This window comes from Agrobacterium vitis, from assembly GCF_013426735.1.
Taxonomy (GTDB): Bacteria; Pseudomonadota; Alphaproteobacteria; order Rhizobiales; family Rhizobiaceae; genus Allorhizobium; species Allorhizobium vitis_D.
Genome location: NZ_AP023272.1, coordinates 1,027,843 through 1,143,185 on the forward strand (window position 1 = coordinate 1,027,843; position 115,343 = coordinate 1,143,185).

Annotated in this window: 96 protein-coding genes, 1 tRNA gene and 1 pseudogene (2 of these 98 only partly in view); 41 read left to right on the forward strand and 57 right to left on the reverse strand. The window is 58.0% G+C overall.

Annotated features, from left to right (window positions below; all coding sequences use genetic code 11):
- The 3 genes from H1Y61_RS04535 to lysS form a co-directional block, all read left to right on the forward strand.
- On the forward strand, positions 1-375 hold the 3' end of the coding sequence (locus H1Y61_RS04535) for an SLC13 family permease (protein WP_174111791.1). 1,386 nt of this gene lie to the left of the window's left edge; only the last 375 of its 1,761 coding nucleotides appear in the window; its start codon lies off the left edge, out of view; it ends in the stop codon at positions 373-375.
- Between the two features lie 386 nt (positions 376-761).
- A complete protein-coding gene (gltX, locus tag H1Y61_RS04540) occupies positions 762-2,216 on the forward strand; it encodes a glutamate--tRNA ligase (RefSeq protein WP_180573836.1) in 1,455 nt (484 codons plus the stop codon).
- Between the two features lie 104 nt (positions 2,217-2,320).
- Positions 2,321-3,817, forward strand: a complete 1,497-nt coding sequence (gene lysS, locus H1Y61_RS04545) for a lysine--tRNA ligase (protein WP_180573837.1) — start codon at positions 2,321-2,323, stop codon at positions 3,815-3,817.
- 92 nt (positions 3,818-3,909) lie between these two features.
- Here the strand turns inward: lysS and H1Y61_RS04550 are convergent, their stop codons facing one another.
- Entirely contained in the window at positions 3,910-5,130 is a 1,221-nt protein-coding gene (locus H1Y61_RS04550; RefSeq protein ID WP_180573838.1) for a hypothetical protein, read from the reverse strand.
- A 163-nt stretch (positions 5,131-5,293) separates the two neighbouring features.
- A complete protein-coding gene (locus tag H1Y61_RS04555) occupies positions 5,294-6,199 on the reverse strand; it encodes a DMT family transporter (protein ID WP_180574409.1) in 906 nt (301 codons plus the stop codon).
- A 298-nt stretch (positions 6,200-6,497) separates the two neighbouring features.
- Here H1Y61_RS04555 and H1Y61_RS04560 point away from each other — a divergent pair, with 298 nt between their 5' ends.
- The gene (locus tag H1Y61_RS04560; RefSeq protein ID WP_180573839.1) at positions 6,498-7,097 is read left to right on the forward strand and encodes an SH3 domain-containing protein; all 600 of its coding nucleotides are present in this window, start codon (positions 6,498-6,500) and stop codon (positions 7,095-7,097) included.
- Positions 7,098-7,358: 261 nt separating this feature from the next.
- Here H1Y61_RS04560 and tal read toward each other — a convergent pair whose 3' ends face one another.
- On the reverse strand, positions 7,359-8,315 hold the full coding sequence (gene tal, locus H1Y61_RS04565; protein WP_180573840.1) for a transaldolase: 957 nt from the start codon (positions 8,313-8,315) through the stop codon (positions 7,359-7,361).
- Positions 8,316-8,526: 211 nt separating this feature from the next.
- Between tal and H1Y61_RS04570 the strand changes: the two genes are divergently transcribed.
- Entirely contained in the window at positions 8,527-9,504 is a 978-nt protein-coding gene (locus H1Y61_RS04570; RefSeq protein WP_180573841.1) for a sugar-binding transcriptional regulator, read from the forward strand.
- Between the two features lie 85 nt (positions 9,505-9,589).
- Here H1Y61_RS04570 and H1Y61_RS04575 read toward each other — a convergent pair whose 3' ends face one another.
- The 3 genes and pseudogenes from H1Y61_RS04575 to H1Y61_RS04585 all read right to left on the reverse strand — a co-directional run bounded on the left by H1Y61_RS04575 (position 9,590) and on the right by H1Y61_RS04585 (position 13,035).
- Positions 9,590-10,384 carry an alpha/beta hydrolase family protein gene (locus H1Y61_RS04575; protein ID WP_235680831.1) on the reverse strand — a complete coding sequence of 265 codons (795 nt, stop codon included), beginning with the start codon at positions 10,382-10,384 and terminating at the stop codon, positions 9,590-9,592.
- Between the two features lie 201 nt (positions 10,385-10,585).
- Positions 10,586-11,689, reverse strand: a pseudogene (locus H1Y61_RS04580) (IS630 family transposase).
- Between the two features lie 171 nt (positions 11,690-11,860).
- Positions 11,861-13,035 (reverse strand): IS3 family transposase gene (locus tag H1Y61_RS04585; RefSeq protein WP_235680773.1). Its coding sequence is split into 2 segments (ribosomal slippage): positions 11,861-12,759 and positions 12,759-13,035, totalling 1,176 coding nucleotides; the frame shifts between segments, so codons are not numbered across the junction.
- 147 nt (positions 13,036-13,182) lie between these two features.
- On the opposite strand from H1Y61_RS04585, the gene H1Y61_RS04590 reads away from it, so the two are divergent.
- On the forward strand, positions 13,183-13,698 hold the full coding sequence (locus tag H1Y61_RS04590) for a GrpB family protein (RefSeq protein ID WP_180573843.1): 516 nt from the start codon (positions 13,183-13,185) through the stop codon (positions 13,696-13,698).
- Positions 13,699-13,738: 40 nt separating this feature from the next.
- Here H1Y61_RS04590 and H1Y61_RS04595 read toward each other — a convergent pair whose 3' ends face one another.
- Both H1Y61_RS04595 and H1Y61_RS04600 read right to left on the reverse strand, forming a co-directional pair.
- Positions 13,739-14,626: a methylated-DNA--[protein]-cysteine S-methyltransferase gene (locus H1Y61_RS04595; RefSeq protein WP_180573844.1), complete on the reverse strand. Its 888-nt coding sequence runs from the start codon at positions 14,624-14,626 to the stop codon at positions 13,739-13,741.
- Positions 14,627-14,707: 81 nt separating this feature from the next.
- Positions 14,708-15,190, reverse strand: coding sequence for a DUF2244 domain-containing protein (locus H1Y61_RS04600; protein ID WP_180573845.1), 483 nt, complete (start codon positions 15,188-15,190; stop codon positions 14,708-14,710).
- A 39-nt stretch (positions 15,191-15,229) separates the two neighbouring features.
- Here H1Y61_RS04600 and nth point away from each other — a divergent pair, with 39 nt between their 5' ends.
- Positions 15,230-15,994 (forward strand): endonuclease III, encoded by a 765-nt coding sequence (gene nth / locus H1Y61_RS04605; RefSeq protein WP_180573846.1) that lies wholly within the window; start codon positions 15,230-15,232, stop codon positions 15,992-15,994.
- On the opposite strand, the gene H1Y61_RS04610 is transcribed toward nth, so the two are convergent.
- The 3 genes from H1Y61_RS04610 to H1Y61_RS04620 form a co-directional block, all read right to left on the reverse strand.
- Positions 15,974-16,699, reverse strand: a complete 726-nt coding sequence (locus H1Y61_RS04610) for a sulfate transporter family protein (protein ID WP_087729232.1) — start codon at positions 16,697-16,699, stop codon at positions 15,974-15,976. The two genes, nth and H1Y61_RS04610, sit on opposite strands and share 21 nt — an antisense overlap.
- Before the next feature lie 148 nt (positions 16,700-16,847).
- Positions 16,848-17,612, reverse strand: coding sequence for a TerC family protein (locus H1Y61_RS04615; protein WP_015917177.1), 765 nt, complete (start codon positions 17,610-17,612; stop codon positions 16,848-16,850).
- A gap of 138 nt (positions 17,613-17,750) precedes the next feature.
- Positions 17,751-18,443: a TetR/AcrR family transcriptional regulator gene (locus H1Y61_RS04620; protein WP_174111778.1), complete on the reverse strand. Its 693-nt coding sequence runs from the start codon at positions 18,441-18,443 to the stop codon at positions 17,751-17,753.
- A gap of 162 nt (positions 18,444-18,605) precedes the next feature.
- Between H1Y61_RS04620 and H1Y61_RS04625 the strand changes: the two genes are divergently transcribed.
- From H1Y61_RS04625 to H1Y61_RS04655, 7 genes are all read left to right on the forward strand, one after another.
- A complete protein-coding gene (locus H1Y61_RS04625; RefSeq protein ID WP_235680832.1) occupies positions 18,606-19,871 on the forward strand; it encodes an HlyD family secretion protein in 1,266 nt (421 codons plus the stop codon).
- A 50-nt stretch (positions 19,872-19,921) separates the two neighbouring features.
- Complete coding sequence (locus tag H1Y61_RS04630; RefSeq protein WP_180573847.1) at positions 19,922-21,499, forward strand: DHA2 family efflux MFS transporter permease subunit; 1,578 nt, start codon at positions 19,922-19,924, stop codon at positions 21,497-21,499.
- A 240-nt stretch (positions 21,500-21,739) separates the two neighbouring features.
- Positions 21,740-22,780, forward strand: coding sequence for a LacI family DNA-binding transcriptional regulator (locus H1Y61_RS04635; protein ID WP_180573848.1), 1,041 nt, complete (start codon positions 21,740-21,742; stop codon positions 22,778-22,780).
- Positions 22,781-22,816: 36 nt separating this feature from the next.
- Positions 22,817-24,286, forward strand: coding sequence for a xylulokinase (xylB, locus tag H1Y61_RS04640; RefSeq protein ID WP_180573849.1), 1,470 nt, complete (start codon positions 22,817-22,819; stop codon positions 24,284-24,286).
- 37 nt (positions 24,287-24,323) lie between these two features.
- The gene (gene xylA, locus H1Y61_RS04645; RefSeq protein WP_180573850.1) at positions 24,324-25,631 is read left to right on the forward strand and encodes a xylose isomerase; all 1,308 of its coding nucleotides are present in this window, start codon (positions 24,324-24,326) and stop codon (positions 25,629-25,631) included.
- A 98-nt stretch (positions 25,632-25,729) separates the two neighbouring features.
- Positions 25,730-26,782: a sugar phosphate isomerase/epimerase family protein gene (locus tag H1Y61_RS04650; protein ID WP_180573851.1), complete on the forward strand. Its 1,053-nt coding sequence runs from the start codon at positions 25,730-25,732 to the stop codon at positions 26,780-26,782.
- Positions 26,783-26,985: 203 nt separating this feature from the next.
- Positions 26,986-28,158, forward strand: a complete 1,173-nt coding sequence (locus H1Y61_RS04655) for a Gfo/Idh/MocA family protein (RefSeq protein WP_180573852.1) — start codon at positions 26,986-26,988, stop codon at positions 28,156-28,158.
- 74 nt (positions 28,159-28,232) lie between these two features.
- Here H1Y61_RS04655 and H1Y61_RS04660 read toward each other — a convergent pair whose 3' ends face one another.
- Positions 28,233-28,634, reverse strand: coding sequence for a hypothetical protein (locus H1Y61_RS04660; RefSeq protein WP_180573853.1), 402 nt, complete (start codon positions 28,632-28,634; stop codon positions 28,233-28,235).
- Between the two features lie 310 nt (positions 28,635-28,944).
- On the opposite strand from H1Y61_RS04660, the gene H1Y61_RS04665 reads away from it, so the two are divergent.
- From H1Y61_RS04665 to H1Y61_RS04675, 3 genes are all read left to right on the forward strand, one after another.
- Positions 28,945-30,318 (forward strand): GH1 family beta-glucosidase, encoded by a 1,374-nt coding sequence (locus H1Y61_RS04665; RefSeq protein WP_180573854.1) that lies wholly within the window; start codon positions 28,945-28,947, stop codon positions 30,316-30,318.
- Positions 30,319-30,425: 107 nt separating this feature from the next.
- A complete protein-coding gene (locus H1Y61_RS04670) occupies positions 30,426-30,761 on the forward strand; it encodes a hypothetical protein (RefSeq protein WP_174111762.1) in 336 nt (111 codons plus the stop codon).
- Between the two features lie 113 nt (positions 30,762-30,874).
- Entirely contained in the window at positions 30,875-31,624 is a 750-nt protein-coding gene (locus tag H1Y61_RS04675) for an EAL domain-containing protein (RefSeq protein WP_180573855.1), read from the forward strand.
- Positions 31,625-31,676: 52 nt separating this feature from the next.
- On the opposite strand, the gene trhO is transcribed toward H1Y61_RS04675, so the two are convergent.
- From trhO to H1Y61_RS04700, 5 genes are all read right to left on the reverse strand, one after another.
- Positions 31,677-32,621 (reverse strand): oxygen-dependent tRNA uridine(34) hydroxylase TrhO, encoded by a 945-nt coding sequence (gene trhO, locus H1Y61_RS04680; RefSeq protein WP_156637448.1) that lies wholly within the window; start codon positions 32,619-32,621, stop codon positions 31,677-31,679.
- Between the two features lie 76 nt (positions 32,622-32,697).
- The gene (locus tag H1Y61_RS04685; protein WP_174111756.1) at positions 32,698-33,075 is read right to left on the reverse strand and encodes a VOC family protein; all 378 of its coding nucleotides are present in this window, start codon (positions 33,073-33,075) and stop codon (positions 32,698-32,700) included.
- A gap of 68 nt (positions 33,076-33,143) precedes the next feature.
- Positions 33,144-33,842 carry a helix-turn-helix transcriptional regulator gene (locus tag H1Y61_RS04690; protein WP_174111754.1) on the reverse strand — a complete coding sequence of 233 codons (699 nt, stop codon included), beginning with the start codon at positions 33,840-33,842 and terminating at the stop codon, positions 33,144-33,146.
- Between the two features lie 10 nt (positions 33,843-33,852).
- Complete coding sequence (locus tag H1Y61_RS04695; RefSeq protein WP_180573856.1) at positions 33,853-34,779, reverse strand: CHAD domain-containing protein; 927 nt, start codon at positions 34,777-34,779, stop codon at positions 33,853-33,855.
- The gene (locus H1Y61_RS04700) at positions 34,757-35,251 is read right to left on the reverse strand and encodes a CYTH domain-containing protein (RefSeq protein ID WP_180573857.1); all 495 of its coding nucleotides are present in this window, start codon (positions 35,249-35,251) and stop codon (positions 34,757-34,759) included. The genes H1Y61_RS04695 and H1Y61_RS04700 overlap by 23 nt, the downstream gene beginning before the upstream one ends.
- A 159-nt stretch (positions 35,252-35,410) precedes the next feature.
- Here H1Y61_RS04700 and H1Y61_RS04705 point away from each other — a divergent pair, with 159 nt between their 5' ends.
- From H1Y61_RS04705 to H1Y61_RS04720, 4 genes are all read left to right on the forward strand, one after another.
- Positions 35,411-36,049 (forward strand): 2-dehydro-3-deoxy-phosphogluconate aldolase, encoded by a 639-nt coding sequence (locus H1Y61_RS04705; RefSeq protein ID WP_180573858.1) that lies wholly within the window; start codon positions 35,411-35,413, stop codon positions 36,047-36,049.
- Positions 36,050-36,149: 100 nt separating this feature from the next.
- Positions 36,150-36,854 carry a tellurite resistance TerB family protein gene (locus H1Y61_RS04710; protein WP_180573859.1) on the forward strand — a complete coding sequence of 235 codons (705 nt, stop codon included), beginning with the start codon at positions 36,150-36,152 and terminating at the stop codon, positions 36,852-36,854.
- A gap of 92 nt (positions 36,855-36,946) precedes the next feature.
- A complete protein-coding gene (locus tag H1Y61_RS04715; RefSeq protein ID WP_180573860.1) occupies positions 36,947-37,636 on the forward strand; it encodes a GNAT family N-acetyltransferase in 690 nt (229 codons plus the stop codon).
- The gene (locus tag H1Y61_RS04720) at positions 37,633-37,845 is read left to right on the forward strand and encodes a hypothetical protein (RefSeq protein ID WP_087729217.1); all 213 of its coding nucleotides are present in this window, start codon (positions 37,633-37,635) and stop codon (positions 37,843-37,845) included. Before H1Y61_RS04715 ends, H1Y61_RS04720 begins: the two co-directional genes overlap by 4 nt.
- Here H1Y61_RS04720 and H1Y61_RS04725 read toward each other — a convergent pair.
- The 3 genes from H1Y61_RS04725 to H1Y61_RS04735 all read right to left on the reverse strand — a co-directional run bounded on the left by H1Y61_RS04725 (position 37,827) and on the right by H1Y61_RS04735 (position 40,785).
- Complete coding sequence (locus H1Y61_RS04725; protein ID WP_180573861.1) at positions 37,827-38,996, reverse strand: nickel/cobalt transporter; 1,170 nt, start codon at positions 38,994-38,996, stop codon at positions 37,827-37,829. The genes H1Y61_RS04720 and H1Y61_RS04725 overlap by 19 nt on opposite strands.
- Positions 38,990-39,649, reverse strand: coding sequence for a DUF1007 family protein (locus H1Y61_RS04730; RefSeq protein ID WP_180573862.1), 660 nt, complete (start codon positions 39,647-39,649; stop codon positions 38,990-38,992). The genes H1Y61_RS04725 and H1Y61_RS04730 overlap by 7 nt, the downstream gene beginning before the upstream one ends.
- A 206-nt stretch (positions 39,650-39,855) precedes the next feature.
- Entirely contained in the window at positions 39,856-40,785 is a 930-nt protein-coding gene (locus H1Y61_RS04735) for a LysR family transcriptional regulator (RefSeq protein ID WP_180573863.1), read from the reverse strand.
- Between the two features lie 547 nt (positions 40,786-41,332).
- Between H1Y61_RS04735 and odc2 the strand changes: the two genes are divergently transcribed.
- Together odc2 and H1Y61_RS04745 are read left to right on the forward strand one after the other, a co-directional pair.
- Positions 41,333-42,466 carry an ornithine/lysine decarboxylase gene (odc2, locus tag H1Y61_RS04740; protein ID WP_070167004.1) on the forward strand — a complete coding sequence of 378 codons (1,134 nt, stop codon included), beginning with the start codon at positions 41,333-41,335 and terminating at the stop codon, positions 42,464-42,466.
- Positions 42,467-42,598: 132 nt separating this feature from the next.
- A complete protein-coding gene (locus H1Y61_RS04745; protein ID WP_180573864.1) occupies positions 42,599-43,189 on the forward strand; it encodes a GNAT family N-acetyltransferase in 591 nt (196 codons plus the stop codon).
- A 211-nt stretch (positions 43,190-43,400) separates the two neighbouring features.
- Here H1Y61_RS04745 and H1Y61_RS04750 read toward each other — a convergent pair whose 3' ends face one another.
- Both H1Y61_RS04750 and H1Y61_RS04755 read right to left on the reverse strand, forming a co-directional pair.
- The gene (locus H1Y61_RS04750; protein ID WP_180573865.1) at positions 43,401-44,765 is read right to left on the reverse strand and encodes a cytochrome-c peroxidase; all 1,365 of its coding nucleotides are present in this window, start codon (positions 44,763-44,765) and stop codon (positions 43,401-43,403) included.
- Between the two features lie 26 nt (positions 44,766-44,791).
- A complete protein-coding gene (locus H1Y61_RS04755) occupies positions 44,792-46,372 on the reverse strand; it encodes an alkaline phosphatase family protein (RefSeq protein ID WP_235680833.1) in 1,581 nt (526 codons plus the stop codon).
- 468 nt (positions 46,373-46,840) lie between these two features.
- Here H1Y61_RS04755 and H1Y61_RS04760 point away from each other — a divergent pair, with 468 nt between their 5' ends.
- A complete protein-coding gene (locus H1Y61_RS04760; RefSeq protein WP_015917148.1) occupies positions 46,841-47,542 on the forward strand; it encodes an OmpW/AlkL family protein in 702 nt (233 codons plus the stop codon).
- A gap of 125 nt (positions 47,543-47,667) precedes the next feature.
- Here H1Y61_RS04760 and H1Y61_RS04765 read toward each other — a convergent pair whose 3' ends face one another.
- From H1Y61_RS04765 to H1Y61_RS04780, 4 genes are all read right to left on the reverse strand, one after another.
- Positions 47,668-49,473 carry a methyl-accepting chemotaxis protein gene (locus H1Y61_RS04765; protein WP_180573867.1) on the reverse strand — a complete coding sequence of 602 codons (1,806 nt, stop codon included), beginning with the start codon at positions 49,471-49,473 and terminating at the stop codon, positions 47,668-47,670.
- 248 nt (positions 49,474-49,721) lie between these two features.
- Entirely contained in the window at positions 49,722-50,708 is a 987-nt protein-coding gene (locus tag H1Y61_RS04770; protein ID WP_180573868.1) for a WD40 repeat domain-containing protein, read from the reverse strand.
- Positions 50,709-50,763: 55 nt separating this feature from the next.
- Positions 50,764-51,873: a CobW family GTP-binding protein gene (locus H1Y61_RS04775; protein ID WP_180573869.1), complete on the reverse strand. Its 1,110-nt coding sequence runs from the start codon at positions 51,871-51,873 to the stop codon at positions 50,764-50,766.
- A gap of 48 nt (positions 51,874-51,921) precedes the next feature.
- Entirely contained in the window at positions 51,922-52,743 is an 822-nt protein-coding gene (locus tag H1Y61_RS04780) for a creatininase family protein (protein ID WP_180573870.1), read from the reverse strand.
- A 91-nt stretch (positions 52,744-52,834) separates the two neighbouring features.
- On the opposite strand from H1Y61_RS04780, the gene H1Y61_RS04785 reads away from it, so the two are divergent.
- The 3 genes from H1Y61_RS04785 (at position 52,835) to H1Y61_RS04795 (ending at position 55,482) form a co-directional block, all read left to right on the forward strand.
- Entirely contained in the window at positions 52,835-53,377 is a 543-nt protein-coding gene (locus H1Y61_RS04785; protein ID WP_180573871.1) for a MarR family winged helix-turn-helix transcriptional regulator, read from the forward strand.
- A gap of 107 nt (positions 53,378-53,484) precedes the next feature.
- Positions 53,485-54,510: a LacI family DNA-binding transcriptional regulator gene (locus H1Y61_RS04790; protein WP_180573872.1), complete on the forward strand. Its 1,026-nt coding sequence runs from the start codon at positions 53,485-53,487 to the stop codon at positions 54,508-54,510.
- A 12-nt stretch (positions 54,511-54,522) separates the two neighbouring features.
- Entirely contained in the window at positions 54,523-55,482 is a 960-nt protein-coding gene (locus tag H1Y61_RS04795; protein WP_180573873.1) for a 2-hydroxyacid dehydrogenase, read from the forward strand.
- 2 nt (positions 55,483-55,484) lie between these two features.
- On the opposite strand, the gene H1Y61_RS04800 is transcribed toward H1Y61_RS04795, so the two are convergent.
- Entirely contained in the window at positions 55,485-56,249 is a 765-nt protein-coding gene (locus H1Y61_RS04800) for a gamma-glutamyl-gamma-aminobutyrate hydrolase family protein (protein WP_180573874.1), read from the reverse strand.
- A gap of 200 nt (positions 56,250-56,449) precedes the next feature.
- Here H1Y61_RS04800 and H1Y61_RS04805 point away from each other — a divergent pair, with 200 nt between their 5' ends.
- Entirely contained in the window at positions 56,450-57,556 is a 1,107-nt protein-coding gene (locus H1Y61_RS04805; RefSeq protein WP_015917139.1) for a TRAP transporter substrate-binding protein, read from the forward strand.
- Positions 57,557-57,590: 34 nt separating this feature from the next.
- Here H1Y61_RS04805 and H1Y61_RS04810 read toward each other — a convergent pair whose 3' ends face one another.
- The 3 genes from H1Y61_RS04810 to H1Y61_RS04820 form a co-directional block, all read right to left on the reverse strand.
- Entirely contained in the window at positions 57,591-57,869 is a 279-nt protein-coding gene (locus H1Y61_RS04810) for a helix-turn-helix domain-containing protein (protein ID WP_041697087.1), read from the reverse strand.
- The gene (locus H1Y61_RS04815; protein ID WP_180573875.1) at positions 57,838-58,110 is read right to left on the reverse strand and encodes a BrnT family toxin; all 273 of its coding nucleotides are present in this window, start codon (positions 58,108-58,110) and stop codon (positions 57,838-57,840) included. Before H1Y61_RS04815 ends, H1Y61_RS04810 begins: the two co-directional genes overlap by 32 nt.
- Positions 58,111-58,227: 117 nt before the next feature.
- Complete coding sequence (locus H1Y61_RS04820; RefSeq protein WP_180573876.1) at positions 58,228-58,695, reverse strand: protein kinase; 468 nt, start codon at positions 58,693-58,695, stop codon at positions 58,228-58,230.
- Positions 58,696-59,124: 429 nt separating this feature from the next.
- Between H1Y61_RS04820 and H1Y61_RS04825 the strand changes: the two genes are divergently transcribed.
- Together H1Y61_RS04825 and ptuB are read left to right on the forward strand one after the other, a co-directional pair.
- Positions 59,125-60,483, forward strand: a complete 1,359-nt coding sequence (locus tag H1Y61_RS04825; RefSeq protein WP_197971646.1) for an AAA family ATPase — start codon at positions 59,125-59,127, stop codon at positions 60,481-60,483.
- Positions 60,476-61,111: a retron Ec78 anti-phage system effector HNH endonuclease PtuB gene (ptuB, locus tag H1Y61_RS04830; RefSeq protein ID WP_180573877.1), complete on the forward strand. Its 636-nt coding sequence runs from the start codon at positions 60,476-60,478 to the stop codon at positions 61,109-61,111. Before H1Y61_RS04825 ends, ptuB begins: the two co-directional genes overlap by 8 nt.
- A 56-nt stretch (positions 61,112-61,167) precedes the next feature.
- Here ptuB and H1Y61_RS04835 read toward each other — a convergent pair whose 3' ends face one another.
- Positions 61,168-61,551 carry a winged helix-turn-helix transcriptional regulator gene (locus H1Y61_RS04835; RefSeq protein ID WP_180573878.1) on the reverse strand — a complete coding sequence of 128 codons (384 nt, stop codon included), beginning with the start codon at positions 61,549-61,551 and terminating at the stop codon, positions 61,168-61,170.
- Between the two features lie 98 nt (positions 61,552-61,649).
- Between H1Y61_RS04835 and H1Y61_RS04840 the strand changes: the two genes are divergently transcribed.
- Entirely contained in the window at positions 61,650-62,711 is a 1,062-nt protein-coding gene (locus tag H1Y61_RS04840; RefSeq protein WP_180573879.1) for an SDR family oxidoreductase, read from the forward strand.
- A 321-nt stretch (positions 62,712-63,032) separates the two neighbouring features.
- Here H1Y61_RS04840 and H1Y61_RS04845 read toward each other — a convergent pair whose 3' ends face one another.
- From H1Y61_RS04845 to H1Y61_RS04860, 4 genes are all read right to left on the reverse strand, one after another.
- Positions 63,033-63,599, reverse strand: coding sequence for a sarcosine oxidase subunit gamma (locus tag H1Y61_RS04845; RefSeq protein ID WP_180573880.1), 567 nt, complete (start codon positions 63,597-63,599; stop codon positions 63,033-63,035).
- On the reverse strand, positions 63,592-66,585 hold the full coding sequence (locus tag H1Y61_RS04850) for a sarcosine oxidase subunit alpha (RefSeq protein ID WP_180573881.1): 2,994 nt from the start codon (positions 66,583-66,585) through the stop codon (positions 63,592-63,594). The genes H1Y61_RS04845 and H1Y61_RS04850 overlap by 8 nt, the downstream gene beginning before the upstream one ends.
- Positions 66,582-66,902, reverse strand: a complete 321-nt coding sequence (locus H1Y61_RS04855) for a sarcosine oxidase subunit delta (RefSeq protein ID WP_156555316.1) — start codon at positions 66,900-66,902, stop codon at positions 66,582-66,584. Before H1Y61_RS04855 ends, H1Y61_RS04850 begins: the two co-directional genes overlap by 4 nt.
- A 74-nt stretch (positions 66,903-66,976) precedes the next feature.
- Positions 66,977-68,230: a sarcosine oxidase subunit beta family protein gene (locus tag H1Y61_RS04860; RefSeq protein WP_180573882.1), complete on the reverse strand. Its 1,254-nt coding sequence runs from the start codon at positions 68,228-68,230 to the stop codon at positions 66,977-66,979.
- A gap of 458 nt (positions 68,231-68,688) precedes the next feature.
- Here H1Y61_RS04860 and rpsU point away from each other — a divergent pair, with 458 nt between their 5' ends.
- Positions 68,689-68,928, forward strand: a complete 240-nt coding sequence (gene rpsU, locus H1Y61_RS04865; RefSeq protein ID WP_015917126.1) for a 30S ribosomal protein S21 — start codon at positions 68,689-68,691, stop codon at positions 68,926-68,928.
- A 518-nt stretch (positions 68,929-69,446) separates the two neighbouring features.
- Positions 69,447-70,277: a tetratricopeptide repeat protein gene (locus H1Y61_RS04870; protein WP_060718495.1), complete on the forward strand. Its 831-nt coding sequence runs from the start codon at positions 69,447-69,449 to the stop codon at positions 70,275-70,277.
- Positions 70,278-70,369: 92 nt separating this feature from the next.
- Here H1Y61_RS04870 and H1Y61_RS04875 read toward each other — a convergent pair whose 3' ends face one another.
- The gene (locus H1Y61_RS04875; RefSeq protein ID WP_015917123.1) at positions 70,370-70,594 is read right to left on the reverse strand and encodes an aa3-type cytochrome c oxidase subunit IV; all 225 of its coding nucleotides are present in this window, start codon (positions 70,592-70,594) and stop codon (positions 70,370-70,372) included.
- A 264-nt stretch (positions 70,595-70,858) separates the two neighbouring features.
- Between H1Y61_RS04875 and H1Y61_RS04880 the strand changes: the two genes are divergently transcribed.
- Complete coding sequence (locus tag H1Y61_RS04880) at positions 70,859-71,398, forward strand: TRAP transporter small permease subunit (RefSeq protein WP_180573883.1); 540 nt, start codon at positions 70,859-70,861, stop codon at positions 71,396-71,398.
- 24 nt (positions 71,399-71,422) lie between these two features.
- Positions 71,423-72,937, forward strand: coding sequence for a TRAP transporter large permease (locus H1Y61_RS04885; protein ID WP_180573884.1), 1,515 nt, complete (start codon positions 71,423-71,425; stop codon positions 72,935-72,937).
- A gap of 240 nt (positions 72,938-73,177) precedes the next feature.
- Here the strand turns inward: H1Y61_RS04885 and H1Y61_RS04890 are convergent, their stop codons facing one another.
- From H1Y61_RS04890 to cpdR1, 18 genes are all read right to left on the reverse strand, one after another.
- Complete coding sequence (locus H1Y61_RS04890) at positions 73,178-74,227, reverse strand: DUF2332 domain-containing protein (RefSeq protein WP_180573885.1); 1,050 nt, start codon at positions 74,225-74,227, stop codon at positions 73,178-73,180.
- Between the two features lies 1 nt (position 74,228).
- The gene (locus H1Y61_RS04895) at positions 74,229-74,717 is read right to left on the reverse strand and encodes a MaoC family dehydratase (RefSeq protein ID WP_180573886.1); all 489 of its coding nucleotides are present in this window, start codon (positions 74,715-74,717) and stop codon (positions 74,229-74,231) included.
- 303 nt (positions 74,718-75,020) lie between these two features.
- A complete protein-coding gene (gene glgX / locus H1Y61_RS04900; RefSeq protein ID WP_180573887.1) occupies positions 75,021-76,970 on the reverse strand; it encodes a glycogen debranching protein GlgX in 1,950 nt (649 codons plus the stop codon).
- Between the two features lie 14 nt (positions 76,971-76,984).
- Positions 76,985-78,613 (reverse strand): alpha-D-glucose phosphate-specific phosphoglucomutase, encoded by a 1,629-nt coding sequence (locus H1Y61_RS04905; protein WP_071203772.1) that lies wholly within the window; start codon positions 78,611-78,613, stop codon positions 76,985-76,987.
- A 7-nt stretch (positions 78,614-78,620) separates the two neighbouring features.
- Positions 78,621-80,057 carry a glycogen synthase GlgA gene (gene glgA / locus H1Y61_RS04910; RefSeq protein WP_180573888.1) on the reverse strand — a complete coding sequence of 479 codons (1,437 nt, stop codon included), beginning with the start codon at positions 80,055-80,057 and terminating at the stop codon, positions 78,621-78,623.
- A gap of 5 nt (positions 80,058-80,062) precedes the next feature.
- Positions 80,063-81,328, reverse strand: a complete 1,266-nt coding sequence (glgC, locus tag H1Y61_RS04915; protein WP_060718285.1) for a glucose-1-phosphate adenylyltransferase — start codon at positions 81,326-81,328, stop codon at positions 80,063-80,065.
- Positions 81,329-81,465: 137 nt separating this feature from the next.
- Positions 81,466-83,715 carry a 1,4-alpha-glucan branching protein GlgB gene (gene glgB / locus H1Y61_RS04920; protein ID WP_180573889.1) on the reverse strand — a complete coding sequence of 750 codons (2,250 nt, stop codon included), beginning with the start codon at positions 83,713-83,715 and terminating at the stop codon, positions 81,466-81,468.
- The gene (locus H1Y61_RS04925; RefSeq protein WP_180573890.1) at positions 83,715-86,183 is read right to left on the reverse strand and encodes a glycogen/starch/alpha-glucan phosphorylase; all 2,469 of its coding nucleotides are present in this window, start codon (positions 86,181-86,183) and stop codon (positions 83,715-83,717) included. The genes glgB and H1Y61_RS04925 overlap by 1 nt, the downstream gene beginning before the upstream one ends.
- 314 nt (positions 86,184-86,497) lie before the next feature.
- Positions 86,498-86,710 carry a hypothetical protein gene (locus H1Y61_RS04930; RefSeq protein ID WP_174111698.1) on the reverse strand — a complete coding sequence of 71 codons (213 nt, stop codon included), beginning with the start codon at positions 86,708-86,710 and terminating at the stop codon, positions 86,498-86,500.
- A 92-nt stretch (positions 86,711-86,802) separates the two neighbouring features.
- Positions 86,803-88,083: a VWA domain-containing protein gene (locus H1Y61_RS04935; RefSeq protein ID WP_180573891.1), complete on the reverse strand. Its 1,281-nt coding sequence runs from the start codon at positions 88,081-88,083 to the stop codon at positions 86,803-86,805.
- Between the two features lie 210 nt (positions 88,084-88,293).
- A complete protein-coding gene (locus tag H1Y61_RS04940) occupies positions 88,294-89,172 on the reverse strand; it encodes a transglutaminase family protein (protein WP_180573892.1) in 879 nt (292 codons plus the stop codon).
- 14 nt (positions 89,173-89,186) lie between these two features.
- Positions 89,187-91,583 carry a circularly permuted type 2 ATP-grasp protein gene (locus tag H1Y61_RS04945; protein WP_235680876.1) on the reverse strand — a complete coding sequence of 799 codons (2,397 nt, stop codon included), beginning with the start codon at positions 91,581-91,583 and terminating at the stop codon, positions 89,187-89,189.
- Positions 91,584-91,837: 254 nt separating this feature from the next.
- On the reverse strand, positions 91,838-95,182 hold the full coding sequence (locus H1Y61_RS04950; protein WP_180573894.1) for a transglutaminase family protein: 3,345 nt from the start codon (positions 95,180-95,182) through the stop codon (positions 91,838-91,840).
- Between the two features lie 324 nt (positions 95,183-95,506).
- Positions 95,507-96,934 carry a mannose-1-phosphate guanylyltransferase/mannose-6-phosphate isomerase gene (locus tag H1Y61_RS04955; protein ID WP_174111690.1) on the reverse strand — a complete coding sequence of 476 codons (1,428 nt, stop codon included), beginning with the start codon at positions 96,932-96,934 and terminating at the stop codon, positions 95,507-95,509.
- A gap of 391 nt (positions 96,935-97,325) precedes the next feature.
- Positions 97,326-98,102, reverse strand: a complete 777-nt coding sequence (locus tag H1Y61_RS04960; protein WP_180573895.1) for a retron system putative HNH endonuclease — start codon at positions 98,100-98,102, stop codon at positions 97,326-97,328.
- On the reverse strand, positions 98,086-99,399 hold the full coding sequence (locus H1Y61_RS04965) for an AAA family ATPase (protein WP_180573896.1): 1,314 nt from the start codon (positions 99,397-99,399) through the stop codon (positions 98,086-98,088). Before H1Y61_RS04965 ends, H1Y61_RS04960 begins: the two co-directional genes overlap by 17 nt.
- A gap of 232 nt (positions 99,400-99,631) precedes the next feature.
- Positions 99,632-99,706: transfer RNA gene (locus H1Y61_RS04970), tRNA-Val, on the reverse strand.
- Positions 99,707-99,970: 264 nt separating this feature from the next.
- Positions 99,971-100,336 carry a response regulator CpdR1 gene (cpdR1, locus tag H1Y61_RS04975; RefSeq protein ID WP_015917105.1) on the reverse strand — a complete coding sequence of 122 codons (366 nt, stop codon included), beginning with the start codon at positions 100,334-100,336 and terminating at the stop codon, positions 99,971-99,973.
- Positions 100,337-100,635: 299 nt separating this feature from the next.
- On the opposite strand from cpdR1, the gene H1Y61_RS04980 reads away from it, so the two are divergent.
- Together H1Y61_RS04980 and hisN are read left to right on the forward strand one after the other, a co-directional pair.
- A complete protein-coding gene (locus H1Y61_RS04980) occupies positions 100,636-101,532 on the forward strand; it encodes an N-formylglutamate amidohydrolase (protein WP_180573897.1) in 897 nt (298 codons plus the stop codon).
- A 351-nt stretch (positions 101,533-101,883) separates the two neighbouring features.
- Positions 101,884-102,657: a histidinol-phosphatase gene (gene hisN, locus H1Y61_RS04985; RefSeq protein ID WP_180573898.1), complete on the forward strand. Its 774-nt coding sequence runs from the start codon at positions 101,884-101,886 to the stop codon at positions 102,655-102,657.
- 60 nt (positions 102,658-102,717) lie between these two features.
- Here hisN and H1Y61_RS04990 read toward each other — a convergent pair whose 3' ends face one another.
- Both H1Y61_RS04990 and H1Y61_RS04995 read right to left on the reverse strand, forming a co-directional pair.
- Positions 102,718-103,767 carry a hypothetical protein gene (locus H1Y61_RS04990; RefSeq protein ID WP_180573899.1) on the reverse strand — a complete coding sequence of 350 codons (1,050 nt, stop codon included), beginning with the start codon at positions 103,765-103,767 and terminating at the stop codon, positions 102,718-102,720.
- Between the two features lie 209 nt (positions 103,768-103,976).
- Complete coding sequence (locus tag H1Y61_RS04995) at positions 103,977-104,984, reverse strand: alpha/beta fold hydrolase (RefSeq protein WP_180573900.1); 1,008 nt, start codon at positions 104,982-104,984, stop codon at positions 103,977-103,979.
- Between the two features lie 420 nt (positions 104,985-105,404).
- Between H1Y61_RS04995 and H1Y61_RS05000 the strand changes: the two genes are divergently transcribed.
- Positions 105,405-105,872 (forward strand): Hsp20 family protein, encoded by a 468-nt coding sequence (locus H1Y61_RS05000; RefSeq protein ID WP_015917100.1) that lies wholly within the window; start codon positions 105,405-105,407, stop codon positions 105,870-105,872.
- A 102-nt stretch (positions 105,873-105,974) separates the two neighbouring features.
- On the opposite strand, the gene H1Y61_RS05005 is transcribed toward H1Y61_RS05000, so the two are convergent.
- Positions 105,975-107,021 (reverse strand): threonine aldolase family protein, encoded by a 1,047-nt coding sequence (locus H1Y61_RS05005; RefSeq protein ID WP_180573901.1) that lies wholly within the window; start codon positions 107,019-107,021, stop codon positions 105,975-105,977.
- Positions 107,022-107,734: 713 nt separating this feature from the next.
- On the opposite strand from H1Y61_RS05005, the gene gltB reads away from it, so the two are divergent.
- The 3 genes from gltB to H1Y61_RS05020 form a co-directional block, all read left to right on the forward strand.
- Positions 107,735-112,456: a glutamate synthase large subunit gene (gene gltB, locus H1Y61_RS05010; protein WP_180573902.1), complete on the forward strand. Its 4,722-nt coding sequence runs from the start codon at positions 107,735-107,737 to the stop codon at positions 112,454-112,456.
- 87 nt (positions 112,457-112,543) lie between these two features.
- The gene (locus H1Y61_RS05015) at positions 112,544-113,998 is read left to right on the forward strand and encodes a glutamate synthase subunit beta (protein ID WP_180573903.1); all 1,455 of its coding nucleotides are present in this window, start codon (positions 112,544-112,546) and stop codon (positions 113,996-113,998) included.
- 355 nt (positions 113,999-114,353) lie between these two features.
- Positions 114,354-115,343: the 5' portion of a methyl-accepting chemotaxis protein gene (locus H1Y61_RS05020; RefSeq protein ID WP_180573904.1), read on the forward strand. The gene runs 945 nt beyond the window's last position; only the first 990 of its 1,935 coding nucleotides appear in the window; the start codon lies at positions 114,354-114,356; its stop codon lies beyond the right edge, outside the window.

Genomic DNA, 115,343 nt, shown 5'->3' on the forward strand with positions numbered 1-115,343 from the left:
GGAACCGATGTCATTGCCGGTTGGCTTGGCCATGTTGCCCATGGGCTGCCGCCTTACGGTGCGCTGGCGCTGATCCTGGTGACCGCCATGGCGGTAACGCCGTTTCTCAACAACGCCGCTACAGTTCTGGTCATGGCGCCGATAGCCGCCAGCTTTGCCCATAATCTCGGCTTCCGGCCCGACGCCTTTCTGATGGCGGTGGCAATTGGCGCCGGTTGTGATTTCCTGACACCGATCGGTCATCAATGCAACACGTTGGTGATGGGGCCGGGCGGCTATAAATTCAGTGATTATCCACGCCTTGGCCTGCCGCTGTCGCTGTTGATCATTCTTGTTGCTATCCCGGCACTGATCGTCGTCTGGCCATTGAAATAGCCATGGCTCAGCAGGGCCTGAAATGTAGAGGGCCTGAAATGCCGAAAGCCTGCGTTGGCGGAACGCAGGCTTTCAAGCGGGGGACGGGGGTTTTAGGCTCGCGGGATTCACAACCGCTTTCCTGCACTCCTAACGGGCAACACCGGAAATGGTTCCGCCCAATCTGATTTTTTTCGCAATCTTTTTCAAAATCCCCTGTCACCGGCCCATGCGTTCCCGCCGATGCTTGGGTTTTCCTTGACGCTTGGCGTTAGATATGGCCTAAGGCCAGCCAAAGGATTATCGCTGGAAGCCTGCCGTGAGCGTGGCTTTCACCGCGTCCAGATCATCAAAATGCGATGGCTTGGCTCTGCCCGATCCTCGCCTCCATGACCACGAGCAAAATCATGACCACTTCCGGCGTCCGCGTCCGTATCGCTCCTTCTCCCACCGGTGAACCGCATGTCGGCACAGCCTATATCGCGCTGTTCAACTATCTGTTCGCCAAGAAACATGGTGGCGAGTTCATTTTGCGCATCGAGGATACCGATGCGACCCGCTCGACGGCGGAATTTGAACAGAAAGTGCTGGACGCTCTGAAATGGACCGGCCTGACCTGGGCGGAAGGCCCGGATGTTGGCGGTCCCTACGGTCCATACCGCCAGTCCGAGCGCAAGGACACCTATCGTCCTTTCGTCGATAAAATGGTGGCTGAAGGTAATGCGTTCCGCTGTTTCTGCACGCCCGCCCGGCTGGACCAGATGCGCGAAGCGCAGCGCGCCGCGGGCAAGCCGCCCGGCTATGACGGTCTCTGCTTGCATTTGAAGGCGGAAGAAGTCGATGCCCGCGTTGCCGCAGGCGAGCCGCATGTCGTGCGCCTGAAAATCCCAACCGAAGGCTCCTGTGATTTCCATGACGGCGTCTATGGCGACGTGTCGATCCCGTGGGACAGCGTCGATATGCAGGTTCTGCTGAAAGCAGACGGCATGCCGACCTATCACATGGCAAATGTGGTCGATGACCACCTGATGAAGATCACCCATGTGGCGCGCGGCGAGGAATGGCTGGCCTCCGTGCCGAAGCATATCCTGATCTACAAATATCTCGGTCTTGAACCGCCGGTGTTCATGCATCTCAGCCTGATGCGCAATGCCGACAAATCCAAGTTGTCGAAGCGCAAGAACCCGACCTCGATTTCCTATTATTCCGCCCTTGGCTACCTGCCCGAAGCGCTGATGAATTTCCTTGGCCTGTTCTTCATGCAAATCGCCGAGGGCGAAGAGCTGCTGACGATGGACGAGCTGATCGCCAAGTTCGACCCCGACAATCTCTCCAAGGCGGGTGCGATCTTCGATATCCAGAAGCTCGACTGGCTGAACGGACGCTGGCTGCGCGAAAAGCTGACGCCGGACGAATTCTTAGGCCGTGTTCTGACCTGGGCCAGCGAAAACGACAGGCTGACGGAAGGCCTGAAGCTCGCCCAGAGCCGGATCACCAAGCTTGGCGAATTACCGCCACTGGCAGGCTTCCTGCTGGCCAATGATGTCGGCCTGACGCCTGCTTCCTTCGGCGGATTGAAGACCAGCCCGGCGGAAACGCTTGAGATCGTCACCACCGTTCAGGCTGATCTCGAAAAGATCCTCGAATGGAATGTTGCGACGATCGAAGAAGAGTTGCGGGCCATTGCCGACCGGTTAGCTAAGAAGCTGCGGGTCGTGACCCCACCGCTCTTCGTTGCCGTTTCCGGCAGCCAGCGGTCGCTGCCGCTGTTTGACAGCATGGCGCTGCTGGGGCGTTCCGTGGTGCGCCAGCGCCTCAAGGTGGCCATTCAGGTCTTGACCTCCATGGCGGGCGCGGCCTGACAGCTAAAGCTCTCCCCCTTTATTGAGGGAGAGCTTATCATAGCCGTTTTCAACCGCTATGCTCCACAATTGATCCAAGAATTTCGTGCCCGATAGGCGAACCAATGACCGAAGCAAACACCGAAACCGCCCTTTCCTCCGACGCCACCGAAGTGCGCCGCCAGAAACTGGCGCTGCTGCGCCAGCAGATCGGCGATGTCTATCCAGCTCACTTCCACCGCACCGCCACCACGGCTGAACTGGCCGAAAAATATGCGGAGCTGGAGCCAGACACGGAATCGGGCGATACGGTTACGGTTGCAGGCCGCATTTATTCCTCGCGCAATTCCGGCATGTTCATGGACCTGCGTGACGCCTCGGGCAAGATCCAGATTTTCAGCCACAAGGATATGACGCCGGAAGAAGCGCGCGCCATGCTGCCGATGATCGATCTGGGCGATATTGTTGGCGTGACCGGTCAGGTGCGTCGCACCAAGCGCGGTGAGCTGACCATCAACGCCGAAACCATCACCATGCTGACCAAGACTTTGTTGCCGATGCCGGAGAAATATCACGGCGTGACGGATATCGAAGTGCGCTATCGCAAGCGCCATCTCGACATTCTCACCAATGACGAATCCAAGCTGCGCTTCCAGCAGCGCTCGAAGATCGTCTCGGGCATCCGCCGTTTCATGGAAAGCGATGGCTTCATGGAGGTGGAAACCCCCATGCTGCAATCCGTCTATGGTGGCGCGTCTGCCGATCCGTTCAAGACCCATCACAACACGCTGAAGCAGGACATGTATCTGCGCATTGCGCCAGAACTGTTTCTGAAGCGTACGCTGGTCTCTGGCCTTGCCGACAAGATTTTCGAAATCAACCGCAACTTCCGCAATGAAGGCGTGTCCACCCGGCACAATCCAGAATTCACCATGATGGAATGCTACTGGGCCTATGCCGACTACGAAGACGTGATGGATCTGGTCGAGCGCCTGTTTGCCGACCTCGCCATGCGCATTCACGGCTCGACCGAATTTGCCTTTGGCGACAAGGAAATCTCCTTCAAAGGTCCGTTCAAGCGCGTTCCCATGCCGGATGCCGTCAAGGAGGTCACGGGCATCGACTTCCTGGCCATCAAGACCGATGAAGAAGCCCGCGCGGCGGCCAAGGCTGCCGGGTTTGCGGTCGAGAAGGATTGGACCTGGGGCGAATGTCTGTCCTTCATCTTTGAAGAAAAGGTCGAGGGCACGCTGATCCAGCCAAGCCATGTGACGCATTTCCCCAAGGATATCTCGCCGTTTGCCAAGGAAGTGCCGGGCGAGCCGCGTCTGGTCGAACGGTTTGAGACCTATTGCAACGCCTGGGAAATCGGCAATGCCTTTTCCGAGCTGAACGATCCGGAAGAACAGCGCAAGCGCATGGTCGAGCAGCTCGAACAGGCCCATGCCCGTGGCGAAAAGGACAAGCAGCTCGACGACGAATTCCTCGACGCCATCGATCAGGGCATGCCGCCAGCGGGCGGGCTTGGCATCGGCGTCGATCGGTTGATCATGCTGCTGACCAATGCGCCTTCGATCCGTGACATTATTCTCTTCCCGGCGCGGCGCGCCAAGGTCGATTGATCGCGCCGGTCAAGCAGCGAGGCTGAAAAGCTCTATAGCATCGTGCCGATTCGTTTTCTGCACGATGCTATTTCTCCCCCATGCTGTCGTCTTTATCGCAGTGAAATTCCGCGTGGCAGAACCGAGGGCGTGGCGCTAGGCTCTGTTACCAGCGGTTTTGAATCACTCTGCGCCTCGGCTTTCGCAGTGGTTTCTGCTGTCGGCTTATCTGTGCCTGTGACCATGGATTTGATCGAACTCAGCCAGCCCTTACTCTCCACGGTCTGTGGTGTCGGATCGGCTTCGGCCACTGGCGATGTTGCCGCAGGAATAGGTGATGGTGCAGGTGACGCAGGTGCCGGAACGGGTTCTCCTGCCTTTTCGCTACCTGCATGTTCAACACCTTGCTGTTGAGTGGGCGCTTTGTCGGCGTTGGCCTGATGAGGGGCCGCGTTGTCGGAGTGGCTGCCCTCCTCAGCATCGGCAGCCGGGGCGGCGTCATGTGCCGGTGCTGCCGGTTTCTCTTCAGCGCCGAAAATCATGCCTTTAAGCGAGGCGATCAAGCCGGGCTTTTCCTCAGCTGGGGCTTCGCTGCCATGACCCTCGGCTGGAGCCGCTTCACCATGGGCGCTCTGGCCTTCCTTGGCCCCTTCTTTGCTGCCTTCCTTCTTCGTTCCTTCCTTGGAGGCCTCGCCTTCTTTTGCGTGGCCGCCTTCCTTCTTGCTTTCACCCTCTTTTTTGCCTTCGCCTTCAGGTGTGGCAATAACCGGCTTTTCACAAGGGGCCGCGTCTGTCAGCTTGGCCATCATGGTGCTGGCGTCAGCCAGCGGCATTTCCACCCGCTCGCCGTAGAAATCGCCATTGCCATTGGCGGGTTTATCGACATAGCGCGCCGTCAGGCTCTGCATATGTGCAGTTTCGGCCAGTTGGGCAGGATTGGCGATATAGATGACATCGGCGCCAATGGCGCGACCGCGAATGTCGGACTGGTCCTTTGGCCCCTTTTGATCGAGCACCACGACCTGAACGAGATCTGGTTTTTCCGTCTCGGCAACGGATTTGGCGATGCGCAGCGCGGTCTTGATGCGGGTTACGCCATCGGTTGCGTCCGTGGTGACATATTTGCGAACCCACAGCCGATCTTTGCGCTTGATGGTGGCCGATTGCAGTTCCATGCAGGTCAGGCCGTTGACCTCGCTATAGGATGGTCCGAGCAACGCATCACGGCCGATATAGACGGCAGCCGAACCCGTGGCGCCACACAGGACCGCGACGCCGCCGACGATCAGCAGGAGCTTGCGCGACAAATGGATTTTGCCTGGCAATAGCTTCACGACACACGATATCCCATGGCCCACTCCACAAACGCAAAACACCCCTCAGTTTTAGGAGTTTCCTGTTGCCGAAGGCTTAATTGGGTATATTCGTTTTTCTTTATCGTCGGATATTCTCAACCACGGTTAATGAGGGTGTAATCAGTTCCCGTATGAAGTTTAGTTAAGAAGCAGGTTCTGCAATAGATTGAACCTCAAGGGCTTTTCGCCGTGCCACCACCTGTTCGCGCCAAACCGTAAACAGACCCGCTCCCACCACAATGACCGAGCCCAGCACCATATTGCGGGTCAGGCTTTCGCCAAACACCGTTACTGCGATGATTGAGCCTAACACTAACTGGTAATAGGCAATCGGTTGCAGCACCACGGCATTCAAATGCTCATAGGCCTTGATCAGCGAAAAATGCCCGGCAATGCCGGTGCAGCACAGCGCCAGCATCCAGAACCAATCCTGTCTGGCAATCGGAGCCAGGAAAAATGGTGCCATGCAATTGGCCCCGACAAAGCCGACCATGCACATATAAAAAAAGCTGGTGACGGGCGGATCATCACGGCTGACCAGCCGTGTCAGAATGCCGTACAAAGCCCCTGATAACGCGCAGAACAGCGGTAGCACGACCAGCAAGCTGAAACTGCCTGAGCCCGGTGAAAGGATCAGCACGACGCCGAACATGCCGACGAGGATCGCCGTCCAGCGCCGCCAACCAACCTGTTCGCCCAAAAGCGGCACCGACAACAGCGCCACGAAAATTGGCCCGGCGGCAAAGATCGCCTGTGATTGGGCAAGCCCGACATAGTGAAAGGCAGCAATCGACACCAGGATTTGCGCGCCCAGCAACAGGCCCCGCAGGATTTGCAGGATAGGCCGTTTGGTTTTGACTGCTGCGACCAGACCATTGCGGCTGCGGGCGGCCAGAATGAGCGCGAAGATCGCGAAGGCCCAATAGCGCACGGTGGCGACCACGACGGGCGAATAGCTGTCGCCCAGATGCTTTGAAATGCCATCCTGCATGGAAAATACGGTGTAAGCGGCAAAGGCAAAGACATAGCCAAGCGAAGTCGATTTCATCATGTCAACAAACGGAGAAAAGGGCCATCGAAGAGAGGCGAGGCCAGTAAACCAACGGGGAGTGCGGGTGGCGCGAAGACCCTACCTTGTCATCATCGGGGAACGAAAACAACGCCTGAAGCTTATTTACAGTCGAAATCAATCATAAACATCATTGCACAGGGGTAGCCACTTTATTCCAACTGAGTGTCCACCTGAATTTAACGGATCGTCGGGTAAGACCATATGACCGTGAAAATGTGGCGCACCGTCGCCCACAGAAAGGCCCGCAGGCCTTTTCCAGCAACAGGAGAATGCCATGCCTCCAGCAGCCAGTCTCAGCCGCAGGCTTTTGTGCCGAATGACCGGGCGCAGCATGCTGGCGTTTTTCCTGGGATTTGCCGCCATGCCGGCCTTCAGCCAGACGGTGATCCCGGCACCTTCTGTCAATGGTGAGGGGAATGGCGCACCAGGCGGAATGGATTTTCCCGATCCCTATCTCTGGCACGTCACCGGCCTCAAGCCTGGCCAGCAATTGCCGGTTCTGTCGGGTGCAGGCCCGAATTTCCGCATCATTCACGTGCTGACCGAAGGCACGCCTGTCGATATGCAGAACTGCATGGAAAGCCGGGGCGGCTATTGGTGCCGGATCGCCACCGTGGACCGCCCGCGCATCAGCGGCTGGGTGGATGGCCGCTATGTCGTCAAAACCGGTGGCGACCCGCCAGGGATGATTGGCGGCGTGCCGGTCGATCCGGTGATTGAATTGCCTGTTGGCAAGGGGAATGGCGGCCAAGGCAACGGGGGGAAGGGCAGGGGCCAGGGCGGACAGGGTTCCAGCTGGCAGAACAATGGCGGCGGCTATGGCAACCCGTTCGGCAATAGCCAAAGCGGGGCGGGCGGCAATAGCGATGAGTGAGGGTTCGCGGTAACGAAAAAGGGCGCAGCCTTTGCCGCGCCCTCAGACTGCTGACAAAGTCAGCATTTATCCTCGACGTCATGCTCGGCCTTGTGCCGAACATCTAAGAGCGTTAATTTAATCCAACAAATTCAATATCTTATTAAGCGACAGCAGATCCTCGGGACAGGCCCGAGGGTGACGAAATGCCGAGATCGCGGTTTGTCAATAAACTGAGGGCGCAGCCTTTGCCGCGCCCTTTTCCTCAAGATATCGTCGAAATCAGGCGGCCAGCTTCTTTGCCACCATGCCGCGCAGGGTGCCGAGATCCTTGGCGAAGGCGCGAATGCCTTCCGACAGCTTTTCCGTGGCCATTGCATCTTCGTTCAAGGCCCAGCGGAACGCCTTTTCATCCAGCGACACCAGCGGATCGGGCGTGGTCTTTTCTGGCGAAAGCATGCGCGGCAGATCGCCGGTTGCCGCATCCAGCTCATCCAGCAGCGCCGGGCTGATTGTCAACCGGTCGCAACCAGCCAGGGCTTCAATCTCGCCAGCATTGCGGAACGACGCGCCCATGACTATGGTTTCGATGCCATTGACCTTGTAGAAATTATAGATCTGGCGCACCGACACCACGCCCGGATCGGTCTCAGAGGTGTAGTTTTCGCCGGTCGATTTCTTGTACCAGTCGAGAATACGCCCGACGAAAGGCGAAATCAGGAACACCTTGGCTTCCGCGCAGGCAATCGCCTGGGCCTTGGAAAACAGCAGGGTCAGGTTGCAGTCAATGCCTTCCTTTTGCAGCACTTCGGCGGCGCGAATGCCTTCCCAGGTCGAGGCGAGCTTGATCAGGATACGATCCTTCTCGATGCCACGCTCCTTATATTGCGCAATAATGGCGCGGGCCTTATTGAGCGAGGCCTGCGTATCGAAGGACAGATCGGCATCCACTTCGGTCGAGACCCGGCCCGGAACGATCTTGGCGAGCGCCGCACCAACCGAAATCGCCAGCCGGTCGGCGACAGCCTCTGTCACGGCTTCCGAAGCGCCGCCCTTGGCCTTGCCCCATTTGATCGCCTCTTCGAAGGCATCGGCAAACATGTCGGTGCCCAAGGCTTTCAGCACGATGGTCGGGTTGGTGGTGCAATCCACCGGCTTCAGGCGGGTTACGGCCTCAATGTCACCGGTGTCGGCGACAACCGTGGTCATGGCGCGAAGCTGTTCGAGTTTCGAAGTCATCAGGCAATTCCTTCATGTCACATATCAAATGAACACTGGACGGGCATTTGCGTTCCAACACGTCTTTGCGACCTGGGGACCATATCCTCTGTCCTTTGATCTGAATATCGGGATAGAAGGGCATTAAGTCAAGACATTTGTCCGTTGGATTTGACAAATGTTGCATGGCTTGCAATAGTCAGGAGACGGAAAACAGGGGGCAATTCGCATCGTGGTCAAGCTTCGCCGGGAGACCCAGAGCAGCTATTCGGAAGCGGCATCGCTGCGGCTTCGGGCTGCCTGGCTCTATTATAACCAGGGCCTGACCCAGAAGGATGTGGCCGAACGGCTCGGCATCAGCCGCTCCACGGTGATCCGGCTGCTGGATGAGGCGTTGAAGCGCTCCGAAGTGCAGATCTGGATTGCCGAGGGCATCGACGATTGCGTCGAACTGGCGGTCAAGCTGGAAAAGACCTTCGGCCTGGATGAGGCGGTGGTTGTGCCGTCCTCTGCCGGGCAGGATGCCGAAGGCATAGCCCGCGCTGTCGGCCTGGCGCTCGGCCAGTTCCTGACCGAAGTGGTGACTGATAATGCGACCATCGGCGTCGGCTGGGGCCGCACCATGACGGCGTCACTGGCCGGGTTTCGCCCGCCGCGCCGGGAAAATTGCAAGGTCGTCTCGCTGCTGGGCGGCATTGTCGCCGTCCACCAGACCAATCCTATCGACTATACATGGCGGCTGGCCAGCCAGCTTGGGGCGGAATGCTATATGTTCCTCGCTCCGCTGCTGGTCGATAGCGTCGCCACCAAACGGGCGCTGATTGAGGATTGCGGGTTGAAAACCCTCTATGACCTCGCCGAAAATCTTGATTTGGCCGTAGTGTCCTGCGGCGACATCCGCCCGCAATCCACCTCGCTGTCGGAAGGCTTCATCAGCCGCGCTACGCTGAACGAACTGATCGAGGCTGGCTGTGTCTGCGACACCATGTTCAACTTCCTCGATGCCGAAGGCCGCTCGGTCTCCCACCCGATCAACGAGCGGGTCATGTCCGTTAATCTCGACACGCTGAAAAAAGCCAAACACATCGTGATTGCGTCAGGCGGAGCGCATCGCGCTATCGCCATCCACGCCACAATGCGCCGCATCGGGTGCAACACGCTGATTACAGATGAGGCTGCGGCGCGGGAGTTGTTGGGGTTGGCGGGGTGAGAAATGACAGGGTCGTTTGAGGATCTTGCCTGGCGGCGCTCTTGCTATGCCACATAGCCCGAAGGGCCTTTTAATAGTTTCCAATCTATGTTGACTTGAAGAATTCTGCGGCCAATGTTGCGGCGTAATTGTGGATTGCGGTTCGGTCTAACCCTGCTCCATCCATAAACAGTTCAGGTGCAGCTTCTTGTCCTATCTCTGATCCTTCCGGGAGGAAGGTGTAATGACCGACACCTCCCGTCAAAATCTCATATCTACAATTCGGAATATTTTGGAACAGCCATTTGCAGCACTGGTCTGGTGGCGCAACGGTGTCTTCGTCACCGCCTATCAGATGGACAGGTTTGTTGATAGCCTGAAGACTATCCTGAGAGAAACCCAGCACGGAACGACCCGGAGCAATTGCGAATGCCGCGCGGATTCTGCGATCCGAAAAGTCTGAGCGCCTTTGCTCCCAAGACCTTCGAAAAACCGGGTTTTCAAAGAGTTTCGGCAGTTCATCGGCGAGGTTTGGAAATTCTCGCGGCCCACGGATCGGACTCTTTTCCGGGTTGTCGGGCTCGAACTGTGAAAATGCGATACGCGCTCCAGACAGTAAAAGTGCCGTATACGCTCCGGCTGAGAAGCCCGCAGCGAAAATTTGATCGCCTGTCTCTGCCCGCAGTTCGTTGCGCCAATTGGGGTCGTTGAGAATAGCTGTCAGGTCTTTCGCACGCTCCCACATGCAGAGGAACCCTTCTGCGCGAAAAGGTTCAGAGGCAGTATGCCCGTGATGGTTCACCGCTAACGCGATAAAACCCCGCTCAGCCAACCGGAAGCCAAGCCATTCCAAACCAGCCGCTGTGGAGCCTGTTCCGTGCGACAATAGAACAAGCGGCAACGTCCCGTCCGCATGCGCTATCTGCGCGTTGACAGCAACGGGTTGTTTCCTGAACCAGGATTTCTCGACGAGAGGATGAGCGGACGACTTCTCGTCTGTCGGATACCAAGCGGTCCATGGTAGTGGACGCGGAGCAGTGCCATCCCAATTTAGTCGCAGGGGATCGATACTAGAGCCTGTTCTAATACGCCGTCTCATTGATCAAAACCCATTTGCCCACTCTCTGCGTCCGATGGACATGATGCGGCACGGCTGGCTTTCGAGCTTTCGCCAGGCATCGCAGCAGTGAGCGACGATGTCGTCGTAAGATTTGAAGATCCTGTTTGAGAGCCAGTTTTCGCGCATGAAATGCCAAAGGTTTTCGACGGGATTGAGCTCCGGCGACTTCGGCGGCAACGGCAGGATGGTGATGTTGTCGGGCACGACGAGCGTGTTGGACATGTGCCAGCCAGCCTGATCCATGATCTGGATGGCGTGCGCGCCGTCATCGACATGACGGGCGATTTCAGCCAGATGCTGGGTCATTGCGTAGGTGTCACACCATGGCATGACCAGCGCGGAGGCCTTGCCGAGCTTCGGGCAGATGGCACCGAAGATATAGGCCGATCTCGTGCGTTGATCATGCGGCGCGGACGGTCGCGTTCCGCGCTTGGCCCAACGGCGCGTGATCTTCGTTCGTCGGGCAAATGATTCACTGGATCATTTGCTTTTCCGCCTCACTCTGCCCGATCCGGGCCTCGTCCTGGAACCAAATCTCTATTCGTTTTCCTTGGGCTGCTCCGGCAACAATTTCTGCCACTGCGGCTGGGAAACTTTTTTAAAATCGTCAATGGCCTGAGGGTCCTGCGCGTGATGTTTGGGCCGGGCAGCCAGCTTGCGATAGCCCATGGCTCGTACTTCACGGCTCAGCGTTTGCTCGCTCACAGAAACGCGAAACTCTTCCCAGAGCCATTGCGCCAAATCGCACAGACGCCAGCGAACGACGCCGTCGAGATAGGGCGTCGGACCACGCTCGATGGCCTGCGCCAGCGCCGCACGCTGCTGATCGTTCATCCGCGACTGCTGACCGGGAGCCTTGCCATTGATCAGGCCCTGGGGGCCGCGTTCGTTAAAGCGCAGGACCCAGTCCCGGATAATCTGGAGCGTGACATTGCCGAGGCGGGCGGCATCTGACCGCGTGCCGCCGTCATAGATCGACGCGAGCGCCAACAAGCGTCTTACCTGGGCCGCGTCCTTCGTCTGCCGCGCCAGCCGCCGGAGATGGTCTCCATCAAAATCTTCACGCAACGAAATCCCTGATCGCATCGTAAACCTCCGGTTTGCCCCAGAGATTCAGATTCACCGCGATTTGGGAAGCCCAAAGAGTCAACATCAGCAAGGCGACGTATTAGGCCTCGACTCGATCGGTCGGGTGCGCCTACTATTGCTGAGACCTCCTCTGGACTTGCCCGAAAAAAGTGGAGAGCGAAGGCTTCTTCAGGGTGTCAGCTTGAGAGGGATGCTCTCGAACTGAATTGGGCATTTGTAGCCCAAGGAGGAATGTCTTCTTTTTGGATTATAGAAGGCGTCGATGTATTGTCCAATGGCGATTTCAGCTTGGGTCCTTGTTTTGAATACAGTTCGCCAAACCAGTTCTGACTTGATTGTCTTGAACACGGTTTCCACCATGGAATTGTCATAGCAATTGCCCTTGCCGCTCATCGACAGGATGAACCCGTGAGCTTTCAGAAGCTTTTGGTAGTCGGTCGCGCAATATTGACTACCACGGTCGGAGTGGTGAATGACATCCTTCGGCGGTCTGCGGATGGCTATGGCCCGTCGTAATGCCGTCAATGCCAGGTCCTGCTTCATTCGATCACTGGTGGCCCAGCCGATAATACGTCGAGAATAGAGATCGACAACAATGGCCAGATAGAGCCAGCCTTGCGTCGTCCAAACGTAGGTGATGTCAACACCCCACTTCTGATTTGGACCTGTGGCGGCAAAGTCCTGATCCAGAATATTGGGGGCAACAGGCCCTTTGTGATCGCTGTCAGTTGTTCTCTTGAATCGGCGTTTCTGCAATGCCTTCAAACCATTGTCATGCATGATGCGAGCAACCCTGTGGCGACCGACGCAAACCCCGTCTTCCTTCAGTTCCACCGTCATGCGTGGGCTTCCATAGGTTTCATGTGAGGTGGTGAACTGAGCCCGGATATGAGCCAAAAGAACCATGTCCGTCCTTTGCCGCAGGCTTGGTTTGCGTATGTCCCAAGCGTAATATCCGCTTTCACTGACACCCAGAAGCGTGCAGGCACGCTGAACAGGAACATTGGCCTTCTCTGCCGCAATGACCTTGAATTTCATTTCATGGTTTCCTTTGCAAAGAAGGCGGCTGCTTTTTTTAATAAATCGCGCTCCTGACGCAGAATTTCATTTTCCTTGCGAAGACGCGCCAGTTCCTTGGCAGTATCTTCGTGTGGTCCAGAAAGCAGGTCGGCTTCCTTGTGGGCGCTCACCCATTTCCCAAGCGTCGAGAGCCCAACGCCAAGATCATCGGATATTGCACGCAACGGCCTGCCGCTGGTGCGCGCAAGTCGGACAGCCTCAGCTTTGAAAGCATCTGTGAACTTGGCGTGGCGGCCGGGTGAATTCTTCTTCGTGTTCGTCATAGGGCGAAATCCTATCAAAGGTTAGGGATTCGCTCTCCACTTCTTCCGGGCAAGTCCATCACTGCAATCGTGGTCATGTCGATACTCGCGAGATCGCCCTGGTTAAAAAATGCTCTTTGTTGAAGAAGTGTTCGAGGACATCCAAAAATGTTGGGGCTGAAGCATAATGTAAACCTTCTCGTTGACTATGACCCTGCTTGGGAAGACGAATTTGTTCGTGAGCAACGGCGGATCTCAAATGCATTGGGGGCAATTGCCCGCAGCATCGAGCATTATGGGTCTACTGCCGTTAGGGGCATGAAGGCCAAGCCGATCCTGGACATCCTTATCGGCGTTATGCCGCTTGCAGAATGGGAAAAATGCCGGGAGCGGCTCGTGCTGCTTGGATACGACTACGCTGCAAATGCTGGCGTACCGGGGCATCATATTTTTGGTAAGGGAAAGGATCAAACGGAGCGCACCCACCTCGTACATGTCGTGGAATACATGGGAGAGTCTTGGTGCTCAAATCTGGCTTTCAGGGACGCGCTTCGACGGGATCCATCGCTTCGAGACGCTTATATCGCGGAGAAACAACAGGCAATCGCTCGAAACCCCGCGAGCCGCGCAGAATATAATACCCTCAAACAAACATTCATCGATTCTGTTAAAGCAAGCCTGTAGGAGTTTTAAGGCCGCAGAGACAGTTCGGGACCTTTCCTGCTCACCCCACCTGCCCAGCCTCCCACCCCAGCATCGCCCGCTTCCGCGTCAAGCCCCAATGATACCCTGTCAACGCGCCGCTCTTCCCCAGCGCCCGATGACACGGCACCACAAAGGAAATCGGGTTCCGCCCAACCGCTGCGCCGACGGCGCGGCTGGCGGTGGGTTGGCCGATCTTCTGGGCGATGTCGGAGTAGGTGACGGCGCGGCCAAGCGGGATTTGCAGCAGGCTTTGCCAGACCCGGACCTGGAAATCCGAGCCGATCAGCACGACGCGGAGCGGCTGTTCCGCCTGCCAGCAGGCGGGGTCGAAGATCCTGATCACATAGGGTTCGATGGCCAGTGGGTCCTCGACAAAATTTGCCAGTGGCCAGCGCCCGGCCATGTCGGCGTAGCAGGCGGCTTCTTCGCCCGGATCGCAAAAGCCGAGGCCTGCCAAGCCGCGATCCGTCACCATCACCAGCGCTAGGCCGAACGGGGAAGAGTGGAAGCTGTGACGGATGGTCAGGCCCGCGCCTTTGGCTTTCCATTCGCCCGGCGACATCGCTTCATGGCTGACGAACAGGTCATGCAACCGGCCCGGCCCCGACAGGCCAAGCTCCAGCGCGGTTTCCAGCAAAGGCAGGCCTTCATGGCCCAGCAGCCGCTTGGCATGATCCAGCGTCACCGCTTGCAAAAACGCCTTGGGCGACAGGCCAGCCCAGCGGGTGAAGGTTTTCTGCAACTGCGTGGGGGATTGGCCAAGCCGTTCGGCAATGGTTTCCAGCGCCGGTTGCTCCCGGTAGTCAAGCGTCAGCATTTCGATCACCCGGCGCACGGTCTGGTAATCGCTCCCTTCGGGGGTGATGTCGCTGGCGCTTGTTTCAAAACTGCGGGCAAATGTGGTCATGGCACTCTTCCTTTGGCTCAGGCGACTTGACCATGACAGGCCGTGCCGTGCCACCCGTTTCTTGCCATGGGGTGATAGATATCAGATCCGCTGCGTTACCGTCGCCAAGGCACCGCGAAAAGCCTTGGCAAAGCTTTCACGGTCATCGGGATTGAGGAAAGAGCCGACATCGGTGGCTCGGCCTTGCCCCTGCACCGACATTGAGATGATCCCGAATTCCTCGTGGCGGCGGACAAAAAACCGCGCCCAGAACGGATTCCAGCGAAATTCGGTCATCCGTCCCGAGGGGGTGAATTTGCGGATAGAGATGGCGGTGCGCGATACCGTGACTTCCTCGCGGGCTTTGGCCGCCCGGTAATTCAGCCGGAAAGCGCCGTAGAACAGCAGAAAATCCAGCCCGAAGAAAAACCCGATTGGCCAGGCACCCGTCACCAGGAAAAACCCGCCATAGCCGACACAGACCAGGCCGGACAGCATCAGCATAATGCGAAACCCCTTTCGGCCCAGCGACCGATAGGGTACCAGTTCGGCAGCGAAAATCGGTTGATCGGCAACCTCACCCATGGACGCCATCCTTCTTTCCCAACCTGATCATACAGAACCATGAAATCCAGCACGCAAACTTTGAAAAAGTCAATTTCTTCCCCCTCTCAACCCAAGCCAGCGGGACGAAAAGTCGCGGTTCGCAGCGCCTATTCCAAGGCCGAGCTGGAGGAAATCTTCCGGCGGTTTTCCGTGCAGCGCCCGGAACCGAAGGGCGAGCTGGAGCATGTCAACCCGTTTACCCTTGCCGTCGCCGTTGCGCTCTCGGCGCAGGCAACCGATGCGGGGGTCAACAAGGCGACCCGCGCCCTGTTTGCCGTGGCCGATACGCCGGAAAAAATGGTGGCGCTGGGCGAAGAGAAGGTGCGCGATTATATCAAGACCATCGGCCTTTTTCGCAACAAGGCAAAGAATGTCATCGCGCTCAGCCAAAAGCTGATCGACGATTTCGGCAGCGAGGTGCCAAAAACCCGCGAAGAACTGGTGACGCTGCCGGGCGTCGGCCGCAAGACCGCCAATGTGGTGATGTCCATGGCCTTCGGCATTCCGACCATGGCCGTCGATACGCATATTTTACGGATCGGCAACCGCATTCGGCTGGCACCCGGCAAGACGCCGGATGAGATCGAGGAGATCCTGATGCGGATCATCCCCAAGCACTATCTCTTCCATGCCCATCACTGGCTGATCCTGCATGGGCGCTACTGTTGCAAGGCCCGCAAGCCGGAATGCGAGCGCTGTGTGATTGCCGATCTGTGCAAATCGCCGGAAAAGACCTGCGATGTGCCAGCACCGCTGGTGGAGCTACCGCCGCAGATCCTTTGAAAACTGCGGGTCTTTGACCGACAGCATCTTGTGGAGATGCACCATCAGGCCTGCGGCAAACAGCGGCGTCAACAGGTTGAGGATCGGGATTGCCAGAAACGCTGCTATCACCAGTCCGGCCAGGAAGATCGTGCCGGAATGCTTGGCGCGAAATTGCCGCGCCTCGATGGTCGGGCGCAGCCGCATGGCGGCGAATTCGAAAAACTCCCGGCCCAGCAGATAGCCATTGACCAGGAAAAACGCGATCAGGTTGATGCCCGGCACGAAGAGTAGCATGAAGGCGATGAGATTGCCGATGATAACGATGCCGAAAAATTGCAGCGATTGGACAATGGCATCGCCAAGCCGCATGGCCGTGCCGGGCGTATCGGTCGGATAATCCCGTTTTTCCACCACTTCGGCGACATCATCGAGAAACAGGCCAGCAATGATGGCCGTGACCGGCGCCAACAGCAGCGCCAGCACCAATGCGAGGCCAATACTGGCGACAATGCCGAGGATCAGCACCAGCCAACCGGCCCAATCCGGCGTTGCGGGGAAAAATCCGGCAAACCAGGGCCAGAGATAGAAGATGAACAGTTCGCGCAGCGCCAGCCAAAGCCCGGCCAGGGCGGCCAGCGTCAATCCCAGCACTTTCCAGAACACCGAACGGGTTTCCGGCGCAAACAGATTGCGCAGCGACAGCATGGCGGCATCAAGGATCACAGGCAGCTCCCAGGGCAGGACCAGAATGACAGATCAGAACGGTGAGGATGTGGGAGGCGGAATGCCGCTGTGCAAGAGTTGAGAGGGCAAGAGTTGAGAGGGCAAGAGTTAAGAGAGCAAGGGAAGCCCCTTGCTCTCTCGATCAATGTCAATGCAGCTTCTTGCGCGCCGCATCCTCGGCTTTCGTCGCCTGCTTCTTGCGACGTGCCATCATGTTGAGGCCTTCGACAAGGGCGGAGAAGGCCATGGCGGCGTAAAGATAGCCCTTCGGCACATGGAAGCCCATGCCATCGGCAATCAGCGTCATGCCAATCATCATCAGGAAGCCCAGGGCCAGCATGACCACGGTCGGGTTCTTCTCGATGAAGCGGCCCAGCGGGTTGGCAGCCAGCAGCATGACGGTGACGGCGAAGATCACGGCGATCACCATAATAACCACATGTTCGGTCATGCCGACGGCGGTGATGATGCTGTCAACCGAAAACACCAGGTCAAGCAGCAGGATCTGGCCAATGGCAGCCCCCATGGTCGTCGTGGCGGTGCCGATGAAATCGCCTTCCTTGTCAACGGGATCGACGCTGTGATGAATTTCCTTGGTGGCTTTCCAGACCAGGAACAGGCCACCGGCAATCAGGATCATGTCCTTCCACGAGAAGCCGTGGCCAAACAGCGTAAAGACCGGCGTGGTCAGTTGAACGATCCAGGCGACGGTGCCGAGCAGGCCGAGGCGCATGACGAGCGCCAGGCCGATACCGATCTTGCGGGCCTTGTCTCTTTGCCCCTCCGGCAGCTTGTTGGTGAGAATGGAAATGAAGACCAGATTGTCTATTCCCAACACCACTTCCATGATGATCAGCGTGACGAGCGCGATCCAGGCCGCCGGATCGCTGAGCAAATAGGTAAAGTCCTGCATAAAATTGATATCCCCCGTGCAAAAAGCGCTTTGCGACACAAATAGGGAGCCGATACCGCATCAGCAAGGGCGGCAAGTCATGTGAGAGGACCATCACCGCTATCGTGGTGATTAGGCCACAGGATGAGATGGATTTACTCAGTTCGCCCGTTGCGCCTCAGGGTCGTTTTCGGCCTTGCGATCATAGGCGAGCAGGAAAATATGCAGGGCGTTATCGATGATGTAGTCAATTTCCGCCTGCGGCGGCGGCACCTCGATTTCACCGAACAGTCGCTTCTTGAAATAGGCCCCGGTTGCCAGTTCGATGAACTGGCGGGCGGCAAGCTCGGTATCGGCTATGTCGAGACGCCCGGCCTTGACCTGGATATCCAGATAATCTTCCAGAACCGTGCGGACGTTTTCCGGTCCCGACCGCATGAAGCTTTGACAGAGGTGCGGCATACGATCCTGCACGGCCAGCAGCATGCGCATGGCGGGAATCATTTCGCTGGTCAGGATATATTGGGTAAACGCCTTGGCATAATTGCGCATCGCGTTTTGCAAATCGGTCTCTTCCGCCAGGATATCGCGCATTGAGGCCGCAAATTTCTGCTTCTGATTGTTGATCAGAGCGGCAAACAGATCTTCCTTGCTCTGGAAATAGACATAGATCGTCCCCTTGGACACGCCGGCTTCCCGGGTGACATCGTTCATGCTGGCCGCATCGAAGCCATGCTTCATGAAGGCGCGTTTGGCGCCATCCAGAATCTGGTCACGCTTGGCCGGATCTTCACCCGCAGCGAAGCGTCCTGAAGCAGTCTGGGCGGGCTTTTCATCGTCGACGACTGTCATGCTCGGATGTCTTCGCTCTTATGGGGCATTTGCAACACAAAAATTAACTTTAGATGGCGGGCATTCGTTTGTTCTCTTGATATGCGGTATGAATTGGCCTATGTCAAATCGAACCGAACGGTTCCGTTCGATTGTTTCCGCCTTTTGCTGTATGGTGACGTTATGTCTGTTTCTCCCAGAAAGGGCGCCATCCGCGCCGTCGATGCACAGGATCAATCGGTCGATCAGGAGCGTTCCGCCTTGGATGAAGGCGTGACCGGCGAGGCCGGTTCCGATCCGGTGACAGGTGACTCCACGGCGCGCGACGCCAAGGCGCGGGCTGAAACCGCATCGCCTGCCGCGAAGGTGGCGCCCGCCGCAGGCCAGGCCCCGCCGAAGAAGCGCCGCAGCTTTGCGCTGCCGGTCATCGCGCTGGCCGTTTTGGCGGGTGCGGGCTATTACGGCTATAATTACTGGACCGAGGGCCGGTTCATGATCTCCACCGACGACGCCTATATTGGCGGCGATATCGCGGTGATCACCCCGAAGGTGACCGGCTATGTCCAGTCGGTCTCGGTGACTGACAACGATCATGTTAAGAAGGGCGACGTGATCGCCACGCTCGATGACGGCGATTATCGCATTGCGCTCGATCAGGCCAAGAGCCAACTCGCCACGCAGAAATTGACGGTTGACCGTATCGAGGCGCAGGTGCAGGGCGGCGAAGCGGCTCTTCAGCAGTCCAAGGCACAGCAGGCATCCGCCGAGGCGACATTGCGTACAGCGCAATTGTCCTTCAAGCGCGTCACGGATTTGCGGGCTCAGTCCGTGATGTCTCAGTCGGAGCTGGACACGGCAACCTCGACCCTTGCCGTCGCCCAGGCCAATGTGGATGCGGCGGTCGCCGCCGTTGCCTCCTCCGTTTCAAGCATTGCTGTCCTCAAGGCCCAGAAAGCCGAGGCGCAGGCTGGTGTGCTGACGGAAGAAACGGTGGTTGCAAAGGCCCAGCGCGATCTGGATTTCACTGTGCTGCGCGCGCCTTATGACGGTGTGATCGGCAATCTGGCCGTTCAGGTCGGCGATCTCGTGTCTAGCAGCAAGCGGCTTGCCTCGCTGGTGCCCATTGGCCGTCTCTATATCGATGCCAACTTCAAGGAAACGCAGCTTTCCGGTATCGTGCCGGGTTCCAAGGTGCGGGTGCATGTGGATGCCTATGACGAGCATGACGTTGAAGGGACAGTTGTATCGATTGCCGCAGGTTCCGGTTCGATTTTCTCCATGCTGCCGGCGGAAAACGCCACGGGCAATTTCACCAAGGTTATCCAGCGGGTTCCGGTCCGGATCTCCATTCCGCAGGACGTGCTCGACAAGGGTTATCTGCGGGCAGGTCTGAGTGTTGTGGTCGATGTCGACACCCGCACCGCGCCCAAGGCACCTGACGCGAAGTAACACGCCGCTAAGTAAAAAGTACGGCAAGGCACGGATTTCGAGGCAGGATCATGACGGACAATGCAAGCACGGTCGGACCGGGCGCGGTTCCGCAAACGCTGAGCAGGCGCGATATCATCGGCTTTCTGGCGATGGTGTTCGGCATGTTCATGGCCATCCTCGACATCCAGATCGTCTCGGCATCGCTTTCCGAAATCCAGGCCGGTCTTGGGGCCGGTTCTGAGGAAGTCTCCTGGGTACAGACATCCTACCTGATTGCGGAAGTGATCATGATCCCGCTGTCGGGCATGCTGGCACGGATCATGTCGACCCGGGTGCTGTTTTCCTGTGCGGCGGCTGGTTTCACCATTGCCAGCGCCATGGCGGCGACCGCCACCAATATCGAGCAGATGATCATCTACCGCGCCATCCAGGGTTTTATTGGCGGCGGCATGATTCCCTCGGTTTTCGCGGCGGCGTTTACGATTTTTCCGCCCTCCAAACGCAGCATTGTTTCGCCGATCATCGGCCTTGTCGCGACGCTCGCGCCCACCATCGGTCCGACGGTTGGCGGCTATATTAGCCATGCCATGTCATGGCACTGGCTCTTCCTGATCAACGTGTTTCCCGGCATTATCGTTACGCTCGTGGTCTGGACATTCGTGGACTTCGACAAGCCAGACAGATCGCTGCTGGCAAAGTTCGATTGGTGGGGCCTGTTTTCCATGGCGCTGTTCCTGGGCGCGATGGAATATGTTCTCGAAGAGGGCAATAACAAGGACTGGTTTAACGACGAGCGCATTGTTTGGGGCGCTCTGCTGATGACTTTGGGTGGGGTGGTGTTCTTCTACCGGGCCTTTACGTTCGAGCAGCCAGTGGTCGATCTCAGGGCTTTTTCCAATCGAAATTTTGCCTTCGGATCGCTGTTTTCCTTCGTCATGGGTATGGGCCTCTATGGCTTGACCTATCTCTATCCGCTCTATCTGTCACGCGTACGCGGCTATGACAGTCTGATGATCGGCGAAACAATGTTTGTTTCCGGCCTTGCGATGTTCCTGACAGCGCCGCTTGCTGGCATATTGTCCACGAAAATGGACCCGCGACTAATGATGGCCTGCGGCTTTACCAGTTTTGCGCTCGGCACCTATATGGTCACGGGTATGACCGCTGACTGGGATTTTTACGATTTGCTGGTGCCGCAAATCTTGCGTGGCTGCGCATTGATGACGTGCATGGTTCCGATCAACAATATTGCCCTTGGCACTCTTCCTCCCGAGCGGATCAAAAATGCGTCCGGCCTCTACAATCTGACACGAAATCTCGGTGGTGCCGTCGGGCTGGCGATCATCAACACACTGTTGACCCGGCGCACGGACGAGCATTATGCACGCATGGTCGAACATGTGACCTGGAGCAAGCCAGCGGCGATGAACTGGCTCGAAACGCTTTCGTCCAATTACGCGTTTCATGGTCTTGATGGTGATAATGCAGCCTTGAAAAAGCTGTCCGGCATGGTCAACCAGCAGGCCTGGATCATGGCTTTTATGGATGTATTTTTAGGGATCACAATCTTGTTTATTGCGCTAACGGCACTTTCAACGATGATAAAAAAACCTGAAGGTGCCGTGCCCGCCGATGCGGCGCACTAATTGATTTGACTTTCCGCCAGAGAAAGCAAGTCAAGTCTTCGTCGGGTAAAAGACCCCCCGTCATTCTGGTTAGGTAGAGGTTTTTACCTGACCATTAGTTCCCGCGATCCACCGCAGAAAACTTGGCCGCCCTCAACAGGCGGCCTTTTTTTGTGCGCTTCTGATGTACGTACATCAGAAAATGATTTACGGAGGCGGGGCCATGGGATAAAGGTCAGATCCTGACGGAGAGATGTGTGTATGAAACCCACGGTTCATGACATTGCGGCACAGGCGGGCGTCAGTTTGGCGACGGTGGACCGGGTTTTGAACAATCGCACCGGCGTCAGTGCTTCGACCCGCGCCCGCGTGGAAAGCGCCGTCGGCATGCTCGGCTATGTTCGGGATTTGGCGGCTGCCAATCTGGCCAAAGGCCGGATTTATCCTTTCATCTTCATCCTGCCGGCCAATGACAATTCCTTTATGTGCGGTCTGCGCCTGCAAGTGCTCGACGCCGCCAGCCGAGCTGGCATGGAGCGAACCCGCATCGATATTATCGATGTTGCGGCTTTCGATGCCGCATCTTTGGTTGCGGCCCTGGACGATGCTGCCGCATGCCAACCCGCTGGTGTGGCCGTGGTGGCGGTGGATGCGCCGGACGTAGCTGCGGCGGTCGCGCGGTTGCGTGCTGCTGGCATACCGGTGGTGACACTGGTCTCGGATCTCAGCGGTGCCGAGCGCGACCATTTTGTCGGCATAGACAACCGTGCCGCCGGGCGCACGGCAGCCAGCCTGCTTGGCCGGTTTACCGGCGGACGGCAAGGGACCATTGCAATTGTCGCCGGGTCGATGCTGGTGCGCGACCACCGCGACCGGTTCGAGGGGTTTCGCGCTGTGATGGCTGCTGAATTTCCGCAATTGACCTTGCTGCCGGTGCTGGAAGGCCGTGACGATCCGCATCATGTCGAAACCCTGCTGCACGATCTGTTTTCGCAATCGCCGGATATAACAGGCCTCTACAGTCTGGGTGCAGGCAATCGCGGCTTGATCGCTGCATTGGAACGGCTGGATGCCGGCCATCGCCCCCTGGTGGTCGCCCATGAATTGACACCGGTGACGAGAGCGGCACTGATCTCCGGGCTGATCGATGCGGTGTTGAACCAGGACGCCGGCCATGAAGTGCGCAGCGCCATCCGGGTGCTGAAGGCCAAGGCCGATGGTGCGGCTGTGTTGGCGGCGCAGGAACGTATTCGTCTCGACATATTTCTCAAAGACAATCTGCCAGAGCAAGAACAGCGATAACAGGCAGCGATAACAGGCAGGATAGGGAGGCTTCTCATGTATCTCGGATTGGATCTTGGCACGTCGGGCGTCAAGGCGATGTTGATCGACGCGGACCAGACGGTGATTGGCTCGGCCAATGGCGCGCTGACCGTCTCACGCCCGCATTCCGGCTGGTCGGAGCAGGCGCCGTCGGATTGGATCAGGGCGACGCAGGAGGCCATTGCCGGGCTGAAAGCGCAGTTTTCCCGTGAGCTTGCCGCCGTCAAAGGCATTGGTCTTTCCGGCCATATGCATGGGGCAACGCTGGTCGATGCGCAAGGCGACGTCTTGCGGCCCTGCATTCTGTGGAACGACACCCGCTCCTTCAAACAAGCCGCAGCATTGGATGCCGATCCGCGTTTTCGCGCGCTGACCGGCAATATTGTCTTTCCCGGCTTTACCGCGCCGAAGCTGGCCTGGGTGAGGGAGAATGAGCCGGAGATTTTTGGCCGGGTGGCAAAAGTGCTGCTGCCCAAGGATTATCTGCGGCTCTGGCTGACAGGTGAATATCTGTCGGAGATGTCGGATTCGGCTGGTACCTCCTGGCTCGATACTGGCAAGCGCGCCTGGTCGAGCGCGCTTCTCGCCGCCACCGATCTCGGCGAAGAGCACATGCCCGGACTGGTCGAAGGCACTGCCGAGGCGGGCCGGTTGCGGGCCGAATTGGTGGCTGATTGGGGCATGACTGCCGGTGTCATCGTTGCCGGCGGGGCGGGGGACAACGCGGCCTCTGCTTGCGGCATGGGGACGGTGGCGGAAGGCCATGCCTTCGTGTCGCTTGGCACATCCGGGGTGTTGTTTGCCGCCAATGCCTCCTATCTGCCAAAGCCGGAAAGCGCCGTGCATGCCTTTTGCCACGCGCTTCCCAATACCTGGCACCAGATGGGCGTAATCCTGTCGGCCACGGACGCGCTGAACTGGTATTCCGGTGTCAGCGGCAAGCCTGCCGGAGATCTGACCCATGAGCTTGGCGAAGACCTCAAAGCCCCGACCGGCGTGACCTTCCTGCCTTATCTCTCGGGCGAGCGCACGCCCCATAACGATGCCGAAATCCGGGGCGCGTTCATTGGTCTCGGCCACGAATCCGGTCGTGCTGTTCTCACCCAGGCCGTGCTGGAAGGCGTGTCCTTCGCCATCAGGGACAGTCTTGAAGCGCTGAAGTCGGCTGGAACGTCACTGTCACGGGTCACGGCGATCGGCGGCGGCTCCCGCTCGCGCTATTGGCTGGCGTCGATTGCCACCACGCTTGGCATTCCCGTCGATATTCCAGCCGATGGTGATTTTGGCGCGGCGTTTGGCGCTGCCCGTCTGGGGTTGATTGCCGCAACCGGTGCCGATCCGCTCGCCGTTTGCTCAGCCCCGCCGACGGAGGCGACCATCGAGCCGGTGGCGGCTTTGCGCGACGGCTACGAGGACGCTTATCAGCGCTACCGCGCGCTCTATCCGGCCATCAAGCAATTGGGTCCCATCAAGCTGGCCCATTGAAAACAACAGAAAACCTTTAACATCAGGAGGAAAACCCATGAGCACAGGCTTTTTCGGCGACATCACCAAGATCAAATATGAAGGCCCTGACAGCACCAATCCGCTGGCCTTCCGCCACTATAACCCCGATGAAGTGGTGATGGGCAAGCGGATGGAAGACCATCTGCGCTTTGCCGTGGCCTATTGGCACACCTTTGTCTGGCCGGGTACCGACCCGTTCGGCGGCAATACGTTTGAGCGTCCCTGGTTCAAGGATTCGATGGATGCTGCCAAGCTGAAGGCCGATGTGGCCTTTGAATTCTTCCAGTTGCTCGGCACGCCTTACTACTGCTTCCATGATGCGGATGCGCGTCCTGAAGGCGCGTCATTTGCGGAAAATACCAGAAATCTGAATGAGATTGTCGATTACTTTGCCCAAAAGCAGGCCGATACCGGCGTCAAGCTGCTGTGGGGGACGGCCAACATGTTCTCGCATCGCCGCTATATGTCGGGTGCGGCGACCAACCCGGACCCTGACGTCTTTGCCTTTGCCGCCGCAACCGTAAAAACCTGCCTGGATGCCACCCAGAAGCTTGGTGGCGAAAACTACGTGCTGTGGGGTGGCCGTGAAGGCTATGAAACCCTGCTCAACACCGACCTGAAACAGGAACTCGACCATATGGGCCGTTTCCTCAACATGGTGGTGGAATACAAGCACAAGATCGGCTTCAAGGGCGCGATTCTGATCGAACCGAAGCCGCAGGAGCCTTCCAAGCATCAGTATGATTATGATGTGGCCACCGTCTACGGCTTCCTCAAGACTTATGGTCTGGAGAAGGAAGTGAAGGTCAATATCGAGCAGGGCCATGCCATTCTGGCCGGTCATACGTTTGAGCATGAACTGGCACTGGCCAATGCGCTGGGCATCTTCGGCTCCATCGACATGAACCGCAACGACTATCAATCCGGTTGGGATACCGACCAGTTCCCCAATAACGTGCCGGAAATGGCGCTGGCCTATTATCAGGTTCTGCAGGCGGGTGGCTTTACCTCCGGCGGCACCAATTTCGATAGCAAGCTGCGCCGCCAGTCCATCGACCCGGCGGATCTGCTGATCGGCCATATCGGCGGTATGGATTGCTGCGCCCGTGGCTTGAAGGCAGCGGCGAAAATGGTGGAAGACAAGGCGCTGTCGGCACCGCTCGCCAACCGCTACGCAGGCTGGAACAACGAAACCGCTAAGGCCATGCTGGCCAGTGGCACGCTGGAAAGCATTGCTGCCCGGGTTGAAGGCGAAAATATCAATCCGCAGCCGGTGTCCGGTCAGCAGGAATTGTTGGAAAACGTCGTCAATCGCTACGTTTAATCAACTTTAGGTCCTCGGCGGGGAAAGAGGTTTTCCCCGCCGGTTTTCTTTGCTAGATCTACTGCAACGTTTCAGTATCATTTTGGAGGAGATGCATAATGAAGACGATCAAAGGCCCCGCCTTGTTTTTGGGCCAGTTTGCCGGTGATGCCGCGCCATTCAATTCCTGGGATAGCATTACCAAATGGGCCGCCGAAAAAGGCTATCTCGGCGTGCAGGTTCCGACCTGGGCCAGCCAGTTGATCGACCTGAAAAAAGCCGCTGAATCCAAGGATTATTGTGACGAACTGGCCGGTGTGGCCCGCGCCAATGGCGTCGAGATTACCGAGCTGTCCACCCATTTGCAGGGCCAATTGGTGGCAGTGCATCCGGCCTATGATGAGGCGTTTGACGGTTTCGCTGCCCCGGAAGTGCGTGGCAACCCGAAGGCCCGGCAGGAATGGGCTGTACAACAGGTGAAATACGCGCTGAAAGCTTCACGCCATCTCGGCATCAAGGCACATGCCACTTTTTCCGGTGCGTTGGCGTGGCCGTTTATCTACCCATGGCCGCAGCGCCCCGCGGGTCTGGTGGAAACCGCATTTGACGAGCTGGCCAAGCGCTGGCTGCCCATTCTCGACTACGCCGACGAGCAGGGCGTCGATGTTTGCTACGAGATCCATCCCGGCGAAGACCTGCACGATGGCGTGACCTTCGAGATGTTTCTGGAGCGGGTGAAGAACCATTCCCGCGCCAACATGCTCTACGATCCCTCGCATTACGTGCTGCAATGCCTCGATTATCTCGACAATATCGACATCTACAAAGACCGGATCAAGATGTTTCACGTCAAGGATGCCGAGTTCAATCCGAATGGCCGACAGGGCGTTTACGGTGGCTACCAATCCTGGGTCAACCGCGCCGGGCGCTTCCGTTCGCCGGGGGATGGACAGGTGGATTTCGGCGCGATCTTCTCAAAAATGGCGGCCAATGATTTCGATGGCTGGGCCGTGGTCGAGTGGGAATGCGCCCTGAAACACCCAGAAGATGGTGCGCGCGAAGGGGCAGAATTCGTCAAGGCCCATATTATCAGGGTGACGGAGCACGCCTTTGACGATTTCGCCGCCAGCGGCACGGATAAGGCGGCTAACCGGCGAATGCTGGGACTGTAAATATCCTTGCATTCGCGGTGATACCCCCTCTGCCCTGCCGGGCATCTCCCCCTCAAGGGGGGGAGATCGAGTGATGAGATGTCGGCGACTTGATGATCAAAATAGCAAGGTTTGCGGCCAATCTCCCCCCTTGAGGGGGAGATGTCACGGGAGTGACAGAGGGGGGTACCCTGAGTTCTACGAATCTTGATGAGGAAATTCCAATGACAATCGAAGCAAGCAAATCCGAGCAACGCGCCGCGAAAATCCGCCTCGGCATGGTGGGGGGCGGGCAGGGCGCGTTTATTGGCGCGGTCCACCGCATGGCGGCAAGGCTCGACGATCATTACGATCTTGTGGCGGGAGCTTTGTCCTCCACGCCGGAAAAATCCCTGGCCTCGGGCCGGGATCTGGGGCTTGATCCCGCCCGCTGCTACGGCTCTTTTGAAGAAATGGCGCAGATAGAGGCGGGGCGCCCGGATGGGATCGAGGCCGTGTCTATCGTCACGCCCAATCACATGCATTACCCGGCGGCGAAAGCCTTTCTGGAACGCGGCATCCATGTGATCTGCGACAAGCCACTGACCTCCAATCTGGACGACGCCAAAAAGCTGAAAGAGGTTGCCGACAAGGCCAAGGCCCTGTTCATCCTCACCCACAATTACACCGGCTATCCCATGGTGCGCCATGCCCGTGAACTGGTGCAAAATGGCGAGTTGGGAGAGATCCGGCTGGTACAGATGGAATATCCGCAGGATTGGCTGGCGGAACCGGTAGAGCAGACCGGCGCCAAGCAGGCCGTCTGGCGCACCGACCCGGCCCAATCGGGCGTCGGCGGTTCGACCGGCGATATCGGTACGCACGCCTATAACCTCGGCAGCTTCATTTCCGGGCTGGAACTGGCAGAACTCGCCGCCGATGTGCACACCTTTGTCGAAGGCCGCAGGCTGGATGACAATGCCCATGTGATGCTGCGTTTCCAAGGCGGCGCCAAGGGGTTGTTATGGTGCAGCCAGGTAGCAACCGGCAATGAAAACGGCTTGAAAGTGCGTATCTACGGCACAAAAGCCGGGATTGAGTGGAAACAGGCCGACCCTAACTACCTCTGGTATACCAAGCTTGGCGAACCGAAACAGCTGATCACCCGTGGCGGTGCGGGGGCCGGCGGGGCAGCGGCCCGCGTCACCCGCATTCCCGGTGGCCATCCTGAAGGCTATCTCGAAGCCTTCGCCACCATCTATACAGAAGCCGCCCACGCCATCCAAGCGGCGAGAACCGGCGCGGCGGTTGATCCTGATGCGGTCTATCCCACGGTGGATGATGGGGTGAAGGGGGTGGCTTTTGTGACGGCGTGTATTCAGTCGTCGAAGCAGAACGGGGCTTGGGTGAGGGTATGAATCGAATGCCAAGGGCCGTGGAAGCGGCCCTTGGCATTCTTCAATCGGTTGAAGTGCGGCGTAGCCGGGTCAACCTACTTGCATTTGTATTGGGACGTCCAAATCCATTTCACTTCGGAGGTTGAACTCGGGATCGTTTGCTGGGTCATGCCCGTGCTGGCAGGTTTACTATCGACGCAGAGCAACCAGTATGGTGTGCCTAGCTTCCCATCTGTGGTTGATGGCGTGGCCGGAAACGTTCCGGTGGCGAGAACCATCAGCAGGGAGTTGCCGCTATATTGATGCGACCATCCTGTGACATAGTCGGGACCAGCCGTTTGCATGGCTTGTTCAACGGTCATGCCTGATGTCCAGTTAACGCTATAGCTTATCGTGGTTTGGTTCTCGGTGTAGACAAGAGTGGCGCTGTTGGCCGTGGCGGGTAGCGCCATGCTGAATGTCGCCGCGCAGAGAAAATTGATAAAAGCTGTTTTCATAAATGTATCCCCCAATTAATGCATCTCTAAGTAGCATTTTTCTATTGGCAATACAACATAAGGAGTGGTTACGGTGAGTTATCTTTCGTCCGTGGCGTTCCAGGCGCAACTGCGTTAACAGTCTGTTCAAGAATTGCTGCTGGCCTGGCGAAAATGGTGATTTCGAGAACCGGAACGGAGCGTACTTAATGTACGTGAGTACGGGAAGCGCAGAAATTGTCATTTGCAGACGGCCAGCGGCGATTATTGGATAGACTGTAAGACCTGCATACCTCCTATTTATTCACGCTTAAGTGCCGAAAGGTTCCCGATGACCGACCCGAAAGCCCTTGCCGCCCGCTTCCCCGGCGATTTCCTGTTTGGTGTGGCCACGGCCGCCTACCAGATTGAAGGGGCGACCAAGGTAGATGGGCGCAAGCCCTGCATCTGGGATGCGTTTTCTAACATGCCGGGCCGGGTGTTTGAGCGGCATAATGGCGATATGGCTTGCGATCATTACAATCGCTGGCAACAGGATCTCGACCTGATCCAGGAGATGGGGGTTTCCGCCTATCGCTTTTCCATTGCCTGGCCGCGCATTATTCCTGATGGCACGGGCCGGGTGAATGAGGCGGGGCTGGATTTTTACGACAAGCTGGTCGATGGCTTGAAAGATCGTGGCATCAAGGCCTATGCGACGCTCTACCATTGGGATCTGCCGCTGGCGCTGATGGGCGATGGCGGCTGGACGGCGCGCTCTACGGCCTATGCCTTCCAGCGCTATGCCAAGCTGGTGATGGCGCGGCTGGGCGACCGGCTGGATGCCGTGGCGACGTTTAACGAGCCGTGGTGCTCGGTCTGGCTTAGCCATCTCTACGGCGTGCATGCGCCGGGTGAGCGCAATATGGAGGCAGCGCTGCATGCCTTGCACTATACCAATCTCGCCCATGGGCTGGGCATTGATGCCATCCGGCAGGTCGCGCCGCATGTGCCTGCGGGTCTGGTGCTGAATGCCCATTCGGTTATCTCCGGCTCGCAGAGTGCGGCTGATCAGGCCGCCGCTGAACGCGCCCATCAGTTTCACAATGGCGCTTTCTTCGATCCGGTCTTCAAGGGCGAATATCCGGCGGAATTCATGGCCTCCCTTGGCAATCGCATGCCTGTCATCGAGGATGGCGATCTCGACATCATCTCCCAGAAACTCGACTGGTGGGGCCTGAATTATTACACGCCGATGCGGGTTGCCGACAATCCGGCTGAGGGCGCCGAGTTCCCCGCCACAGTGGACGCGCCTCCAGTCTCACCAGTCAAGACCGATATCGGCTGGGAAGTCTATGCCCCGGCGCTGAAGTCTCTGGTGGAAACGCTCTACGACCGCTACACGCTGCCGGTCTGCTACATCACCGAAAACGGTGCCTGCTATAATATGGAGGTGGTCGAGGGTGAGGTGGATGACCAGCCACGGCTGGATTATTACGCCGAACATCTGGGTGTGATTGCCGATCTGATCGCCGAGGGCATCCCCATGCGCGGCTATTTCGCCTGGAGCCTTATGGATAATTTCGAATGGGCAGAAGGCTACCGCATGCGGTTCGGCCTTGTACATGTCGATTACGACACGCAGGTTCGCACGCTGAAGAACAGCGGCAAATGGTATAGCGCGCTTGCTGGCGAATTCCCGAAAGGCAACCACAGCGCCGAATGATTGCAATCTGGCCCTCTGTGACTCTTGGTTCGCCGCGCTCTTGCTTATTGCGACGCAATAAATCAAACTTCCCTCTCAGGTTGCGATGACCAAAAGGGGGAATGCATATGGGACGGGTACAGCTGCCGCTGTCAGGCAATGTCACTCAGGCGATCAATCCATGGACCTGGGTCTATAGTCCGACCCAGGTCGGGCAGGCCAGTTTGGTCACGTTCAATATCGATGTCGGCCCCTCGACCAATCCCGAGGCGGAGAAGGATATATTGATGAATGTGGCCAGCTACGGCAAGCAGCTTGGCCGCATCGAAGACGCTCTGCGCGTGGTGATCGAACAGCTGGAGCCGCTGCTCACGGATGAAAAACTGGCCGATAACGAGGCGATCATTGCCTTTCGGGCGCTGATGTATGAGATCGATACGATCAAGAAACAGCATCGGAAATAGCGATTGGTATAGCCGCGCCCTCATCCCCGCCGTATTTTTCGGATTTTTTAGCGGAAGTGAATTCTTCAAGATTTCAGAGTAGAATTGCGCTGAGTTTTAAACGGGAGATCTGGATGACGTCATGTGCGGGTTGCCGGGACGGGACGGCGTTCGATGCCCCGTTTTCCATGGCTTTTCAGCCGATCGTTGATATGCGTGATGGTGCCGTGTTTGGCTATGAGGCGTTGGTGCGCGGCACGGACGGTGCCGGTGCAGCCACGGTCATGGCCGGTATCAACACGCACAACCGCTATGCCTTTGATCAGAGTTGCCGGGTCAAAGCCATTGAACTGGCGGCGTCCTTGCTACCGGAGACGTCAACGGCAAAGCTGTCCATCAATTTCATGCCCAATGCCGTTTACGAGCCGCGTGCCTGTATTCGCCTGACGCTGAAAACCGCTGAACGGGTCGGCTTTCCCCTGGATCGAATTCTGTTTGAATTTACTGAAAACGAGCGGATCGATACCGATCATCTGCTCAACATTCTGAAAACCTATCGCAGCATTGGCTTCAAGACAGCGATTGACGATTTTGGCGCGGGCCATGCCGGGTTGACGCTTCTGGCGAAATTTCAGCCCGATATCGTCAAGTTGGATATGGAACTGGTGCGCGGTATTGATCAGGATCGCGCCAAGCGGATCGTGTTGCGCCATACGCTGGCCATGCTGACCGAGTTCGGCATTCTGCCCTTGTGTGAAGGGGTCGAGACCAAGGAAGAGCTGGATGTGTTGAAGGATATGGGCGTGCCCTATATTCAAGGCTATCTGCTCGCCCGCCCAGCGTTTGAACGGTTCGATCAACCGGATCTTGCGCTCCTGTCGTGACAGTCCTTATGCTTGGACGTGTGGCGGCAAGTGCTGCCTCACAGATCCCGGATCAGCCGCCGATATGCCGTTCGCCGCGCTGCTTGGCCAGCGCAATCTGTTTCTGGCGTTGGCGATAGCGATCCCGGTCTTCTTCCGTGCGGGTCTCATAGCAATGGCTGCACGATACGCCTGCCTCGTAATAGGGCGAGGACAGTTCTTCGGGTGTGATCGGGTTGCGGCAGGCGTGGCAGAGCTGGTGGTCGCCCTCCTTCAATCCGTGTGTCACGGACACGCGCTCGTCGAATACGAAACAGGCGCCGTCCCACAGGCTTTCTTCCTCCGGCACGTTTTCCAGATATTTCAGGATGCCGCCCTTCAGATGGTAGACCTCTTCGAAGCCTTGTTGCTTCATGAAGGCCGTTGCCTTTTCGCAGCGGATGCCGCCGGTGCAATACATGGCGATTTTCGGCTTGTTATGCAGGCCGGGATTGTTTTTCACCCAATCGGGAAATTCGCGGAAGGTCTTGGTATTGGGGTCAACTGCACCCCGGAAAATGCCGATCGCGGTCTCATAATCGTTGCGGGTGTCGATGACGATGGTGTCCGGATCGGAAATCAGCGCGTTCCAGTCCTTGGGATCGACATAGGTGCCAACGATCTTGTTGGGGTCGATATCCTCGACCCCCATGGTGACGATCTCTTTTTTCAGCTTCACTTTCATGCGCACGAACGGCATTTTCGACGCCCGGCTTTCCTTGTGCTCAAGGCTGGCAAATTCCGGCTGGGCGCGCAGATAGGCCAGCACCGTGGCAATGCCCGCATCCGTGCCGGCAATCGTGCCATTTATGCCTTCATGGGCCAAAAGCAAGGTACCCTTGACGCCCTGCGCCTTGCAGAGCGCATCGAGCGGCTCGCGAAAACTTTCGAACCGCGCGAAGGACGCAAAATGATAGAGCGCGGCCACACAGAATGCGCCGCCCTCTTCATGGCGAGGATTTTGAAGATCGTCTGTCATGGCGTGCGAAATACTGCCAATGCCGCCGGGAATCAACGAATTTCAGCAGGCACACCACGCTTTGAGTTTCGTCAAGTCATGCCGGTGGGTTGAAGACGCGAATCCGATGGCCGTCTGGATCGGTGGCGAGGAAAGTCCGCCCGAACTCCATATCGGTCGGTGCTTGCAGCATGGGCACGCCAAGCGCTTGCCATTGCGTGTGGAGATCATCAACATCCGCAGCCGTATCGGCCCGGATGGCCAGTTCGCAGCCACCGCCAGCGATGCTTGCCGCAGGCTCAACGGTGTGGCGAGACCAGAGGCCGAGAATGAACCCGCCCGGCAGCGCGAACATGGCAAATGTCGCCGATAATTCGACGGGCGCAAGACCGAAGACCTGCTGATAGAAATGGGCGCTTGTCTCGGGTGTATCGACGTAAAGAATGGTCATTTTCGGGGTCGAGGTGGCTGTCATGAGAGCGTCTCCTTCAGGTTGACGCCCGATTTGTAACCCAGCCTGCTGCCAAAAAATGGCAGGAGTGTTTAAAAAATCCGATCTGTAATAGCGTTATGTTCGCGCCATCGTTTCAGCAGGCTGGCTCGACGCACCGGGTAGCGCAGAGCGAGTGTCTTGCACTCCCCAATGCGGTCGCAGCGAAAATGTCTGAAGTCATCGCGCAGCGTACACCAGGCCAGCAAGATCCGTGCGCCTTCAAAGAATGTCAGGGCGAAGGGCCAGATATCGCGGTTGCTCGCCACCCCTTTTCCATCCCGGTAGACGATATGCAGCACATGTTCTGCGCGGATCGCTTGCCGAAACGGGCTGAGATCGGCCGGAAGCTGCCCCGCTGCTCTATCGCTTGGCCCGACCAGCAGACTATTATCCTCAAGGCTGCGGCGAAGTTCGTCGGGCAGCACGGCGGTGATTTTTGCAAGCGCGTCGCGGGCGGCAAAGGCCAGATGCTGGTCGGTTCGTTGTGCGACAAAGCGGGAACCAAGCACCAGCGCTTCGATTTCCTGTGGGCTGAACATCAGGGGCGGCAGCATGTAGCCCGGACGCAGCACATAGCCAAGACCGGCCTCTCCCTCGATACCGGCGCCCTGGCTCTGGAGCGTGGCAATGTCGCGGTAGAGCGTGCGGATGGAGACGCCCAGTTCTTCGGCTAATACCTGTCCGGTCACCGGGCGGCGATAGCGCCGCAGGATTTGCAGCAGGGAAAGAAGACGCTCGGATCGGGTCATCAACTGCCGCCTATTGCGCTGCGGTCCGCAGCCACAGCGCCTCGATGACGGCTGGTTCAAGGTCTGGGCCGTCGGCAAACAATGCATCCGCCGCCTCAAGTGCTTGCCGACGCAGGGCTTGCTGCTGGCGGATGATGATGGCGAGCAGATGGGACAATGTTTCGCCGCCAGCAAACAGGCTTGAGTCTTCATCCAGCACCGAGGTCAGCACCGAAAGGTCGTTTTCATGGCCCAGCAGATCGGCCAGCTGCTTGGCGGCGCTGCGTTTCATCTGCATGGCGCTTGGCCAGAGATCACGCAGCAGGGAAAGATGCATCCAATAGGTCTGGGTGGCCTTGCGCAGCGCATGGTAGCTTTCCGCCTCGCTGGCGTCGTGGCAGGCGGCAATGGCTGCTTCGGCGCGCTTGAAGGTCTTGGCCCAGGCCTTGGCAAATATCCGGGCGACCTTGGCGGGCCGGTCGTTGAACTCAATCCCCATGGCGACATCTGCCGCCTCACGGCAGCCGTCTGCCGCATCGCGCATCACTGCGCTCTGGCCTGCCTCCAGACTGGCCGACAGCCGTTCATGGCGATTGGACAGGAGTGACCACGCCTGTTGCAGGGCATCGGCTTCTTCATCGCTCAGGGTTGCTTCTTGAAGCGCCTCGACACTTTCCAGCAATGCGGCAGCGTCGCGAAGTGCTGAAAGGCTGCGGGCAATAACGCCTAGCCGCCGGTTTTCCCGGCGACGCAGATCGGTAATGGCCGGGGCGATCAGCCGGTAGAGGGCTCTGGCGCGCTTCAGTTTGCGGCGAGCAAGATGAACGGCCCGATCCCGCTCGTCGGCCTGGGCTTCGGCGCCCCTATCAAGATCGGCTGCGGCAGCCTGCAAAAGCGCGCCCAGCATCCCGGCAATGGCGGTGCCTGTCTTCAGGTCAGGCCTTAAGCGATAGGCCATTGCGCCTTTCCGTCTGTGGCGTCGAGGTTGCCAGCCATTGGTTGGAATAGCGCCCGTCGCCGGTGACTTCCCGTCCGACCCAAGGCGGCAGCGGTGGGTCTTCGCAGTCATTTTCAAGTTCGACCTCGGCCACCACAAGCCCGGCATGCGCGCCAGCGAACACATCGACTTCCCAGAGATAGCCGCCATATTCAACGTTATAGCGGGTTTTTTCGATGACGTTGCCCTGGGCTTTGTCGATCATTTCCAACCCGTCGGCGAGCGGGATTTCATATTCGAATTCATCACGGCTGAGGCCAACATGACCGATCTTGATGGTCAGCAGCGCATCCGTCCGGTCGCGGATGCGAATCCGCACGGAACGATCTGCCCCCGACAGGATATAGCCCTGCTGAAAACTGCTGGATTTGCTGACATGCTGACGCCAAGTGTCTGTGCGGACCAGGAATTTTCTTTCGATTTCCTTTGCCATGGCTGCTTTCCGTCATGTTAAAATCGATTTCACTCTATAGTATGACGCCGGTTTGACAATAGTTCCATCGATCCTTGAATTGCTGCTGCGCGCATTTGCCTCGACAGGGCAGTTTTCACGCGCTAATCAGGAGCATCTAATCGTTTGAAAGGTATGTTCATGACTGCGAAGACGGACAGATTGTTGGCGGTGCTCAAGCTTCAGCCAGTTGTTCCCGTGCTGATCATCGACGACGTCGAAACCGTCGTGCCGCTGGCGCGGGCGCTGGTGGCCGGTGGGCTGAAAGCCATTGAAATCACCATGCGCACGCCAGCTGCGCTGGAAGCGATTTCGCGGGTGGCCGCCGAGGTCGAAGGGGCTGTGGCCGGTGCCGGGACCATTCTCAACCCTGCCCATTTCGAGGCCGCGCTGAAAGCCGGGTCGCAGTTTATCGTCAGCCCCGGCACCACGCCGGAATTGCTGGCGGCTGCCGCCGGGTCCGATGTGCCACTGCTGCCGGGTGCGGCCACGGCCAGCGAAGTGATGACCCTGCGCGAAAAGGGCTATGAAGTGCTGAAATTCTTCCCCGCCGAACAGGCGGGGGGGGCGGCCTATCTGAAATCACTGTCTTCGCCGTTGGCAGGCACGCTGTTTTGCCCGACAGGCGGCATTTCACTCAAGAATGCCCGTGATTATCTGTCGCTGCCAAACGTCGTCTGCGTCGGCGGCTCCTGGGTGGCGCCTAAAGAACTGGTCGCTGCGGGCGATTGGGCCGGCATTACCAAGCTGGCCGTTGAGGCCTGCGCGCTGAAAGGCTGAACTACAAGCGGCGGCATATGTCGTAATTTGACGCCCGCGTCTTGGGAAAAGGCGCGGGCGTTCCTATCTCTTGCTCATCCGAATTATCAGGGAGAAGAGAATGATCGACGCCAAAAAGCTCCTCACGCAGTTTCTGGGATCGCAGATCCCGGGCATCGGCGGCTCTGTTCGCAAGAGGGGTGATGACGCCGCAAGCTATGCCAAGTCCAATCCCTGGAAGACCGGCGCGCTGGTATCCGTGCTGCTCGGCACCAAGACCGGACGATCGCTGGCCGGAGGCGCGCTGAAGGTTGGCGGTCTGGCGCTGGTAGCCGGTCTCGGCTACCGCGCCTATCGCAATTACCAGTCCGGCAAGGCCCCGGAAGAGTTGCGCGCCCTGCCGGAACTGCCCGCCCCACCGGAAAATTCCGGCTTTGATCCGGCAACCTCGCTCAGCAATGATTTCGCGCTCAACCTGATCAAGGCGATGATCGCCGCGGCGAAGGCCGATGGCCATATCGACGAAGGCGAGCGCGCCAATATCATGGAAAAACTGCATGTCGAGGAACTCGGGGATGAGGCGGAGGCCTTTATTCGTGCAGAACTCGACAATCCGACCGATCTCGACGCGCTGGTGGCTGCTGCCCGCACCGAGGAGCAGAAGGTCGAGCTCTATACGGCCTCGCGGTTGACCATCAATCCCGATACCCGCGCCGAGCGTGGCTATCTCGATCTGCTGGCCGGGCGCCTTGGGCTTGCCGATGGGTTGATCGACCATATCGAGGCGACGGTGGCAGCGGCCAAGGTTGAGCAGCCGGCTGGCTGAGACCCATGCACAACAAAAGCAACGGCGGAAATCGCCGTTGCCTTCACGGGCCTGCTGGCATAATCCTGACGTGAGACGAACAGGGGGGCATCATGCAGGATCTGAAGACCTATCGCGTTGCGGCGCCAGCTCCAGTGCGGCTTGAGGGCCGCTATGTGCTGGTCGAGCCCTTTGTCCGTGAGCAGCATCTGTCGGCCCTGTGGTCCGGGCTTGGCGGTGGCGATGCGGTTAACCAGGCGCTTCGCTATTTTCCCAATGATGATTTTTCCGGTGTCGAGGTCTTCGGCGACTGGCTGGAGGGTGCCAATGCCAGCGGCAGCCTGATTACTCATATTTTCCGCTCTAAGGCTGATGGGTCCATTGTTGGCATGGCCAGCCTGATGCGGCCGGATCCAAAAAACGGCGTGGTCGAGGTTGGATCGGTCGCGCACGGCCCGGCAATGAAACGCTCACCGCTGTCGAGCGAAGCGCATTATCTTCTGGCGAGACATGTGTTCGAGGATCTGGGCTACCGGCGCTACGAGTGGAAATGTCATAATGACAACGAGCCGAGCAAGACCACGGCGCGCCGCTACGGCTTCACATTCGAGGGCGTGTTTCGCCAGCATATGATTTCCAAGGGAAAGAACCGCGATACGGCCTGGTTCTCGATCATTGATACCGATTGGCCCCTCGTTAAAGCCGGGTTCGACGGCTGGCTTGATCCTGACAATTTCGATGCCGACGGCCATCAGAAACAGCGGCTTGAGGATATTCGCGCCGCTTTGAGGTCTGCGACATGAGTCCACGCGATAAAAATTCGGCGATTGCTGCTGGTCTGATCATTCTCGGCTTTGGGCTGGCCATGGTGTTCCTGCCCAATCTGGTCCTGTGGATCGGGCAGTTTTCCCCGCTTCTTGCGGCTGCGGTCGGCTCTCTGGTGGTTTTGTCGTTCTTCCTGATCTTCTGGCTCCGCGCGCGCTATCAGCGCCGTCACCCGGATGACAGGTGATAGCCTTGCAGGGAGGCGGCCAACAACAGGCTTCCGACCAGGATGATGAACAGCGCGCCGCCGATCTCGATGGCAAGGCCGACGCGGTAGGCGGTATGGGAGCCTTGGCCCGCCAGCCGCACCGCCAGGCCCTTGGCACCGACAGCGGCGATGGCGAGCGCCGAGACGGTGATCGCGGTTCCCACTGCCATGGCGAAGACCGACAGAATGCCGCCTAAGTAAAGCTGGTTCAGCATGGCGAAAGTCATGACCAGCAGCGCGCCGGAACAGGGGCGAAGGCCAACGGCGACAATGGCCGACCAGGCTTCCTTGACGCTGAAATGCTCGGCACCGACCATGGCTGGCGACGGAAGATGGCTGCGGCCGCAATCCACGCAGATTTCGCCCTCACGCGGTATGTGACGGTCGCTCTCGGCTGCATCGGCCTGGAACCGTAGGCCAGTTCCTTTCAGCGATGCAGAACTTGAAGACGAGGCGGATTTTGCCCCTCCCGGCTGCGGCGCATCGAACAAGCCGGATGTCACGCTGCCAGATGATATGTCGCCAGCACTCCCGCCGGAAAATGCAAGGACCGGCACAGGCTGGCGATGCCGGAAAATCTCGCTCAGCTTGCGCACCAGCAGCCAGACCCCGAAGGCGACGACCAGCGCGAAACTGGCGGCTTCCATGGCATCGGTTGCCCGCGTCAGCGTGATGCCGCTGCCGCGCAGGGCGAGGAACATCACACCGACAGTGACGATGGCGACGATGGCCTGCAAAATCGACGAGGCGATGGAAATGGCGATACCGCGCTTCAGCTCCAGCTCATTGGCAACCATATAGGACGAGATCACCGCCTTGCCGTGGCCGGGGCCTGCGGCATGAAACACCCCGTAAGCGAAGGACAGGCCGATTAATACCCAGAGCTGGTGCGGATCGTCGCGCATACCGCGCAGCGCCTCGGTCAGCGCCCGGTAGAAAGCCTGTTGATGGGTGTTGATCCACAACATCACACCCGCCAGCGGTCCGTCCATCTGAAAGGACGGCTCGGCGGTGCCGATGCCAAGCGGCGAGCCTGCATGGGCCAGTGTAGCGGGGAGTGTCGCGGCAAGAGCGACTGCTACGAGAAGGGTTGTGCTTGAAGCCCGTCTATATTGCGTCGGCGTCAGCATGCCAGGTCGAGCCTCGTTGCAAACAGCTTGCCCATATCCGTGCCGGTCGGATCGTTGAAGAAGGCTTCGGTCAGACTGGCCTGGTTCTGCTTGATCACGTCATCGGGATTGGGCCGGACCACGGTGCGCTTGCATTTCTTCAGCGCATCGCCGGTCTCGACGATGTCGCTGTCCTGCTTGAAGTCGATGGCGGTATAGAGGGTCGGATCATGGACGCCGAAGCTGAGATTGCCCTTGATCGGAATGGGCTTTTCCGGCTTGACGATAAAGAACACCAGCAATTGATTGTCTTTATAATCGGCGTTGAACACCTGCGGCTTGGCGACCTTGACGGTCGCGCCGCTGGCACTGATGAAGGTGAAATAGCCATAGTCGCCAAGCGAGCTTCTGATCGTATTGGCGATATCCTGCAACTCGCTATGGTCGAGCTTCAGGTCGCCGTTCTTGTCGAAATCCAGCATGACGCTGGAGGAAAACACCTCGTCGAAGCGCCAGGTATTGCGCAATTCCTTGATGGTATTGTCCGCTCCCGCCACCACTTCCAGCCGGGCCTGGACGAAGACATGCGGATGGGCAAAAGCCGCGGGCACCGACATGCCCACAAAGCCTGCAACAAGAAAACCGGCGAGAAGAAAAGGTCTAGCTATGTTCATCTGCGCCCTAACCGCTGCATATATTGAATGCGACAGCGAGCCATTGGAAACATAGAGGACGCGCTGTGTTGTCGGCGTCGCATGGACGCATCGCATTTATATTCACGGTCTGTGGTGGCCAAGCAATAGGACGGAAATAGGGCCGCTGACTTTTGCCTTGGAAAAGTGAAGAGGGCATTCTGAGATGAAACGGCGCCCGGCCTGTGTCACTCCGAAGGTGGCGTTCCTTGCTTGGGCTGGCATGTGCCATTGCGTTTGAACCAATTGTGCATGAAATCAACCAACGCGCGGACCTTGGCGGGCAGGTAGCGGCGATGCGGATAGACCGCATAGATCCCGCTGCCGGAGGGCATGTAATCCTCGAAGATCGAAATCAGTGCGCCGCTTTCAATATGTCTGCGGGCGACAAAATCCGGCAAGAGGGCGATGCCGAGGCCCGATAGCGCGCCGCGCAACGTGGTCTGCGGGCTATTGACCTCCAGCGGCCCGGAAATATTCACGGTAAAGGCCTCGCCATCCGGCTGGCGCAGGCGCAGGCTGTTGTGTCCGCGCGTATTGGTGTCGATCAGCACCGGCACCCTGGACAGATCCTGCGGATGGGTGAGGGGACCATATTTCTCCAGAAAAACCGGGCTGGCGCAGGCATAACTTCTGAAATCCGCCAGCTTGCGGGCGATCATCCCCGAATCTTCCAGTTTGGTGACGCGGATGGCTAAGTCGAAGCCTTCCTCGATCAAGTCAACGAACCGGTCTTCGGCAACGATCTCGATGGAAAGATCGGGGTGTTGCAGGGCAAAATCGATCAGCGATTGACCGACTTCGGCATCGGTGAAGCTGCGCGGCACGGTGATGCGAATCTTGCCGCTGATGCCGACATTGTTCTCGCGCACCAGATCGGCCAGATTGTCGATCTCTTTCAGGATGTCAGCGGCGCTGCGATAATAGGTGTGACCGGCCTCGGTCATCGAAAACTGCCGTGTGGTGCGATTGAGAAGCAGTGCCCCCAATTCATCCTCCAGCTCGCGGACATATTTTGACAGCAGCGCCTTGGAGCGCCCGGTCTTGCGGGCGGCGGCAGAAAAGCCTTCCGCTTCAACGACATCGATGAAAGCGCGGATGCGGGTCAGGGTGTCCAAGAGGGCCTCTTCGGATTGTTTTGATGGGTGGTGAACAATAGTCTCACTTCGTTCAATAATAAAACACATAAAAAAATGAAGCGGGCTTGCAAAAACCGCTTGATTATGACGGCGAGTTTTCTTATCTCCGTCTTGCCCAAAGTCGCACGTGCCTGTGGGTGTCCGCCGATCCTCGATGTGGTGAGGAAATCGGTAAGGTACCTGGAATTAACCCCTCCAGTCGTTATCCCGGCCAACCGGGAAATGCGAGGACACCTTGAAGCAACGACGGTGCGGGCCTTTCTAGTCTCTGCCGGCTTTCCATCAGCCGGGGTCACTGAAGAGGCACACCATCATTGCCGGAAGTGCGGTCGGGTTCCCCTACCAATCCATGGCAGACAAAGCGGATTGATGCTCTCAGGCAAGAGGGCGTTGATCCATCGCCCGCGTTAGAGCGTTCGTACGGTACCAGTGTCTCCACCGACTGGTTTCGAGCGAGGTCTCGGCGCACTTTGTCCATCCGGAACTTTTGGGTTCCGGTAACCTTTTTACTATGGAAGGGATCGCCATGACCACCGCCCGCATCCTCGACTTCATCAACACCCAGCGTCCTGAAGGCCCTTGCCTCGTTGTGGATCTTGATGTCGTGCGCGATAATTATGGCGCATTCCGCCACGCCCTGCCAGACAGCGCCATCTACTATGCCGTCAAGGCAAACCCGGAGCCGGCAATCCTGTCGCTGCTCGCATCGCTCGGCTCCAACTTCGATTGCGCCTCCGTGGCCGAAATCGAAATGGCGCTTGCTGCCGGTGCGACTGCCCAGCGGATTTCGTTTGGCAACACCATCAAGAAGGAACGGGATATTGCCAAGGCGCATGCGCTCGGCATCAACCTGTTTGCTGTCGATAGCCATGAGGAAGTCGAAAAGATCGCCCGTGCCGCCCCCGGCGCCCGTGTGTTCTGCCGCGTCCTCACCGATGGTGACGGTGCCGAATGGCCTTTGTCGCGCAAGTTCGGCTGCGTGCCGCAGATGGCCGTCGATGTTCTGGTCTATGCCCACCAGCATGGTCTGGAAAGCTTCGGCGTGTCCTTCCATGTCGGCTCGCAGATGACCAAGGTCGATGCCTGGGATGCAGCACTGGGCGACGCCAAGCGGGTGTTCGCACAGCTGGCCAAGCAGGGCATCTACCTGCAAATGGTCAACATGGGCGGTGGTTTTCCGACCAAGTACCTGCGCGACATTCCGTCTGCTGAAGCCTATGGCCAGGCCATCAATGCCTCGCTGAAGAAGCATTTCGGCAACAACATTCCGCAGACCATCATCGAGCCCGGTCGCGGCATGGTTGGCAATGCCGGTGTGATCAAGGCGGAAGTGGTGCTGATCTCAAAGAAGTCCGACAATGACGCCCATCGCTGGGTGTTCCTTGACATCGGCAAGTTCGGCGGTCTGGCAGAAACCATGGACGAGGCGATCCGTTACCCGATCCGCACGGCCCATGACGGCGACGAAATGGAGCCCTGCGTGTTGGCTGGCCCAACCTGCGACAGCGCTGATGTCATGTATGAAAAGAACATGTATCCGCTGCCGCTGTCGCTGACCATTGGCGATGACGTGCTGATTGAAGGCACCGGTGCCTATACCACCACCTATTCGGCGGTGGCCTTCAACGGTTTCGAACCGCTGAAAGCCTATGTGATCTGAACAAGAGTATTTTCGCATTTGCGGGCGCAAAACCGCGCCACACTTTTGCTGGAATGCTCTATCCTGCCGGCTGAATAGCCCGGCAGGATAGCTCTCTCACCATTTGAACGCTCTTTTGCACAGGAGGTCGCCATGACCGCTGTTATCAACACCGTGCGCGCTTTTTTTGCGCAGCCTGCCTTCAAGATCGACGCTGAAACCCCCGCCGATGTCGTGGCGCGCGAGGCCTTGCTGGACCGCGCCATGGGGCCGGACCGCCGCACGAAGTCGTCTGAAAAGATCCGTCGTGGCCGAGTACCCGCCGAAGGGCTGGCGCTGGTGGCGCGTGACCGCAAGGGCCATGTAATCGGCACCGTGCGCCTGTGGAATATTGAGGCTGGCGTCAATGCTGAAGGCCAGGTTATCGATGCGCTGCTGCTTGGGCCGTTGGCCGTCGATGCCGCGCATGAAGGCAAGGGCGTTGGCTCGCAGCTGATGCGCGCCGCCCTGATGGAAGCCAAGACCCGTGGTCACGGTGCCGTGCTGCTGGTCGGCGATGCCGCTTATTACGAGCGCTTCGGCTTTTTTGCCGCAAAAACCATGCATCTTGTCATGCCGGGACCGTTTGCCCGCGACCGTTTTCTGGCGCTGGAACTGGTCCACGGCTGGCTGGACGGCGCTGTCGGCATGATTTCGGCCTCCGGTCGCAAGCTGACCGCACCGGCCCGTCGCAAGGCGGCATAAGGGGCTTATGAATACGTCCTCGGTCCCAGTCACAGTCTGTTCAAGAATTGCTGCTGGGCTGGCGAAAATGGTTATTTCGAGAACCGGAGCGGAGCGTACTCAAAGTACGTGAGCACCGGAAGCACAGAAATTGCCATTTGCAGCCGGCCAGCGGCGATTATTGGATAGACTGTGAGATCGAGGATGGTGCGCAGCAATGCAGAGCGGCGGCCTAGCGTTGCTGCGCACCCCACCCATCCGTCAGTGTTTTCAGAAAAGCCACGACATCCCTGATTTCCGTCTCGTTCAATGCGGGCGGTTGGCCGGGCTTGCGGTCCATGGGCGCATCTATCACATCGATATTGCCGCGATAAGCTTCTGGCATGTCGTTGAACTTGTCGATGCTGCCATCCGATTTTTTCGGATAGATGCTGGCTGGATCGGTGTCACGGGCCACGTAAAAGCGAGTGGCGTCCTCCAGCGTGCGATAGACGCCATTGTGGAAATAGACGCCGCGCTCAGCGACATTGCGCAGGGTCGGGGTCTTGAACAACCCGCAATTTTGCGGCTGGGCGGAAAATTCGTCGTGGCGCATTGGTCCGCAAATGCCGAGATCGAAATAGAGCCTGTCGGCATTGGCGGGAATATCAGGATTGCGCGGCACGCCGAGCGCCTCGAATTCGTAATCGGTAAATGCCGGCATCTGTCCGTCTCCACCCATTTTGTCCAGGTGGCAGGAGGCACAATTGCCTTTTTTCGGATCGTCGAACAAGGCGAGCCCACGCTGCTCAGCCGGGGTAAGCCGCACCTGTCCGCGCAGATAGGCATCATATTTGCTGGAATAAGAATGGAAGGACGGGTCTTCCACCTGATAGCGGGCGAGAGCAAAGCCGACTTCCGACAAGGCCATGGATTGGTCCTCCGCAACCTGTTTGCCGAACAAGGCCGTCAGTTGCGCGCCATATCCGGCTTTGATTTTGTCATAGAGCGCCTGCGCATCGCTATTGGCCATTTCAAACGGCGATAAAAGCGGCCCAAGCGCCTGGTCTTCCAGACTGTCAGCGCGCCCATCCCAGAACATGCCACCCTGGGGAACGGCATTGTCGGCGGCGGCCACGGCTTTGACGAGAGGTTGGCCAGCGACCGGCCCGGCCACCGGGGTGGTTTGCGCGGCAAGTGCTGTACCGGAAGCTTCTGCCATCGGCGAGGCTTCCTGCGCCTCCTCGGCGGCATTTTCCACGCCCACAGAGAAGGCAGGCGTGGCGATCTTGTAGGCAAGGCTTGGCACGGGGCGGATACCCGGAAGGTTGAGATCGGGTCCACCCCTCTGTACGGCTTGCGTGTTGGCTGGGGCGTAGTGATGGCCCGGATCATGGCACGTGGCACAGGACATCTTGCCGCTGCCCGACAGGCTCTGGTCGAAAAACAGCGCTTTGCCCAATTGTGCCACGGCGCTGAGCTGGTCGGGTGCGCCGGTTTCGGCCTGTGTCGGGGGTTCCGCCAATGTCTGGGCCGCCCAGCCTAAGCCTGCGAAGGCAAGGCTCAGCAGGGCCAGCGCCAGCAGCGGCAGGCGGGATTTTTTGTCAAACACTGCCATGAACAGCTGCTCTCGGTTTGTCCGCTCTAGCTTTTTAGGCCGGTCTTCGGATCGAGGATCAGCGTATCGCTGCGGGCATGGGACCAATCGAACATGCCGTTCAAGGAACCGGCGATGGCATCGAAGGAGCCTCCGCCCAGCCTTTGCCCAGCCATCCAGTTATCCTCGATAAACCGCATGACCGAGGTCTGGTCGGTCAGGGTATGATCGACATAGTTTTGCTTGGCATAAGGCGAGATCACCAGCAATGGCTGACGGGTGCCATAGCCGCAACGGCCCTGGACTGGCTGGCCATTGACGCCGGGCAAGGGAGTTCCGGTGCCGCAGGCAGCACCGTCAAGCACGTCATAGCCTTTGACTGGAATGCTGGACGGATTGACGACGTTATGGGTGTGGTCGTACCAGCCGTCGGAATCGTCATAAAGCAACACCACTGCGGTGTCCTTCCACTCCGGGGATTGCTGGAGTTTGTTGACGACATTGGCAACGAATTCCTGCTCATCTAGCGGATCGGAATAGCCAGCATGGCCGTCCTGATAGGCGGGCGCCTTCAGGAAACTGACGGCGGGCAGAGTGCCGTTGCTCAGCACTGCGTAGAAGTCATTGATGTCATACTGGTGGTTGGCGCCGCCGTCCTGGCTGGTGCCGATGGCGGCGACCGAACTCGGGCGGATATGCTGGGGATTAGCGGTCGAGGGATAGTATTGGAAGGGTTGGTGGTGGGGAATATAATCCACCTCATCGACCTTGGTAATTGCCGATGTCGTCGTGCGTTTGCAACCGGTCGTGCCATTGGGATTGTTGAGCGTCAGATCGAAGCCACCCTCGAAAAAGCCCCAGGTCAGGCCCTTGTCGTTCAGGAGGTCGCCGATATTGCGGCCGGTCATCAGCGCCGTCTGACCTTTCGAGCAGACGTCGCCGGTGGGGTCGAGATCGGAAATCATCGTCCAGCCGCCATTGCCATCAGGCACGACTTCGCCCTTGGCATAGGTGCCGTCCTTTTCCAGCGTGTAGCCGGGCGGCAGGGTCACACCATTGGTCTGGCCTGACACGAGGTTGATGGCGCCGGGGGTGGAGGGGCCGAAATTGGTGGAGAAAGACCGGTCGTTCAGGGCAAAATTCTGTGCGTAGTTCCACAGCGCCGTAACGGTATTGCCGTCATAATAGCCCATGACCTGGCCTTTGGTGCCAAAGGCACCGGCAGCACCCTTGGTGCCGCGCCCGGTATTGGCGGGAAACAGGTCCATGGCGAAAGCGTCATAGGCGGCCTGTTCGGCGGTATAGCCATGGTTCTGCGAATTGGTGGCCGCCTGGGTGCGATCGAGACGGAATGGGGCGGTGGCATCCGGGCCATTGCCCGGATTGGTCTTGTTCGGATTGTCCTCCAGCAGGCCGGCATGTGCCAGCGTATCGATATCGGCAGGCGTCTGCGGCGTGGCGGTAAAGGCGGGCTCACCCTTGACATTGGCAGCCTTCGGATAGGTCGCGAAATAATGGTCGAAGGCGACGTTTTCCTGGAAGATCACCACCAGATGCTTGATCGGCGTTGCCGTGTTGACCTCAGCCGCCGCCGAGGCGGTGGGGATGAGACAGAGAGACGCAGACATGAGAATTGAACCGGCACACATGTTTAGCTGCCGAGGATGAAGAGGCATGACCATATCCTTTACGAGGATCCGCGATGGGGAAGCTGACATCGGCGGAGTGGCAAGACGATAAGAAGCGTTTTTAACAGTTCCGTGACAGAAAAGGACTTGTCTCGCTCCAATCGCCGCCCGGGTCCTCACAAGTGGGTGATAGGAAGCGGCGATGGAAAATAACCCTTCCTTTGCCGGTTGACGCGAGCATGTGGGCCACCTCTTTGAGGTCTGGACGGAGGATGGTCTTGTTCGAAGAAAAATTGATAAGAATCAAAAAGATGATGCATGGAAGCCACACTTCATCCTTGAATACTGGCGGCCTGTCGTAAGGTTGTCTTTTCTTGATTTGTCTCAAGGACGGTGGTGTCCGGTCACCGATAATCGGTTGCAATGCAGCAGGGGGACCTGCTGATCAATCGATAAAGGAGAGACGACATGTCAACGAACCGCACCCTTGGCTTGATAGCGCTTGCGCCCCTTGCTTTCGCATCGCTGTCTTTGGCGACGCCTCTGGCCTCTGCGGCGGATCTGACACCGGCGGCAAGCGCTCCGCAAGCCGAATCGCTGCTGACGCCCTACAGCCCCTGGCAGGTCCGCGCCCGTGCGCTGGCCGTGGTACCCAATGATGGCGGCTCGGTGGATGGCATTGGCGGTTCCGATCTGTCCTACAGCAACAGCGTCACGCCGGAAGTCGATTTCAGCTATTTCTTCAATCGCAACATCGCTGCCGAACTCATTCTCGGCACAACTTCAGCGAACGTCAATGCCGGGGGCTCGATCGGTAGCCTGGGCAAGCTCGGCAAGGTCTGGATCCTGCCGCCAACGGTAACGCTGCAATATCACTTCACCGATTTCGGCAAGTTCCAGCCCTATGTTGGCGCGGGCGTCAACTATACGATGTTCTACAATCAGTCAGCGACCGGTTCCGCCACCAAGCTCGATGTCAAGAATACCTTCGGTGCCGCCGTTCAGGTCGGTTTCGACTACATGATCAATGACAAGTGGGGCGTCAACTTCGACGTCAAGAAATACTATCTGCGTCCGGATTTCGAAGCGACCGTTGGCGGCTCCAAGGTCAAGGGCACGGCCAAGCTCGATCCATGGCTGATCGGCGCCGGTGTCACCTACCGCTTCTAAACCTCATCAAGATATATAGGAAAATGGCGGCTAAAGTGGCCGCCATTTTTGTCTCTGAGCGCTTGATTTGGGTAAAGGCCGAAGACTGGCTTACAGGAAAGATGATCTTTCGATCGCCGTTCGTCTCACGCCGCCCGGGCCATGGGGGTTGCCGGCAGTTGGAAGCGGTTGACGAGGGCTGCCAGCGAGATGGCGCCGTCGGCCAGTGTCTGGCTGATGGCATTGGTTTCTTCGACCATGGTAGCATTCTGCTGGGTCATCTGGTCGAGACTGTTGACCGAACTGCTGATCTGCTGAAGGCCTATAGCCTGTTCTTCTGCGGCCTTGGTGATGGCATCGATATTATCGTCGATTTTGGTGACAAAGCCGCCGATCTGGGTCAGGGCGTCGCCAGCAGTTCCCACCAGTTTCACGCCGCTTGCCACTTCCGTGCTGGAACGATCCACCAGCGATTTGATCTGCTTGGCAGCGCCTGCCGAGCGCTGGGCAAGTTCACGTACTTCCTGGGCCACGACGGCAAAGCCCTTGCCGGCTTCCCCGGCGCGGGCTGCTTCCACACCGGCATTCAGCGCCAGAAGGTTGGTCTGGAAGGCGATCTCATCGATCACGCCGATGATCGTGCCGATCTCACGGGAGACGCTTTCAATTCGCTGCATGGCGGTAATGGCATTGTTGACCACCTCATTGGAGGACGTCGTGCAGTCACGGGCATCTCTCACCAGGCTGCGGGTTTCGCGGGTTCTTGTGGTGGAGGCCTTCACGGTCGAGGCAACCTCTTCGAGCGCTGCTGCGGTTTCTTCAAGGGCGGCGGCCTGTTGCTCGGTGCGCTTGGCCAGGCTGTCGGCGGCGTCCCGCATCTCGCGGCTATTGGTTTGCAGAGAGCCGGTCTCATCGAGAACCTGCTTCAGAGTGGTCTGAAGCGTCAGGATGGAGTCGTTGAAATCGCTGCGAAGAGTGTCGAACCGGGCATCGAACGGCGTGTCTAGCGTGGTGCGCATGTTACACTCGGCCAACCGGTGCAGACCGTCGCCAAGTTCTTCGACCACGCGTCGCAGGGCTTGCGCCTCGGCGGCGCGCTCAGTCTCGCGCTGCCGGCGCTGCTCTTCCGTGCTGGCGCGGCTGGCATCGGCCTCCTGCTCCAGGCGGCGCTTTTCCAGACCGGCATCGCGAAAGATCGACAGCGCATGGGCGATTTCGCCGATTTCATCAGTGCGGTCGCCATAGGGAGGAGGCGTATCGAGGTCGCCATGGGCCATGGCGGTCATCGCCGTGGTCATATGGCGCAGCGGCGACAGGGCGCGGCGTTGAACGATGAGAATGGAGGCGAGGCTGAGGAGGATCAGCGTCCCCCCCAGCGTATAGCTGATGGTTTCGCGTGATGCGGTCTCGGCGGCAGCTTTGGTTTCGCGGCTCTTGCCATATACATTGCCCATATCGACAAGTTCGTTGACGGCGGCTTCATGGACATGGAAGCGCGTTTTCAATTCGTTGAGGGCTGTTTTCAGTTCAAGCGGGTTTTGGCCGGTCAGGGCCGGAACGACGGACTGATCCATCTGCGCCCAGAATGCATCGCCCTTGACCAGAACGTCCTGCTGCAATTTGCTGCGCAACGTATCGGGTAGCGTCGTGCCTTTCCAATAGTCCCGGCGCTCCTGATACTGGCTTTTCAGCAGTTTCAGGCGGTCGATATTGATAGCGGCCATATCCGGCTGAAGCGCTGACTCATTGATCAGGGAATAAGCCTCGACCAGATACAGCGGCGGCGGCAGGATATCGGCGATCAGGTCCTTGCTGTCGATGATCTGCTGATAGATCGGTCCGTTAACCTTCAGCCGCTGGAGGGTCTGCATGGCTGTTGCGAGTGTGATGACGACTCCGACGGCAAGGATCACGCCGGAAATGATCACCGTGGAGGATATGCTGAGCTTCATAGTTGTGGTCCGCAGAAAGTGATGTCGGGAGGAGCAGATCACGCGGACGAAAGCGTCGAGGTGATGTGGCCAGGTTATGGTCTAAAATTGAACACATCGCTTATTTTTCAAGAGCGCTTTAAAAAGCATATTTCTTTTAGTTTCCGGTTGGTTATGTTTTCCTTAAAATTTGAATCTAGTTGATTTAAATAATAAAAAACCAGGGCATTAGCCCTGGTTTTCTTGGTATAGTTGTTTTTTACTTGAGATCAGCCGGAGATATCTATCACGCCGCAATCGCCAGCTTCAGACCCGAAGGCCAGCAGCTTGCCGCTGGCGCTCCAGCCGAGGCTGGTGATTGCACCGTTGCCCGGGCGGCGCAGTAGCGCCTCCTTGCCATCGGCCAGGCGCACCGCCAGCACCATGCCGTCGATATAGCCAATGGCCAGCACCTCTTCTGCGGGGTGGAAGGCGACCTGGGTGACCATGATATTGGCGCGTGTGCCCAGCTCCTGCGGGGCCTTGCCCATTGGGCCGTCCTTGGAGGCAAAGGGCCAGACGATCGCAGCAGGGGCACCTGACGAGGCGAGCCATTTGCCCTTGGCCGACCAGGAGATTGACTTGACCTTAGCGGGATAGCCGGTCATGCGCATATGGCGGGTATCACTGCCGGCACCATCCAGCTTCCAGCCATGCAGGGCATTTTCCTGCATGGTGGTGACGACGAAGCGGTTGTCGGGCGAAAAACTGACGCCAGTATGGGCGCCCTTCCATTCCAGATCGACTGGCTTGCCTTCCGCTGCTGCAAAGCGCAACGTCACGCCATTGTAGCGGGAAATGGCGATGCGCAAGCCCTTGGGGGCAAAGGCAAGACCCTCGACCGTGCGCTCCTCTTCATAGGGATGTATCGCGCCGCTTGCCAAGCGTACGAAGGCGGATTTGCCATAACCATAGGCAACCGCGCCTTGCGGTCCGGCTGCGACCACGGAAATCCACTTGCGTGGCACGTGCGCCAGTTCCGTGACCGTTCCATCATGAGCGATGCGCAGCACTTTGCCGTCCTCGCCGCCGGTCAAAAGCGTCTGGTTATGGTCGTCCTTGATGGCGGTCAGCAGGCCCGACCCGGTTTCGGTGACCTGCTCGCCGCCATCCAGGCGGTGAACGGCGCCAGCCGCAGTGACGAAAACCGGAATGTCTCCAAGGAAGGCCGCGGTCAGTACGTGGCCTTCCAGATCGAGCGGGGCAACAGTCGGCATCAGGCAGTCTTTCCGGTATGGTTGTCAGGGTTTGGCAGCAGGGAAGGGATAAGCTTCATGCCGCGGCCTCGCAGGCCTTGAAGCTGTTTTCCAGCTTTTCACGGTCCAGGTCCCGGCCGATGAACACCAGGCGGCTTTCATGCTTTTCGCCATCTTTCCAGGGACGCTGGTGGTCGCCCTCGATAATCATGTGAACACCCTGCACCACATAGCGCTCGGCATCGCCCTTGAAGGCGATAATGCCCTTCAGGCGCAGGATATTCGGACCATCGGTCTGCGTGACCTTCTGAATCCAGGGGAAGAAGCGATCCGGGTTCATTTCGCCACCGCGTAGCGATATCGAAGTGACGGTCACATCATGAATAGGCGAGGGACCGTGGTCATGGTGGTGATGTCCATGACCATGGTCATGCCCATGATCATGGTCGTGGTGGTCATGCCCGTGGTCGTGATGATGATCGTGTCCATGGTCATGGTCGCAATCAGGGCCGCAGACATGGTCGTCCTCATGGCTCAGAAAGTGCGGATCGTTTTCCAGCGCCCGTTCCAGGTTGAAGGCGCCCTGGTTCAGCACTTTCGAGAGGTCCACGCCAGAGCGGGTGGTGGTGTAGATCCGGGCCGAGGGATTGATGGCGCGGACGATATCTTCGATCCGGTGCAATTCCTCATGGGTGACGAGATCGGCCTTGTTGATAACCACGACATCAGCAAAGGCGATCTGGTCTTCGGCTTCGCGACTGTCTTTCAGGCGCAGCGGCAGGTGCTTGGCATCCACAAGGGCAACGACGGCATCCAGCTCGGTCTTGGCACGCACATCGTCATCCATGAAGAAGGTCTGGGCGACAGGCACCGGATCGGCAAGGCCGGTGGTTTCGACAATGATACCGTCGAAACGGTCAGGCCTGCGCATCAGTCCTTCGACGACCCGGATCAGATCGCCGCGCACCGTGCAGCAGACGCAGCCATTGTTCATCTCATAGATTTCTTCGTCCGACTCGACGATCAAATCATTGTCGATGCCGATTTCACCGAATTCATTGACGATGACAGCGTATTTCTTGCCGTGGTTTTCCGACAGAATCCGGTTGAGAAGCGTGGTCTTGCCTGCGCCGAGATAGCCGGTCAGCACGGTAACGGGTGTGGGTTTTACGGCTGCTTCACTCATGGGAACCTCGATGATTGGAAGGCAGCATCGCGCCGCCCTGTAACTATATTACCCCATATAGGACGAGTGGGGTGGCAGTTCAAAGGCTTTCTCGATATCAAAGTCATGGATATCCGACAGGAGCTCCACAAGTCCGTGAACGGCATGGGAAAGCAGGTTTTCGCCTTTTTCTGTCGTTGCCACGCTGGCATTTCCGGCGACGCCCAGCGGATTGAGGTCCGCCATTTTCCAGCCGAAGGCATGCGGGCCATAGGCGCGCAAATGGGTGAAGCGGGCAGCAAACTCGCTTTGCCGGGACAAGAAATTCTGAGCCTTGTCCATCGCCACCAGGTCCGGACGCAATGCCAGCATGACCGAGGTTTCGATGTCGCCGCCATGAATGTCGATGGCCTTGTCTTGCGGCCGGATCAGTCCTTCCGGTTGGCCGAAGCGCGTCCAGCTGGTGGCCACGGCCAGCATATTGAACCGGACCCGCGCCTCAGTGGCGACCACGGTCATCAAGGGCGAATTGCCGCCATGGGCGTTGAGCATCATCAGCTTGCGAATGCCCTGGCCGCTCAGGGTTTCGGCGATGCCGAGCCAGCGCTCCACGGCCTCGTTAAAGGTAAGCGTGCGCGTGCCGAATACATCCATATGCTCGACGGAATAGCCGACCGGCTCGACGGGCAGAAAGGTGACGGGCAGTGTGTCGGGCAGGGCTGAGATCAGCTGGTCCACAACCCCCTGCGCAATGATCGTGTCGGTCTCGAAAGGCAGATGCGGGCCATGCTGCTCATGGGCGCCGAGCGGCAGGACGGCAATCCAGTTGGCCCTTTCGGCGGGCGAAAGAGCCGGATCGTTGCACTCGAAATGCGGTTCTGGATGGGGCATCTGGTTTACTGGCCTGTTTTTGTCTATGCATCATATGCGTGACATGAGCGCCTGTGACAACAGCGCTTTCTTTAGATCGCCGGGGGTTAGCATGGCTAAAAAAGACAAGACCGAGAAAAAGAAGAAATCCGGCAAGTCGAAAGACGAGGGGAAGCAGGCGAAACTTGGCGTGAGTGGCGAGCTGGGCATGGCAATCACCCAGGCGTCACGCAGTTTTCGCACGGTGCAGACGCGGCTTTTGACCGGCAGCGGGCTTTATTCCGGTCAGGAGGGTGTGGTGCTGCTGCTGGCCGAAGAGGAAGGGCTGACGCCCGGTCTTTTGGCGCAACGCCTGGGAGTCAAAGCGCCGACCATGACCCGCACCATCGGGCGCATGGAGGCGCAGGGCTTTGTCGAACGGCGCGGCTCGGATGCCGATGGCCGCCAGACGAAAGTGTTCCTGACAGAAATAGGATGGGCTACGGTGGAAAAGATCGCCGATGCCAATGTTGCGGTGGAGCGCCACGCTACCCGTGGCTTTAGCAGCAAGCAGGTGAAAGTGTTGATGAAACTGCTTGCCGCCGTCGATGCCAATCTGCTGGCGCCTGCCGACGCACAACGGCCCGACCTGGCCGACGAACCCCTGGCTGACTGATCGAAGGAGCCCGTGCATCTGCCCTTGCCACGGCGCGTTCAACGTTTTAATTAAACTGTTTAAATGCGTTGAAGCCGGCCTGTTCACGTCCGGCAGAGGGGGGAGCCGTGGCGCAAAAGATCAAACTATCGACCATTGCCGAAAGTCTCGGCCTGTCTACCGCCACGGTATCGCTCGCTTTGCGCGATAGTCCGCTGGTGGCAGCAGATACACGCGAAAAGATCAAGGACCAGGCCCGGCTGCTCGGCTATATCTATAACCGTCGCGCCGCCAGCCTGCGCACTTCGCGCTCCGGCATTATCGGTGTCGTCGTCCATGACATCATGAATCCGTTTTACGGCGAAATTCTGAAAGCTATCGAAAGCGAGCTGGACCGCAGCCGCCAGACGTTCATTCTGTCCAACCACTACGATTCGGTGGAAAAGCAGCGGACCTTCATCGAGACGCTGCTGCAACTGGGCGGTGACGGCGTGATCATGTCACCTGCCATCGGTTCGCCGCCGGAAGATATTATGCTGGCCGAAGATAATGGCATGCCCGCTATTCTGATTGCCCGCTCCATGGACGGCCTGGCCCTGCCGACCTATCGCGGCGACGATACCTATGGCATTTCGCTGGCCACCAACCACCTGATTGGCCTTGGTCACCGCGTCATCGCCATGGTCGGTGGCACCGATCAGACCTCGACCGGGCGCGACCGCTATCAGGGCTATGTCAACGCCTTGCGTAAGGCGGGCATTGCCGTCGATCCTAATCTGCGCCTTCCCGGACCGCGCACCAAACAGGGTGGTTTCGAGGCGGCGGTGAATTTTCTGTCGCTGCCACAAAAGCCGACGGCGGCGGTGTGCTGGAACGATCTGGTCGCTATCGGGTTGATGAATGGCATATCGCGTGCCGGGCTGGTGCCGGGCCGCGATATATCCGTCACCGGCTACGACGATCTGGAAGAAGCATCGATCGCGACACCGGCACTGACCACTGTGTCAAACGGACAGGCGGAGGTGGGCAGGCTTGCGGCGCGCGCGCTTCTGGATAAGCTGGCGGGCAGTCATGAGCCTGATGGTATTCACCTTATCAAGCCTGAAATGCGTATCCGCCAATCGACTGGCCCCGTTAAACATCGAGACGAATAGAGATTTGATCCTATGACCGATAAGCCCGTAATTCTCATTCCCGGAAAAATTCATCCGCGCGTGTTGGAACGTTTGCAGCCTGGTTTTGAACTGGTGCAGACCCCGCCCGGCCAGCCGGTTGCGTTAAGCGATGCTGACGCCGCCCGTGTGCGGGGGATTGCCATTGCCGGTGCCGTGCCGGACGCGCTGATCGAAAGCCTGCCGAACTTGGAAATCATTGCCAATTTCGGCGTCGGCTATGACGGGGTGGATGTGGCAAAAGCTGCGTCTAAAAATGTTATCGTTACCAACACGCCTGACGTGCTGGATGATGAAGTGGCCGATACGACGATTGCGCTGCTGCTCAACACGATCAGGCAGTTCCATCAGGCGGAAAGCTATCTGCGGGCCGGGCGCTGGCAGAATGAGGGACCGTTCACGCTGTCACCGCTGTCGCTGCGGGGCCGCCATGTCGGGCTTTATGGATTGGGGCGGATCGGTGGTGAAATCGCCAGCCGGTTACAACCCTTCAAGGTGAAGATCAGCTACCATACCCGCAGCCCCAAGCCCGGCGTTCCCTACGATTACCATGCCTCGCTGACGGATCTGGCCGCAGCCGTCGATACGCTGATCTGCATTGTGCCGAAAACGCCGGAAACCCACAAGGCGATCAATGCCGAGGTGCTGAAGGCGCTGGGGCCGAACGGCGTGTTCATCAGCGTCGGGCGTGGCTGGAGCGTCGATGAACCAGCGCTGATCTCAGCCTTGAAGGATGGCACGATTGCCGCCGCCGGAATGGATGTGTTCTACGAGGAACCGAAAGTACCGGCGGAATTCCTCGATCTGCCCAATGTGTCGCTGCTGCCGCATGTCGCCTCGGCCTCGGTGCCGACCCGCAATGCCATGGCCGATCTGGTGGCGGATAACCTGATCGGCTGGTTTGAAAACGGTACGGTCAAGACACCCGTGCCGGAAACGCCAGTGAAGAAGTAACCTCAGGCGGCGAGGGATTTCACTGCTGCATACTCCCTGGCCGCCGCGCCGAATGCTTCAAACAGGGCGCGGGACGGGGCATCCGTTTCCGCCCAATATTCCGGGTGCCACTGCACGCCGACAGCAAAACCCTTGGCATCAATGACAGAGACGGCCTCGATTGTGCCGTCATCGGCCAGCGCTTCGGCCTGGAGCCTTGGGGCGAGATCGGAAATCGCCTGGCGGTGCAGGGAGTTGATCTGAATTGTCCCTGCTGTGCCGAGATAGCGGGCGATGCAGGAGCCTTCGCGCACCTCCACCGGCTGGCGGATGGAATAGGCGAGGTCGCGGTCGGCGGTCGGCGGCTTGCGATGATCCCAGGTGCCCGGCTGGTCCTGGATTTCCGAGGCCAGCGTGCCGCCCAGCGCCACGTTCAGCTCCTGAATACCCCGGCAGATGGCCAGCAGCGGAATTCCACGCTCGATGGCGCGGCGGATCAGCGGCAGCGAGGTCGCATCACGGGCGTGGTCGAAGGGGCCGTCGCTGTCACGGGCTTTGCGTCCATAGAGCGAGGGATGGACATTGCTGGGCGAGCCGGAAATCACCACGCCATCCACCCGGTCAAGCACCGCCTCGATATCCGCGCCGGTTTCCAGGGCGGGAATAATAACCGGCATGGCCCCGGCCACGGTCAGGGTCGCCTTGACATATTGGTCCAACACGCAATGCCAATTGGAGCCTTCAATGGCACGGAAATCGGCGGGAATGGCGACAAGCGGCTTGGTCATTGATGGCTCCGGAATAGCGTTCTGAACATCTGTTTTGCGCCGTTTGCTGCCCAAGTCAACGATAGGCCTCATCTGTCTTCAACTTTAGCCTAAACTGATAAGGCTGCCCGCTTGTCACCGCCTTGCCAACATGATTACCTTCGAATTGCCTTCCTGGAGGGGAATGGTAAGGGGAATCAGCATTCAATCGGGAGGACTCTATGGATCGTCGTGGATTTTTGAAGAAGGCCGGTGTCGCAGGCGTCGGTTCGCTTGGAGCGGTTGGATTGGCAGCACCCGCCATTGCCCAGCAGGCACCGAAAATCAGTTGGCGACTGACCTCGTCCTTCCCCAAATCGCTGGATACGATTTATGGCGGCGCTGAGGATATTGCGGCTCGAGTGGCGGCGGCAACCGATGGCAATTTCACCATCCAGGTGTTTGCGGCGGGCGAAGTGGTGCCGGGCCTACAGGCCGCCGATGCGGTTGGCGCTGGCACGGTAGAAATGTGCCATACCTGCTCCTATTACTATGTCGGCAAGGACCCGACATTTGCGATTGGCACGGCCATTCCCTTCGGGCTGAATGCGCGGCTCACCAATGCCTGGTTCTATCAGGGCAATGGTAATACGCTCCTCAACGAATTCTACGCCAAGCACAATCTCTATGGCATGGTGGCTGGCAATACCGGCGCGCAGATGGGCGGCTGGTTCCGCCGCGAAATCAACACTGTCGATGACCTCAAGGGCGTGAAAATGCGGATTGCCGGTCTGGCGGGCAAAGTCATCGAAAAGCTGGGCGGCGTGCCGCAGCAGATTGCTGGCGGCGATATCTATCCGGCGTTGGAAAAAGGCACGATCGACGCCGCCGAATGGATCGGCCCCTATGACGACCACAAGCTCGGCTTCTACAAGGTGGCCAAATATTACTACTACCCCGCCTTCTGGGAGGGTGGCCCGGCCATCCACGCCTTCGTCAATCTCGCCAAATGGAACGAACTGCCGAAATCCTACCAGACCGTGTTGCAGGACGCCTGCGCCTTTGCCAATACCAATATGATGGCGAAATACGACCTGAAGAACCCAGTCGCGATCAAACAAATCGTCTCGGAAGGCACGACGCTGAAACCCTTCAGCCAGGACATTCTCGACGCCTGCTTCAAAGCGTCCATGGAGGTCTATGCCGAAATCTCCGCCAAGAACCCGGATTTCAAGAAAGTCTACGACGATCAGGTCGCCTTCAAGAAGGAAGCCTATCTGTGGATGCAGCTGGCGGAATATACCTATGATACGTTCATGATGATTCAGCAGCGCGGCGGCAAGCTATAAAGTTGAAGGTGGCATAGGCTCAGGGAATGGGAGCCTATGCCACGGCCTTTGCGACCATTTCAGGATATTGGCCAATGACGCGCACATAGGCTATGGCAAAATCCGGAGCTGTGGCACGGGCCTGTTCCCAATCGCGCAGCGTCCCGACCGGGACATGAAACCGGTTTGCGAATTCGCCTTGTGACAGACCAAGTTTTGTCCTGGTGGTGCGGATCAGCCGAGCGCGCTGACCACGATCCATCGCTTCCGGTGTCACATCGAAATCGTTTGGGTCCGCTGCATCAGCAGGGAGAATGATAGGCTCGTTCTTCACCCTTGTTGCTCCTTCTCACCGATATAAACCGCGCCTCATTATCCCGCCACGTAAAGACGCCAGTAAACAATTTGCCGCCGACCATTCCTATCACCTTGAAGTGTTCTTCTCCGTCTTCGGGACGGATGGAGGGCAGGATCAGATGATTATCGTCTTCGAAAATCGTGTTACCGAAGGACAGCGGCAGCTTGTGCTTCTCCCGGTTTAGCGCATCTTTTTCGGGATCGAATGGCGTATTCATGGTTGAAAGATTATACGGAAATTCCGTACTATTGCAAAAGGAAATTGATGTTACCGTGCTGTATGGCTTGTAAAGCGCATAAATCACACGTTGACACTTTACATCGACTGTATGGCTTCAATCCTCCGGTTCGGAACGATGATCCTGCGACCTTCGCTGATCGATCACGAATTGCCGAACGCGGGCAAGCGCATCCGCTGGATCGGACTTGCGGTGGTATTCTTCAAGGATGATCTGTTCAATCTGCTGCCGCGTTTCGGGGTTTTTATGCTCCGCTCTTTCCGCCAGGGATCGGCCCTGCTGCATCAGCGTGCGACGCGCTTCCTCCAATCGGTTTTGAAGATCGGTGGCGGCATCGATAGCCGTGCTATCGATCATCTCGGACGGTTGCGCGGGGTGCTGTGGCGGCTCCAGAAGATGGTAGGTGCAGGGTAGATCCTGGTGCGCCGCCAGCCGATAGCGCAGCAGCAGTGCCAGCGCCCCCATTGCAAACGCCGGTGGTGTGACGATTGCGACCGCCTTGATCCAATCGGACGTGGATTGCCATGTCCTGAAAAGATCGGCCCAGACATTGTAATCGGCCATTGTCCATTCCTCCCGCACTTGTGAGCCAAGCGACCACCGGAGGATTTTGCCCTCTGGTGATCGGGGAGGTCGAAAGCCGCGTACAAACGACTGCCTTGGCCTTTAAGCCGAAGCTCTGGACATACGCCAAGGCCTCCCCGACGCCACAGAATGGTGGTGTTGGGACCATATAGGCATGGTCCACCGCCTCAGCCACAAACCTATGGCTGAGGGGTGTCTTTATAACGACCGACACGGGCCGTTGTACGAGGAGTTTCGACGCTCCGGGACCGGTTCGTTACAACCGGTCCTGGGAATGGTCTAGCGCATAACGGGTGATGAGGGGAAGGGGGAATTTGGGGCTTGTATCAAGGTATGCTGATGGCTCTCACTTCTAGACCTTTTCAACAAATCCAATTATGGTGGCGATATGCATAAGTCTGGAGAATCATGTTGAGAATCACATATCTCGAGCTTCGAAATTTCCGGCGTTTCGAACGGTTCTCTATTGATTTTCACAATGAACTTACTGTCATCGTTGCACGCAACGGTCAGGGGAAAACCTCCGTCCTGGATGGCGTATCCATGGCACTTGGTACGTTTGTTGGCGCATTTGATCGCGGCAAAGCGCAAGGCATAGACAAAAGCGATGCGCGACTGGTCCGCATGGGCAACTCTTCAGAAAGTGCAACACAGTATCCGGTTTATTTGGAAGCTATTTTCGACGCTCCATCCATGAAAGTTGCCAGGGAGCTGACAGGGCCGAAGAACAAGACCACTGTAAAATCGGCCTCAGAAATTACTCGGTACGGCGAACATCTTCAGGCGTCAATTCGTACCGCAGAGCAAGTTCCTCTTCCAATTGTTGCTTATTACGGCGCTGGCCGTTTGTGGAAAGTCCACAAGAACATGGAGCGCAAACAGGTCGTCAGCGCAGATCGGACTATGGGTTATGAGGATTGCCTTTCGCCATCGTCCAATTTCGTCCAATGCCAGCAATGGATGGCGAAAGCGACCTTGGCGCGTCAACAGGAAATGGAATTGCCTGCGGACGAAAGGCCACTTGTCAGCATGGCGGACCGTATCGGGGCTATTCAACATGCTGTTGATATTGTTCTCGAAAACGAAGGATGGTCGCGGTTTTCATACAGTTTTGCGCATGAAGAATTGGTGATGTTCAATTCCGATGCAGGCTTTATGCCAGTTAGTATGTTGAGCGACGGTGTTCGGGCCATGGTGTCGCTTGTGGCTGACATCGCTTTTCGCTGCGTTCGGCTCAACGGCTATATGGGCCGCGAGGCCATCGAGCAGACGTGCGGGATCGTTCTGATCGATGAAGTGGATATCCATTTACACCCTGCTTGGCAGCAAAGAGTTATCGGGACAATGCGAAAGGCATTTCCCAACATACAATTCGTTGTCACGACCCACAGTCCTCAAGTTCTGACCAGTGTGGAGAATGCTTCCATCAGGATTATTGAAAATGAATATCGAGATGGGTCGGGTACGCTCATCACAATCAGTCATTCCGTCGATATGCAAACAAAAGGCGTTGCCAGCTCTGATGTGCTCAGCCAAGTCATGGATGTCGACCCTTTTCCGCCACTGCCGATCGTTAAAGAGTTTCGGGAGTATAAAGATTTAATTCAACAAAATTATTACGATACACCAGAGGCTCTGGAATTAAGGGGTAAATTGATTGATCTTTACGGGGAGAAGCATTTTTTTATATTGGAATGTGATCGACTTATTCGTTTGGCCAAATACCGCGCAACGCTGAAGCAGAAAGCGGATTCCAGACATGCATAAGCTTGAGCGTGGCGAGGCTCCTACTTGCTTAAGCACATTTGACTACCGCGAAGGTCACCAGTGGGGTGATTTGAGCTCTGTGCAGAAGGCTGAGATTTGGCAGGCGTTGAACGCTATGCAAGGTCAAAGATGCGCCTATTGCGAAAAAGATATTGAAAACAAAGCGTGCCATATCGAACACTTCGTACAAAGGAGCCGCGATCCAGCTCTAACATTTGATTGGCGAAATATATTTGGTTCCTGCAATGAAAACGACTCCTGCGGAAAGCATAAAGACCAAAAGGCTACTCCATACAGCATCGCCGACCTGGTAAAGCCTGATGATGAGGATGCTGAAGACTTGATTGTGTTTAATGCCTCCGGCAAATGCGCACCCCGTAAAGACCTCACGGAGCGGCAGCGTATTCGAGCATGCGAAACGATCCGAATCTTCAATCTGAATAGAATAAAGCTAGCGGACAGTCGGCGGTCGCATCTGGAGGGCTACATTCAGACGGCTGAAGATCTGAAGAATATGATTGACGAATTTGGCGAAGGCGAGTGCCGTCCTTTAATCGAAGAGGAAATTCGACAGATTGCGCATCTTCCTTTCGCGACGGCGATCAAGCATATTCTGATCGGAAATTAAAAGTCGGACTTGTTTGCCCGTTTTTTCTTCAAGCGACCACATCCGCCACGACCACTCTACCCCTCCCGCCGTGACCCCGGCCTTGGTCGCAACGCATCCAGCGCGTCGGCATTGTCGCGACCCCAAGCATAGAGCATCTCGACCGGCTCGATGAACCGGCTGCCGAGCGGGGTCAGCCGGTATTCGACGGCGGGTGGAATGGTGGCCTGGACGTGGCGGGAGATCAGGCCGCTGGCCTCCATGTCTCGCAGGGTCTGGGTCAGCATTTTCTTGGAAATACCCGGCAGGCTGCGCAGCAGCACGCCGGTGCGGGCTGTCCCCCCATGGCGGGCATGCAGGGTGTGCAGCACCATGCTGGTCCATTTGGTGGAAAACAGTTCGAGTACGCGGCGCGGCGCACAATCTTCGCGCCATTCGGTTTCGGGCGTTCCTGGGTGCATGGTGGGTACCTTTTGGTGTCTAGGCCCGTAAATGGTGCCGTCTTTTTTAAAGGCAAGAGGCGCCTACATGTCTGCCTTCAGACAGAAGGAGCATGAAGATGGTTGGATCAGCATTGGTTGTCGGCGCAAGCGGCATTGTTGGCAGCGCGACGGTGGATCTCCTGTTGGCGAAGGGATGGGCCGTGCACGGACTGGCCCGGTCGCCGGTTGCCAAAGACGGCATGCAGCCTGTGGTCGCCGATCTTCAGGATCGTGAGGCCACAGCGCGGGCTCTTTCCGACGTGAAGCCTGACGTGGTGTTCATCTCGACATGGGCGCGCCAGTCAAGCGAGGCGGAAAACATCCGGGTCAATGCGGCCATGGTCCGCAATGTGCTGGATGCGCTGCGTCCAGCCGGGTCCGTTGCCCATGTGGCCTTGGTCACGGGGCTCAAACATTATCTCGGTCCCTTCGAGGCCTATGGCAAGGGTACTCTGCCGCAGACACCATTCCGGGAAGATCAGGGCAGGCTGGATGTCGAGAATTTTTATTATGCGCAGGAAGATGAAGTGTTTGCCGCCGCAACGCGCGACGGATTTTCCTGGAGCGTGCATCGCCCCCATACGGTGATCGGCAAGGCAGTTGGCAATGCCATGAACATGGGGACGACGCTGGCGGTCTATGCGACGCTCTGCCGTGAAACCGGGCGGCCCTTCCGGTTCCCCGGCTCTGCCGTTCAATGGAACGGCCTGACGGATATGACCGATGCTGGCGTTTTGGCCGAACAATTGCTCTGGGCCGCAACGACCCCACAATGCCGCAACCAGGCCTTCAATGTGGTCAATGGCGATATCTTCCGCTGGAGCTGGATGTGGGGCCGGATTGCCAATTGGTTTGGGCTGGAACCTGCGCCGTTCGACGGCACGATCCTGCCGCTGGAGCAGCAGATGGCAGAGGACGCCGCCATCTGGCGGGAGATTGCAGAGCGCCATGGCCTGATCGAAAAAGACCTGTCGCGCCTGGCCTCGCCCTGGCATACGGACGCCGATCTTGGGCGGCCGATTGAAGTGGTAACGGACATGAGCAAGAGCCGCGTCATGGGCTTTGACCGCTACCAGCCCACCGACGAGGCGTTTTTCACCCTGTTTGCGCAATTGCGTGGGGAAAGGCTTATTCCTTAGAATTTGCCTTAGGAGAAGGGTGGCGGATTTCCCGAAAGGCAAATGAAAATAAGAGATCTAGAGTCTGTCTGGTTAATTTCCAAAATACACTACGCAAAGGTTTTTCGGCTTCGCCGCCCCCTCATCCGGCTGCCGCCACCTTCTCCCCGATTGGGAGAAGAAGGAAAGAGCCGCAGCGTTTATGGCTTCCTCTCCCCAGCGGGGAGAGGTCCGCTGAGCGTAGCGGAGGCGGGGTGAGGGGGAACCCAGCACGCAAAGCTAAAGTGTTGTGTCCTGTGGTTCAGTCTAAACCAGACAGCCTCTAAAGCCTGTCATCCCTGATCACGCCGCGTCCGCCGCCCCTTCCTGCAACATGCCGAAGGCATATTCGGCAAAGGACCGCCAGCATTCCACCCGAAAAGCGTCCTCGCTCATCCGGTAGAGCACGATTTCGATCTTGCCGAATACGGTGCGGGTGACGGCGCCGAGGGGGAAGGTTTTCAGCGACAGGTCGAGCGGGCAGGCGGCGTTGAGGGTTTGAACAGCGCCGGGGCCGGAGACCAGGATGGCGGTATTGCGGTGGGAAACATCGGTGGCGGAGTGAATGGTGCCGGAGGCAGCGCAGGCGGCGATGAGGTCCGCACCGTCTTCGTCGATGACAAGCCATTCGTCCGGGCCGAGCCAGAAGGCGAGGCGCGGACCTGCATGGGCGGAGGTTTTCGGTGCGGTCGGCAGGGTCAGACCAAGGGCTGAGGAAAGACCGGAGACAGCATCCGCTCCGGCCCGCAGCGAGATGCGTGAGGCCGGTGCGGCTGGCGTCAACGCCACATGGGCGGAGCCGCCATAAGCACCGTCAAGAACCGATTTGCGGGTGGCGGACATGGCGCCGGAGGTGATTGGCTCAACCATGGATGCGGCTTCCTTCCTTGTCGTAAAAGACCATGTCGGTCACTTCCACGGCGATTGTCTTGTCAGGCATCGGCACATAGAGCGTTTCGCCCATCCGCGCCCGGCCACCGGCCACCGTGGCAATGGCAATCGATTGGCCAAGATTTTCCGACCAGTAGGACGAGGTGACATGGCCCAGCATGGTCATCGGCTTGGGCTGGTTGGGGTTGGCAACAATCTGTGCGCCTTCTTCCAGCACGTCGTTCGGGTCTTTGGTCTTGAGGCCGACCAGTTGCTTGCGGCCTTCCTTCACCAGATCGGGGCGTTTGAGGCCGCGAATACCAACGAAATCGGCCTTTTTCTTCGAGACCGCCCAGCCGTAATTGGCATCATCCGGCGTCAGGGTGCCATCGGTGTCTTGGCCAACGATGATATAGCCCTTTTCGGCGCGCAGCACGTGCATGGTTTCGGTGCCATAGAGGCAGGCGCCCATGCTTTCTGCGCGCTTCCACACGGCTTCAAACACCGATGCGCCGTAATCGGCGGGCACGTTGATTTCAAAGCCCACTTCGCCCGTAAACGACACGCGGAACAGCCGGGTTGGCACGCCGCAGAATGTGCCTTCAGCCACGCTCATATGTGGGAAGGCCTCGTTGGAAATATCAATGCCTTCCACGAAGGGTTCGATAATCTCTCTAGCCTTTGGTCCCTGCACGGCAATCACCGCCCATTGCTCGGAAGCGGAGGTGAGCCAGACGTTTAGCTCCGGGAATTCCGTTTGCAGATAATCTTCCATGTGGTTCAGCACGCGTGCCGCTCCGCCGGTGGTGGTGGTGACGTGGAAGCGGTCTTCGGCCAACCGTCCGACCACGCCGTCATCATAGATAAAGCCGTCGTCGCGGGTCATGATGCCATAGCGGCATTTGCCGGGTTTGAGGCTATCCCATGGGTTGGTGTAGATCAGGTTGAGGAATTTGGCCGCATCTGGACCAACCACCTCGATTTTGCCCAGCGTTGAGGCATTGAACACGCCCGCAACCTCGCGAACGGTTTTGCACTCGCGGTTGACAGCGGCGTGCATATCCTCGCCGGGCTTGGGGTAGTACCAGGCGCGTTTCCAATTGCCGACATCTTCAAAATCCGCGCCAAGGGAGGTTTCCAGATCATGCATTGGGGTTTTGCGCGTTGGGTCAAACAAGTCGCCACGCGAATGGTTGATCAGCGTGCCGAAGGTTACGGGCGTATAGGGGGCGCGGAAGGTGGTGAGGCCCACTTGCGGGATCTCTTTGCCCAGCATTTCGGCGGCAATGGCCAGCCCGTGCATGTTGGACAGCTTGCCCTGATCGGACGCCATGCCATTGGTGGTAAAGCGCTTGATATGCTCGATGGAATGCATGCCCTCGCGTACTGCCAGGCGAATGTCCTTGGCGCAGACATCGTGCTGGAAGTCGATAAAGGCTTTCACGGCATCATCAGGGCCAGCGCCTTCGGCAGCGCCAATCATGCCGCCCGTCCAAGCAAAGGCGTTGGCACCGCTTGGCGCGCTGCCGCTTTCGCCTTCTGCGCCGGCTTCTTTTGCCAGTCGTGCGCCTGCGGAATAGGCTTCCGCCAGCAGGTCGCTGAGATCATCCGTGCCGTTGCAGGCCCCGACGCAGATACTATCTTGCACGTAAATATCTGGCAGGAAGCGCTGGTTGGCGGCATCGAAACGCAGTTTTCCGCGTGATTGCGAGAACAGATGCACCGAAGGCGTCCAGCCGCCGCTCATCAGCAGCGCATCGACGGCCAGCTTGCGCCGATCAAAACCGCCCTTGCTGGCAATGGTGATGGACTTTAGCCGCAAACGTCCAGCGGTATCGAGAACGCAATGTTCGTTCAAAACCTCAATGCCTGCGGCCTTGGCGTCAGCCAACACGCTTGCCCCCGGATTGCGGCGGCAGTCGATGATGGCCACCACCTGCACGCCCGCTTTTTTCAGGTCAATCGCCGTTTCATAGGCCGAATCATGGGCGGTGTAGACTGCCACTTTTGCGCCCACAGCCACGCCATAATGGTTGAGATAGGTGCGCGCAGCCGATGCCAGCATAATGCCGGGGCGGTCGTTGTTGGCAAACACCATGTGGCGCTCAATGGCACCTGTGGCCAGCACTACCTTTTTCGCCCGCACCTGCCATAGCCGTTCGCGGGGAAGGCCCTTGGCGGGTTTGGCGATATGGTCGGTGACACGCTCGGCAAGACCGAGGAAATTGTGATTGTAATAGCCAAACGCCGTGGTGCGGGTCAGCACGGTCACATTGTCCATGGCTTTCAATTTGGCCACGGTGGCTTGCGCCCAGTCATAGCCATTTTGGCCGTCAATCACGGCACCCGTATCATAATGGAAGGCACCGCCCATTTCCGGCTGTTCATCGCAGATAATCACGGAAGCGCCAGTTTCCGCCGCTGCAAGCGCAGCTGTCAGACCCGCCACGCCGCCGCCTACCACCATCACGTCGCAATGGGCATAGCGGTTGGCGTAATGATCGGTGTCGTCTTCGGTTGGGGCCACGCCAAGGCCTGCGGCGCGGCGAATGATCGGCTCATAAATCTTATGCCAGAAGCTCGCTGGCCACATGAAGGTCTTGTAGTAAAACCCGGCGGCAAAGAACGGCGAGAGCAGGTCATTGACCGCGCCAATATCCATCGACAGCGACGGCCAGCGGTTTTGCGTCTGCACGCGCATGCCATCAAACACTTCCTGCACGGGAGCGCGCACATTTGGCTGACGCCGCGCACTGTCGCGGGAAATGTCGAGCAGCGCGTTTGGCTCTTCCGGGCCAGCAGTGAGAATGCCGCGTGGGCGGTGATATTTGAACGAGCGACCGACCAGATGAATGCCATTGGCCAGCAGGGCTGATGCCACGCTATCACCCTCAATGGCGGTGAGAATGCGGCCATCCACGGTGAAACGCGCGGTTCTGGCGGGCGTCAGACGGCCCTTGCCGGGAATACGATTGGCACCGCTCATTGCGCAGCTCCCTTGTTGTCGATGAGGGCTTGCACAGCTGCATCATCCGGCTTGGCTTCACCTGCCTTATAGGTCAGCAAAAACTTGTCGCTGACGGTATCGCGCACGGCATTGAAAAACCGCCCGCAGCCATGCAGGTGCCGCCAGCGCTCAAAGATGATTCCCTTTGGGTTATCGCGTAAGAAAAAGAAGGCTTCGAATTCCTCATCAGAAATCTCGGCAATATTGGCTGGCCGCACAATATGCGCCTCGCCTGCACCGTGAAACTCCAGCTCAGCCCGCTCTTCTTGGCAATAGGGACATTTGATCAACAACATCTCGAAATCCCGCTCAATTTTTGTTTTTTCGTTCGATTTGTCCGAAAACCGGTTCCCACTTTTCGGATCTCACTTTAGTGCGCAACAGCGGCAGCTGCCGCTTCATCAATCAACCGCCCGGTGCGGAACCGATCCAGCGTCAGGCCCTTGGCCAGCGCATGCGGCTCTCCCTTGGCAATCAGATGGGCAAACAGATTGGCAGACCCCGGCGTGGCCTTGAAGCCGCCCGTGCCCCAGCCGCAATTGACAAACAGGTTTGGCACGGGGGTTACGCTTTGAATCGGCGAGCGGTCAGCAGTGTTGTCGGTAATGCCACCCCATTGGCGCATCATCTTGACGCGGCGGAAGATGGGAAAAAGCTCGCAAATCGCATCCAGCGTGTGGGTGATGATTTGCAGGCCGCCTGTCTGGGAATAGGAATTATACTGGTCGGTGCCAGCCCCAATCACCAGCTCGCCCTTATCGGATTGCGAGATATAGGCGTGCACGGTGTTGGACATCACCACGCAAGGGAAAATCGGCTTCAGCGGTTCGGACACCAGCGCTTGCAACGGCGTGGAATGGATTGGCAGGCGCACATCGGCCATGCCCATCACCATGGAATTATGGCCGGAGGCCGAAACGCCAATCTTTTTCGCGCCAATAAAGCCCTTGGAGGTCTCAACCCCGGTCACTTCGCCGTTAGGACCACGGCGGATTGCCGTGACCTCACAATTTTGAATGATATGCACGCCGCGATCAGAGGCAGCGCGGGCGTAGCCCCACGCCACAGCATCATGGCGGGCTGTGCCACCGCGCCGTTGCAGGGCGGCTCCATTGATGGGGTAGCGGGCGGTTTTGGCAATATCCAGCGGCGGACAGAAGGCCTTGGCCTGTTCCGGCGTCAGCCACTCATTATCAATGCCATAGAGCGTGTTGGCATGAACATGGCGCTTAAAACTCTGCTTGTCATGCACATTGTGCGACAGCATCATCACGCCACGGGCCGAATACATCACATTGTAATTAAGCTCCTGGCTCAAGTCCTCCCAGAGTTTTAGGGAGTGCTCGTAAATGTCCATGCTCTCTTCATAGAGATAGTTGGAGCGAATGATGGTGGTGTTGCGCCCGGTGTTGCCGCCGCCAATCCAACCTTTTTCAATCACGGCAATATTGGTGATGCCATGTTCCTTGGCGAGATAGTAAGCAGCCCCCAGACCATGGCCGCCGCCGCCAATAATAATCACGTCATAGGATTTGCGTGGCTCTGGCGATGTCCATTGCGCACTCCAGCCGGTGTGAGCGCGAAGCGCTTCGCGGGCTACGGCAAAAACCGAATATTTGCGCATTCCTATCGTCTCCTTCAGGCGAGGTCTGGCTGCTTGCTCTACGCCGGATCGCAGGGTGTAGATCCTGACTTATGTCAGAAACGGGAAGAAATTCCGACCGGCTTTCAATCCAGCGCGTCAGCACAGGTCTAAAAAGCTGTGACAGATCGATATGCGCGATGTCCCTTTCTTTGCGACACGCTTCTATCCGTGTTTCGACACATGGCGAATATCTTGCAGCAGCAGATGGAGATGCGCATAGGGGTGATGTTTTGCAAGACGGTGCCGCTTGGCTGCGGATTTTTTTGGCCAGCGGCACTTGCCGTCTGGACTTCGAAAGTCCGATCTGTTATTGGCGCTCCCTAATCGCTGGTCCTGCGGGCCAGCGGAACACTCTTTTTTGGTCCGTGAAAGGCATGGTTCGGCAGAATTCGTGTCCCGGCGGAAAACGATCACAAACCAAAGGAACGGGATTCGACGTGCAGGTACTTGTCCGCGATAACAACGTTGATCAGGCGCTTCGCGCCTTGAAGAAGAAGATGCAGCGCGAAGGCATCTTCCGTGAAATGAAAATGCGTGACTATTATGAAAAGCCGTCGCAAAAGCGCGCGCGCGAAAAGGCTGAAGCCGTTCGCCGCGTTCGCAAGCTGGCCCGCAAGAAGATGCAGCGCGAAGGCCTGATTGCCGCTCCGCCGCGTCCGGCATTCGGCAGCCGCTGATTGACGTTTCCCGCGCTTTTTCAAAGCGTGACATGATCCGATTGAGCGGCAGCGATCAAGTTCGCGGCCGCTTTTTCGTGTTAAATTTTCTATGATGGGCGGACCGGCAGACTGCATAATTGTGTCCGTGGCCGACCTATAGCCTCATTCAGGACGTGGGACCGGCGCGCTGTCACAAAATTTTGGTGTCGTATCGGATTCAACCCGAAACCGGTTTCTACTTTTCGGTCCGATGCTATAAAAGGCCGCAAATTGCTGGAATGATGTGGTTTTTGCATTTGCGCGGTGGAAACCGGCTGCATTCGGATGTAAGCCAAGTTTCGGGATAAACAGGTCTCGGGATAGACACGTCTCCAGAGAAAGTTTTGTTGAGTGGGCAGAACTTTAGGAACGCTTCGGCGTTTCCTCTCTAGTTTCGGCATAGTCCGAGGTTTTGAACAGGTGGAACGGAAAGCATGACGCCAATGGTCGATAAGGTTTTCAACACCGGCACACCAGCCGGTCGCCTGGGAGCTAACATGCGCGGCAAAGGCTGCCATATGCTGGCTCTTGGCCTCACCGCCATGCTGACGCTTTCGGGATGCCAATCCACCAATCAGTCAAGCGACATGATCAGCATTGACCGCGATCAGGGTTCCAAGGAAAATATTTCCTCGCTGTCGTCGGTGATCGCCGCCAATCCACGCGACCCGGGCGGCTATAACGTGCGGGGCTCTGCCTATGGCCGGGCTGGCGAATTCCAGAAGGCGCTAGCGGATTTTAACACCGCGCTGCAACTCAACCCGAATTTCTACCAGGCTTATGCCAACCGCGCCCTTGTCTATCGCAACATGGGCAAGCCGGTCGAAGCCGCCAATGATTATACCGCTGCCCTGAAGATCAATAGCAGCTATGATGTCGCCTATATCGGCCGTGGCAATATCTACCGCCAGGCGGGCCGGGTGGATGAGGCATTTCAGGATTTCTCCAAGGCAATCGAGCTGGATACCACCGATGGCCGCGCCTATCACAATCGCGGTCTGATCTTCCAGTTGCGCGGCCAGCACGACAAGGCGATCGACGATTTTTCCAAGGCGCTCTCTCTGTCACCGAATGCGCCTGAGCCTTATAATGGTCGTGGCGTGAGCTATCTGGCGCTGAACGACGATGAAAACGCCTTTGCCGATTTCAACCATGCCATCGACATGAACCCGAAGCTGGCCGAATCCTGGGCCAATCAGGCCCTAGTCTATGAGCGGCGCGGCGATAAGGTCAAGGCCGCGAAGTCCTATGCTCATGCCTTGAGCCTGGATGGAAAATACACGCCCGCCCGCGATGGTCTTGCCCGGACACGCGGCTCGACAAGCTGAAGCAGCTTCTACTCAGTTCCATACAAAAGGCCGGCATTGCCGGCCTTTTCAGTTCTGGAGATTGGTCAGTTCTGGAGATTGGCAATCGCGGTTTACCGCATCATGAAGACGCCGATGACGCTGAAGATCAGGAACACCAGAATACCACCCAGGAATCCGGCTGTGGTGAAAAATCCGGCGGCCATGCCGATCATCAGCGCCACGAGAATGGCTGTGCCATATTTCGAGGCGGCTATGAAACTGTCATAGGTCCGCTCGTGGGCGGGATAATCCATCGAGGCGCCCGTTTCGACCGGGCCGGAATGGTCTTCGCTCATGCTCTTACTCCCCAAAAGCGTGTATTCTCCACAGGCTACCGCATAATTCTTAAAACCGGAACTGCTTTTAAAGAGAAAATGATGCGGCAAATTTAAAATGCTACAGCATCATTCGCTTGATGAAACGTATCATGCCGTAGAACTTTAGGCGAACTTGACAGGCTTTCCAGGCCAAAGTCCCGGTAATCCGGTGCATGGAGGCCGCCACCCGGTTGCGCGTGCCGACGCCTTGTTCTAAGCAAAATAAGGAGCTGGGAGGCTTATATGGCTGTTTTGCTAGGGTGGAGCCGGGCTATCGACACGCTGAGCGAAGTCGTTGGCCGGGTGGCGGAATATCTGGTGCTGCTGTGCTGCCTGATCAGCGCGGCCAATGCGATCATCCGATATCTTTTCAATATCAGTTCCAATGGCTGGTTGGAGATCCAATGGTATCTCTTTGCCTATGTCGTTGTGCTGGGAGCTGCTCATACATTGCGCCAAAACGGCCATGTGCGGGTGGATTTGATTTATGGCGCGGTCTCTGAACGCAAACGATTGTGGATCGATCTGATCGGTATCGTCTTCTTCCTCCTTCCCGTCTGCATCTATCTGACCTGGCTGTGCTGGCCGTTTTTCTGGCTTTCCTATCAGCAGGGCGAAATGTCGGCCAATGCCGGTGGCCTGATCCGCTGGCCGGTCAAGCTTATTCTTGTTACCGGATTCGGGCTTCTCGTCTTGCAGGGCCTGTCGGAAATGGTGAAGCGCATCGCTGCGCTGACGGGACACCTGTATATCGACGTGCGCTACGAAAAGCCGCTGCAATAAAATAATAGCCTGGGGGACAGGTCCATGTTCGATTTCGGTATCATTCCGCCAGCCATGTTTCTCGGCATGGTGCTGTTCATGCTGTTCGGTTTTCCGGTCGCCTTCTCGCTGGGGGCGGTTGGTCTGTTCTTCGGCATGGTCGGTATCGCCACGGGCCATTTCAATGAAGTGTTTCTTCAGGCCATTCCGCTGCGGTTTTTTGGCATTGTCTCCAACGATCTGCTGCTGGCCATCCCCTTCTTCACCATGATGGGTGCCATCCTGGAACGCTGCGGGTTGGCGGAAGATCTTCTGGAGGGAACCGGCAAACTGTTCGGTGCTGTTCCCGGTGGCCTCGCCTATGCGGTGATTGCCGTTGGCGCCATTCTGGGCGCCATTACCGGCACAGTGGCGGCCTCGGTCATCACCATGGGGATGATTTCGCTGCCGATCATGCTGCGCTATGGCTACGATCCGAAACTGGCCACAGGGGTTATTGCCGCGTCTGGCACGATCACCCAGCTTATTCCGCCTTCGCTCGTTCTCGTCATTCTGGCCGACCAGCTTGGCCGTTCCGTCGGTGACATGTATCTGGGCGCTATTGGCCCGTCGATCCTGCAAGTGGCGATTTTCACGCTGTTCATTCTGCTGATGTCGATCTTCAAGCCGTCGAGCATGCCGCCGCTTCCCAAAGAGGTGCGCGGCGATCTGGACTGGAAACTGATCCGCAAGGTGCTGGCCGGCATGTTGCCCTCCATCGTGCTGATCTTTCTGGTACTCGGCACGATTTTCATGGGATTAGCGACCCCGACCGAGGCGGGCGCCCTGGGTGTGGTCGGGGCCGCCGTGCTGGCGGCGATGCATCGCCGGTTGACCTGGCCGTTGATCCGTCAGGCCATGCAATCCACCATGTCCATCACCTCGATGGTGGTGATGATTCTGATTGGCTCCACCTGTTTCAGCCTGGTGTTCCAGGGCATGGATGGATCACGCTGGATCGAGCATATGCTGTCGGGCCTGCCGGGCGGCCCAGTGGGCTTCCTAGTCTTTGTCAATATTTTCGTCTTCGTACTGGCCTTCTTTCTGGATTTCTTTGAAATTGCCTTCATCGTCATCCCGATGCTGGCGCCGGTGGCGCAATCGCTCGGTATCGACCTGATCTGGTTTGGTGTTTTGTTGTGCGTCAATATGCAGACCAGCTTCATGCATCCACCCTTCGGATTTGCGCTGTTTTATCTGCGCAGCGTTGCCCCGCCAGAGGTCAAGACCCGCGATATCTATATCGGCGCCTTGCCCTGGGTGGGCATGCAGCTTTTGTTGGTCGCGGTGGTGATTTTCTGGCCGCAATCGGTCACCATGTGGCTGGAAAAAGCCAAGGATATCGACCTGAATTCGGTGAAAATCGAGGTGCCCGGCTTTGGCACCGGAAGCGGCATGAGCCTGCCGCCCATCGGCGATAGCGGTGCGCCCGGCTTGAATTTCGGCACGCCACCCTCGCTTGGTGGTGCGCCTGCCGCCAAGCCGGGTATCGATCTCAGTCAGCCGCCAGCTTTTAAATGAGCGTGGCGTTCCTAGAGTCTGTCAGGTTCAGATTGAACCAGACAGACTCTAGATTCTCTTGTTTTCGTTTGTCTTTTCGGGAAACCGGATTCCATTTTTCCCTGACAAACTCTATTATACCAAGGCTCGAAGATACTGACGCATCCTCGCTTTCAAGAGATTTCGAATATCTCAAATGCATCAAGCGCTTGAGATATTCGAAAAGGGAATACGAAGTGTCATTTTCAATGACTCTTCGTATCAGGCCGTCCAGCCCTGCCATTTCACCCAGCGACTATGGAAATCGGCGCGGCCGATCTCCTGGCGCTCACCACCCGGCCAGATTTGCAGAGTGAGACTGGCGCCATCGCGCTGGCCATCCGCTTCCATTTGCAGTCGGGCGAGCGGGGCCTGAGCTGTGGCTCGTTGTCCGGCCTGAGCAATCAGCGCTTCGCCTTGGGCTTTCAGTGTGTCGGGAAGATATTGCCAGGCGACGGAATGGTAGACGACGTGCATCTGGCCCGGATGAGACGGAGCCAGCCTTTGCTTCAGCCAGTCGATCGCATCCATGCGGTCCACGGAAAGATTGTTGCTTCGTGCCAGCGCAAGTGCCGCCTTGGTGCGCTCCAGCCGGTCGGCTTGATCGGCCCAGATATAAGAAAACAGCCGTTCGCAATCCTCAGGCGTGCCGGGATCGAGCGGGTTCAGATCGCAACCGGCCCGCTCTTCAACGGTGATCGTGGCGGATGGCGGCGGCGGCCCTTGCCAGTCGGGGGCTAGCAGAACCGGCGAACCATCGCCCCAGCTTGTTTCGCCCAGCCGATAGGCATAGCGGTCCCATTGCAGGTTCAAACCGGCACTGGCGCCGACCTCCGACAGTTTCAACGGCAGGCCAAACAGTGAGGCAATGGTGAGGAAGCCCGGCAGCAAGGCGGCGGATCGGCGGACCTCATTGGTCTGTGGCGCGGAGTTCAATCGCTCCTGCATGAAGGCTCGATGCTGGCCAAAGGCGGCTTCCACCGCAGCCCAGAGCGCATCGTTTGTGGCTGTATGAGGCGGATAGACAGCGGCCAGAGCAGGACTTTCGTTGCTCAACACCAAAGCATGCAGCGTACCCGCCAGCCGCAGCGGCACGGAATCACCCGCAGACGTGATGTCGCCAGGCCAGTCGATCAGCCGTGCGCCGATAGCGCTTTCAGGCGTCAGCCGCTCGGCGGCAAGCCGGCACAGCCTTGCGGTAAAAGGAGACCCGAGGATATCACAGGATCGGGCCTGATCGCTGAGGGCATGCTGTAAGCTATCGATCGTCATCTCAAACGCCTTCTGGCCGGTCCTCGGGGTCGAACTGGATGATGGTCTGCCAGATGGCGGTGAGCGCCGGTTTACGCTCCTCTTCGATCTCGACACTGACATCATAGGTGGTCATCAACATGCCTGCGCCGCGAAACCGGGCGCCGGCCAGCACGAAGCGGCCCCGCACCCGCTTTCCCGAGCGGACCGGTGCCATCAGCCGGATTTTCTCAAAGCCGTAATTGATCCCCATGGTTTGTTCGCGGATCACTGGCAGGCAATCGTAATTCATCGTCGATAGCAGCGAGATCGTCAGAAAGCCGTGAGCAATGGTGCCGCCATAGGGCGTTTCCGCCTTGGCGCGTTCGGGATCGGTATGGATGAACTGGTGATCGTCGGTGGCGGTTGCGAAGGCATCGATCATGGCCTGATCGACGGTGATCCATTTGGATATGCCCAGTTCCTCCCCGACCAGGGCGGGGACATCGGCGAGAGAAATTTGACGCTGCATACTCTACTCTCGTTGGGTTGGGGCTCTGGTGGGTATTCAGATCAAAAAGAACCCTATCGCCATTTGTGGCGGCTGAAAATCACGCACTCGATAATTGTTTAAAACCATGTCCTGAATGCTCAGAATCGAGCGGATAGAATGAGAAATTCGTTAATTCCGGTGTGCTGGCGAATGGTTTAAAGACGTTTTCTATAAAAATCATTCAATGAATGTGGGCGCTTATCATGTCGTTTCTACGTTCGGCTCCGGTGGAAACCATGAGGCCCGGCATTGGTGGTCAAGGCACATCTTGTGCTGGCGGGCTCAACCTTCGACGAGAAATGCCACATGGCGTGGTTCCATCACCAGTTTTGAAACAGCTGCATCCGAAAAAACCTCCCGCCATCCCCCTCCGGTTGAGGCGGGTAGATTGACGCCACAGGCTTCACCCCTGTTGATCAGGATTGTCAACCGCGTGTCGCGTCCTGTGGTTCGATCCGGCGTGGCCACCAGCAGGCCTAAGAAGCGGGTCTGCGGATCTTGCCAGCTCTCGACGCGCATCGACTGGCCGGAGGCATCAATCCAGCTGACATCGCCATTGCCGGTGAAAAAGGCAGGATCTGCGAGGGACGGAAACCGTTTGCGCAGGGCGGCCAACCGGCCGGTGTGGGCAACCAGATCGGCATCGAGCGCTGCCCAATCCAGCCAGGTGATGGCATTGTCCTGGCAATAGGCATTGTTATTGCCGCGTTGGCTGCGACAGCCTTCATCGCCAGCCGTTAGCATCACCCAGCCTTTCGAGGCAAACAGGGTGGAGAGCAGAGCGGTACAATCACGCTTGCGGGCGGCAAGGATATCAGGGTCGCTGGTCTCGCCCTCAGCGCCATTGTTCCAGCTGTGATTGTCACTATGGCCGTCTCTGTTATCCTCGCCATTCGCCTCATTGTGCTTATGGGCATAGGACACCAGATCGTACAGCGTGAAACCGTCATGGGCGGCGATGAAATTAACGCTGCGGGTGCGGGTTCTGCCGTTGCGCGAGAAAATATCTGATGAGCCCGCCAGCACGGTTGCCATCTCCCCGGTCAGGCCGTCATCACCGCGCCAGAAGCGGCGCATCGTGTCGCGGGCGCGGTCGTTCCATTCCAGAAACGGCGCCGGGAAATTGCCGAGCTGATAGCCGCCGGGACCAATATCCCACGGCTCGGCAATCATCACCCGGTCCTTTAGAATCGAGTCCTGGAGCATGGCGGTCAGCATCTCGCCTTGCGCCTCAAAGCCTGTCGCGGTCCGTCCCAGAACCGGAGCGAGATCGAAGCGGAAGCCATCGACGCCCGCCGCCAGAACGAAATGGCGCAAAGTGTCGAGGATCAGCTGGCGCACCACCGGTCTGTCGCAGGCAATGGTATTGCCGCAGCCGGTATCGTTGACCAGCACGCCCGGCTGGTCGGGCAGGTGCCTGTAATAGCTCCTGTTGTCGAGGCCACGCATCGACAGCGTCGCGCCGAACCGGTCGCTTTCACCGGAATGGTTGAAGACCAGATCGAGGATCACGCCGATGCCATTCTCATGCAGGCATTCGACGGTGCGGCGCAATTCTTCCACCCCGCCGGGGCAGATGCGCGGGTCGAGCGCCATCAGGGCGACAGGGTTATAACCCCAGCTATTGGAAAGGCCGAGTGGCGGCAGGTGCCGTTCATCGATCCAGGCGGTGATCGGCAAAAGCTCCACCGCATCGACGCCAATGGCTTGCAGATGGGCGATGATGGACGGATGGGCGAGGGCCGCCACCGTGCCGCGCAGGTTTTCCGGCACATCAGGGTGCAGCATGGTGAAGCCGCGCACCGGCAATTCATAGATAAAGCCACCATCTGGCAGGCGGGGCGGCTCCACCACAGCCTGCCCGGGCACGGTCAGGATGGCCTTAGGCACCAGATCGGCGGTGTCTTCACCAAATTGGCTGAGGCGCGGATCGTGGTGAAAGGGACGGTCGATTTGCAGGGCATAGGGATCGACCAGCAGTTTTGCTGGATCAAACCACAGCCCTTGGCCGGGATCATACGGCCCATGGGCGCGGTAACCGTATCGCGCTCCGGCGACCAGTCCCACGACGGTCAGCCGGTGCAGATCGTCTTCGCCGCGCTGCATTGGCAGGCGGCGAAGTTCGGTGTCTCCGGTCTCATCAAACAGGCACAGGTCCAGACGCTCGGCATCACGGGAATAGACCGCAAACTCCGCACCTGTTGCCGTGAGACGAGCGCCAGCACCTGTCATAGGGCCATCCGCGATCAGGTGATCACGGTCGGGGCGTCGCGGCCAGTGCGGGCCTTGATACCGGCCAGGTCCTCGGCAGCGACGATCAGGTCGGCCAGTGCCTCCTGCGTTTCGATGCCATGGTTGGATGAGTTTGGCTCATAGCGCTCGATATAGACGCGCAAAGTTGCGCCCGACGTGCCGGTGCCAGACAGGCGGAAGACCACCCGCGAGCCGCCCTCGAACATCACCCTGATGCCTTGCTTCTTGCTCTCGGAATGATCGACTGGATCGTGATAGGCGAAGTCATCGGCCTTTTCGACCTTCAATGCGCCGATCATGGTGCCGGGAAGGGTGGCAAGCTTGGCGCGCAGCGCGTCCATCAGGCCATTGGCGGCATCCGAATCCACTTCCTCGTAATCGTGGCGGGAATAGAAATTGCGGCCATAGGAGGCCCAATGCTGGCGCACGATGTCCTGCACGCTTTCGCCACGGCTGGCCAGCACGTTCAGCCAGAGCAGCACGGCCCAGAGCCCGTCTTTTTCGCGCACATGGCTGGAGCCTGTTCCAGCACTTTCTTCACCGCAGATCGTCACCTTGCCGGCGTCGAGCAGGTTGCCGAAGAATTTCCAGCCGGTGGGCGTCTCGTACATACCGATCTTCAGCCGTTCGGCGACGCGGTCAGCTGCGGCACTGGTCGGCATGGAGCGGGCAATGCCGGCAATGCCGCCGGAATAACCGGGCGCCAGATTGGCATTGGCGGCCAGAATGGCCAGACTGTCTGAAGGCGTGACGAAAATGCCCTTGCCGATGATCAGGTTGCGGTCGCCGTCGCCGTCGGAGGCTGCGCCGAAATCGGGTGCATCCGCTCCCATCATCTCGTCATAAAGCTCTTTGGCATGAACGAGGTTCGGGTCGGGATGATGACCGCCGAAATCCGGCAGCGGAATGAAATTGCGCACCGTGCCCTCAGGCGCGCCCAGGCGGTTTTCGAGGATTTCCTTGGCATATGGACCGGTGACAGCGCTCATCGCATCGAAGACCATGCGGAAGCCGAGGCTGAACAGATTGCGGATACCGGCAAAATCGAACAATGTCTCCATCAGCGCGGCATAATCGGCCACCGGGTCGAGGACCTCAACAGTCATTTCGCCCAGATCGAACGAGCCGATCCGGTCGAGATTGATGTCGGCGGCTTCCACCGTCTTATAGGCGGTGATGGTCTTGGTATTGGTGTAGATCGCATCGGTGATCTTTTCGGGCGCTGGCCCACCATTGCCGATATTGTATTTGATGCCGAAATCTTCGGTCGGGCCGCCGGGATTGTGGCTGGCCGACAGCACGATGCCGCCGAAGGCCTTGTATTTGCGGATGATGTGGGAGGCCGCTGGCGTCGATAGAATGCCGCCTTGACCGACGAGCACCCGGCCAAAGCCGTTGGCCGCCGCCATCTTGATGGCTTTCTGGATGACTTCACGGTTGTAAAACCGGCCATCGCCGCCAATCACCAGCGTCTTGCCTTTGAAATCTTCAAGCGAATCGAAAATCGACTGGATGAAGTTTTCGGCGTAATGCTCCTGCTGGAATTGGGGCACCTTCTTGCGCAGACCCGACGTGCCGGGTTTCTGGTCCGAATAGGGTTTGGTTGGAACCGTAATAATCATGCGTGTTTCAGCCTTTTCCGAGGAGGCGGTTATAAACATCGACGTAGCGCTGGGCGCTTGCTGTCCAGGATACGTCTGCTTTCATGCCCTGCTTCTGGATCTGATACCATAGTTTCTTGTCGTCGAAGAGGCGGATTGCCCGGCGTACCGCCTGTCGCAAACCTGCCACCGTGACCGGGGCGAACTGTATGCCGGTGGCAGCCTTTGCCGCAAGTGCTGCCGCATTGGCGTCGATGACCGTGTCATTCAAACCACCGGTGCGGCTCACCACCGGAACACAGCCGTAGCGCAGGCCGTAAAGCTGGGTCAAGCCGCAAGGTTCAAATCGCGACGGAATGAGGATGGCATCGGCACCCGCCTGCATCAGATGCGACAGGGGTTCGTTATAGCCCATCACCATGCCGATCCGGCCCGGATGACGGCTGGCCACCGCCTGCAAGGCGTCTTCAAGGGCTGGATCGCCGGAGCCGAGAATGACCAGCTTGCCGCCGGCTGCGACCAGATCGTCGGCGACCTCGGCCAGTACATCCATGCCTTTTTGCCAGGTGAGGCGGGAAATCACGCAGAAAATCGGTGCCGCATCATCGTCGAGGCAGAAATGCCGGGAGAGCGCTTCGCGATTGGCGACGCGCTTGCGCAGGGCAGCTGCGCTATAAGGCGAGGCGATCAGCCCGTCATCATCGGGGTTCCAGACGGCGGTATCGATGCCGTTGACGATGCCGAACAGGTCATTGGCGCGGCTGGCGATCAGCCCTTCCATGCCCATGCCGAAATGCGGATCGAGAATTTCCTCGGCATAAGACGGGCTGACCGTGCTGATGGCGTGGGCGGTGGCAATGCCGCCTTTCAGAAAAGCCAGCGTGCCGTAATATTCGAGCGCTTCCCACAGCGCATGGTCCGGCAGACAGAGAGCCGGGAGGATATCGGCTGAAAATTGCCCCTGAAAAGCGATGTTGTGAATGGTGATGAGGCTCGGAATTTCCGGCTTCTCATCATAGCGCATATAAACCGGCACCAGGGCGGCCTGCCAATCGTGGACATGGACGAGATCGGGCCGCCAATCATCCAGCGCACCTTGAGCGATCCGGGCGCCTGCCAGCGACAGCGCCGCAAACCGTTTCCAGTTGTCGTCATAGTCGCGGCCATTGCTATCCACATAGGGGCCGCCTGGGCGGTTAAACAGCGTTGGCGCATCAAGGATCAGCAGGTCCAGGCCCTCATGGCGGGCCGAAAGAACGGTTGCAGGCTCGCCTAGAAGATCAGGCATATGCAGCAGCACATCCGTGTTACCCAGCTTGGCGAGAACTGCCGGATAGCCCGGCAGCAGGGTTCTGGTGTTTATGCCCAAGGGTTCGAGCGCCAGCGGCAGGGCGCCCGCCACATCGGCAAGCCCCCCGGTCTTGATCAGGGGATAGACTTCCGAGGCGACCGACAGGATGTTCATGTGCTCTACAGCCCCAGCTTGTCAATCATGGCCTGGGTGATCAGGCAGATACCGTTTTCACTGCGGCGGAAGCGCTTGGCGTCGATCTCCGGGTCTTCGCCGACGATCAGCCCTTCAGGAATGGTGACGCCATGGTCGATCACCACATTGGTCAAGCGGGCATGACGGCCAATGGTGACCTTGGGCAGAATGACGGCGCCTTCCAGCCGCGAATAGGAATTGGCGCGAACCCCGGTAAACAGCAGGCTGCGATAGAGCGTCGAGCCGGAGATGATGCAATCCCCCGACACCAGAGAGGAAATTGCCGAACCGCGGCGGCCTTCATCGTCATGAACGAACTTTGCCGGCGGATTGATTTCGGCATAGGTCCAGATCGGCCAGGATTTATCGTAGATATCCAGTTCCGGCAGGATGTCGGTCAGGTCAACATTGGCCTGCCAATAGGCGTCGATGGTGCCGACATCACGCCAATAGGGGGTCTTTTCGAAATCCGAGCGCACGCAGGATGAGGCAAAGCGATGCGCCACGGCTTTGCCGTGTTCGACGATATAGGGAATGATGTCCTTGCCGAAATCCCGGCTGGAATTGGGGTCGGCGGCGTCGCGGCGCAGGCAATCCATCAGGAATTTGGTGTGGAACACGTAAATGCCCATTGAGGCGAGCGCCATGGTTTCATTGCCGGGAATGCCTGGCGGATCGGCGGGCTTTTCGACGAAGGCAATGATCTGGTCCTTGTCATCGACATGCATGACACCGAACGCCGAGGCTTCCATGCGTGGCACTTCCATGCAGCCAATCGTGACATCGGCACCACTGTCGACATGCTGCTGGAGCATGAATTCATAGTCCATCTTATAGACGTGGTCGCCCGCCAGGATCACCATATATTCCGGGCCATAAGGCTCGATAATATCGATATTCTGGAAGACGGCATCCGCGGTGCCTTCATACCATTGCGTTTCAGAAACGCGTTGGCTGGCTGGCAGGATGTCGAAGCTTTCGTTGCGCTCGGGCCGCAGGAAATCCCAGCCACGCTGCATGTGGCGGATCAGCGAATGGGCCTTGTACTGGGTGGCGACGCCAATGCGGCGAATGCCGGAGTTTAGCGCATTCGACAGGGCAAAATCGATGATCCGGGCCTTGCCGCCGAAATAGACGGCAGGTTTTGCCCGCCGGTCGGTCAGTTCCTTAAGGCGGCTGCCCCGTCCGCCGGCCAGTACATACGCCATGGCATCGCGCGCCAGCGGCTGAATTCTCTTTGTCGGCGTCATGCAATCTCCTCCCGCATGTCTAAAAACGTGTTCGTCCGAGAGCATCGTACAGAAAACCGGAATCAGCTCGATGCTCTCAGTTTTTGTTTACGCATCGGATTTATCCGAAAACCGGTTCTTAACTTTCGGTCCGATGCTTACTGTTCCAACTCCAGCATAATCACCGCCAGCGGCGGCAGTGACAGCGTCGCGTGCGCCCATGGCGCCTTGTCGGAGGTCGTTGCCGCATCGAGTACGGCCTCCACCCGGCCGCCATTGCCCTTGCCACTACCGCCATAGATCTCGGCATCAGTATTGAGGATTTCCCGCCAGCGGCCTGCCACCGGCAGCGGCACGTCGTAACGCTGGTAATAGACTGGCGTCAGGTTGGCGATGACAGCCACCGGCCTTTCGCCGGGCGTCTTGCGCAGCCAGGCAAAGACCGATTGATCGGCATCCTCGCTGATCAGCCATTCGAACCCTTCGCCCTCGCAGTCGCGGGCATGCAGCGCCGGCTTGTTACGATAGGTAAAGTTCAGATCACGCACCAGGCGGCGCATGCCCTCATGCAGCGGATATTGCAGCAGGTTCCAGTCCAGCGACCGTTCCTCGCTCCATTCGCTCCACTGGGCAAATTCCTGGCCCATGAACAGCAGTTTTTTGCCGGGATAGCCCCACATGAAGCCATAATAGGCGCGAAGATTGGCGAATTTCTGCCAGTCGTCGCCTGGCATCTTGGCAATCATCGAGCCTTTGCCATGCACCACTTCATCGTGGGAAATCGGCAGCATGAAATTTTCGCTATAGGCATAGATCAGCCCAAAGGTAATCTCATGGTGATGATGCTTGCGATGCACGGGGTCGCGGGCAAAATAGCTCAAAGTGTCATGCATGAAGCCCATGTTCCACTTGAAGCCGAATCCAAGCCCGCCCTCGTGGACCGGCTGGGACACTTTCGGCCAGGAGGTGCTTTCCTCCGCAATGGTCATCACCTGTGGATGGGCGCCGTAGAGATGCTCGTTCATCTTTTGCAGGAAGCGGACCGCCTCCAGGTTTTCCCGTCCACCATATTCATTGGGTATCCACTCGCCTTCCTTGCGGGAATAGTCGAGATAAAGCATCGAGGCGACCGCATCGACCCGCACGCCATCGAGGTGGAATTTTTCCGCCCAGTACAGCGCATTGTTGACCAAATAAGACAGAACCTCGATCCGCCCGTAATTGTAGATCGCGGTGTTCCAGTCGGGGTGGAAGCCCTTGCGCGGGTCCTCATGCTCATAAAGAGCCGTGCCGTCGAAAAACCGCAACCCATGGGCATCGGTCGGGAAATGGGCCGGAACCCAATCGAGAATGACGCTGAGGCCAACCTTGTGACAGCCGTTGACGAAGCGGGCAAAGCCCTCCGGCTCGCCAAACCGCGCACTTGGCGCGTAAAGACCTGTCGTCTGATAGCCCCAAGAGGGGTCATAGGGATGTTCGGTAATGGGCAGGAATTCGATATGGGTAAAGCCCATTTCGGTGCAATAGGGGATCAGCCGTTCCGCCAGCTCGTCCCAGCTAAGGAAGCTGCCGTCCGCACGCTTCTGCCAGGAACCGGCATGGACCTCATAGACCGAGATCGGCTGGCGGCGCTTGTCGATACTGCCCCAATGGGCCAGATGCGCCGCATCCTCCCAGTCCTGGGAAAGCTCGGCTGCGGTGATGGAGGCGGTTTGCGGGCGAAACTCGCTGCGGCGGGCGAACGGATCGGCCTTCAGCGGCAAAAGCTCGCCATTGACGCCGATGATCTCGTATTTATAGGCCGAACCTGGCCGGACATCGGGGGCGAAAATCTCCCAGATGCCGGTATCGCGGCGCAGCCGCATCACATGGCGGCGGCCATCCCATTCATTGAAATCGCCGACCACCGAGACCCGTCTTGCATTCGGCGCCCAGACGGCGAAATGAAAGCCATCGACGCCCTGATGCTTGATCGGATGGGCGCCCATCTTGTCGAACAGCCGCAGATGCGACCCTTCGCGCAGGAAGTAATCGTCCATCGGCCCGAGAACCGGCCCGAAACTATAGGGATCGGTCAGCGACCATTCCTCATCGCCCCGGCAGGCGCGGTAGCGCAGTGGCTGCTGGGTCTTGATCGCCACAGGACCGGCGAAAAAACCAGCTGGGTCAAGACAGGCCAGCTCTCCGGCAAGGCTGCCGTCGAGCGTGAGCGCGGTAATGCTGTCGGCGCCCGGCACAAAACAGCGGGCAATGAACCCATTCGCTCCGGCATGAACGCCGAGCACCGAAAACGGATCGGTGTACATGCCGGCGACGATGGCTTCGATCTCGGCAGAAGAAAGGTGGTCAGCGGAGGGCGCAGGACCGCTCTCGGCTGATACTTGCGTCTGCCTGGTTGTTTTCTTCATCAGGCTCTCCAGATGTCGGCCGTATACTGTCTGATCGTCCGGTCGGAGGAGAACCAGCCCATGCGGGCCGTATTCAGAATGGCTTTGGATTGCCAGAGGGGCTGGTCGGTCCAGACCGCGTCCACCTGACGTTGGGCTGTGGCATAGGCGTCGAAGTCGGCAGCCACCATGAACCAGTCATGGTTATAGAGCCCATCCACCAGGCTGGCGAACCGGTCCCGATCGTCAGGCGAGAACACGCCGGACGCGATGGCGGCCAGTGCCTGGGACAGTTCGCGCGACCGTTCGATGATCGGGCGCGGGGTATGCCCCTCGGCACGCACCTTGCCGACCTCTTCCGCAGTCATTCCAAAGATAAAGATATTGTCTTCTCCGACGTGATCGCGCATTTCCACATTGGCCCCATCCAGGGTGCCGATGGTCAGCGCACCGTTTAACGCGAACTTCATGTTCCCGGTTCCCGATGCTTCCATGCCGGCGGTGGAAATTTGTTCGGAGAGATCGGCTGCTGGCACCATGACTTCGGCCAGCGACACATTGTAATTGGGAATGAACACCACTTTCAAAAGGCCGCGCACCGAGGGATCATTGTTGATGACCCGCGCCACGTCATTGGCCAGTTTGATGATCAGTTTGGCATTGTGATAGCTCGGCGCCGCCTTACCTGCGAACAGCTTGACGCGCGGCGCCCAGTCGCGTTCCGGATGCGAGCGGATCTGGTCGTAGAGCGCTACGGTCTCGATGATGTTCAAGAGCTGGCGCTTGTATTCGTGGATGCGCTTGATCTGGATGTCGAACATCGCCGAAGGGTCAAGCCTGATGCCCATGCGGCTGGCAACCAGATTGGCCAGCTGCTCCTTGTTGGTCCGCTTGACAGCGGCAAATTTCTGCTGGAAGGCGCTGTCCTTGGCAAAGGCATCCAGCGCGGTCAGCTTTTCGGCGTCGTCAAGGAAGTCGTCGCCGATCGCTTCGCGGATCAGCGAGGTCAGGCCGGGGTTGCACTGCATCAGCCAGCGGCGCGGAGTAATGCCATTGGTCTTGTTGTTGATCCGGTCCGGGTAGAGCTTGTGCAGGGTGGCGAATACCGTTTCCTTCATCAACTCGGTATGCAGGGCTGAAACACCGTTGATCGAATGGGAGCCCATAAAGGCCAGATTGCCCATCCGCACCCGGCGGTCGCCACTTTCATCGATTAGCGACAGGCTGGTGATTTCCAGATCGGTGAAATTCTTCTGCTTGCGCGCTTCCACCAGGCATTTTGCGTTGATCGCGTAGACCAGCTGCATATGGCGCGGCAACAGCCGCTCGAACAGCGGCACCGGCCAGCTTTCCAGCGCTTCGGGCAGCAGCGTGTGGTTGGTATAGGAAAAGGTCTCGCGGGTCACGTCCCAGGCCGTGTCGAAATCCATGCCGTGGACGTCGGTCAATTGCCGCATCAGTTCAGCGACAGAGACGGCAGGATGCGTGTCGTTCAGCTGGATCGCCACCTTTTTCGACAGGTCGGTCAGCGCATTGCCCTGTTGCAGGTGACGCCGGACGATGTCCTGAAGCGAAGCCGAGCAGAAAAAATATTCCTGCCGCAACCGCAATTCCTGGCCAGCCGCGGTGGCATCGGCGGGGTAGAGAACACGGGTCAGGCTCTCGGCCCGGTTGCTTTCACGCAGCGCGCCGATATGGTCGCCTGCATTGAAGGCGTCAAGCAGGATCGGGTCGATCGGCTGGGCTGACCAGAGCCGAAGCGTGTTGATGCGCTCGCCGCGCCAGCCGACGATGGGCGTGTCATAGGCGGTGGCGATCACCCGCTCGCTTGGCTTCCAGACGTGGCGGATCTCCTCACCGCTGGTGCCGTTGGAGGCGGTCTCGACGCCGCCGCCAAAGCCGACTTCATAGGAGCTTTCGCGCCGCTCGAATTCCCAGGGATTGCCGTGGGCGAGCCACGTCTCGGGTAGTTCCACCTGCCAGCCATCGGCCATCTGCTGGCGAAACAGGCCGTGGACGTAGCGAATACCATAGCCATAGGCCGGGATATTTACGGTCGCCATGCTTTCCATGAAGCAGGCAGCCAGACGGCCAAGTCCGCCATTGCCCAGCGCCGCATCGGGCTCCAGCCCGGCGATGACGCCAAGATCGACGCCGAGCGATTCCAGCGCTGCCTTGATCTCCTCGACCAGGCCGAGATTGGTCATTGCATCGCGCATCAACCGGCCAATCAGAAACTCCAGCGACAGATAATAGACCCGCTTGGCATTGGTGGCATAGGTCTGGCGGGTGGATTCCATCCACTTGTCGATAATGCGGTCACGCACCACCAGGATAGTAGCGGTCAGCCAATCATGCGGCTTGGCAACCTTCGCATCCTTGCCGATACCATAGGTCAGCCGCTCGATGATTTCGGCGGCCAGCGTTTCCGGATTGGAGACGCGGGGTTTGGGAAGGGGAAGATCGGCCTTTGGATGAGTTTCATTCATGACTTCGCCACATGGTGAGGAGGAAAGGGCAGGGCGCGAGACCGATGGTCATGCGGTTTGCCAACCACCGGCACATGCAGTGTATGCATCCTTGGCGAATAGTTGCAACAGCGTATTTTTTTCGAGCGCAGTCGTAGCTTGTATTTTTATGGTTCAGTTAAGCCCCGGATTATTCTTGGGATTATTCTAGCGTCCGCACTTTGTGCCAATACTTCGCCCTTTGCGTCATCACGAAAGCTAAGGGACCTGCGATAATTGAGGTATGTTCGGGATGGGCCGCAAGGATATGGCCAGCCCGCAAGCCATCCGCCTCGCTACTTGTGGTTCATAGACGGCAGAAAGTCCTCGACCTGCTTGCGCTCGCCCGCCTCCAGCACCTCGATATTTTCCGCCCAGAATTTGGCGGCTTCCGCCGGTTCGCCTTCCCATTTGCGGGTATCGGTGATGTTGTCATCCATCTTCAATTTCCGGGTGCCGCCCAGTTCGAGATAACGTTTTGCCAGTTTCAGCGACGGTGTGTCTTCCATGGTTCGCTCCTTATGTTTCAAGGAGGCTAAAGGCGCGCCAGAGGGGTAAAGTTCCAGACATCGTCGTCTGGCGCAGTTTGGATCTACCAAAATCAATTCATCAGGCGTGTCGAGGTGGAGGTCGCTTTCTTACCGATTTCTCCGAAGGCGGCGACAAGGCTTGCCGCATCGGTTGCCTCGTAATAATGCGAGGCGTCGCTGGCGCAGGCACTGAGCAGCGACTTGCCATTGGCCGGTGCCATGAAGGCAACCGTATAGATCTGGATGCCATCGGCCTTGATGCTTGTGCATTGGCTGCGCACGGCGGTGTCGATGCTGGAGTTCCAGCTGCTGCTATTGCCGGTCATTTCCCCGTCCGTCATGAAGACGATGTAACGGCCAATCTTGCTGACGCTCGAGACATTATGGGCGTTAATCTCTGTCTTGTTGGATGTTTGCAGCGCGCTATAGGCCGCACTCAGCGCTCCTCTGGCATCGGTGCCGCCGGTAGCGCTCAACGCATTGACATAGGTAACGACATTGGCGGTTCCCCAGCTCATGGCCTGGGCGGTATCGGCACTGGCATTGTAGGAATCGGCTCCAGTGCGCACATATTCACTGTTTGGATCGGCCTTCTTGAGCTGTGCGGCTAGGTCGGCGACGGCTAGCTTCAGGGATTCGATCTTCGTGTAGTTTTTCGTGCAGCTATAGCTCGTCGTCGTTGTCTTCTTGTTGTAGCCATAGCCAGACGTCGTGGTTTTGGTGCAGGTCCCCGTGTAGGTCGTCGTCGTTTCGTCGTTCATCGAACCTGATCGGTCGAGCACCAGATACATCGAAAGCGGGCTCTCGGAGGCCGTGGTCGCGGCCTGGGCCTTGCCATAGGCCTTCAGCGTCACCGTCTCCCACCCCAAAACCCTCGAAAGCGCATTCATGGTGATGGTATAGCTACCTGTCAGTTCTACCTCATAGGCGGTCGATGAGCTGTTGACCTGGGTAGTCTTGACGCAAATATCCGGTTCCGCCTGTGTGATCTGTTCCACCGAACTGGTGTTCTCGTCTCTGGCCATGGTATTGGCCAGCTGCGAGGAAAGGAAGCTCTTGGCAAGGGCAATGGCGTCAGCCTCGCTCATGCCGTTGCTCATTGCCGAGGCGGCAGCAAGGGCTGCTGCATCCACAGAGCTTTGCAGGGCGCTTTTTGATTGCACCGTCTCCGTCGCATCCATCGCGAGACCTGCCACGCCGATGGAAACCGGCAGCAGAACCGCTGTCATCATGCCGAAATTGCCGCCGCTATGCCTGAGCAGGCGGCGTGTCAAAGCACCGGCTTGCCGCGCTCTCGTGGCGAGTAAACGACAGGCACGCAAACCAGGGTTAAGCGCCGAAATGACCATCATGTCCATCCGTGACGTTGATCCGGCACTTGTCATCTCTTCAACGAAATGAAAGCATCGGTCGTGTTTCCTGCAACAGGACCGTGGCTTGACGATCCGCATCGCTGCTGAGGAATTGATAGGACACACTGCTTGCAACTGGCTTAATGTGGTTGCTCAAATGCAACCTATTCCTGAAATAGTGCGGTCGAAACGGAGGCGATACGCGCCTCGTCAAGCAATCGGAATCAGGTCCACCGCCTGAACGGTTGTGTGATTGCCATAGCCTTTCAAAACGCCGATGACTGGCGCGACATCGGAATAGTCACGGCCATATGCCACCACCACGTGGTCTGTGCCGGCGGCAATATCATTGGTCGGGTCAAGCTCGACCCAGCCGACGGTTTTGCCGCACCAGACCCTGACCCAGGCATGCATGGCGTCGGCGCCTGCCAGCCGTTCCTTGCCCGGTGGCGGAATGGTGCGCAGGAATCCGCTGACATAGCCTGCGGGAATGCCGAGGCTGCGCAGCGCCACGATCATGATATGGGAAAAATCCTGGCAGACGCCCTTTTTCAGCGCAAAGGCCTGTTTCGGGGTGGTATCGACAGTGGTGGCCTTGGGGTCGTATTTGAAATCCTTGTGGATGCGGGCGCAAAGCTGTTCGGCGATCTGGCGCACCGTCATGCCGGGCTTCACGACGGAGCGGGCATAGGCGGCAATATCGGGGTTTTCAGGCAGCCGTGGGCTTGATCCGGTGAAATGATGCGGGGAGGCTGGCTCCAGCGACCAATATTCAAAAAGCTCGACGGCAAGCCGGTCTGGCAATGGCGAAAAATCCGCAGTGAACGGTTGGCTATCCACCTGGATACGAGCCTGAAGGCGGATATCCAGTTTGTCATGGGAAGAGCGATAGGCGAAAGTCGTGGCCGGATGCGTGAAAAAATCGGCAAAACCAGTCCGTTCATCCGGCTGCGGCTCGATGGAAATCGAACCGGCAATCAGCCTTTGCCGCTCCGGCAGCGAGATCGGCATGATGCGCAGGATATGGCGCCCGCCAGCGGCGGCCACATCGTAATCATAGCCCATATGCAGTGTCAGATCGTACAGCATCGATATGTCTTTGCTCATCCGAGGTAGGTTTGCGCCAAAAGATCTGACAGCAATTCCAATTCTTTTTCCAGATGATTGTAGATATCAGGCGTCATCATTTCCGGTGTCATCACCGCCACGCTTGAATGCAGCCGAACGGTTTCGCGCAGGAAGCGTGACATCTGACCGTTGACCTTGGCATTGGGCAATTGCTCCACTTCGTTATGGATCTCATTGAGTTGAAACAGGATGGAGCGCGGATTGAGCGGGTCGAGCGCCAGAAGATCGGTCACGGTCAGGTGGGCGGTGTTGACGTTATAGCGCCGCCGATGGGTCATGACATTGTCGCCAATCTCCAGCAGCATGTCGAGCGCGCCATCCGGCGCATCCTGCCCTGCCATATGGCCGAGCAGCCGGGTCATGTGCATGCCGCGCTCCAGGTAGCGGCCGATGGCGAGGAAACGCCAGCCGGTGAAGCGATACATGTTTTCATGCACCAGACCGGCAAAGCCCGCCAGCTTACGCAGCAGGATGGTCATGGCATGCGAGGCGTCATCGCCGGGCTTGATCTTTTCATGAAAACGCCGCGCGGTCTTGGCGAGATCATTCAGCGCCAGCCATCCATCCGGCGAGAACCGGTCGCGGATATTGCTGGCAGAATAGACCGCGCTGTTGATATTGCCGAGCAGACTTTCCGGCACGCCCTGGTCTGTATTGATGTCCAGTGCTTCCAGATAGTCGCTGACAAAGGCCAGAAGCGGCTGTTTCGGATCAGCTGTTTCGGCAAAGCGGGCATTCCAGGCACGAAGGATTCGCAGCGCCCCTTCGGCCCGCTCAATATAGCGGCCAAGCCAGAACAGGTTGTCGGCGGCGCGGCTGGGCAGGCTGCCTGGCATGTTGCGGGTAAATTGTTCTTCGGCTGGCAGCAGCGTGATCCGCTCGACCGGCTTTTCGGAAACGATCCACACATCGGCGGCAGACCCGCCGGCCTGCATGGCCATCGCCGCCACATCGCTGCCGCTGCCGATCCGCCCAAACCCGCCCGGCATGATCTGCCAGCCGTCCTTGGTGCGTGCCGCAAACACCCGCAAGCTCATCGGCCTCGGTTGCAGTCTGCCATCGACCATGGCGGGGGTGGTGGAGAGCGTCACGGCTTCCTGACCGACCAGCTTGGCGCCGTCGGTTTCCAGCCAGCTGGCAATCGAGTGCTGGGCGGTTTCCCGCAAGGTCGCGCCGAGCACCGATTGCCTGTTGTCGTCGAAAAACGGCTGGCGGGAATAGGCCGGACCGATCACCATTTTCTCGATATTGCCGGCGACATGGTCGCGCTCCTGTTTTTGCCCGCACCACCAGGTGGCAATTGAGGGCAGCAACAGGTCCTCACCCAGCAGATGCCGACAGATGGTCGGCAGAAAAGCCATCAGCGCCCGGGTTTCGAGAATGCCGGAGCCGAGCGCGTTGACGAAAGTGACCGCCTGGTTGCGCAGCGCCTGCACCACGCCCGGTGTGCCGATATGGCTGAGCTGGTTCAGCTCCAGCGGATCGGCAAAGGCCGCATCCAAACGGCGCCAGAGCACCCCGATCGGCTTCAGCCCGGCCACGGTACGCACCATGACCTTGCCGTTCACCACCGTCAGGTCTTCGCCCTCCAGCAGCATGATGCCGAGATAGCGGGCGATATAGGCGTGTTCGAAATAGGTTTCATTGGCCGGGCCGGGGGACAGCACGGCGATCCGGTCATCAGGGCTTTGTTTGTGGCCCTGAAGCGCATCACGAAATGCCCCGAAGAACGAGGCAAGCCGGTGGACATGGGTTTCGGCATAGATATCGGAAAAGGCCCGCGCCGTCGCCACCCGGTTTTCCAGCGCAAAGCCCGCGCCAGAAGGTGCTTGCGTGCGGTCGGCCAGCACCCACCAGGCGCCATCTGGCCCACGGCCGATCTCGAAGGAGCAGAAATGCAGGTAATGGCCACCTGCCGGTTTCACCCCGACCAGAGGCCGCAGGAATTCACCATTGGCGGCAATCAATGCCGGCGGAATGAAGCCTTCCTGCACCAGCCTGTTATCGCTGTAGATATCGGCGACAACCTGTTCCAGCAATTCGGCCCGCTGCACCAGGCCGCGCGCCAGAATCTGCCATTCGGCATCGGCGATCAGCACTGGAATATGGGAGAACGGCCAGGCCCGCTCGGTGGGACCGGCAGACCCATAGGCACGGTAAAAGACCCCGGCATCGCGCAGATAGCGGTCGGCACGGGCGAAGCGCTCGTGCAATTGCTCTTCATCCATGCCGTTGATGGCGGCGACGAAAGTCTGCCAGACCGGACGGATATTTCCGTCCCGGTCCAGCATTTCGTCGGCAGCGCCGGGCAAGGCCCGGTAGCCATCGGCAAACGCCGCTCCGGGGTCCTTCTCCAGCCTGTCCATCTCCATGGCCGTACGCTTCGTCATCTTCATTCCTGCCGAAGCATGTCATTCTCGTAAAACGGTTTCGCATGTTTACCGGAACGACATGGCTTCTTGTTGACGCATGTCGTCTCCGTAAAACCGCTAGGCACTTTTACGCGACATGCTTTCTTGCTGACGCATGTCGTTGCCGTAAAACCGCTGCACACTTTTACGCGACATAGCTTCTTGCTGAAGCATGTCGTTGCCGTAAAACCGTTTCACACTTTTACGCGACACGCTTAGATCCCGTGTGGTCGCCGCAAATCCAATGTGTGCGGAAATTCCGGCGAGACGGCTTCCGGCCACAGCGGATAAGATCCGGCTGTATGGCCCCAGGGTTCGAACCGCGCAAGCCGCCTAGCCTCCGCTTCATTGCCATTCACAGGGAAAGTATCATAACTGCGACCACCGGGATGCGCGACATGATACACACAACCACCGATCGACCGCCCTGTCCATATATCATAAACGTCGAATGTTAGCGGTGTGTTTACAGGCAGGACCGGATGCAGACCCGATGCCGGTTGCCAGGCCTTGTAGCGGACCCCGGCGATGGCTACCCCATTGGTACCGCTTTTCTTCAGCGGCAGGCGGCGGCCATTGCAGGCAATGGTGTACCGGTCGGGATTGGCGGTCTCCAGCTTGACTTGCAAACGCTCCACGGAACTATCGACATAGCGCACGGTGCCGCCGATGGCGCCTTCCTCGCCCATCACATGCCAGGGCTCCAGCGCCTGGCGCAGCTCCAGCTTGCTGTCTTCGTATTCTACCTGTCCGACGAAGGGGAAGCGGAACTCTAGTTGGGCGGCAAACCATTCCGGCTTGAAGTCGAAGCCGTGTTCGCGCAGGTCTGACAACACTTCGAGAAAATCCTGCCAGAGATAATGCGGCAGCATGAAGCGGTCGTGCAATGCCGTGCCCCAGCGCACGAAATTTCCACCGATCGGGCTCTTCCAGAACCTGGCGATCAGCGCTCGCACCAGCAATTGCTGGGCCAGCGACATGCGGGCATTCGGTGGCATTTCAAAGCCCCGGAATTCGACCAGACCCAGTCGCCCCGTTGGGCCGTCAGGCGAAAACAGCTTGTCGATGCAGATTTCCGAACGATGGGTGTTGCCGGTAACATCGGTCAGCAGGTTGCGAAACAGCCGGTCGACCAACCATGGCAGGGGCGGCAGAGTTCCATTGCCCGGCATGGGAATCTGGGCCAGCGCGATTTCCAGCTCGTAGAGCGTATCATGGCGGGCTTCATCAAAGCGCGGCGCCTGGCTGGTCGGGCCGATGAACATGCCCGAGAACATATAGGACAAAGCCGGATGGCGCTGCCAATGCAGGACCAGGCTTTTCAGCAGATCCGGGCGGCGCAGGAACGGGCTGTCACCGGGATTGGCGCCGCCGACCACCACATGGTTGCCGCCGCCGGTGCCGGTATGGCGGCCGTCGATCATGAACTTATCGGCGCCAAGCCGCGTCTGGCGGGCCTCTTCATAGATGATATCAGTGGTGGCCACGCAATCCTGCCAGCTATCGGCGGGGTGGATATTGACCTCGATAACCCCAGGATCGGGCGCGACACGAATGACATTGATGCGCTCGTCCTGTGGCGGCGCATAGCCTTCGATGTGGATCGGCAGGCCGAGATTGTGCGCAGCGGTCTCGGCGGCGGCTACCAGTTCCAGATAGTCCTCGATCCGCTCCACCGGCGGCATGAACACGCAAAGCCGGCCATCGCGCGGCTCGACGCTCATGGCGGTGCGCACGGCGCCGGTTATATCACCGGTTGAGCCGGCAATATTCTGTTCGTTGCGGTCCTGCTGGGCGTCGCTGGTTTTGCGCGAGGCTTCCGACAGCGCCCGGCCTTCGCGGGCATCCGGGCCGAAATCCGGCAGCGGTGTGCGTGGGATGGAAGGGTCTGCCGTGTGGATATAGGGATATTGCGAGGGCGGCACATAGGGCAGGGTGCCGAGCGGCATGCGAAAGCCAACGGGACTGTCGCCTGGAATCAGGAAGATCTTGCCGCGCCGGGTGCGCCATTTCTCGCTGATCCAGCGCCGACCGCTTGCCTTGGCGTTCCAGGCCTGGACCGGCAGGATATAGCCGGTGGGGATGGTCAAACCGCGCTCAAACACCTTGGCGATGCGGGCGCGCTCTTCCGGGCTTTCCAGCTTGGAATTGGACGGATCGACATTTTCCGGCAGGCTGCCTTCCTTGATGATCCAGGCTGCGGGATCTTCATAGGCCGGGAGGATCATGTCCGGCTCGATCTCCAGCTCGGTGGCAATGCCAGCCATCAGCGCCTGGGCCTGCTCATGGCTCACATTGGTATCGGCTGTCTCCGCGGCAATCAGGTCCGGATTATGCCAGATCGGCTTGCCATCCTTGCGCCAGTAGAGCGAGAAGGTCCAGCGCGGCAGGCTTTCACCCGGATACCATTTTCCCTGGCCGTAATGCAGGAAGCCGCCGGGGGCAAAGCGGGTACGCAGCTTGCGGATCAACTGATCGGCCAGCGCCCGTTTGGTCGGGCCAACCGCATCTGTATTCCATTCCGCCGACTGGAAATCGTCGATCGACACGAAGGTCGGTTCGCCGCCCATGGTCAGGCGCACGTCATGGGCCTTCAGATCGCCATCAACCTTCAGGCCAAGCGCATTCAGCGCTTCCCAGCTTTCATCGGAAAACGGTTTGGTGATGCGCGGATGCTCGGCAACCCGTGTCACCTTCATGTCGAAATCGAAATCGGTTTTTGCTTGCCCGAAATAGCCGCCGGAAATCGGCGCGGCGTTTTTGTAATGCGGTGTGGCGGCCAGTGGAATATGGCTTTCGCCGGTCATCAGGCCGGAGGTCGGGTCCAGGCCGATCCAGCCAGCGCCGGGAATATAGGCTTCCGCCCAGGCATGCAGGTCGGTGAAATCCACCTTGGTGCCGGAGGGGCCATCCAGCGCTTCCAGATCCGGCTTCAGCTGGATCAGATAGCCGGAGACGAAGCGGGCGGCAAAGCCCAGATGCCGCAGAATCTGCACCAGCAACCAGCTGGTATCGCGGCAGGAGCCGCGCGCCGAGGTCAGCGTTTCATCCGGTGTCTGCACGCCTGGCTCCAGGCGGATCACATAGCCGATTTCGCTTTGCAGGCGGGCATTGAGCGCGACGATCATATCGACCGTGCCTTGGCCCGGCGTCATGTCCAGGGTCTTGAGATAGGAATCGAGCGCAGGGCTGTCCGGCTCTGGTTTCTTGTAGATCGCCAGATCCTCGCGGATATCTTCCGGGTATTCGAACGGCCAGGTGACGGCCTCTTCCTCCGTGAAGAAATCGAAGGGATTGTAGATGCTCATATCGGCGGTGAGATCGACTTCGATCTTGAACTCGGTGACCGGATCGGGAAACACGAAACGGGCCAGATAGTTGCCGTAGGGATCTTGCTGGAGATTGACGAAGTGATTTTCGGGCGTGACCTTGAGGGAGTGGCTCAGAACCTTTGTTCTGGAATGGGCCGCCGGTTTCAGGCGAATGATCTGCGGCCCCAGGCGGATCGGCGTGTCATATTTATAATGAGTGAGATGATAAATGCTTGCCTTGATCGCCATGAAACCCCTCGTCCGTGGTCCGGACCTAATGCCATTCTGATTGTGCCTGATCTTGTGCAATGCACAGAAATAAAGCAAGTCGGCTTCTTGGGAATTTGTTGGGCAGTGATTTGGGAGGCTGCAAACCGTCGCCTGACCCTCGGATATTGGCACCTTTGCTCGATGCTGTCTCCAGAGCGTCATCCTCGGGCTTGTCCCGAGGATCTGCCTCTGGTGGAGGAATTTTCGACGGTATCAAATGGTCAGCCGAGGTTAGATGCTCGGCACAAGGCCGAGCATGACGGCAGGGCAAGCCGCCTGCCGTGTCCAACCTCGTTAAACCCCTCAGGTGCGCCCGAACTCATCGACCAGCCGGACGATATCGTCCTCACCCAGATAGGAGCCGGTCTGAATTTCGATCATTTCCAGCATGATCTTGCCGGGATTGCCAAGCCGATGCACCGCACCTTGCGGAATATAGATCGACTGGTTCTCATAGAGCATGGTCACCTTGTCGTTGATCGTCACTTCGGCGGTGCCGCGCACGCAGATCCAGTGTTCGGACCGATGGAAGTGCTTTTGCAGCGACAATTTCTTTTCTGGGTGGACGAACAGCCGCTTCACCTGGAATCGGTCACCGTTGAGGATCGACGTATAGCCGCCCCAGGGCCGCAGCGAAGTCGGATGGGTCTCGGTGAGGTTTGCCGTCTTCTTGTCGCTGGCCAGAAGCTTGACCAGATTGCCAACCTCCTGGGCCTCGTCCAGCCGACCGACGAAGACCGCGTCTTCGCTGGCAATCACCGCGACGCCGTCCATGCCCTGCACGGCCAGATGACTGTTGCGCGAGATGACCAGTGAATTGCGGGTGTTGTGGACGGTGGCATTGCCCTTGACGACATTGCCGTCGGCATCGGCGTCGCCGATTTTCCACACCGCGTCCCAGCTGCCGAGATCCGACCATTGGATGGCGGAGGGGACGACGGCGGCATTGGCGGTTTTTTCCATCACCGCATAATCGAGGGAAATCGAAGGGGCTGCGGTAAAGGCCTCGGTATTGAGCCGGATGAAATCGATATCCTTGGTGGCCTTGGCGACGGCCTCTGTCGCGGCTGCCATCACCTCTGGCGCGTAGCGCTCCAGTTCGTCGATGATATTTGTCGCGCAAAACAGGAACATGCCGGAGTTCCAATAGTAATTTCCGGCATCGATCAGGGCTTGCGCCTTTTGCGCATCCGGCTTTTCAACGAAACGACTGACGGCATGGGCACCGTTGCCGAGATCGGCACCCAGTTCGATATAGCCATAGCCGGTGGCCGGCTCCGTTGGGGTAATGCCGAAGGTGACGAGCTTGCCGCTCCGTGCGGCGGTGGCCGCAGCCGTGATCGAGGCAAGATAGACGGCATCGACGGTGATGGCGTGGTCGGACGCCAGCACGAGCAGGGCCGCATCAGGCCCGAATCGTTCCGCAACGACGCGGGCGGCGACGGCAATGGCGGCTGCCGTGTTGCGCGCCACCGGCTCCAGCAGGATGCCTGACAGCGCCACGCCCTGTTCGCGCGCCTGTTCGGCGACCAGGAAGCGAAACTCCTCATTGGTCACCACCAACGGCGCTTCATAAAGACTGGTATCGCTGACGCGCTGCAAGGTGGACTGAAAAAGCGTTTCCTCGCCCACCACTTTCAGGAACTGCTTGGCGGCGGTGGCGCGCGATAGCGGCCAGAGCCGCGTACCCTTGCCGCCTGCCATGATGACGGGGACGATTTTATCGGTCATTCTCGGTCCTTTCTGCTGCGCGATGGTCACCTTATGCCGGTTTGGCACCAACGGCCAATTCGAACCCAAGAGATTGCGCAGAAGTGTTAGGGGTTTGTTGCATTTTTCCGTGAGCGATCCAAGTCTAGCTCTGTTGCCATGGTATAGATTTGCTGAGATGGTTTATGCGGAACACGCAATTCTATAATTTTAGACAGTGTATGCGGCAAGATGATCCCATCCGGCGTTGGCATAGCGACATGTGAAGGTCGTTTCCGACGGGCTGCTACAGCCCCGGCTAGGCCACGCGCCCGGTTCTCGCGTTACTCACAAGACCTACACGCAGACTGTCACCGAAGACATGCGACCGATCATGATCGATTAGGACCTCGAACGGTCAAGGCGCGGTTGATTATCCGTTGTAGCCGGTAGTCCTTAAGTGCTGTTCGGCAGCGTGTCCTAAATAGCTTCTTTTCGCAGAGAAAAAACTGGGCCAGTTGCCATCCTCATCCTTCACCAACTGGGACAAGGTTAACTCTCTTAATATTTCTTCGATTTCCTTGCCTGCCTCTAATGAGCGTTCCACAATTTCATTGAGGTAGTCCAACTCTACCTTTCGAAGGCGTTTCAATCGCGGCGCGTCGAGCTTCAGCATATCTATAGTTTGTTTGGCTATTGTTAAATCCACGCCCGCCGCTGTGCATCCCTTGTCGTCAACCTCAATAGAAATCTGATCAGAACCATCTACCCGGTGAAATTTGAATATACCGGGAAAGGCAGGTAAATCAGATGGTTTGAAAATCAGGCTATCCCAATCGTTATCTTCTTTGGGCACATCACAGGACGTATCAGGACTGGTGAAACGAGCTTCTGCGGAATTGACATATTTCTCGCTTCCACCATGGCAGCAACAGAAGAGATTTTGCCAGTCGAGGTGCCAATTGAACTCAGTAGAGGTATCCGATTTTGGGTGAAAATGCTCGACGCGAAAATCAGCCTTACCGACATTCGCAGGGATCAAGTCAATTTCGCAATAACAACAAATACCGCCTTGGTCCTGCCGCAGATGATTTTGGATTTCATCTCGCCTATCTTGATCGGCAACGCACAACTTCCAGTTCGAAGTAGGGTTTGCAGCACGATATTGCTCTAAACTACGCGGCTCCTGCCCTTTATTTATTCGTTTCATTTCGACGGCCCAAAGTTTTCAAACGAATGTCGATGTCAAGACGCCTAAGCTCAGGTTCTTTTTGAGCGCCCCATTTATCCAGTTCACGTCGGAGATCGACTGCTTCGGGTGTGTCCCAAAGGTTTTGGGCAACCAGCTCTTGGTATTTTCCCAATTTCTTAACGATTTCCAAATCGGTCGCTCGCGGCGACCGAACGTCTAGCACGTCAAGCAGCACTTGTTGTGCCTCTGCGCCCTCAGAAAATTGGATCGGTCGCACAAATGCTTCACCATCCTGCCAATCGATTACACGCACACACTCCGGTTTGACCGAAGACACGACTTGGGGGCTGTGAGTAGTGACGATGAACTGTATTTTCGGAAAGACCCTCATGAGGTCTAACAACACATGCTGCTGCCAGCCGGGATGAAGATGAAGGTCAACTTCATCAATGAGGACTATGCCTTGTGCGAAAAGCGGATCAGGCATTTGAGGATTTGCTTCCGCCATCCGCACTGCAATATCCATTACCATTGCAATGGTTGTTCGAAAGCCATCGCTTAATTGCTCGATACGCAATTCCTTGCTTTCGCCGTCGTGCTTCCAGTCTACCTTGATGCCTGCTGGAAGAGCCTTCTCAAGATTTGAAAAGCTTGGCAGCATGGCATACACGGCACGTCTTACAGCTTCCAATTCTGGAGCTTGAACGTCGAAACTCCTTGCCTCTCGCTGAAGTTGTGTTTCTTGATCGGAGAGGAAATAAAAGTATTCAACCAACTGTCTAAAATTAGCTCTTGCTTCTAGGGCACTCTTATAAGCTTGAAAACGAGGGAAGACTTTGCCAAATCCCTTCTTTCTTTTCGGGATGTCAAACACTCCTCTGCCGGTGCCATAATAAGCTATGATCGGCAGTTCGTAAGGATTTTCGCTATTCTCAGCATCTATAAATTTATCTGCAAGCTTGTGCAGCTGCGAAAGCCCTTGAGCTTCAGGAATGTCTCTTAATGTCCCGCGAGACTGATCACGTTTTTCCGTTCGGTCCCATACGATCCCATCAAATGTTTCACACCTTATGCGCATATAGGGCGGCTTGGGGCCGCTTTCTGGGACTAAAAGGTCAGATGCTTTATCCGGGTTAATGCCAGAAACTAGGGGGAGGCGAGTGAGAAACGACCCTAAACCTAATGCAATAGCGTCAAGGACACTCGTCTTGCCAGCGCCATTGCGAGCAACAAGAACCGTTATCTGTTCATGGAAATCGATTTCGAAATTCCTGAACCGCCGAAAGTTAGTGAGCGTGAGCTTCTTAATTTTCACTGGTATACCCTTTGCAGTGCTCCGCTATTAGCCTCGCTCGCGTGTGGCAAGAGGTTTCTTTCCTTTATCGGTATCTGCTTCAAATGAAGCTGTCACTACACCATTTTAAAACGTTGAGCATGCCACGGAGAAATAGAAATCGCACCAGCCAACTCGGAGTATGTTGCACTCCCGATTTGGCAACATCAACGAAAAAGGGCTCAGCGATGTCTCGCTAAGCCCCTGAACTGGATGGTGGGCGTGACAGGGATTGAACCTGTGACCCCTACGATGTCAACGTAGTGCTCTCCCGCTGAGCTACACGCCCATCCGATGGCGGGGGTAAACCATGAAACCGCCGGTTCCGTCAATAGCTATTGCGCGGTTTGGGCCAAGAATTCGGCAAGCAATTGTATCCGCTGGCTTTTCCGGGTTTACGCGCAAGCGCCTCACTGTCGTGATCTACCATGCGCCAGGAGGTGGCGCATGCATCGTTTGCCGAGCCGCTTGCGATGCGATGCATGATCGTCGCAAATCGCGACCGATTGGAAGATTCCAATCTGAGCGGCGCAGTCGCTGGAATCAGGCGGTCTCAGGCGGCGGTCAGCAGCTTGTTCACCTCGTCTACCAGGTCGCGCAGGTGGAAGGGCTTGGACAGGACCTTGGCGTCCTTGGGAGCCTTGGAATCGGCGTTCAGTGCCACGGCGGCAAAGCCGGTGATGAACATTACCTTCAGGTCCGGGTCGAGTTCGGTGGCGCGGCGCGCCAGCTCGATGCCGTCCATTTCCGGCATGACGATGTCGGTCAGGAGCAGCGAGAAGGGTTCTTCCCGAAGCCTGTCATAGGCGCTGGCGCCATTGTCATAGGAGGATACTTTGTATCCGGCCTTTTCCAGGGCTTTCACCAGGAAGCGGCGCATGTCGTTATCGTCTTCGGCAAGAAGTATTTTCTGAGTCATTGCTGGACCGTTACTCAACTGGGATCATGGTGTTAAGCTTTCCCAGATATTCCAGCCCGTGTAAACAGCAGGTGAAGACGGGAAAGCCGGGTGTGATTTTTCGCCACTACAGCGACCTGTCCGCGTCTTTGGCGGCGCTGACAGGTCGCTGTAGCACATTATAACTGCTGCATACGCGCTGCGTGATTCTCCTATCACGCCGTATTCCGCTTCAAGATTAATGCAGTATGGACTTCGCGGTGGCCAACTGGCAACATATGTTTCATTATGAATTGCTGATTTGGTAAAGAAGGGGTGAGATGCAGCCGGGGCCTGACGATTTCGAGCTGTTTGACGTGCGCGAACCCGAACAGCATAGCATTCCCTTTGTTTACAATTCCCCTCATAGCGGCAGAGATTATCCACAGGAGTTTCTCGCCCGTTCGCGTCTGGACAAGCTTTCCATCCGCCGTTCGGAGGATCATTTCGTCGATGAGCTGTTTGCAGCGGCACCCGACCACGGCGCGCCCTTGCTCTACGCGAAATTTCCACGCGCCTATATTGATGTCAATCGCGAGCCTTATGAGCTCGATCCGAAGATGTTTTCCGGCGCCCTGCCGCCTTACGTCAATGCCCATTCGGTACGTGTTGCCGGAGGGCTCGGCACCATTGCGCGGATTGTCGCCGAAAATATGGAAATCTACCGGGAGCGGTTGAGCGTGGAGGAGGGGATTGCCCGGATCGAGACGATCTACAAGCCCTATCACGCCTGCCTGCGCCGGCTGATTGCCCGCACCCATGCCCGTTTTGGGGCGGCTATTCTGATCGACTGCCATTCGATGCCGGGCAATATTCGGCTGAGCGGCAGCGCCATTCGTCCGGATTTCATCATTGGCGACCGATATGGCACGAGTGCCACGGCAGAGCTGACCCATGCCGCCATGCAGGTGCTCAGTGATTTTGGATTTACGGCGGTACGCAACAAGCCCTATGCCGGTGGCTTCATCACCGAACATTACGGCCGTCCCGCCAGGGGCCTGCATGCTCTACAGATCGAAATCAACCGCGCACTGTATGTCGATGAGGCCACGTTGGAAAAGCGACCGGATTTCGCCTCGCTTGCAGCCGTGCTGTCGCGGTTCATTGGTCAGATGGCGGAGCTTTCCAAAGGCATTGCCACGCCCGGCCTCGGCGATGGCGCGCTCGCCGCCGAATAGTACATTGTTCCGAAAAGTGGAAGCCGGTTCTGGACCCCGCGATGCACAGCGCGATAGGGCAAAAAAAACCGCGCTCGAGGCGCGGCAAGTCTAGGGAGGAAACACCCAAGGAGGGTATTTACAGTCGAAAGACTGTAAGACGTATCATATTTTGCATTGCACAAATGTCAAGGCAATTTTGACATTTTTTTAATCATGATTATTATTTAGGCGTTTGCATCAAGGAAATGCTCGAATGGTGTGCAATTCGGCGCTCTGCCTGTCGTCCTGATAAATTTATGCTGGAGCGAATTCCGATCCGGCTTTTTATGCCGTAAGAAACGTCCACGTTCACCTTATTGAGGAAGCCGCATGCGCCCCGAGAAGACGTTTTTCGACAGCCTCGCCGAGGCCGCCAAGACCGAGACACTGCCACGCTTTCGCTCACGGCTGGATGTCGTCAACAAGGATGCGGGCGGCTATGATCCCGTCACCGAAGGCGATAAGGCAGCGGAAACCGCGATCCGCGCGCTGATCGAGGCAGAGTTTCCCGATCACGGCATTCTGGGCGAGGAACATGACAATGTCGGCCTTGGCCGCGATTGTGTCTGGGTGATCGATCCGATCGATGGAACACGGGCGTTTATTTCCGGTCTGCCCACCTGGGGAACGCTGATTGGTTTTCAGGAAAACGGCCACGCGGTAATGGGCATGATGGACCAGCCTTTTACCGGCGAGCGTTATTTTGCCGATGGGGAGAAAGCCTGGTATCGTGGACCGGATGGCCAGCGGCAGATCGCAACGCGGGCCTGCAAGGGCCTCTCGGATGCGGTGCTTTACACCACCTCGCCGGATATTTTTCTGGAAGACGAGCGGCCGCGTTTCGATGCGGTGCGGGCCAAGGTCCAACTGACCCGCTACGGCGTGGATTGCTATGCCTACGCGCTGCTGGCGGCAGGTTTTGTCGATCTGGTGATCGAAACGGGGCTGAAGCCCTACGATGTCGGCGCGCTGATTCCGATTATCGAGCAGGCGGGCGGTATTATCACCACGTGGGAGGGTGAACGGCCGGAAGCAGGTGGCAAGATCATCGCCGCCAGTTCTGCCGCTGTCTACGAGCAGGCGCGCGCGATTTTGGTCGATTGATCGCCACCGGTGTCCATGAATTTCCATGGCCACCGGTAGCATTCTATTGGGTCGTTGTGTTTAGCCAAGCACTGCGACTTTGCTTTCGATGGCTTGGATTTCGTTGGGAACGTCGCCCTGCTGCTCGGACATCTTTAGGCTGGCATGGAACGGACATCCGGCAAATTTCGGATCGTCCTTGTAGAGCGAAACGTAATGCTCTGGAAACGCCTTATCGAGGGCTCGGATGCCGGCTTTGATGTCTGCCTTTTCATCCTTGCTCAGTTTGTCGCGTGATTCGATATAGCTTTCCGTCGGATCGTCCAGTTGGGTTTCCAGATACCAGAAAATCAGGCCCATCAATTTGGGTAGGACCTCCTGCGCCATGGGATAGGCAGGTTCGATCTGCATGGTCTCAAGGGTCGTGGGCAGCGACAGGGAGCGGATGAGTTGGTGTCCGAGCCAATGCATTTCCTTGGGGAAAAAGCGGAAGACGAATTGTTCGTGAATCGCTGTCGTGATCAGGTTGCCGCGCTCGGGCTTGGGCCTGTCCATCTTTTCTATCGTCTCGCAATAGGTGATCAGCCCCGCGAAATCCTCGGGATAGCCATGCAGCGGCTGATTGTTCTCGGCAACGAACAGCTTGGACATTTCCAGCCAGAACCGATGGGCGGCGATCTGTTCCTTTTCCGAAAACCCTGGCAACCCCATGCGCAAGCGCAGGCGATGCATGGTTACCGCTGTGAAGGCACACGTGTAGATGTAATCTTCATTGTAGGAAAACGCACCCGGATATTGCCTTGCCCAATAGGCATGCAGGTTGTTAATGCCCTCGACCGATTTCTTGGTCCGCTCATCGTGCGGGCCATAGAACCACCACAGGGCGTTGGCGCTGCCGGTCTGCTCGACACGGCTGGTAGAGCGATCCACCACCTTGCCGCCATCCTCGCGCCACACCACTTGCGCGCCCCATTCCGACACGACGAAATTCGGAAAGGTCAGTGCATAGATGAAATTCTGCATGAAGTCGTTGAGGCCATAGCTGCTCGACAGCCGCCAGATCCGCACATAGTCCTTCTCCGGATCCAGAGATTGGATTTCGTTCTGGATCCATTTTTTAGGCGCATTCATTGTCTTTCTCCTCCCAGAAAAGCAAAGTGAGCGCTGAAGATCAGCGAGCATCCTCACTAAACGATACGAATATGTACATTATTGACGTTTGGAGTTCTGTCAATTCGGATCGTTCGCCAGCGATAAAAATGTTTTAAGCAGTTCCTGGGTCAGGCCCGGGAATCCATGCAGGATTACTGGTGTTGTCGGTAAGGGCAGAAGGGGACGTGTCAAAGACCGACGAGTTCTGCCTCGCCGTCGATCTGCATCGGATCGCTGCCGGGAATGAAGGCATGGATGGCGGCAAGCGCCTGTTCGCGGTAGCGGTCTTGCTCCTGTAAAACCTCATGGCGGGCGCCGGGAATAGACAGCAATTGCGCGGCGCGGAAATGCCGGGCCAGGTGTTCCTGTGCGCTAAAGGGCACGACGCCGTCCAGCATCGGGGCAAGCAACAGGGTGGGGATGGTGATCCCCGTCAGATGGGCGGGATCGTTGACCCGCCGGATGGCTTTTGCGCACTCATGCAGCCAGCGGGCCGAAGGCGCGCTGATCGACAACTCCGGCACGGCGGCAAAAATCGCCATATTGCGGTCGAAGCGGGCGGCATCCGAGGTCAGGACATTGGTGGCAAAGGTGTGCGGCTTGCTGGCTGATGACAAGGGACGGTTGCCAAGCCCGAGCGTTGATGCCAGCCGCGCCAGTGCGAACACCTTTGCCGCCGATAGAGCTTCGCCATGCAGGCCGACAAAGGGGGCCGACAGGACCAGCCGCGAAATGCGACCGGACAGCCGTGGTGCTGCGGCTAGCGCGATCAATCCGCCGGTGGAATGGGCGATCATCGAGAATGGCAGGCGACAATCCGGCAGCACGACCTGTTCCAGGAACTGCTCCAGATCCTGCTCATAATCGGAAAAGCGCTGGACATGGCCCCAACGTTTCTCCTTATCCCCTCTGGGTTTTGAGGACTTTTGCAGAAGTGTCCAGTCGGACAGGCCCTGGCCGCGCAGATCGAAGGTGGCGACCCAAAGGCCCGCTGCTGTCAGGTCGCGGATGGTTTCAAAATATTTCTCGATGGATTCGCTGCGGCCATGCACCAGCACGACCGTGCCTTTGGCCGGGCTGATATCGCTCTTGAAGATCGCATAACGCAGGCGAAGGCCGTCGTAACTGGTGAAAAAGCCGGCGTGATGATTGTCGGGAATGGGATTGCCGTCCACGGCATGAAGCACGCTATCCATGGCCTTGCCTTTCCAAGCACAATCGTCAGTTTTCCATATCGCATATTTGCGCGGACCGAAATCGGGTCAAGGAAAAAAGCCGCCCATTGCTTCAAGACGATTGGGCTTCAAGACAAATGGGCGGCAACAGGCACTGAAGACGCAGGGACGATATTCTTCAGTCACCAGGATCACTCCTGATAGGGGGACGCTAGTGCGGCCAAGGTGAACCGATGCCAAACCCGCCATTCATCAAAAATTCAGCCACAAAAAATCGGCCATCACGGTGCGTGCATGTCGAGGGGTCTTGAACTCGCAAATCGCCTTTCCCATCTCTTTATCGCAGGCGCCGGAAGGGCCTGCATCATCAGGCAGACACCGCCACATCAGGGGTATCTGCCTTCGTCATTATCGCAACCGTCGCTTCTCAGGAGGACATCTATGCGTCACGTTGATTTTTCCCCGCTCTATCGCTCCACCGTCGGCTTCGACCGCCTGTTCACCATGTTGGACAGCCTGGGTCAGCCGGATCAGGCCCAGAGCTATCCGCCCTATAATATCGAGCGGACGGGCGACAATACCTACCGGATCACCATGGCCGTTGCCGGCTTCGATGAAACCGAACTCAGCATTGAGGCCCATGCGCATGTGCTGGCGGTCAAGGGTGAAAAGGCCCAGGAAGACCAGGCCGAACAGACCGAGTTTCTGTATCGCGGCATTGCCAAGCGCGGGTTCGAGCGTCGTTTCCAGCTTGCCGACCATGTCGAGGTGACCAATGCCTCGCTGAAGAACGGCCTGCTGCATATCGATCTGCTGCGCAATATTCCCGAAGCCATGAAGCCGCGCCGCATCGCCATTGCCAGCGAACCGGTCGAAGCGCCCAAGGCCATCGAGTCTCGCGTCGTCTGATCCGGGTCCGAAAGACATGAAGAAGGGCGGCTTGGGGCCGCCCTTTTGCGTTTGGGGTGTTCGTCGAAGCTGTCACAGCCTGAATCGTCCAAGCCCGAATGCTTAGAGAATGTCGAGAAACTGATCGACATCCTGCTCTGTCGTGGCAAAGCTGGTGACCAACCGGATCAACACATTGTCCTGACCGACCAATCCGGGCTCATCGCGGGGTGCCAGCCATTCGTAGAATTTCGCGCCGCGCGCCTCGGCCTGCCTGGCGGCATCCTTGCCGATCACCGCAAAGACTTCATTGCTCTCGGTATTCCAGGCCAGACGGGCCTTGTTGTTTTTGCTGAGACCGGCGCGCATTCGCTCAGCCATGGCATTGGCGTGGCGGGCCAGATCCAGCCACAGATCATCCTTGAAATAGGCTTCCAACTGGGCGGAAACGAAGCGGGTCTTGGAGAAGAGATGGGCCGAGCGCTTGCGGATATAGGGCATTTCCTCGGCCATGTCGGGGTTGAAGAACACGATGGCCTCAACGCACCAGCAGCCATTCTTGGTTCCGCCGAAGGAGAGAATATCGATGCCGCGCTTCCAGGTCATTTCGGCGGGCGTGGCATCCAGCGCCACCAGCGCATTGGCAAAACGGGCGCCGTCCATGTGCAGGGGCAGGGATTTGGCCTGAGCAATGGCGCTGATCGCGGCGATTTCGTCCAGTGTATAGATGGTGCCGGTTTCGGTCGCCTGGGTAATCGTCACCGCCATGGGCCGGCCCTGATGGACGGAAGGCGTGTCAAAGCGCGAAACGGCGGTGTGCAGGGCTGCCGCACTCATCTTGCCATCGCGGCCTTCGACCGGATAGAGCCGGCTGGCATTTGCCAAATATTCCGGCGCGCCGCCTTCATCGGCATTCACATGTGCGTCGAAATGGCAGAAGGTGACGCCACCGGCCCGCGCCACACTGGCCAGCGCCAGCGAATTGGCCGCCGTGCCGGTGCCAACGAAGAATACCGAGACCTCACGCTCGAAAATCTCATTGAAATGCGCTTCGACGCGCCGGTCGAGATCGCTGGTGCCATAGGCGCTGGCATAGCCCGCCGCTTCCTTCATCAGGCTTTCAGCAATGGCGGGATGGGCTCCGGCCCAATTATCGGATGCAAAGAACATGATGGCTTCCTGATTGGCTGTAACGCTTGTCCATGGGCGTAGTACCAAGTGTCATTGAAAATGACTCTTGGTATTCCCTTTGCAAATATCTCAACCGTCTGCTGCATTTGAGATATTTGCAATGCTGTCAAGGCGAGGATGCGTGAGCAGCTTCGAGACTTGATATAAAGAGACCCTAACGATTTTGCCGCCGTGTTCAATCCGGTCCGATCAGCCGTCGCAGGACGGACCGACTATTGCCAGCGCGATTGTCTTCGCATTCGGCGCTCCTGATTGGTTTCCTGCGCAAACACCTCAACGGACGAAAGAATCATGCGGCAGATCGTTAAAAAAGACAGATTCTGTCGCGTCATCGCCCGGCTTTTTGAGCCGATGGCTTGCGAAGCCGATTTGTTTCTGCCATATAGTTTGCAGAAATAGGTCAATGAAACTGACATATTTTCAGAAATCGAGTGGCGGGTTTTGGTTTTCTAGGCCTTTCGTCCTGGCTCTCTTGCGCTATACTCACCGGGATATCTGCTTTTGCAGCGGTCGAGAGAAGCTGTGCAGAAAGGTCAGGTTTGTGACCTGTTTTGCATACGTCAAGCGGGGCGCCTTTAAAATCTGGCCCCGGGTTTGGGCAGCGATAAGCCCCCGTCGGTATTCGATTTTGTCAAATAGCTGTGTGCCGGATCGGATAGTTTCGACCGGACGGTTCAACTGGAGGGAAAACGATGACGCAGATGATGCCATCCGAAGCAATCGTGGCGGCCGATGCGACGCTGGCGACAGCCGATGCCGGTACGCTAAAGCGTTATGGTCTTCCACAAAAGCAGGGCCTCTACGATCCGCGTAACGAGCATGATGCCTGCGGCGTCGGCTTCATCGCCCATATGAAGGGTGAGAAGTCGCACCAGATCGTCCGCGACGGCTTGTTCATTCTTGAAAACCTCACCCATCGCGGCGCGGTCGGGGCCGATCCGCTGATGGGCGACGGCGCTGGCATTCTGGTGCAGATCCCCGACCGGTTTTTCCGCGAGGAAATGGCCGCCCAGGGCGTCATCCTGCCGAAGGCTGGCGAATATGCCGTCGGACATTTCTTCTTCCCCGCTGATGAAGAGCAGATCACCCATTTCAAGAAGGTCATCACCGATGTCTGTCTGACCGAGGGCCAGCACCTGCTTGGCTACCGCGATGTGCCGGTCGATAATTCCTCGCTGTCCAAGGCCCCGGATATTGCCGCAACTGAGCCGCGCCAGATTCAGGTGTTCATTGGTGCTGGTCGCGATGCCGCGACCCAGGACGCTTTCGAGCGCCGGTTGTTTTTGCTGCGCAAGGTGATTTCCAACCGGATTTATGACGAGTACGGCGGCCAGGAAACCGGCTTCTATCCGGTATCGCTGTCGTCTTCGACCATCGTCTACAAGGGCATGTTCCTCGCCTATCAGGTGGCTGCTTATTATAAGGATCTCGCCGATCCGCGCTTCGAATCGGCTGTGGCCCTCGTGCATCAGCGTTTTTCCACCAATACTTTCCCATCCTGGAAGCTGGCGCATCCATACCGGATGGTTGCCCATAACGGCGAAATCAACACGCTGCGCGGCAATGTCAACTGGATGGCGGCCCGTCAGGCATCGGTCTCGTCGCCGCTGTTCGGCGACGATATTTCCAAGCTCTGGCCGATTTCCTATGAGGGCCAGTCGGATACCGCCTGTTTCGATAATGCGCTCGAATTCCTGATTCGTGGCGGCTATTCCATGGCCCATGCGGTGATGATGCTGATCCCCGAAGCCTGGGCTGGCAACCAGCTGATGAGCAAGGAGCGCAAGGCGTTTTATGAATATCATGCGGCGTTGATGGAGCCATGGGACGGCCCTGCCGCCGTGGCCTTCACCGATGGCCGTCAGATCGGCGCGACGCTGGATCGCAACGGCTTGCGTCCGGCCCGCTACCTGGTGACGGATGACGACCGGATCATCATGGCGTCGGAGGCTGGCACGCTGCCGGTGCCGGAAGAGAAGATCGTCAAGAAGTGGCGCTTGCAGCCGGGCAAGATGCTGCTGATCGACATGGAAAAGGGCCGGATCGTTTCCGATGAGGAGGTCAAGTCGGATCTTGCTGGCAGCCTTCCCTACCGGGAATGGCTGGATCGTACCCAGCTGATCCTCGAGGATCTGAAGCCGGTTGAGCCACGGGCGCTGCGCCGCGACGTGTCGCTGCTCGACCGCCAGCAGGCCTTCGGCTACACGCTGGAAGACACCCGCATCCTGATGTCGCCAATGGCGACCACCGGTCAGGAAGCCATCGGCTCGATGGGGACGGACACGCCGATTTCGGCGATGTCGTCGAAGTCGAAGCTGCTTTACACCTATTTCAAGCAGAATTTCGCTCAAGTTACCAACCCGCCGATCGATCCGATCCGCGAGGAGCTGGTGATGAGCCTGGTATCCTTCATCGGCCCGCGCCCCAACATTCTTGATCACGAGGGGGCGGCCCGCGCCAAGCGGCTGGAAGTGCGCCAGCCAATCCTGACGAATGGGGATCTCGAAAAGATCCGCTCCATCGGCCATACCGAGGACCGCTTCGACACCAAGACGCTCGACTTCACCTATGATGTGGAGCGTGGCGCCGAAGGCATGCCCGAAATGCTCGACCGGCTTTGCGAGCGCGCCGAAGCCGCAGTGCGCGGCGGCTATAACATCATCGTCCTGTCGGACCGGCAGATTGGCCCGGATCGCATAGCCATCCCGGCGCTGCTGGCCACGGCTGCCGTGCATCATCACCTGATCCGCAAGGGCCTGCGCACCTCGGTCGGCCTGGTCGTCGAGACCGGCGAACCGCGCGAAGTGCATCATTTCTGCTGTCTGGCGGGCTATGGCGCGGAAGCCATCAACCCCTATCTGGCCTTCGACACACTGCTGGACATGCACAAGCATGGCGAATTCCCCAAGGAAGTCGATGCCAGCGAAGTGGTCTATCGCTATATCAAGGCGGTCGGTAAGGGCATTCTCAAGGTGATGTCCAAGATGGGCATTTCTACCTATCAGTCCTATTGCGGCGCGCAGATTTTCGATGCCATCGGGCTGAATTCGCAGCTGATCGATCAGTATTTCTTCGGCACAGCCTCCAACATTGAAGGCATTGGCTTGGCCGAGATTGCCCAGGAAACGGTGGCGCGCCATCATTCCGCCTTCGGCAAGGACCCGATCCTGGCGACCTCGCTGGATATCGGCGGCGAATATGCCTACCGCCTGCGCGGTGAAAACCATGCCTGGAGCCCGGATTCGATTGCCTCGCTGCAACATGCCGTGCGTGGTAATTCGCAGGAGCGCTACCGCGAATTCGCGGCCATGGTCAATGAAAGCGCCTTGCGGATGAACAGCATTCGCGGTCTGTTCAAGATCAAGAAGGCCGCCGATCAGGGGCGCCAGCCGATTTCGGTTGATGAGGTCGAGCCGGCGGCTGACATCGTCAAGCGCTTCTCCACGGGTGCCATGTCATTCGGCTCGATCAGCCGTGAAGCGCATACCACGCTGGCTGTCGCCATGAACCGGATCGGCGGCAAGTCCAACACCGGTGAAGGCGGCGAAGAGAGCGACCGCTACCTGCCTCTGTTCAACGGTTCGCCCAACCCGGAACGGTCCGCCATCAAGCAGATCGCCTCTGGCCGGTTCGGCGTGACCACCGAATATCTCGTCAATGCCGATATGCTGCAAATCAAGGTGGCGCAGGGTGCCAAGCCCGGCGAAGGCGGACAATTGCCCGGCCACAAGGTGGATGCGACGGTTGCCAAGACCCGGCATTCCACACCGGGCGTCGGCCTGATTTCGCCGCCGCCGCATCACGACATCTACTCCATCGAAGATCTGGCGCAGCTGATCTACGACTTGAAGAACGTCAACCCGGCAGCCGATGTTTCGGTCAAGCTGGTGTCGGAAGTCGGTGTCGGCACGGTGGCCGCAGGTGTTGCCAAGGCCCGCGCCGATCATATCACCGTGTCCGGCTTTGATGGCGGCACGGGTGCCTCGCCCTTGACCTCGCTGAAGCACGCGGGCAGCCCTTGGGAAATCGGCCTGGCCGAAACCCAGCAGACGCTGGTCATGAACGGTCTTCGCTCGCGCGTTGCTTTGCAGGTGGATGGAGGTCTGAAGACCGGTCGTGATGTTATTATTGGCGCATTGCTCGGCGCTGACGAATTCGGCTTTGCCACCGCACCGCTGATTGCCGCAGGCTGCATCATGATGCGCAAGTGCCATCTGAACACCTGCCCGGTCGGCGTCGCCACCCAGGACCCGGTTCTGCGCAAGCGCTTCAAGGGTACGCCGGAGCATGTCATCAACTACTTCTTCTTTGTCGCGGAAGAAGTGCGCGAAATCCTCGCCTCGCTGGGCTTTGCCAAGCTGGATGACATTATCGGTGCTTCGGAACTTCTGGAAAAGAACGACATGCTGGCTCATTGGAAGGCCGAGGGTCTCGACTTCTCGAAGATCTTCCACAAGGTCGAAGCGCCCAAGGAGGCCACCTACTGGACGGAGCGCCAGCATCATCCCATCGAAGATGTACTGGACCGCCGGTTGATCGAAAAGTCTATGCCCGCGCTGGAAAGCAAACAGCCCGTGGTGTTCGAGGTCGATATCAAGAATGTGGACCGCTCAGCCGGTGCCATGCTGTCGGGCGAGCTTGCCAAGCGCTGGGGCCACAAGGGTTTGAAGGATGACACTGTTCATGTGACGCTGAACGGCACGGCAGGCCAGTCCTTCGGAGCGTTTCTGTCGCGCGGCATCACCTTCGATCTGGTCGGTGACGGCAATGACTATGTCGGCAAGGGGCTATCCGGTGGCCGGATCATCGTGCGTCCGCCGGAAAACTCAAGGATTGTCGCCGAAAACTCGATCATCGTCGGCAATACCGTGCTTTACGGTGCCATTGCCGGGGAATGCTATTTCCGCGGCGTGGCGGGCGAACGGTTCGCGGTGCGCAATTCCGGCGCGATTGCGGTTGTTGAAGGCGTGGGCGATCACGGCTGCGAATACATGACGGGCGGTGTGGTTGTGGTGCTCGGCGAAACCGGTCGCAACTTCGCAGCCGGCATGTCCGGCGGTGTAGCTTATGTCCTCGATGAGCAGGGCGATTTTGCCAAGCGCTGCAACATGGCGATGGTGGAACTGGAACCGGTGCCGGAAGAAGATGACATGCTGGAAAAGCTGCATCACCATGGCGGCGACCTGATGCACAAGGGGCTGGTGGACGTGTCGGAAGACATGACGCGCCATGACGAGGAGCGGCTCTACCAGCTGATCTCCAACCATCTGCATTATACCGGGTCCAACCGCGCCAAGCAGATCCTCGACAACTGGGCCGATTACCGTCCAAAATTCCGCAAGGTCATGCCGGTCGAATATCGCCGGGCGCTGGAGGAAATGGAACGGATGCGCATGGGCGTTGCCGCCGAATAATTCGCCACCGCGCGATCCCGGCATCCGGGATCGCGATCACGCATGGCATGTCCGTGCAGTTGCAGGCTCATTGAGTAGGACGAGAATATGGGCAAGGTTACAGGTTTCATGGAAATCGACCGGCAGGTGGCGAAGTATCAGCCGGCCTCCGACCGCATTCGGCATTTCCGCGAATTCACCATTCCGATGTCGGAACCGGAAATACAGAAGCAGGCGGCGCGCTGCATGGATTGCGGCATTCCCTATTGCCACGGCCCGACCGGCTGTCCGGTGCATAACCAGATCCCCGACTGGAACGATCTGGTCTATAACGGCAAGTGGGAAGAGGCGATCCGCAACCTGCATTCCACCAATAACTTCCCTGAATTCACCGGGCGCGTTTGCCCGGCGCCCTGCGAGGAAGCCTGCACGCTGAACCTGGAGGATGCGCCGGTTTCGATCAAGACCGTTGAGCAGGCCATCGCCGACAAGGCCTATGAGCTGGGCTTCATCGTGCCGCAACCGGCCACGATCCATACCGGCAAGAAGGTGGCGATCATTGGGTCTGGCCCGTCAGGCATGGCGGCCGCCCAGCAGCTTGGTCGGGCCGGGCATGATGTTCATGTCTATGAGCGCGAAACCAAGCCGGGCGGTCTGCTGCGCTATGGCATTCCTGATTTCAAGATGGAGAAGAACTTCATCGACCGGCGCGTCGAGCAGATGAAGGGTGAGGGCGTCACCTTCCATTGTGGCGTCAATGTCGGTGTCGATGTAACGGTGGAAAAACTGTTGGCCGATTACGATGCCGTCCTCTATTGCGGCGGCTCGGAAACCCCGCGCGAAGCCGGCATTCCCGGCGTCGATCTGCATGGCGTCTATGATGCCATGCCCTATCTGGTTCAGCAGAACCGCCGGGTGGGCCGTGAAAACATCGACAGCGTTGGCTGGCCGTCCGAGCCGATCATCGCCGGTGGCAAGCATGTCGTGGTGGTCGGTGGCGGTGATACCGCGTCTGACTGCGTCGGCACGGCTTTCCGCCAGGGCGCTGTGAAGGTTACCCAGCTCGACATCCGTCCGCGCCCGCCGCAGACCGAAGACAAGCTGGCCGTCTGGCCGTTCTGGGCCACCAAGATGCGCACCTCCTCCAGCCAGGCCGAAGGCGCTGTGCGCGAGTTCCAGGTGGGAACGCTCGGGTTCGTTGGTGAAGACGGCATGCTGACCGGTGTCAAATGCTGCCAGGTAGATGAGCGTCGCCAGCCGATTGCCGGTTCGGAATTCATCATCAAGGCCGATCTCGCCTTCATCGCCATCGGCTTTTCCGGCCCCTTCACCGACAGCGTCGTCAAGGAGTTGGACGGCAAGCTGGACCTCAATACCGACCGGCGCGGCTCGACCAATGTCATCGCCAATGACAAGGACTACCGCACCTCCGTCGATAAATTCTGGGCAGCAGGCGACGTGCGCCGTGGCCAGTCACTGGTGGTCTGGGCGATCCGCGAAGGCCGCCAGGCAGCCCGCGCCATCGATGAAGCGCTGATGGGTGTCACAGTTCTTCCGCGCTGAGTTTAGCCTGTTCTGATCTCTATAAGGGGGCTTTCAGCCCCCTTTTTTGTTGGCTATGGGGGCAGGCCACGCAAGGTCTATCGTCAATTGATAGGGATAGAGTGCAACTTAAGAGTTTTATTTTATTCAGAAGTATCTATGTCTTTCCCTGCGTAAAATCCTATAATTTTCCCAGTAATATCAATGGGAAAACTCATATTTTGACCTCGGTTTTAGGTTTGTTTTCACATATTTACCTTTGATAAATTAATGCCTTTTAAATCATGGATGCAACCTATTGTAGCCCTCATGACGAGACGCTTTTCCTGGAGCAGCTCATCCAGATGCTTGGATTCCTGCCGAAAAGAGAGCCCAAATGTCATTTCTCGACAATTTGAAAATAAAAACGAAGATTTTGTCTGTCATCGTTTCAATCTGTGTATTGGGCATTGGCGCCTCGATATTCCTATCGCAATCGTTGAATACAGTTGATCAACAATATTCGGATTTCATCGATCAGGAGGCCGGCTCACTTCTGGCGATTACGCGGTCCAGTCAGCGTCTGATGTCTGCCGGCTATGACGCTTACCAGATATTGGACTACGACGATGCAAGCCCGGAAATGGTCAGGGCAAAAAAGGATTATGAGGAGAGCGTTGAGCGGATGATCGGTATGATCGACGAGGCAATCGCCCTCAATCCGTCTAAGGCTGATAAGTTTCATGAATTTCGCGCACGGTATGTGGCCATCAAGGATATGACATCCAGGGTCGTTGAGCTGGATCGCATTAAAAAAATTGACGAAGCTCGCGCTGAATTGATGAAGGCCGATAAACTGATCGCCGAGACGCTTGTCGACCTGCGGGCATGGCTTGCCAATAGTATGAAGGTACTTTCGCAAGACAGCGCTTCCATCACGGCGCAGACGCGCAATACAATTATTGCCACGCTTAGCGGCCTGTTTGTGGCGTTCATCCTGGCGATTTTTGCCGCTTTGTGGATCGTCTCCCATGGTATTACCCGACCGATCGAACGGTTGCGGCTGCGTATGATTGCTCTTGCCAAGGGCGAAACGCGCGCGGAAATCGATGGCGCCGGACGCGGTGATGAACTGGGACAAATGGCGGCCGCCGTGGCGGTGTTCCGAGACAATGCGCTGGACCGTGAGCGTCTGGAAGCCGAGGCCGAGGCCAGCCGTGGCTTGTCGGAAAAGGAACGCGCCGAGCGCGATGCGCAGCGGGCCAAGGATGCCGCCGACACCAAATTTGCCGTGGATGCTCTGGCAGAGGGTCTGACGCGCCTGGCTGATGGGGATGTCAGCTATCGTATTGCCGTGCCATTCGTGGCTGGCCTTGATGGCTTGCGG

Excerpts from the sequence above, each read along its gene's own strand:
- H1Y61_RS04560 (WP_180573839.1), top strand. The coding sequence starts at position 6,498 with ATGCCTCCAGCAGCCAGTCTCAGCCGCAGGCTTTTGTGCCGAATGACC.
- H1Y61_RS04675 (WP_180573855.1), top strand. The coding sequence starts at position 30,875 with ATGACGTCATGTGCGGGTTGCCGGGACGGGACGGCGTTCGATGCCCCG.
- H1Y61_RS04745 (WP_180573864.1), top strand. The coding sequence starts at position 42,599 with ATGACCGCTGTTATCAACACCGTGCGCGCTTTTTTTGCGCAGCCTGCC.
- gltB (WP_180573902.1), top strand. The coding sequence starts at position 107,735 with ATGACGCAGATGATGCCATCCGAAGCAATCGTGGCGGCCGATGCGACG.
- H1Y61_RS04925 (WP_180573890.1), bottom strand. The coding sequence starts at position 86,183 with ATGAATGAAACTCATCCAAAGGCCGATCTTCCCCTTCCCAAACCCCGC.
- H1Y61_RS05005 (WP_180573901.1), bottom strand. The coding sequence starts at position 107,021 with ATGTTCTTTGCATCCGATAATTGGGCCGGAGCCCATCCCGCCATTGCT.
- ptuB (WP_180573877.1), top strand. The coding sequence starts at position 60,476 with ATGCATAAGCTTGAGCGTGGCGAGGCTCCTACTTGCTTAAGCACATTT.
- H1Y61_RS04805 (WP_015917139.1), top strand. The coding sequence starts at position 56,450 with ATGGATCGTCGTGGATTTTTGAAGAAGGCCGGTGTCGCAGGCGTCGGT.
- H1Y61_RS04995 (WP_180573900.1), bottom strand. The coding sequence starts at position 104,984 with ATGGATAGCGTGCTTCATGCCGTGGACGGCAATCCCATTCCCGACAAT.
- H1Y61_RS04660 (WP_180573853.1), bottom strand. The coding sequence starts at position 28,634 with ATGAAAACAGCTTTTATCAATTTTCTCTGCGCGGCGACATTCAGCATG.
- H1Y61_RS04760 (WP_015917148.1), top strand. The coding sequence starts at position 46,841 with ATGTCAACGAACCGCACCCTTGGCTTGATAGCGCTTGCGCCCCTTGCT.
- H1Y61_RS04690 (WP_174111754.1), bottom strand. The coding sequence starts at position 33,842 with ATGACCCGATCCGAGCGTCTTCTTTCCCTGCTGCAAATCCTGCGGCGC.
- H1Y61_RS04800 (WP_180573874.1), bottom strand. The coding sequence starts at position 56,249 with ATGACCAAGCCGCTTGTCGCCATTCCCGCCGATTTCCGTGCCATTGAA.
- cpdR1 (WP_015917105.1), bottom strand. The coding sequence starts at position 100,336 with ATGACTCAGAAAATACTTCTTGCCGAAGACGATAACGACATGCGCCGC.
- H1Y61_RS04715 (WP_180573860.1), top strand. The coding sequence starts at position 36,947 with ATGCAGGATCTGAAGACCTATCGCGTTGCGGCGCCAGCTCCAGTGCGG.
- H1Y61_RS04890 (WP_180573885.1), bottom strand. The coding sequence starts at position 74,227 with ATGACGATCGATAGCTTACAGCATGCCCTCAGCGATCAGGCCCGATCC.
- H1Y61_RS04750 (WP_180573865.1), bottom strand. The coding sequence starts at position 44,765 with ATGGCAGTGTTTGACAAAAAATCCCGCCTGCCGCTGCTGGCGCTGGCC.
- tal (WP_180573840.1), bottom strand. The coding sequence starts at position 8,315 with ATGACTTCGAAACTCGAACAGCTTCGCGCCATGACCACGGTTGTCGCC.
- H1Y61_RS04980 (WP_180573897.1), top strand. The coding sequence starts at position 100,636 with ATGCAGCCGGGGCCTGACGATTTCGAGCTGTTTGACGTGCGCGAACCC.
- H1Y61_RS04655 (WP_180573852.1), top strand. The coding sequence starts at position 26,986 with ATGACAATCGAAGCAAGCAAATCCGAGCAACGCGCCGCGAAAATCCGC.
- H1Y61_RS04725 (WP_180573861.1), bottom strand. The coding sequence starts at position 38,996 with ATGCTGACGCCGACGCAATATAGACGGGCTTCAAGCACAACCCTTCTC.
- H1Y61_RS04615 (WP_015917177.1), bottom strand. The coding sequence starts at position 17,612 with ATGCAGGACTTTACCTATTTGCTCAGCGATCCGGCGGCCTGGATCGCG.
- H1Y61_RS04770 (WP_180573868.1), bottom strand. The coding sequence starts at position 50,708 with ATGCCGACTGTTGCCCCGCTCGATCTGGAAGGCCACGTACTGACCGCG.
- gltX (WP_180573836.1), top strand. The coding sequence starts at position 762 with ATGACCACTTCCGGCGTCCGCGTCCGTATCGCTCCTTCTCCCACCGGT.
- H1Y61_RS04620 (WP_174111778.1), bottom strand. The coding sequence starts at position 18,443 with ATGACAGTCGTCGACGATGAAAAGCCCGCCCAGACTGCTTCAGGACGC.
- H1Y61_RS05000 (WP_015917100.1), top strand. The coding sequence starts at position 105,405 with ATGCGTCACGTTGATTTTTCCCCGCTCTATCGCTCCACCGTCGGCTTC.
- H1Y61_RS04555 (WP_180574409.1), bottom strand. The coding sequence starts at position 6,199 with ATGAAATCGACTTCGCTTGGCTATGTCTTTGCCTTTGCCGCTTACACC.
- H1Y61_RS04785 (WP_180573871.1), top strand. The coding sequence starts at position 52,835 with ATGGCTAAAAAAGACAAGACCGAGAAAAAGAAGAAATCCGGCAAGTCG.
- H1Y61_RS04700 (WP_180573857.1), bottom strand. The coding sequence starts at position 35,251 with ATGGCAAAGGAAATCGAAAGAAAATTCCTGGTCCGCACAGACACTTGG.
- lysS (WP_180573837.1), top strand. The coding sequence starts at position 2,321 with ATGACCGAAGCAAACACCGAAACCGCCCTTTCCTCCGACGCCACCGAA.
- H1Y61_RS04945 (WP_235680876.1), bottom strand. The coding sequence starts at position 91,583 with ATGGAGATGGACAGGCTGGAGAAGGACCCCGGAGCGGCGTTTGCCGAT.
- H1Y61_RS04780 (WP_180573870.1), bottom strand. The coding sequence starts at position 52,743 with ATGCCCCATCCAGAACCGCATTTCGAGTGCAACGATCCGGCTCTTTCG.
- H1Y61_RS04935 (WP_180573891.1), bottom strand. The coding sequence starts at position 88,083 with ATGATGGTCATTTCGGCGCTTAACCCTGGTTTGCGTGCCTGTCGTTTA.
- H1Y61_RS04590 (WP_180573843.1), top strand. The coding sequence starts at position 13,183 with ATGTTGGGGCTGAAGCATAATGTAAACCTTCTCGTTGACTATGACCCT.
- glgB (WP_180573889.1), bottom strand. The coding sequence starts at position 83,715 with ATGAAGAAAACAACCAGGCAGACGCAAGTATCAGCCGAGAGCGGTCCT.
- H1Y61_RS04835 (WP_180573878.1), bottom strand. The coding sequence starts at position 61,551 with ATGCACCCAGGAACGCCCGAAACCGAATGGCGCGAAGATTGTGCGCCG.
- H1Y61_RS04630 (WP_180573847.1), top strand. The coding sequence starts at position 19,922 with ATGACGGACAATGCAAGCACGGTCGGACCGGGCGCGGTTCCGCAAACG.
- H1Y61_RS04950 (WP_180573894.1), bottom strand. The coding sequence starts at position 95,182 with ATGGCGATCAAGGCAAGCATTTATCATCTCACTCATTATAAATATGAC.
- H1Y61_RS04955 (WP_174111690.1), bottom strand. The coding sequence starts at position 96,934 with ATGACCGATAAAATCGTCCCCGTCATCATGGCAGGCGGCAAGGGTACG.
- hisN (WP_180573898.1), top strand. The coding sequence starts at position 101,884 with ATGCGCCCCGAGAAGACGTTTTTCGACAGCCTCGCCGAGGCCGCCAAG.
- H1Y61_RS04775 (WP_180573869.1), bottom strand. The coding sequence starts at position 51,873 with ATGAGTGAAGCAGCCGTAAAACCCACACCCGTTACCGTGCTGACCGGC.
- H1Y61_RS04595 (WP_180573844.1), bottom strand. The coding sequence starts at position 14,626 with ATGACCACATTTGCCCGCAGTTTTGAAACAAGCGCCAGCGACATCACC.
- H1Y61_RS04895 (WP_180573886.1), bottom strand. The coding sequence starts at position 74,717 with ATGCAGCGTCAAATTTCTCTCGCCGATGTCCCCGCCCTGGTCGGGGAG.
- H1Y61_RS04755 (WP_235680833.1), bottom strand. The coding sequence starts at position 46,372 with ATGTCTGCGTCTCTCTGTCTCATCCCCACCGCCTCGGCGGCGGCTGAG.
- H1Y61_RS04685 (WP_174111756.1), bottom strand. The coding sequence starts at position 33,075 with ATGACAGCCACCTCGACCCCGAAAATGACCATTCTTTACGTCGATACA.
- H1Y61_RS04695 (WP_180573856.1), bottom strand. The coding sequence starts at position 34,779 with ATGGCCTATCGCTTAAGGCCTGACCTGAAGACAGGCACCGCCATTGCC.
- H1Y61_RS04850 (WP_180573881.1), bottom strand. The coding sequence starts at position 66,585 with ATGAGCGGTGCCAATCGTATTCCCGGCAAGGGCCGTCTGACGCCCGCC.
- H1Y61_RS04730 (WP_180573862.1), bottom strand. The coding sequence starts at position 39,649 with ATGAACATAGCTAGACCTTTTCTTCTCGCCGGTTTTCTTGTTGCAGGC.
- H1Y61_RS04710 (WP_180573859.1), top strand. The coding sequence starts at position 36,150 with ATGATCGACGCCAAAAAGCTCCTCACGCAGTTTCTGGGATCGCAGATC.
- glgC (WP_060718285.1), bottom strand. The coding sequence starts at position 81,328 with ATGACGCCGACAAAGAGAATTCAGCCGCTGGCGCGCGATGCCATGGCG.
- xylB (WP_180573849.1), top strand. The coding sequence starts at position 22,817 with ATGTATCTCGGATTGGATCTTGGCACGTCGGGCGTCAAGGCGATGTTG.
- H1Y61_RS04825 (WP_197971646.1), top strand. The coding sequence starts at position 59,125 with ATGTTGAGAATCACATATCTCGAGCTTCGAAATTTCCGGCGTTTCGAA.
- H1Y61_RS04855 (WP_156555316.1), bottom strand. The coding sequence starts at position 66,902 with ATGTTGTTGATCAAATGTCCCTATTGCCAAGAAGAGCGGGCTGAGCTG.
- H1Y61_RS04845 (WP_180573880.1), bottom strand. The coding sequence starts at position 63,599 with ATGGTTGAGCCAATCACCTCCGGCGCCATGTCCGCCACCCGCAAATCG.
- odc2 (WP_070167004.1), top strand. The coding sequence starts at position 41,333 with ATGACCACCGCCCGCATCCTCGACTTCATCAACACCCAGCGTCCTGAA.
- H1Y61_RS04840 (WP_180573879.1), top strand. The coding sequence starts at position 61,650 with ATGGTTGGATCAGCATTGGTTGTCGGCGCAAGCGGCATTGTTGGCAGC.
- trhO (WP_156637448.1), bottom strand. The coding sequence starts at position 32,621 with ATGACAGACGATCTTCAAAATCCTCGCCATGAAGAGGGCGGCGCATTC.
- H1Y61_RS04885 (WP_180573884.1), top strand. The coding sequence starts at position 71,423 with ATGTTCGATTTCGGTATCATTCCGCCAGCCATGTTTCTCGGCATGGTG.
- H1Y61_RS04795 (WP_180573873.1), top strand. The coding sequence starts at position 54,523 with ATGACCGATAAGCCCGTAATTCTCATTCCCGGAAAAATTCATCCGCGC.
- H1Y61_RS04625 (WP_235680832.1), top strand. The coding sequence starts at position 18,606 with ATGTCTGTTTCTCCCAGAAAGGGCGCCATCCGCGCCGTCGATGCACAG.
- H1Y61_RS04765 (WP_180573867.1), bottom strand. The coding sequence starts at position 49,473 with ATGAAGCTCAGCATATCCTCCACGGTGATCATTTCCGGCGTGATCCTT.
- H1Y61_RS04635 (WP_180573848.1), top strand. The coding sequence starts at position 21,740 with ATGAAACCCACGGTTCATGACATTGCGGCACAGGCGGGCGTCAGTTTG.
- H1Y61_RS04820 (WP_180573876.1), bottom strand. The coding sequence starts at position 58,695 with ATGGCCGATTACAATGTCTGGGCCGATCTTTTCAGGACATGGCAATCC.
- H1Y61_RS04940 (WP_180573892.1), bottom strand. The coding sequence starts at position 89,172 with ATGCTGTACGATCTGACACTGCATATGGGCTATGATTACGATGTGGCC.
- H1Y61_RS04600 (WP_180573845.1), bottom strand. The coding sequence starts at position 15,190 with ATGGGTGAGGTTGCCGATCAACCGATTTTCGCTGCCGAACTGGTACCC.
- H1Y61_RS04870 (WP_060718495.1), top strand. The coding sequence starts at position 69,447 with ATGCGCGGCAAAGGCTGCCATATGCTGGCTCTTGGCCTCACCGCCATG.
- H1Y61_RS05015 (WP_180573903.1), top strand. The coding sequence starts at position 112,544 with ATGGGCAAGGTTACAGGTTTCATGGAAATCGACCGGCAGGTGGCGAAG.
- H1Y61_RS04670 (WP_174111762.1), top strand. The coding sequence starts at position 30,426 with ATGGGACGGGTACAGCTGCCGCTGTCAGGCAATGTCACTCAGGCGATC.
- H1Y61_RS04875 (WP_015917123.1), bottom strand. The coding sequence starts at position 70,594 with ATGAGCGAAGACCATTCCGGCCCGGTCGAAACGGGCGCCTCGATGGAT.
- xylA (WP_180573850.1), top strand. The coding sequence starts at position 24,324 with ATGAGCACAGGCTTTTTCGGCGACATCACCAAGATCAAATATGAAGGC.
- H1Y61_RS04860 (WP_180573882.1), bottom strand. The coding sequence starts at position 68,230 with ATGCGCAAATATTCGGTTTTTGCCGTAGCCCGCGAAGCGCTTCGCGCT.
- H1Y61_RS04990 (WP_180573899.1), bottom strand. The coding sequence starts at position 103,767 with ATGAATGCGCCTAAAAAATGGATCCAGAACGAAATCCAATCTCTGGAT.
- H1Y61_RS04650 (WP_180573851.1), top strand. The coding sequence starts at position 25,730 with ATGAAGACGATCAAAGGCCCCGCCTTGTTTTTGGGCCAGTTTGCCGGT.
- H1Y61_RS04665 (WP_180573854.1), top strand. The coding sequence starts at position 28,945 with ATGACCGACCCGAAAGCCCTTGCCGCCCGCTTCCCCGGCGATTTCCTG.
- H1Y61_RS04815 (WP_180573875.1), bottom strand. The coding sequence starts at position 58,110 with ATGAATACGCCATTCGATCCCGAAAAAGATGCGCTAAACCGGGAGAAG.
- glgX (WP_180573887.1), bottom strand. The coding sequence starts at position 76,970 with ATGACAGGTGCTGGCGCTCGTCTCACGGCAACAGGTGCGGAGTTTGCG.
- H1Y61_RS04720 (WP_087729217.1), top strand. The coding sequence starts at position 37,633 with ATGAGTCCACGCGATAAAAATTCGGCGATTGCTGCTGGTCTGATCATT.
- H1Y61_RS04880 (WP_180573883.1), top strand. The coding sequence starts at position 70,859 with ATGGCTGTTTTGCTAGGGTGGAGCCGGGCTATCGACACGCTGAGCGAA.
- nth (WP_180573846.1), top strand. The coding sequence starts at position 15,230 with ATGAAATCCAGCACGCAAACTTTGAAAAAGTCAATTTCTTCCCCCTCT.
- H1Y61_RS04960 (WP_180573895.1), bottom strand. The coding sequence starts at position 98,102 with ATGAAACGAATAAATAAAGGGCAGGAGCCGCGTAGTTTAGAGCAATAT.
- H1Y61_RS04705 (WP_180573858.1), top strand. The coding sequence starts at position 35,411 with ATGACTGCGAAGACGGACAGATTGTTGGCGGTGCTCAAGCTTCAGCCA.
- H1Y61_RS04905 (WP_071203772.1), bottom strand. The coding sequence starts at position 78,613 with ATGATTATTACGGTTCCAACCAAACCCTATTCGGACCAGAAACCCGGC.
- glgA (WP_180573888.1), bottom strand. The coding sequence starts at position 80,057 with ATGAACATCCTGTCGGTCGCCTCGGAAGTCTATCCCCTGATCAAGACC.
- H1Y61_RS04930 (WP_174111698.1), bottom strand. The coding sequence starts at position 86,710 with ATGGAAGACACACCGTCGCTGAAACTGGCAAAACGTTATCTCGAACTG.